Source organism: Photorhabdus bodei (genome assembly GCF_003287735.1).
Classification (GTDB): domain Bacteria; phylum Pseudomonadota; class Gammaproteobacteria; order Enterobacterales; family Enterobacteriaceae; genus Photorhabdus; species Photorhabdus kayaii.
This window is the reverse complement of the sequence record NZ_NSCM01000012.1, coordinates 1-86,896: the sequence shown is the minus strand read 5'-3', so window position 1 is coordinate 86,896 and position 86,896 is coordinate 1. Positions and strand designations below refer to the sequence as shown.

The window sequence follows — 86,896 nt, the reverse complement described above, 5'->3', positions numbered from 1 at the left end:
CAACAGCGCCTGCCCGTCATCGTCCAGGTCGGCCAGTTTCGGGCTCGGCAGAGGTGCGGCCTGTGATCCCGGCGGGGCGGCTAAAGAAGAAGCGGCCACAACTGCATTGTCCATGTCCGGCAGCCCGACCAGCTCCCTTAACCGACGGATAGCGATTTTCAGCGTGACGCCTTCCGTTTGTATCACCCAGTCCAGCACCGATCCCGCTGCGCCACAGCCAAAGCAGTGATACAGATTCTTGGCAGGCGATATCACCATTGAGGGCGTTTTCTCGTGATGGAACGGACAGCGCAGCACATAATCCTCACCGCGTTTTTTCATCGCACGGCCTTGCTTACGCGCCAGCCCCAGCAACGAGACGGTTTGCTTTAAGCGGGCTAAATCGGTATCGGGAATGCGGGTCATCAATGACCTCCTGTAAAAACCTGTCAATAGGGTTTGGATAAAAATAACTCGACAATCATATACTACAGCTGGTAGTATTTACAACAGTAAGATGTAAAACATGTTGTAGATTAGGGTCATTCAGTCACTTTTTACATCGGTAACAACGACTATGGCCGCCTCCATCAGTAGTGAAGAACAGGTATTTATGATGACGTTAGGTCAGCGGATTTCTGCCCTGCGTAAACACGCCGGACTCACACAAGCGCAACTGGCTCAGGCACTGAACGTTTCTCAGCAAGCGGTTCAGTCATGGGAAGCGGGCAGAAGACGGATCCAGATCTCTGTCCTGCCTGAGATAGCAAAGTTACTTTCTGTTTCACTGGAAGAGCTGTTCGGCGAAGAGAGCGACACGATCCCCCGTAAACGGGGACCGGCTTCACGGCTTGAGCAACAGATACAGATTATTAGCCAGTTGCCCCGCGCTAAGCAGAAGCTGGTTTCAGAGATGCTGGATGCGGTAATTGCACAGGCACAACAGTAAAAGACAGACAGCTAAGAGAAAGGATTTTTTAACGCGGATGGAGCAGGCGGCAACCTGCCACAACCGCTAACCACAACCAACTAAGCAGGAGTTGATTTATGGCTAACCGCGATTGTAATGCAGATTTAGCGATTTCAAAAGCCCGGCGCAGCTATAAGGTGGGATATGCCCGCACCCGCCACGAAGACCGCAGCACCGGCATGACCCGTTATTACAGCCAGCATCCCAGCCTGCACCTTAAAGGCAACTGGCTGGAAGAAGCGGGCTTTGCGACCGGACTGCCGGTGCAGGTTAGTGTTGAGCACGGGCAGTTGATTATCCGGCTTGTTGAGAACAGCTGACGGTTAAAAGCAGGAAGCTCCCGGCCACTGACCGGGACGCCTAATTAACAAAAATCCTGTTCTATATTACCTTCCTCTTTTAGGATTGCCAAAAAGCGTTGATAAGCAGTTTCATCTAATTCAAGTAGATCGTCTAATAACCTCTCTCTAATCAACGCCCAATGATAAATACCCGGATTATTATTTTGAAAATATACCAGTTCACCATTCAATGTAGGATCAATTACTGTTACTTGCGAAAGATCATAAGCGGATAATCCTCCATAATTTCTTGGCATGCCTAAACATAAGGATTTTTCATTTATCCAATAAATAGCAAATACATCAATGACTTCACCATCTGATTCTTTTATTTTCATTTAACATTATCCTTTATTGAATCTATTACCTTTTTAGGATCCTGTTGGATTCTCTGAGGGGTAGTAATCTTCATGTCATAGGCTTTACCAGTATTTGAGTTGTACTGGTAATGTATAGTTATCGTTTGTCCATCAGGGAGCTTATGTTTTGCTTCCATTTTTTGGAAACCTGCTGCCATAGGAAAACGCGGATCATTATTTAATCCTGGTAAATCTTTTCCTTGCAGGGGATTAGATTGCACCTGTTTCCAGAAAGTTTGCTCATTCAGATCCCTTGGTGCTGCAACTTGTTGCCCCGGTTTCGCGGTAGATATCTTTTCAGCATTTTTTATAAGCTGTTGATGATAAACAGTATTAGCCGATTTATCACCCAGATTCGTTGTGCCTTGACTGTTTTTCCCAATCTTTTCCAGCGCCGCTTTCTCTGTATTAACAACCGCGCCTGTGCTTCCTTTTGTTGTTGGCGATGATTTCGGCCCTTTGCTGCCCTCAACAATAACAGGCAGCGTCATCGCCATCGCAGCGGCAGTCTCCTGACTCATGCCCATTGCCTCAAAGCGTTTTGTCCAGCCGAGTTCGCCTACCTTGCCGGTTGCCGCCTGACCTAACGTATTCACCGCCGACAGGTAATTTCTGAACTCAACCGGCAATGTGCCGTCCCGGTCCATATTTTTGAGGGTATGTTCAAACACCGGCCACTGATCAACCAGATAACCATACTTCTGCGCACACTGGGTCGGGTTGTTGTTGCAGAAGTCCAGCATTTCCTGCTGATTACGGATATTGGTCTCCACCATATCCTTGATCACTTGTTTGCAGCTTTCGCCTTCACAGGTGCGGGCTTGGTGCGCAAAACTATCCAGCTCATTCACGCTCAGATAGTTATTCTCAATTGCATTCTTCCCTGCCTGCGCCCCAGTGAGGGCACTGGCGCTGGAGTCACCGGCAATACCACCGGCCAGCCCGGCCGCCAGAGTGGAAAGGGTGCTGATAGTTTGTTTTTGCTCTTCCGTTAACTCACTGACTTTTGCTCCATCGCCGTAAAGTTGCTTTATCAGAACCTGAGCCGCCAGTTCACCCGACGCGGCACCGACTGCACCCGACAGGGCATTGTTACCGCTCACTTCCGCCGCCACCGCGCCTAAAATCGCATGGGCCAGCGTGTTGGTGGCGATATCCACCTGATGGGTTTTCGGGTCGGTGGTCAGCTCTTTTATCACGCCCGCCAGATACGGTGAAGCGCCCCCGGCCAGCGCCTGACCGAGATTGTTGCCCGCTAAGCCCTGAATCGCTGCCGTAGCCGCCTGTAGGGCTTTCTGATAGGTTCCGCCGGTCCCAAAGCCCGAGTCATTCAGCGCCTGTGTGTAAGCGGTGTCATAAACTTGCTTATTGATATCCGCCGCAGTCGGGTGTGGATTGCCACTGTCGACCAGTTTTTTTCTGGCTGCCGCTTTGTCCGGTTCACTGATATGGTCTAACTTCTCTTTCGCCGCTTTGGTGGCGATAATTTTCCCTTCGGTACTGGCTATCTCGGTCATCTGGGCGCTGATTTCGCCAATCAGTCGCGCCTGTTTCAGCCGTTGCTGCTCTTTTTCCTTATCAAATATCGGACTCAGGACATTCGCGGCGTTATCGGTATCGCGGCTGAGGGTCGCGACATCCTGCGTCTGGTGCGCCTTATCCCGGATAATCAGGTTGCCGTCGCTGACGGCGGCGTGCGTGGTGCTGCTGTCATGGCCCTGGTTATGGGAACCGCTCAGCCCATTGACCGCCAGATTATTCAGGACCTGACTGGCGGTGGGTTGGCCGAGGCTGATGCCCGCGCTTTGCTGCTCGACAGTAAAGTCCGCTTTATTTTGAATGTCCTTGAAGCCCAGCGTCCCTGTGTTCAGGGTGTTTTTGGCTTTGTCGGCGGTACTTGCTATCACCGCGCCGTCCAGTTGGGTGTGGTCGCCGACGTTAACCTGATAGCCGCTTTTGCCGGCAAACAGCCCGGTCTGCTCCTGCACGCTGTCATAGTTGCTGTGGAGTTTATTGCGGCTGGCATTGAGGCTCGCGGTACCGTGGGTGAGGGGGCCCACGGTGGCGCTGACGCCCGCACTGGCGTTGTGTTGCTGGCTGTCATAGCGCTGACTGTCCTGCTCGCTGCTTAATGTCAAATGACGTTTTACCTCGGCGGTAATCTGCTCGCCGCTGACCTGAGCCCCTTTCAGCGTGGTATCCCGGCCACTGTTCAGCCCAACGGTCTGTCCCGCCTGTAACGTGGTGTTAGTGTGACTGACGCCGTTGCCGTTTTCACGGCCGTTGCCCCGACTGACATTGGCCGAGACGTTCAGGCCGGTGCCTCCCGGTCCCGCGGTCAGGCCCATGCCCAGCGAGCTGCCGTGGCTGCTGTTTTTGCCGGTGGTCTGTTCGGTGCTCTGGCTGGAGGAGAGCTGAATATCCCGGTTAGCATTCAGTTGCAGGTCTTTACCCGCCTGTAACTGGCTGCCCTGAATACGGATATCGCCATTCTGGCCTGATGCGCCTTTGCCATCCCCTTTGGCGGTTATGGTCAGGTTATCCCCGGCAGTGAGATGGCTGCTCTGTTGGGTAGTCTGGCGGTGCTGCTGTTCTGAACGGGAAGACTGGCGACCGTAGGACAGGCTCACCCCGGCCAGATTATTATTGCCTTTGTCGTCACTGTCCTGAGCTTCCGCCAGTCGGCCCGCCTGCACCGCTTGCACCCCGTTCAGGGCGGCTTGAGTGTTTTGCAGGGCTTTCACTCGCGGGTCACTTTCATTGCGGGCGGTTTTGGCGGTTTGCACTGCGCTGTTGACGGCCCCACCGGCTGCGCCACTCAGCGCCACGGTTAAGCCGCTCTGTTTTTGTTCGGTTTTTGTCGAGGCGTGATGGCGGTTTTCCGCGCTGGTGATATCGACCTGTTGACCGGTCAGCGTCAGGTCTTTACCGGCAATCACCTCGCTGCCGTGAACCCGGAGCTGTTCACCGGCGTTGAGGGTGACGTTACCCTGGCTGCTGCCGACCGTGCTGCCTTTACTCAGCTGGCTGTCACTGTCGGTGGTGACTTTCTGGCTGGCTTTGCCTAAGGTGAAGCCAATCCCACCGGTGCCCATCAGGCCGGATTTTTTCTCCTGCCTCAAATGGGTTTCATCGTGCGCTTCCACGGCGGTGGTGACGGTGAGCTGATGACCGGCGCTCAGGCTGACATCCTGCGTACCCGCGACATTGCTGCCGCTGATATTTAAGTTTTTACCTGCCTGGAGATTGACCTTATCGCCACTGAATGTGGTGCTCAGAGCCTGCCGGTCATGCACTTCGTCGTGGGTTTCCACTGACGATTTCGACAGCCAGCCTTTGCTGGTCTGTTTACTGTGCTCCACTAAGTCTGAGGACGCAGTACCGGTGGTCAGCGTCAGGTTATTCCCGGCCTGCGCCGTCAGTTGTTGACCGGCGTTAACGTGGGCGGCGGTGGCGTTCAAATCCTGCCCGGCTTGCAGGGTCACCTCACCGGTGCCGGTTATCTGGCTGCCGATATCTTGTTGTTGGGTCAGATGACGGTAGTTATCTTTCCCCCAGTTGCCTTGTTCTATACGGCGCGTGCTTAAGGCGTCCAGCGTCAGGTCATGGCCTGCGGTTATCTCGGTGTGACTGTCTTTACCGGCATTCTTGACGTCACTGGCGGTTAATTGCACATTGTTGATGGCGCTCAGCGATAAGGTGCCCTTATCGTTCTGCACATAAATCCCCGCCGGACGGTCCAGCCAGCGGTTAGCTTCATCCCCGCGCACAGTCGATGCGCTGGTGATATCCCGGCCTTTCAGGGTCACCCGGTCATCCCCCTGAATCTGGCCGCCCCGGTTGGTGAGCGTTTGTTGGGCCGCTAAATCCACTTTGCCGCCGCGAATAAAGCCGCTGTTGGTCAGGTTGTTGGCGGTCAGTTGGGTGACGTCACGCCCGCTTATCGTGCCGCTGTTAGTGATATCGCCCTGATTGTTAAGCGCCACGGTATTCCCGGCCAGCAAGGCGCCGTCACTGCTCAGGTCGCCCTGACGGACGCGGGCATAAACCTGCGGCACAGTCACCACCTCGGTAGTGCCATCCGGCAAGGTGACGGTTTGGTTCGTCAGCCAGATAATGTCCGAGGTCAGCAGCGCCATCTGCGCCGGGCTTAAAGCCACGCCCGGCGTTAACTGTTGCTGTTTGCCAAAAACGATACCCGCGTCCATCAGCGCTTTAAACTGCGCTTCATCGTTGTTGTAACCGGACAGATAGCGCCGGCCGGTCAGTTGGGTAATCTGCTCCCGCACCAGGCGCTGTTCATAGAACCCGTCCCCTAACCGTTTGTGCACGAACGCCGGGTCATGGGTGAGTTGTTGCCGCATGTAGTCCGAACCCAGCCATTGTTTATATTGGGTGAATTTGGGGTCGGTCTCGACCAGATAGTGGCTGTCACTGCCCGGTTGTACGGTATACAGGCTGTTATCCGGCAAGCGGGTGTCGGGCGTGATAACACGGATGACCGGGTCAACCGTGTGTCCTTTGACGGTCTCCGGGGGCAAACTCAGTTCAAACGGCTGGCCGGGGGGCAGGACTAAGGGCTGACCGGGCGGCAGCACCAGCGGTTGGTCGTTAATGCCGGTCACGGGTGTTACCGCCGTGGGGGCCGAGTGTATCTGACCGGTTTGTCGGTCTGTAATCGTGATATCGGTACCCTGTGGACGGGTATGGTCCTGCCAGGCCAGCGTTTTCAGGTCGAGGGTTTCTATCACTGGCGCGGGGGCATAACGACTGCGGCTTTTCCCTTGTGAGGTTTTGGTGCCGCGGAATCTGGGCTTAAGTCGTTTCTTTTTCGCATACCAATGGGTCTGGCGACCTTCATCGGTAGTGATGCGTTCCCCCTGCGTGGCAATATTGTGCAGCTCGCCTATCACCCCGTCCAGCGCCCCACCGGCGATAATTTGGCTGTCATGATTGGTGACCTGCGCGCTGTTGAGCGTCATATTGCCCCCGGCCAGAATTTTACCGGGGTCACTCTGTTTGACTTGAGTTTCCCTGACGGTACGGGTGTACTGATATTCGTAAAAGTCATTACTGCCGCTGCCGTCCGGCATGATGGCATCGTGCACGCCGTATTTATTGTGGCGGGAAGTGTCCACCTGCGACCAGTCATAACGGGTGGTCCGGCCGCTCAGTACCGCGTCATGATGCTGAGACTTTTCCGTTTCGACGACCTGAGTCACCAACCCGGCGTTGGTGTTTTTAATCCGGTCGGCCTGAATCTTCAGGTTGTTCCCGGCTTCAATCGTCGCGGCGTGGTTATTGAGCGCGCGGGCTTGACCGGTAGCCGTCAGGGTGTTATCCAACCGGCCGCCGATGTGCATGTCGCCCACGCTGTAAATCTGCGCGTGATGTTGGTTGTTGAGCGTTGCGGTGCCGATATCCAGCCGGTCACGCGCGGCAATCACGGCGGCTTTGCCACCCTTTGCGGTGTTATTCAGGGTCTCCGTCTGTAGCGCGAGCCGGTCACCGTAAATGCGGCCGGTGCCGGTATTGTTCAGGGTGTTAGCTGTCAAGTGGGTCACACCGCCGTCAATCAATCCGGTATTGTTCAGGGTATCGCGAGCCTTGATTTGTGTTTGTCCGGCGCTGATTTCGCCTGACGCGCTATTGGTGAGATTCCGTGCGTCAAGATGCAGCGCCTGACCGGCTTTTATCTGGCGGTCATTGAGGATATTGCCGGTCGTTTTCAGGGTCAGATTGCCATTAGCCGCCGTGTTGCCGGTATGGTGAAAATCCCCGGTTAAGGTGACCGCCATATCGCCCTGTGATAACAGTTGGCCGTCGCCGCTCAAGGCGCGTGCGGTGATAGCTGCGTGTTCCCCGGCAATCAGGGTACCTTGTCGGTTGTTAATCGCCAGCGATGCGGGTCCGGTCCTGTCGCCCACCGTCAGTTGTTTGCCCGCAGAAACCAGCCCCTGAGTGTTATTTAACGTCTGGCGGATGGTCGCTTGCAGATGGTTAGCTGCCCGTAAAGCGCCCTGGGTATTGTCCACCTGTTGAGCGTTGACCGTCAGGTTTTGCGCTTCCAGCCCGTTATCTGTCTGCGCCGTCTCGCGGTTAATCAGGTGAGTGGTGTTCAGGGTCAATTGCTGACCGCCACGGATAAGACCGCCGGTGTTATCGGTTTCGGTGTCAACATGAAGTCGGGTGTCGCCCACCGCCTGCGCCTGTCCGTGACGATTATCAAGCCGCTGGGTTTTCAGGTTGAACGTCTCTGCCGACAACAATTTGCCGTCCCGGTTATCCAGCGCGGAGTGTCGGGTATCGATAGCCAACTGTCCGCCTTGAAGATGACCGTGGCGGTTGTCCAGCGGGCCGCTGGTGACGGTCGTTTTGCCCTCACCGAGAATATGGCCCTGTTGGTTATCCAGTAACTGCCCGTCGGTATCCAGAGTCAGGGCGTCGGCGGATTGCAGGGTCCCCTCGCGGTTGGTGAGTTGTCGGCTGTGAATGTCCAGTCCGCCATTACCCGCTATCATGCCGCCGGTGTTATCGGTGTCGCCGGCGCGCAGGGTTAACTGCCCGCCACTCAACAACCGGCCCGCTTTTTGGTCGGTATCGCGGGTATTGGTGAGTTTGTGGCCGTGGGTGTCAATGACCATCTCGCGACCGGATTGTAACAGTCCCGCCGTATTATCCAGCGGGCCGCTGGTGACGGTCGTTTTGCCCTCACCCATAATCTGGCCCTGTCGGTTATCCAGTAACTGCCCGTCGGTATCCAAATTCAGGGCGTCTGCGGATTGCAGGGTGCCCTCGCGGTTTATCAGTTGCTGACTGTGAATGTCCAGCCCGCTATTTCCGGCTATCTGGCCCTGCGTATTATTGAGCGCGGTGCTGGTCAGCGTGGTTTTGCCGTCCGCCGCGATTATGCCGCCGGTGTTATTGATATCGCCGGTACGCAGGGTTAACTGCCCGCCGCTTAACACCCGACCCGCTTTTTGTTTTTGGTCGGCATGGTGGGTATTGGTGAGCCCATGCCCGTGGGTATCAACGGCCATCTCGCGACCGGCCTGTAACAGCCCCGCCGTATTATCCAGTTGACCGCTGTTGACCGTCAGGGTGTCTTCGGCTATCACCTGTCCCGCGGTATTGGTGAAGGGATGGCCTGTCGTCTGGCTGTCAATGTTTTGCGCCAGCAACACGCCCTGCGTGTTATCCAATGTCAGGCTGGTCGTGGTCAGGCGGGTTTTGGCTTCAAGATGACCGTTAGCGTTTTGAATGGCTTTGCCAACGGTGAGGGTGGCGCTGTCCCCGGCGGCAACCATGCTCCCCTGACTATTATTCAGTTCGGCGGCGCTGAGCCGGAGCGCGTTGCCGGCTGCCAGTTTGCCCCACTGATTGTCCAGCGTGTCTTTGACGGTCAGTGCCAGCGAGCCCTGGTCGGCGGCCACGATGTTGCCGTGACGATTATCGACGGTCGTCGCCTTCAGGTTCAGGTGACCGTTACCCGCAATAGTGCCGCTTTGGTTATCCAGCATCCGGGAGGTGAGGGACAGGGTGTCTTTGCCCTGTTGTTGCATCACGCCGCCTTGATGGCTTAGGGTGTCAGCGTTGACGGTTATCTGCCCGGCCTGAGTGTCGGCGTGGTTGAGTTGCAGTTCACCGGCCTGTATCGTCAGGGTGCCATTGGTCAGCAGTTTGCCCTTATCACCCAGCCACTGTTGGGTATTGAGCGACAGTTGTCCGTTGCCCGCCAGTTGCACCGTGCCTTGAATATTATCCACCTGATGCGCGGTCAGATGCAGGTCCTCGCCCTGACTGGCAATAGTGCCCTGACGGTTATTAAGCCGGTCAGTGGTGAGAGTCAGTTTTCCCTGATTGAATACCATCCCCTCATGGTTATTCAGAGTGCGGGTGTTAAGCGCCAGTTCACCGGTCCCGGTCTGGTTAATTTTTCCCTGATGATTGGATAAATCCGGCGTCGTGAGGTGGATTGCCCGCGCCACTAACTGGCCGCCGTCGTTGTTAAACTGACCCGGCGTTTTCGCGCTAAGACGGTCGGCGTTGATGGTGGCGTGAGCGGTACTTATCCCTTGCTGACCGGCAGTCAGTTGAATCTGACCGGCGGCGGTCTGGCTGCCGCTCAGGTCAATCTGCTGACTGTGAATCGCCAGCGTATCGGCGGCCAGATTTTTGCCCCCGGCCTGTACGTCCTGCGCGGTCAGAGTTAGTGAGCCGGGGCGGGTAGTGTTGCCGTTATCATCCAGCCCTGCGGCCCATACACTGTCATGACTGCCTTTTATCGTGCCCGCCGTAACGGTGATATCGCCACGCGCTTCCACCCGGCCCTGATTATTCAGCACGCCTTTAGCCTGTAAATTGACCGCCGATTGCGACAGCAATTTACCGGCGTTAGTGACCTCGGCAGACGAAGTGAGTTGCAACGCGTCACGGGCGCTAATGGCACCGTGGTTCTCAATCCGGCCATCGGCGGTGATATGCACCTCGCCGGCGGCCGCGCCGATATTGCCGGCATTATGCACGCCCACCCCGGCTTCGGTGCCTTCCAGCATAATTTTATGGGCGTACATCCCCCCTAAGGCAGCCACATCCAGCATAAACACCGGCTGGTCGGTGGTGTCTGCGGATTTTTTCTCAATGTTTTGGTGGGCGGCATCCACCCGATTGCGCCCGACGGTCACTTTCAGGTCTTGCGCGTGTAATTTGGCGTTAATCGCCACGGAACGGGCAATAATATCGGTGTAACTTTGCTGTGTGCTGTCCATGCCGTGCCCGTCAATCCGCACTTCCCCCTGATTAACATCAAACCCTTTCAGCCGACCTCGCTCCATCAGCGCTTGTCCGGTGGTGAGCGTGGTGCGATGCGCGTTAATAAAACCGCAACCGTTGCAGGTGATACCCGCCGGGTTGGCAATAATCACCTCGGCTTTCTGCCCGGCCACTTCAATCCAGCCATTGAGGTGACTGCGGTCATGGCTGTTGACTTCGTTGAGGATAACACTGGCGTCTCCTTTGGCTAACCACGGATTGCCCGCTACCATGCCGCCGAGTTGCGTCTGGGTGGCCTGATGGCTGTTATTGAGGATAACCCCCTGTTTATCCACGTCAAACTGACGGTAGGTATTGTGAGAAACGCCGTCGGCACCGGGGGTCTGAATATTGACCTGCGGCGTGCCGTTGGCGCTGCGAATGATGGTCGGCTGCTGACGTCCCGGTGCCTGTCCGTCGGCCACAATCGCCGCCTGTGTCGTGAGTGAAATCCCACCAAGGGCTAACAACAATCCAAACCGTAGCGCGGTGAGTCGGCAACGATGCTGCGGTGAAGACGGGCGATGAGCGCGGCGTCCGGTTCGTCCCCGTCCGGCCCGCGCTATCTCGGCCACCACCATCCACATCTGACGGGCCTGATTAAAGATAATACGATATAACTGTTTGTTCATGACGTTTACTCCACACAACACTACCCACCGGCAGCTTGGTTATTTGAATTAATACTGCCAATACAGGTTGAATCCGGCCGTGACGGGGGAAGTTTGGAAACCGGCGGGTTTGGACAGCGGAACGCCGACAAACAGGTCGTAGCTCACCCCTTTCAGGCTGCCGCGCCAGCCCAGAGCGCTCCCCGCCAGGTGTTTTCCGAGCAGCGCGTCGCTGCCCCGGCCGCCCACTTCGCCATAATCCATGGCCAGATACAGCGATTGCCCGCGCAGCGGGGTTTGCCAGTCCAGTTCGTTCCGGCTGTACCAACCCCGATCGGCGGATAAGGTCAGCTCGCCATCAAAACCGCGCACGGTCCAGCGACCGCCAATCGAGAATCGATCCTGGGGCGTCAATGGGCTGGCACTTATCTGACGTAAGTATTGGGTTTGATAAGAAAAGGGCTGAGAAAACAGCGTTAACGGCCCGGCCAGCGTCGCCGAGAATTGGGTGATTTTGGGCAAAGCGGTCCCTTCGTTGCGGTACTCTTCCGGCGCAGGTTGCGCGCCAAACCAGCGCATGCCTTGCTGGTAAGTCACCCGGGTATCCAGCGTGGCGCTGCCGATAGCGTGATGATGAGATAGCCCCAGCTTCCAGCCCGCGGTTTCCCGACGCTGAACGTCGATTTCAGTGTTATCAATAAAATTGCGGGACGCCCGACGATAAATTTCACCGTTAAGCAAGGTTTTCTGGTCGGCGTTACGGTGCAGCACCCGGCTGAGCTGGACCGCCAGGTTTTGGCTTTTGCCCCGGTATTGAATTGCCTGATTCAGCCCGGCTATTGTCTGGGTATAATCGTAATGACTGGCCGTTACGCTCGCCATCCAGTAGCCGAAGGGCAGGGAGTAATAGAGCGTGTCGTTTTGGCTGCCTTTCCCGGCAGACGAGTGAATATCGCGTCCCCCGGAGAGATAGAACTGGTCGCTAAGCGCCAGCGGATTATCCAGAAAAAAGGTTAATCCGCCCTGATAACGTCCGGTACTTTTCGAACCCGTATCATCCAGATACGTGGCGATTCGCCAGTGCCGGGACTGACGCCAGTCCAGCACAATATCGCTCTCCCCCGGCTGCGCGGCCGGGACAATGTTCATTTCCGCCTGCACGGTCGGGAAACGTTGCAAGTTTTCCAATCCCTGCTCGATATCCCGTAAATCCAGCAGTTTGCCTTCACGCGCGGGAAAGGGGGTTATCCGCTGGATATATTTCCCGCTGTCAGGGGTATAGCGGATATGCCGGATTTTTCCCGGTATCATCACCAGTTTTAAGGTTTGGGTACGCAAATCCTGGGGAGGAGCCAGAACCCGGCTGGTGACATAGCCGTGATTAATGAGCTGATCTTGCAACTGGGTTATCAGCCGGTTAATGCCTTTATCGCCCAGGCAATGATTTTCGCCTTGTTGAGCGACACGCCGGAACGGTAACCAGTGCGGGAAATTTTCGGTGCCGGCCAATACGACATGGGTGACAGGAAAACAGGGGGTTTCCACCGCAAAGGCGGCTGATTCCCCGGGTTCCGGTACCGACAGATGAACTTCCGCAGGCGGCGGGGCTAATTGCGCTTCCAGCGCTTGCTGGCGGGCCTGTTGATGAATGAGTTGTTGATCTGCGATGTCGGCGGCCTGACTGCCTGAAACCACGCTACAAAAGACCGTTAATACCAAAATACTGCTTTTCATTGACTTTCTATTCCACAATGTTGAAGCAGCATTAACCACGAATTTAGCTTAGCGATCAATATTTAGGGTTGATTATCAACCGGGCAACTAAAATAGGAGGTTGGTTAAGATAGCAGCAAAAACAAGAAGTTATATGACAAAGCAAAAAACAGGCCAATGTGATTATTTTGTGATAGCATTGTATAAAAAATAGATTAATATTAATCATTTAATAATCAATATTAATAATTTCAAATTAATTTTATTTCTTTTGTTTTAATTATGTGATTATTATCACATTTTTATCTTTTGATTTCAGAGTGGAATTACATGTAATGTGATGGTTGTCGTTAATTGATGATGAGGTATGACCTTTTCTGGTTATATTTATATGAGGACTTATCCATGTCAATCTTGCTTTTTACTGCCGCTCGATCTGCCAGAAGATCACTTAACCTAAATCCTTTATAATTATATGGGATAAATGGCATGATTTATTGGCGTCATTACTCACCTTGGGAAAGGGGGATCAATGAAAATATCAATGGGTTAATCAGTCAATACTTTCCAAAGGGAACCGATTTTAATGAAGTCTCTGAACAGGAAGTAAATTTTGTGGTAAACCGATTAAATAATCGCCCGAAAAACTCGGGGTGGTAAAATACCCAATGAATTATTTAAAGGAATACAGGATATGTTTACTTCCAGAGTAACGATGTTGTATTTATTATGTGAATCTACCAATTATTTTTAAATGTATTAATTCTATTTTTACATAAAAATAATATATTTCTATTATCGTATTAATAAAGGTGTTAATAATGTTTGGTTATAAGTGGATAGGTTATGTTTATAACGGTAGATGATGTTTATATATGGCGATAATTATTAATTGCTCTATTTATACCTGTCATCCTTCAAGTTGCCTCTTTGTTGGCTGCACTCACTCACCCCGGCCACATAGTTATCTATGCTCCCGGGGATTCGCTCCCTTGCCGCCGCGATGCATCTTGAAATCCATAAGGTATAAATGTTTTTTATGTAATATGAATTCAAATTATATCTGATGAATATATTATATTTTATCTTATAATATAGATAAAATTAGAGTGGTTATGTAAGTCAATTACTGGCTTTATAGTGATATTTCAAATTAAGCATTGTTAACTACATCTGATATTAGTATAGTGAGTTTGATTAAATTTCCTGAATAATCTATCGTTGAGTTTTATTTATTAATAATATATTCATCTCGGCCTTTAAAAATATATTGTACAGCAAGGGATAATATTCGTATGTGAATATTGCAAGACAATAAATATGATAGAGATATAATCATTTCATGTTGAAAAATTAACTGTCAGTAGAGGAGGGGTAATTTGTGATCTGCTTATAAAAATGTGACGATATAATGGCTTTTCATTATTTTATTGATGTACGTCAATGCTATTGTTACCCGTACCGTTTAATAGAAGCGTGACTTCAACAAAATTAATGGATAAGCTATGTCGTTAAAAATAACTGTACTACTGGAAAATAAAACATCTGATTCATATTTGATAGCTAAGCCCGGTTTGAGTCTTTTACTTGAAGATGGTGAAGAGAAGATAATTTTTGATACCGGCCCGGATGGTAGCTATATTGAGAATGCAAACAGGATGGGGATACCTATTGATGATATATCCAAAATTGTTATCTCTCATGGGCATTCTGACCATATAGGTGGTGTTAACTATTTTCCCCATAATGCTAAATTAATATGTCATCCTGATGCATTAAATGAGAAATATTATGGTGTTATGTTCAGGAAAATGGCGTTAAAATTTAAAAAAATGTCGGGTAAAATTAATAAACGAGTCAAGAAGAGAGTTTTATTTCGTTTAACGAAATCGCATATGAAGATAAGTGAGCGATTTATTTTTTCAGGGGAAATAGCAAATGATCATCGAAAATCCTTTGGGTTAGTTAGAAAGAGCTCTTGGGCCAATGATTATATATTGGATGATAGTGCGTTAATTTGGAAAAGCGATAATGGATTGGTGATTATCGTTGGCTGTGGTCATTCTGGTATTTGTGAAATTATTAACCACGCTAAAATGATTACCGGTGTGGATAAAGTATTCGCAGTAATAGGCGGATTGCATTTAAGGAGAGCGTTACCGACGGAGTTATTGAAGATCAGAGAATTTTTCATAAAAGAAAATATAAAAGAGGTCTATGGATGTCATTGTACTGGTAGCTGGGGAAGACTTTGGTTACCAAATGTCAAACAGCTAAAAACAGGACAGGTATTATTAGTCGAGTAACATAATGAAAGTCGTTGAGAAAATGGATGTTCATCAGGTTATTACCCCATTTGCGACAGCGTTGGGGTTAGCGTTTTTTTCTGTTTTAAATAATTGGGATTATAATAACGATAGGTTAATGTTTTTATTGCTAAATTTATTCGCATTTTTGATTTTATTTTTTCATCATAGAGGATTTTATTCATATTTTATAGAAAACAATTTTTGTAGTCGGTGTTTCACGCAAGTTATTATAGCCACTTTTGGTAAGAAAGTGGCACTCTATATCAATATATTGTGATTTTCCTTAATCTCTATTTTGTTGGATTTTAACTTTGTAATTCTGTTGAGTGAATTTGTTATATCTCTATATTTTTAGTGTTATGATTTTTATATATTCTTTATTGCTGGTTTTATTTTATGGTTAAATCTGAAAATAAAATTAGGTATGGTGATAATAATGAAATTAATTGTTATTAATTGTATCTATTCTCTCTGTTTTGTTTTTATCAATAATATATTTAACTTGCGGATTAATGGTGATAATTATTTCTAATGCTAATTTTCATAAAATGAGTTTCTGATTCGATTAAATTAGTTTCTGATAATATCAGTTAATTAATGGTAATTTCTGTATAATAAGTTAAATGTTTTTGACTTTATTTTATTTATATGATTTTTTATTCATTATCGATATATTATTAAGGTGATGACTAATCTGGATAAATGGTTAATGATGCGTTAAATAAAGCATTATATATACAGTTGTTAAGATTATTTATTGCTTTTATTAATTGAGGGCATTAATTCATAAATGATATATACTCTATGGATTTCAAGATGCATCGCGGCGGCAAGGGAGCGAATCCCCGGGAGCATAGAGAACTATGTGACCGGGGTGAGTGAGTGCAGCCAACAAAGAAGCAACTTGAAAGATGACGGGTATAAATAATAGTAATGAACTATGAGATAATCATCTGTGTTGTTTGGTTTATAATCCTATTAATATATTTTTAATATATTTTGTTGGGGAGGATAATAATATACTGGAACCGGATATATTTAATCCGATATTGATAACCAGTACGATAATGATAATTTCCTGTTTATTCAACTTGTTTTAATGATCGATTTTATATTGTTTTACTGCTTGTAGATTATCAAGCGGATGGTGCAGTAAAGGTCTATCTTCGGTCACTGAGAGAAATGACGAAAATTATTTTTACAAGATATATGGAGTTCTTAATGAAAGATTGAATCGATAAATTTAGATTTACTTATCGTTTCTGTGATGTTTAATTCATTAAAATAACAGGCTATTATATGAACTTAATGTCTTTACGTTGCTTATATATACCCTATGGATTTCAAGATGGATCGCGACGGCAAGGGAGTGAATCCCCGGAAGCATAGATAACGATGTGACCGGGGTGAGCGAGTGCAGCCAACAAAGAGGCAACTTGAAAGATGACGGGTATAAATAGGCGGTATATAAGTTGATCATAGGTATTATAGTTGATTCTATCTGTTTGATTTAAATTTAATATATTGATTTATAAAGTTATTCATTAAATCCTGCCACCAGTTGGCCGGAGTTGAGACAGGGGTTATGGTTATGAATCAAGGTCAATTCTGGCAACGGCCAAGAAGAAACAAACGTTATTTGGCGGTGATTTTAGCGTCTTTGCTGATGCTTTCTGGTTGTGACCAATCTGATAGCACCGATAATAAGCAAGCTGCCCAACCGCAGTCCACGGAAATTCAAAGCGAAAAAGCACCTCAACAATTAAATACTCCACCAAAATCAGTAAAACCGAAAGATGCGGCATCACTGGCTGAATTAGTAAAACGTTATGCCGGTAAACCAGTGAAGATTCTGGATGTCTCGGAAGTTCAGCTTGATGGCGCTAGTGCAATGGTGGTGACATTTTCTGTTCCTTTAGATCCGAATCAGGATTTTGCGCAGAATGTCCGTTTGGTGGATGTCAAAGAGGGCAAACTCGATGGGGCGTGGGAACTGTCAGATAACATGATGGAACTGCGCTTGCGCCATTTGCCACCCTCCCGTAAGTTGCAATTGACCGTGGATAAAGATGTTAAAGGTATCAATGATCGTCAACTCGAAACGGCTTATGAGAAAACGCTGACAACCGCGACGATTTCTCCGTCTGTCGGTTTTGCCAGCAAAGGCTCTTTGTTACCCAGTAAAGTTGCTGAAGGTTTGCCGGTATTGGCTCTGAATGTTAATCGTGTTGATGTTAATTTTTTCAGGATAAAAGAGGCGGCATTACCGGCTTTTATTGCACAGTGGCAATATCGCAATAATATGAATTCTTGGGAATCTGAAGAGATGCTCAAAGATGCGGAACTGGTTTATACCGGCCGTTTCGATCTGAATCCAACACTGAATACCCGCGAAAAATTACTGTTGCCATTAAGTAATATCAAAGAGTTACAGCAAGATGGCGTTTATCTGGCGGTGATGCAACAAACGGGTAAATATACTGATTCCAATCCAGCAACAATGTTTACCTTAAGTGATGTTGGTGTTTCTATGCACAGCTATCTGGATAAGATGGATGTGCTTACCCAATCTTTGGCGCAAGGTAGCAGCCTGAAAGGGGTGGAAATACGGCTGTTGGATGAGAAAGGGCAATTATTGTCAAAGGCAACAACGGACGATGATGGGCACGTCAGCTTAGAAAAAAATGCGAAAGCGAAACTATTGCTCGCTACTCATGATCACCAAACCAGTATGATTGATTTGGTATCACCGGCGCTGGATCTGTCTGAATTTGATATCTCTGGCCCACAAGGGTACAGCAAACAGTTTTTTGTTTTTGGACCTCGTGATCTCTATCGCCCGGGTGAAACGTTGATTGTCAATGGCCTGTTGCGTGATGGTGATGGCCGCGCAATGAAAAGTCAGCCAGTTAAAGTGGATGTACTGAAAACCGATGGTCAGGTTGTTCGTAGTTTTGTCTGGCAACCCGAAAATGGGTTGTATCAGTATCGTTATGCGATCCCCCAGTCAGCGGCTACTGGGCTCTGGTCGCTACGTTTTGATTTGGGCGATAACAAACCCCGTTATTACAAGTTTAATGTCGAAGATTTTATGCCGGAGCGCATGGCTCTGGAAATTAGTAGTGAGTCGCAACCCGTGATGAAAGACCACGATGTGGATTTCGCGATTAAAGGCCGTTATCTATATGGAGCACCTGCCGCATATAATCGCTTGCAAGGGCAATTATTTCTGCGTCCAGCTCGGGATGCGGTAGCAAAATTGCCTGGCTATGAGTTTGGTGCGGTTACAGAAGACAATCTTAGTCGCACATTGGATGAGTTTGACTTGGTTTTAGGTAATGAGGGTAAAGCCGTAATTAATGTCAGTGCCGACAACTGGAGTTCGGTCTCTTCGCCGGTAAACGTCATTGTACAGGCAGGTTTGCTTGAATCTGGCGGCCGCCCGGTAACTCGTCGAGTTGAACAGGCCGTTTGGCCGGCAGAAAAGCTGGTTGGTATCCGTCCGTTGTTTAATCAGAAAGAGATTTATGACTATCGCGTAGGGCGTTACCTAAGTCGCTACAATGTGGATGAAAATTCACTGGCGCAATTTGCGGTGGTGTATGCCGATGCCAATGGAAAAAAATATGCTGCAAAAGATTTAACTGCCCGTCTGGTTTATGAACGCCGTGACTATTATTGGCGTTGGTCGGATGGTGAAGGTTGGCAATCAGGCTATGACCAGAAAGATTTGGTGATGGCGGATGAACATATCCAAATTGCTCAAGATGGTACGGCAAAGGTCAGTTTTCCGGTTGATTGGGGGTCGTACCGTATTGAAGTGGTTAATCCAGAAAATCAATTAGTGACCAGCGTTAATTTCTGGGCGGGTTACTCATGGCAGGACAATACCGGTGGTACAGGGGCTGTTCGTCCTGATCAGGTGAAGTTATCTCTGGATAAACCCGCTTATCAGGTAGGTGAGAAGATAAAACTGCATATGGTTGCACCACAGGCCGGTAAAGGTTATCTGTTGGTGGAATCCAGTGAAGGGCCACTTTGGTGGCAAAAAATTGATGTGCCAGAACAAGGTTTGGATGTGGAAGTGCCAGTAAATAAAGAGTGGCGTCGTCATGACCTTTATTTAACCGCCGTGGTGGTGCGTCCAGAGGATAAATCTCGTCAGGTGACACCGAAACGGGCCATTGGCGTGTTGCACCTGCCGTTGGCTGATGAAAATCGTAAGCTGGATTTGACGCTATCCGCACCGGAAAAAATGCGTCCGAATCAGAATCTTACTGTTAAAGTCAAGGCGACACCACAGCAAGGGCGGAAATTACCCAAGCAGGTTAATGTGCTGCTTTCTGCTGTCGATACGGGGGTGCTGAATGTCACGAATTTTAAAACTCCCGACCCCTATGAGGCCTTCTTTGGTCGTAAGCGTTACAGTGTCGATCAATATGATGTGTATGGTCAGTTGATTGAAGGTGAAGGCCGTCTGGCGAATCTGCGTTTTGGTGGTGATGGTGATGATAGCGCCCTTGAGCGTGGCGGCAGAAAGCCATTAACCGAAGTTAAGATTATCGCTGAACAAGCACAGCCGGTGACATTGGATGAAAATGGCGAAGGGCAGATCGTTTTACCAATCCCTGATTTCAACGGTGAACTGAGGCTGATGGCTCAAGCGTGGAGTGAAGACGAGTTCGGCCACGGTGAAAGTAAAGTTGTCATTGCTGCGCCGGTGGTTGCACAGATGGCATTACCTCGCTTTATGGCGAGTGGTGATAGCGCATTGTTGTCGTTAGATTTGACTAACTTAACTGAACAGACGCAAAACTTGACCTTGAACTTTGCGGCTAATGACCTGATTAAGTTAGAGGGGGATATTAGCAAAGAGATAACATTGGAAAAAGGCAAACGCACCACAGTAGAGATTCCGGTCACAGCGGATTTGGGGGTTGGTCAAGGAGAGGTTTCCCTGACGATTGATGGCCTGAATTTACCCGGTGAAAATCTGAAACCGTATAAAAATAGTTGGAAGATTGGTGTGCGTCAGGCACAGCCAGCGGAAACTGTTCTGTTCGCTAATGTTATTCATCCGGGAGAGGAGTGGCAGTTGCCGTTAAATGCCTTATCGGGTTTATCACCAGAAGGAGCCGAGGGGCAGTTGTTACTGAGCAGCCGTCCACCGTTACAGATTTCACGCTATATTCGTGAATTGTACGCCTACCCATATGGCTGTCTTGAACAGACAATCAGTGGGCTTTATCCGTCACTCTATTCGAACAAATCAGAGCTGAATAGTTTGGGTATCATGGCGGAAGATGATAATAAACGCCGGGCAAGTATTGATGAGGGAATTATTCATCTGTTGAGTATGCAGCGTCATGACGGTAGCTTTGCTTTATGGGATAAAACCGGTGATGAAGAATATTGGTTAACGGCCTATGTCACCGATTTTCTATTCCGTGCAAGTCAACGAGGTTACAGTGTACCTAAAGAGGTGCTGACTTCTGCCAATAACCGTCTGTTACGTTATTTACAGGATAAGAGTGTTATTAACTATCCCTACAGCCAGAATCAGGAAGCAATGCGATTCTCGGTTCAGTCTTATGCTGGTCTGGTGCTTGCCAATCAACAGAAAGCACCATTGGGCGCTCTGAGACAAGTTTATGAACGCCGTCAGCAAGCAGGCAATGGCTTGTCACTGGTACAACTGGGAGTCGCACTGAAATTGATGGGGGATAACACCCGAGCAGATGAAGCGGTTCGTTTGGGGATCAGTAAAAACCGTCATGATGATGTAGATTTAGGTGATTACGGCAGTGACATCCGTGACAACGCAATGATTGTTGCTCTGTTGACTGAAAATAATATGCTAATAAAGGAACGTGATGAGAAATTGCTGGCTCTGTCCGATGAATTGACATCTCGCAATTATTTCTCAACTCAGGAGAGTAATTCACTCTACTTGGCGGGACGTTTCTTTATTGATACATCAGTGCAGCCGTGGAAAGCGGTGATTAATCAGCGGACTTCACCAATAAGTAGGGATAAGCCCTATAGTGAGATGCTGTATCCACAGGATATTCAGCAAGGTGTGAGTATCAGTAACCTTGGTGACAGCACGCTCTATTCACGAGTAAATGTGGTGGCCTACCCACTGCGCTCTCCAAAACCTTACGCTAATGTGCTGAAAATTCAGCGTAGCTATCTGGATATGAAGGGTAATCCGGTTTCCATTGACCATCTGAAAAGCGGTGAAATGGTGGTTGTGAAGCTGGTGGTAAGCTCAGATAAATCCGTACAGGATGCTTTGGTTGTTGATTTATTGCCCGCCGGCTTGGAGCTGGAAAACCAGAACTTGGCTAACAGCAGTGCCAAGTTGAGTGAGGGTGCCGCTAATCTTCAGGAGTTGATTGGCGATATGCAACAGGCGACGATTCATCATATTGAATATCGTGATGATCGATATGTGGCGGCAGTCGCGGTTGATCCGTCTCAGCCAGTGACGTTGCTCTATCTGGCACGTGCTGTAACTCCGGGTGTTTACACCATTCCTGCACCACAGGTTGAATCTATGTATGTGCCTTACTGGCGTGCAGTCGGTTCTACACCTGAAAAACTGGAAGTTGTCCGCTAAATTTGTCAGCCCTTATGCTCTGGTGTAAGGGCTGATTTCTCTCTTGGTGTTCATAGATGAAGAAAACGCATCGCCTTATGTGGCTGATTGTACTGTTGTTGTTTTTGCTCCCGGTGGGTTTATGGCTGGCAGATAAAATCTGGCCTCTGCCACTGCGTGAAGTCAAAATGGCGCGTATTGTCGTGAGTGAGGATGGTACGCCGCTTTGGCGTTTTGCCGATGATGAAGGTGTTTGGCGTTATCCGGTGACATTGGATCAAGTATCACCGGAATATATTCAAGCTTTGCTGACTTATGAAGATCGCTGGTTCTATAAACACCCGGGGATTAACCCGATTTCTCTGGTCAGGGCTGCCTGGCAAGATATACGAGCCGGTAAAATTTTATCCGGTGGCAGTACGCTGTCAATGCAGGTCGCTCGGTTGATTGATCCCCATTCACGCACTTTCGGCGGGAAGCTGAAACAGATCTGGCGTACTTTGCAGCTTGAATGGCACTATTCCAAAAATGAAATTCTGGAGATGTATCTGAACCGTGCGCCGTTTGGTGGCACATTACAAGGTGTCGGTGCGGCGAGTTGGGCATATTTGGCTAAACCGCCCTCTGAACTCTCAGCGGGAGAAGCGGCTTTACTGGCTGTTCTGCCACAGGCTCCTAGCCGTTTAAGGCCAGATCGCTATCCTGAACGGGCACAGGCTGCTCGCGATAAGGTGTTGCAACGGTTGGCGCACTATAAAATCTGGCCGGAACAGACGATTGCTGATATTCAGCAAGAAACGTTGTGGTTGGCTCCTCGGCAGGTGCCACAGCTTGCCCCTTTGCTTGCCAGACGAATGGCGAAAGGTACTCGTCAGGAGATCATCAAAACAACCCTTGATGTGGGATTACAGCGTCAGCTTGAAGATATGGCGGTGAATTGGAAGTACCAGTTACCAGAAAAAACTTCGATTGGCGTGTTAGTGGTTGATCATACAGACATGGCGGTAAAAGCTTATATCGGCTCGCTGGATCTACGGGATGATAGCCGTTTTGGTCATGTCGATATGATAAGTTCATGGCGTTCGCCGGGATCAACCTTGAAGCCATTTTTGTATGCCATGGCGCTGGATGATGGGTTAATTCATGGGGAATCACTGTTACAGGATGTGCCTCGCCGCTTTGATTATTATCGCCCCGGAAATTTTGACAGTGGCTTTCATGGGCCGGTCAGTGCCAGTGAGGCGTTGGTTCGTTCACTGAATTTACCCGCCGTGCAACTGCTTGAAGCCTATGGCGCCAAGCGGTTTACCGCCAATATGCGTAATGTGGGAACCGTATTGCGTTTTCCTCCCGGCAGTGAACCCAATTTATCATTGATTCTTGGTGGTACGGCAACCCGGATGGATCAACTGGTGGCGGCTTACACGGCGTTTGCCCGTCAGGGGAAGGTTTCCCCCTTGAGATTCACTCCGCAGCAGAAATTGCGTGATCGGCAACTTTTTTCCCCCGGCGCTGCATGGATAGTGAGGCGAATTATGGCTGGAGAAGCTCTGCCGCAACCTGATGATGTTTTGCCGGCACAAGTGCCGCTGGCTTGGAAAACCGGTACCAGCTATGGCTACCGTGATGCTTGGGCCATTGGCTTAAATGCGCGTTATACCATTGGTGTTTGGGTTGGTCGGCCGGATGGCACGCCAGTTGTCGGGCAGTTCGGCTATGCTACGGCGGTTCCCATCATGAATCAGGTCAATAATCTGTTGTTCGCCAATATGCGAAATGGGGCTAAACGGATTCCGGTTGATCCGCGTCCAGCAAGTGTGAGTCGGGCAATCATCTGTTGGCCGGGAGGGCAGAGTTTACCGAAGGGAGAGGATAATTGCCGTCAGCGGCGTCTGAGCTGGATACTGAATAACACGATTCCGCCTACGCTGCCTGCGGTGGGGCAAGAGGCTATTTCAGGCGTCAATGAACAGGTGTGGTTGGATAAAAACGGTTTGCGCGTGGCTCCTGATTGTCCCGGCGCTCAGGCTAAAAATATCGCTTTATGGCCGATTACCCTCGAATCATGGTTACCCGCGCAAGAGCGACGAGCGCAGCGTCTGCCGCCGGTTAATCCTCGATGTCCACCGTTGAAATCAGATGAAGCGCCCTTGTTGATCGTGGGGATTCGTAACGGAGATGTATTGAAACGGCTTCCTGGTTTTGGCAGCCTTGATTTACGTGTTACCACTCAGGGCGGTAGTGGTGGGCAACAATGGTGGTTTCTGAATGGAGAACAGGTAATGACCACAGAAAATAATCGGGGATTTGTTCAGACCTTGACTCAACCGGGTAAATATCAGCTTAGTGTTTTGGATTTGGGCGGGCAAATTGATTCTGTCAATTTTACCTTGAAGTAAACGATTCAAGTAAAAGTGTGATTTGTACGAAAAAATGGTAATTTTCGCTAAGGAAAATTTAATGGAATGTTATGTTTTCTGTAGGCAACCGCTATTCGTACCCCTATAATCAACGCCGTTTTTATCTCCGCTAAGGTTGCGGAATGAGTATTAACCGATTAACTTATCGGGAAAAATTAAAATTATCAGTTGCTGCAAGAAGAACCAAGAGGTTATCTATGACGGTTGAACGTACTTTTTCTATTGTTAAGCCTAACGCTGTGAAGAAAAATGCCATCGGGGCTATTTATGCTCGTTTTGAAAGTGCTGGGTTTAGAATTATTGCCGCCAAAATGCTTCACCTGACCCGTGAACAGGCTGAGGGCTTCTATGCGGAGCACAAAGGCCGCCCTTTCTTTGATGGTTTGGTGGAATTTATGACTTCTGGTCCGATTATGGTTCAGGTGTTGGAAGGCGAGAATGCAGTACAGCGTCACCGTGATCTGATGGGGGCAACTAATCCTGATAATGCATTGGCAGGTACTCTGCGCGCTGATTATGCAGATAGCTTCACTGAAAACGCGGTTCACGGCTCTGATGCGGTTGAATCTGCAAACCGTGAAATTGCGTATTTCTTCACAGAAGATGAAATTTGCCCACGTTAATTGATTTGCCGTTACCCGTAGCATCATTGCATTAAAGTTTGTACAATGCGGCGCCCCGCTGTTAATTCAACGGGGCGCTTATTATTTGTTACTATACTAAACTGATAGTGACCTGAATTGAAACTTCGCGTTGAGTTCATTAACGCAGAGCCGAAAGTGTTACAACGAGGCGATATAAAAAGATGTCCCAACCAAATACTGCGGCACAATTTGCTGCTTCTGTCGTGTCTGAAACTCCAGAAAAGAAAGGCGGTAAAATTAACCTGCTTGATCTGAATCGCAAGCAAATGCGCCAGTTTTTCATTGACATGGGAGAAAAACCATTCCGTGCTGATCAAGTGATGAAATGGATATATCACTACTGTTATGACGATTTTGAGCAGATGACAGATATTAACAAAATTCTGCGAGCAAAATTGCAACAAGTTGCAGAGATCCGTGCACCTGAAGTCGCAGAAGAGCAACGTTCGGCCGATGGTACGATTAAATGGGCGATCACTGTTGGCGATCAGCAGGTTGAAACGGTTTATATCCCGGAAGATGATCGCGCAACTTTGTGTGTCTCTTCTCAGGTAGGCTGTGCACTGGAATGTAAATTCTGTTCCACTGCTCAGCAAGGGTTTAACCGTAATTTGCGGGTTTCTGAAATTATTGGTCAAGTTTGGCGTGCCGCAAAAATTATTGGTTCACTGAAATCCAGTGGTCGTCGCCCGATTACCAATGTGGTAATGATGGGGATGGGAGAGCCGCTGCTTAACCTAAATAACGTGGTGCCTGCCATGGAAATCATGATGGATGATTTTGGTTTCGGTTTGTCAAAGCGCCGTGTGACGTTATCCACATCCGGTGTAGTGCCGGCACTGGATAAACTTGGCGATATGATTGATGTTGCTTTGGCAATTTCCCTGCATGCACCGACAGATGATGTACGGGATGACATCGTTCCTATCAACCGTAAATATAATATCGAGCAGTTCCTTGCAGGTGTGCGCCGCTATTTGACTAAATCTAATGCTAATCAGGGGCGTGTGACGGTGGAATATGTCATGCTTGATCATATTAATGACAGCGTGGAACAGGCACATCAATTAGCTGAATGCTTGAAAGACACACCGAGTAAGATCAATCTGATCCCATGGAACCCGTTTCCGGGGGCGCCATATGGCCGCAGTTCCAACAGCCGGATTGATCGCTTTGCTAAAGTGTTGATGGGATATGGTTTCACCACTATTGTCCGCAAGACTCGCGGTGATGATATCGATGCCGCATGTGGTCAACTTGCCGGTGATGTAATTGATCGTACCAAACGTACATTGAAAAAACGTCAGGCCGGTGAACCTATTCAGATAAGAGCAGTCTGAATGGGAATGTTGGTATGTCCTGTCATGCAGTAACTGAAATGCATAAGTGAAATGATCTTTACAATGACATATCTTTGGTCGGTGGGGATGGAATGATAAGGAAATCGTTATCGGGAATGATGGTGGTTGCTATGTTGTTGGTAGGATGTTCCAATCAACCAACAAACGGCAATCAACAGCGAAAAGTCGCGGCAGAAACCCGGATTCAATTGGGAATGGCCTATTTGGCTAAAGGTAATTTACCTGCCGCCAGATATCACTTTGATAAGGTTTTACTGGCAAAGCCAGACCATTATCAGGCTCAATTAGGTATGGCGTTGTATGAGCAATATTCTGGTCAGCCGGAAGCCGCTCGTCAACGTTACAAAATGGCGATGCAGTACGCGCCAGGAAATGATACGGTATTGTATCATTACAGCGTTTTTCTCTGTGAGCAGGGGCAGTATGAAGAAGTCAAAACTCTGTTTACTGAGAACCATGCTAACAGGCGTGTTTGTTATCAGTGATTTGCCGCTAGTAAAATAGCAAATCTATTTCGCCGCGCAGGCTATTGTGTAATTTAAAGATTATAGCAGGAGCCGGCGCGAAGTTTTTCACAACCTGAACAGTACCGCGTCTTCTTGCTAATGAATACTGAAACGACTCCAGAACAAGCTTATTTAACCGCAGGTCAGCTCCTGCGTCAGGCTCGTGAACAGCACGGGCTAACCCAGCAGACTGTAGCTGATCGCTTGTGTTTAAAACTTTCTACTATCCGTGATATTGAAGAGGACAATATTCCAGCCACTATGGTACCGACTTTCCTGCGTGGTTATGTTCGCTCTTATGCTAAGTTGGTACAAATTCCAGAAGCAGAAATTCTGGCAATTCTGGATAAGCATACCCCGGCAAAAACAGCGAAAGTTTCACCGATGCAGAGTTTTTCGTTGGGTAAAAAACGGAAAAAACGCGAAAGTTGGTTGATGTGGATTACGTGGTTGATTATTTTAGTCGTAATTAGTTTGACGGGAGCATGGTGGTGGCAAAACCACATAGCTCAACAGAAGGAATTGATTTCGATGGCTGATCATTCTGCGGCTAAGGTTGCTCGGAAAAAAGCCAGTTCAGAGGATTTACCCACTGAAAATCATGATCAGGTGACACAGTTACCAACCCGCGAACAGGCAACAAGTGAGCCGTCATCATCTGCCGCTGTAACCGAAAATGCAGTGGCAGCGAATAATACTGGTGGTCCTGATGGTCATAGTAGTCATAGTGAGGAAGTGGCCCAATCTGCGGCATCAACGCAAAATCAAGTGATGAAAACACCTGAAACTCAATTAGCAGGTAACGGGCCACAAACTCAGACTGCTCCGTTGTCAGCCAATCAAGGGACAGCTCAAGTACCGAGTGTGTCTGAAAATAATTCAACGGCAGTCGCTGACAGTAATAATCTGATGATGAATTTTAAAGCATCCTGTTGGTTGCAAATTGTTGATGCAAAAGGAAAGAAATTATTTAGTGGAACTAAACATAAGGGTGACCATCTGAGTCTCTCTGGCTCATTACCTTATGAGTTAACTATCGGTGTTCCGGCTGTTGTGGATGTACGGTTCCGCGGGCAATCTGTTGATTTAAGCCGCTTTATTAAAGAGAGTCGTATCGCGCGTCTTAAAGTACCGGCAGCATAATGAAAGGCCTGTTACAGTAGGGCATAGTTGTAATTTTATCAGTAAGCACATGGAAGTCTGGGAGAAACACCAGTATGCATAATGAATCGCCGATAAAAAGACGCAAATCTACGCGTATTTATGTAGGCAATGTGCCTGTCGGGGATGGTGCACCCATTTCGGTGCAGTCAATGACAAACACACGTACTACAGATGTGGAAGCGACTGTTAAACAGATTAAATCGCTTGAGCGTGTTGGCGTTGATATTGTTCGCGTATCAATACCAACGATGGACGCCGCGGAAGCATTTAAGTTGATTAAGCAGCAAGCGAGTGTCCCTTTGGTTGCAGATATCCATTTTGATTACCGTATCGCGCTTAAAGTTGCAGAGTATGGTGTCGATTGTCTGCGGATTAACCCTGGAAATATCGGTAATGAAGCACGTATCCGTGAGGTTGTGGCTTCTGCCCGTGATAAAAATATCCCAATCCGCATTGGTGTAAATGGCGGATCATTGGAAAAGGATCTTCAGGAAAAATATGGTGAGCCCACCCCAGAAGCGTTGGTGGAATCGGCTATGCGCCATGTCGATATTCTTGACAGGCTTAATTTTGATCAGTTTAAAATCAGTGTAAAAGCGTCAGATGTCTTTCTGGCGGTTGGTGCCTATCGCCTGTTAGCTCAGAAGATTGATCAGCCATTGCATCTTGGTATTACCGAGGCGGGTGGAGCACGTGCAGGCTCTGTAAAATCTGCCATTGGCTTGGGTATCCTCCTGTCGGAAGGTATCGGTGATACCATGCGTATTTCTTTGGCTGCCGATCCTGTCGAAGAAGTTAAAGTGGGTTTTGACATTCTGAAAGCATTACGTATTCGTTCCCGTGGTATAAATTTTATCGCTTGTCCAACCTGTTCCCGTCAGGAATTTGATGTTATTGGCACAGTTAATGCCTTGGAACAACGTTTGGAAGATTTACTCACACCGATGGATGTTTCTATTATTGGTTGTGTGGTTAACGGACCCGGCGAGGCGGAGGTTTCTACTTTGGGTGTCACCGGTGCCAGAACGAAAAGTGGTTTTTATGAAGATGGGATACGGCAGAAAGTGCGTCTCGATAATGCTGATATGATCGATCAGCTTGAGGCTAAGATCCGTGCTAAAGCATCAATGCTCGATGAAAATATGCGCATTGGCATAAGTCAACTGGACAAATAATGTATCTGATACTGGCTCATCGTGATGATGAGCCAGCGTTGTTTTGTTTGTTAATTGAAGCTCGCCGGTATTCGCTTCAATCAATATCATTTTTGAATCATTAACTAGAGATAAAACGTGGCAAAAAATATCCAAGCTATTCGAGGCATGAATGACTACTTGCCGGCAGATACGGTTATCTGGCAGCGTATCGAAACTATTTTGAAACGAGTACTGGCGGGTTATGGTTATAGCGAGATCCGCACACCGATTGTAGAGCAGACCCCGTTATTTAGACGGGCTATTGGGGAAGTCACTGATGTGGTTGAAAAGGAGATGTATACCTTTGATGATCGTAATGGTGAAAGTGTGACCCTACGCCCTGAAAATACCGCAGGTTGTGTGCGTGCCGGTATTGAACATGGTCTGCTGTACAATCAGGAACAGCGCGTATGGTATTTAGGGCCAATGTTCCGTTATGAGCGTCCACAAAAAGGCCGTTACCGCCAATTTTATCAATTAGGTGCTGAAGTTTTTGGTCTTCAAGGGCCTGATATTGATGCCGAACTTATTTTATTGACTGCTCGCTGGTGGCGTGAGCTCGGTATTTTTGAGCATGTGACGCTTGAACTGAATTCCATTGGTTCGTTGGCGGCACGAGCCAATTACCGCGAAGCGTTGGTGGCTTTTCTTGAGCAGCACAAAGATAAGCTGGATGAAGATTGCAAACGCCGTATGTACAGTAATCCATTACGTGTTCTGGATTCAAAAAATCCAGAGGTTCAGCAACTTCTTAATGATGCGCCGGAACTGTTTGATTATCTTGATGCCGAATCAAAGGAACATTTTGATAGCCTGTGTGCACTTCTTGATGGGGCGGGTATCAAGTATCGGATTAATCAGCGTTTGGTTCGTGGCTTGGATTATTATAACCGCACAGTATTTGAATGGGTGACAACGGCACTCGGGGCTCAAGGGACGGTCTGTGCCGGTGGTCGGTACGATGGGCTGGTTGAGCAACTGGGGGGCCGACCAACGCCTGCCGTGGGTTTTGCCATGGGGATGGAGCGTCTGATTTTGCTGGTGCAAGAAATTAATCCAGCATTTGTCGCGGAGCGGACAGTTGCAGATGTTTATCTCGCTTCTTTTGGTGAAGGTAGTCAACAAGCGGCATTGATTTTGGCTGAACAGGTACGTGATACGTTGCCCCAATTGCGTTTAATGATGAACCACGGGGGGGGGAACTTTAAGAAGCAACTGGGGCGTGCGGATAAACAAGGTGCCAAAATTGCACTGATTCTCGGTGAGGATGAAGTTCGTTCTGGTCAAGTAGCCATTAAAGATTTACGTACAGGTGAACAACAAACGTTGCCGCAAAGCGAAATTGCGGTTCGCTTGGTTGAACTGTTAGGTTAAGGAGAGACTCTGTGGAAGTCTATACCAATGAAAACGAACAAGTAGACGTGATTCGTCGCTTTTTTGCCAATAATGGTAAAGTCTTGGTTTTTGGGCTGGTGTTGGGTGCCGGGGCGCTGATTGGCTGGCGTTACTGGCAATCTCATCAGACAAATAAGTTGCAGGAAAGTGCAGAAGCTTTTGAACGAGTAGATCAAGGATTAATTGTCAGTACAAAAGAGAGTCATGCTGCTGCCGAAAAATTTGCCAGTGAAACTAATAACAGTTATGGCGTGATGATGCATATGCATTTGGCTCAACTTGCTGTTGAAAAGAATGAATTAACTAAAGCAGATCAATTTTTATCTGCGGCTACCGATCAGGTAAAAAATGAGGATTTGTTGTCTCTGGTGAATATTCGCCTAGCCAGGGTTCAATTAGCGGAAGATAAAGCGGATGCCGCGCTGAAAACATTGGAACAGGTCAAAGGTTCCGGTTGGGTTGCCGTTGCAGAGGATATCCGTGGTGATGCCCTGTTGAAAAAAGGTGATATTGCCGGTGCCCGCGCAGCGTATACCAAAGGTTTGAGCTCAAATTCACCACAGGCGATCAAATCGATGTTAAATCTTAAATTGAATAACTTATCCAGCTAAGGGGAATTCTTTCAATGCAACTGCGTAAAACACTCTTGGTTGGTTTGGTGGCTTCTGTTCTGCTAGCCGGTTGTTCAAGTGAGCAAGACACAGTAACGATGTCACCATTGCCACAGGTCGAAAATCAATTTAATCCAAGCGAAGTTTGGGATAAATCTGTAGGTGATGGTGTAGGCCGTTATTATTCTCACTTGACGCCAACTTGGCAGGGCTCCGCTGTTTATGTTGCTGATCGTCATGGCATCGTTAAGGCGTTGGATATTGATAGTGGTAAAGAGATATGGTCGGTGAATCTGGCGGAAAAAGCGGGTTTCCTCTCTTCTCGTATACCTGCATTGCTCTCTGGTGGTCTGACCGTTGCTGGGGATCATCTATATGTAGGTACTGAACGTGCCAAAGTTATTGCATTGAATACCAAAGACGGCCAAGTTGCCTGGCAATCCGACGTTGCCGGTGAAGCGTTGTCGCGTCCTGTGGTGAGTGATGGTCTGGTGCTGATTCATACCAGTAATGGGATGTTGCAGGCATTAAGTGAGTCAGATGGTAAAGTGCAATGGTCCGTTAATTTGGATTCACCGTCATTATCATTGCGTGGTGAATCGGCGCCTGCCGTGGCTTACGGTGCTGCCATCGTAGGTGGGGATAATGGTCGTGTCAACGCCGTCTTGATTTCTCAGGGGCAGTTGATTTGGCAACAACGTATTTCTCAGGTAACCAGTTCTACAGAAATCGGTCGTCTTAATGATGTTGATACGACACCGGTTATTTCTGAGGGCGTGATATATGCAATAGCTTATAACGGTAATCTGGTGGCGCTTGATATGCGTTCAGGTCAGATCCTCTGGAAGCGCGATTTGGGTTCAGTGAACGAGATGGTTGTTTATGGTGATAATATCTATATTGTTGACCAAAACGATCGTGTTATGGGTCTGCGTCAAAGTGATGGTGTCACTTTGTGGACTCAGACAAAATTGCAACACCGTAATTTAACCGCGCCTGAAATGTATAATGGCTATCTGGTTGTCGGTGACAGTGAAGGTTATCTGCACTGGTTGAATATGGATGACGGTAAGTTTGTTGCTCAACATAAAGTTGATAGTTCCGGTTTAATGAGTCGTCCGGTTGTCGCCAGTGATAAATTGATGGTACAGGCGAAAGACGGTACGGTTTATCTGTATACCCGTTGAATATTTTACTGCCTGTTTACCGGAAATAGAGTAAAGCGTTAGTTATAGTCCTACGGCTCCTGACGAGAACAGGAGCCGTTTCGTCTTTTTAGTGTTCTGTTGTATGAACAGCGGAGTACTAATTTCAAATTAAGTCATGAGGCATCAACAAATGATACCTGTCGTCGCTCTGGTAGGGCGCCCAAATGTGGGTAAGTCCACATTATTTAACCGTTTAACCCGTACAAGAGATGCGCTGGTAGCGGATTTTCCAGGTCTGACTCGCGACCGTAAATATGGTCGAGCCGAGGTTGAAGGGCAGGAGTTTATCATCATTGATACCGGTGGTATCGATGGCACCGAAGAGGGTGTGGAAACCCATATGGCAGCTCAATCTTTGATGGCGATTGAAGAGGCCGATATAGTTCTGTTTATGGTAGATGCTCGTGCCGGACTTATGCCAGCAGACCACGCGATAGCAAAACATCTACGTGGCCGCGAAAAAGCTACTTTTTTGGTCGCGAATAAAACCGACGGTGTTGATATTGATACCGCTATTGCTGAATTTTATTCCCTCGGATTGGGGGATATCTATTCTATCGCTGCTTCTCATGGTCGTGGTGTCACCCAACTTATCGAACGAGTATTGTTACCTTTCTCCTGTAAAGGTGAAGAAGACGTGGTTGAGTTGACTGAGGAAGAGGCCAACGCAGCTTATTGGGCAGAGCAGGAACAAAATGAAATTGAGATGGTAGAAGAGGAGGAGGATTTTGATCCATCAACTCTGCCATTGAAATTAGCCATTGTCGGTAAGCCAAATGTGGGCAAGTCTACGTTGACTAACCGTATCTTGGGTGAAGAAAGGGTTGTGGTTTACGATATGCCAGGCACTACCCGTGACAGCATTTATATTCCAATGGAGCGCGATGGCCGTGAATATATCCTTATTGATACCGCTGGGGTACGTAAGCGGGGTAGGATCACTGAAACGGTTGAAAAATTTTCAGTCATAAAAACCCTTCAAGCGATTGAAGATGCTAACGTTGTATTACTGGTGATCGATGCGCGAGAAGGTATTTCCGATCAAGATTTGTCATTATTGGGTTTTATTCTTAATAGCGGGCGCTCATTGGTCATCGCGGTCAATAAATGGGATGGCATGTCACAGGAAGATAAAGAGCGTGTGAAAGAGATGCTGGATTATCGTCTTGGTTTTGTTGACTTTGCCAGAGTACATTTTATCTCTGCTTTGCATGGTAGTGGGGTGGGGAATCTGTTTGACTCGATTCTTGAGGCTTATGATTGCGCCACTCGTCGTGTTAATACTTCACTGCTAACCCGTATCATGCATATGGCCGAAGAAGATCATCAACCGCCGATGATCCGTGGTCGCAGGGTGAAAATGAAATATGCTCATGCTGGTGGTTATAATCCACCAATTGTTGTGATCCACGGTAATCAGGTAACAGATTTGCCTGATTCTTATAAGCGTTATCTGATGAACTATTTCCGCCGATCCCTAAAGGTGATGGGAACGCCCATTCGGATTCAGTTTAAAGAAGGGGCGAATCCCTATGCTGACAAACGTAATACGTTGACACCAAATCAAATGCGTAAACGTAAACGTCTAATGTCGCATCTGAAAAAGCGTTAATGCTAATAGGAAAAGGGGGGTGATTAACCTCCCTTTTTGTCGGTGCCCCAGATCTGGGTAATGATTTCCGGTGCATCTGACTCAGGAAGGGTGAAGTGGTGTTCTTCATTTCCATTGACGATACTGAGCAGATAATAATCTTGATCAGGATATGCTGCTGATGGCATAGAATCGGAAAAGTCTTGTTCTATGGCTTGAAGAAATAACTGTTGTTGGTGTGAAGACAATGATTCTAAATTCACTGTTTTATCTTGGTTGAGGCCAGGTGTAGCGGCAAATCCTCCTTGTAGGGAAATTGTGATTTTACTATCAGTTGTGAGTTTGAGCGTTTTATTATTCATGATATACCAATTTTTTACGGTTATTTTTCAGGTCTCTTTAGTATAGCGTGAAATTCGTCGTTAACAATTTTAGCATCTTCTATTAGATATATTTTTTTACTAGTCAGGTATTACAAATAATAAAATATCGCTGGCGTTAAACCAGCGATATGTTTATAGATTACTCTTCAGTTTTATCTTTAGTTTTGTCCTTATCGCCGCCCTTATCGTCTTTATCTTCCTTCACTTTAACGCCCACTTCTGTCCAGCTATCAATAGTTGCTTTTTCAACATCCTCATCAAATAGCTCACGAGCATGTTTAATTGTTAATTTAGCGAAGGATAAGAAGTTAGTATCACGTGCAAGATCTTTATCCAACAATGTGTTGTACCATATTTTTCCTGCTCTTTCCCAGGAATATCCACCTAATTTTATCGCCAGATTATAGAAGGCTTTATTAGGAATACCTGAATTAATATGAACACCACCATTGTCTCTATAAATCGGCAAGTCTTTATAATCATCCATATGACCCGGCTGTGGATCTTTACCGAGATCCTTATCATCATATGCACTGCCAGGGTTTTTCATTGAACGAATCCCTACACCTTTAACGTCTTTGCCCAGTAACCCACTGCCTATAATCCAATCAGCATCTTCAGCTTTTTGTTTCAGATAATGTTGTTTTACTAATGTGCCAAAAACATCTGCTATTGATTCATTCAATGCTCCAGACTGGAAGAAATAGACCAAATCTGCTGTTTTTTCGATAACACCATGAGATAATTCATGGCCGATAACATCAATAGATGTTGTGAAGTCATTGAAAAGTTTGCCATCTCCGTCGCCAAATACCATTTGCCCGTCGCCCCAGAATGCATTCATATATTCTTCGCCATAATGCACAGTGGCAATCAATTTCATTCCTTTATCATCTAATGAATTGCGATTAAAAACTTCTTTATAGAAATTATAAGTTGCTTCTAAATATTTATATGCGTTATCAACTGATTTATCTCCGTTATCTGGTTCTCCTTCATCTCGTACTAATTTGCCTGGCAACTTGCGTTTATTTTCTGCATCGTGAATAGAACGATGTATAGTTGTCTTAGTAACTTTATCATCATCGGAATCATCAGAGGATTCTTTAATAACATTGTCCAACATTAAACTCTTAGTATGATTTAATGTCATTAATACTTTCTTCTTTTCGTTATCATTATTATAAATATTTTGAAGAATGTACGGTGGTATTAAGCCTCTGTAGTTATTGTTTTGTATTTGCATAAAATATCTCCTGGAATAAATTTTTAGTTTTAATTAGAGGTACTCTTTAAGTACGGATTCATATTAAACACGTTTCCAGCAGATAGTCATCAGGGCTAACCTGCTTCTTTTATGTTAAGGGGTTGTTAACAAAATGTTAAGTTTTTTTATGTGAGGGATTTTTGCATTGGCTGTAATAAAAATATAAATAGTTAGGAATAGTTTTTTATAATATTCCTAACATGATGGAAAATCATATCCAGTTTTTTGCTGGTAGAAAGTCGGTATATAAAGCGGCTTCTGTAGATTCTGGTTCAGGGTGATAATCATGTTCCCAGCGAGCTAATGGTGGCATGGACATTAAGATAGATTCTGTTCGTCCCCCACTTTGTAATCCAAATAAGGTTCCTCTGTCCCAAACGAGGTTAAATTCTACATAGCGACCACGGCGATATAATTGAAATTGCCGTTCACGTTCACCCCATAATATCTCCTTCCTTTTTTCTACAATAGGTAGATAGGCAGAAAGGAAACCTTTACCTATATCTTGAGTAAAATTAAAACAATGTTCAAAGTCAGGTGTATTTAAGTCGTCATAGAATAAGCCACCAATTCCACGGGCTTCGTTACGATGTTTAATATAGAAATAATTATCACACCATTCTTTATATTTTGGGTAAACATCTTCTCCATAGGGTCGGCATATATTTCTGGCAGTGGTGTGCCAATGAATAGCATCTTCCTTAAAACCATAATAAGGTGTTAAATCAAAACCCCCACCGAACCACCACACTGGCGCTTCACCTTCTTTTTCTGCAATAAAGAACCGAACATTCGCATGGCTGGTTGGTATATAGGGACTCAAAGGATGAATAACTAGAGAGACGCCCATGGCCTGATAATGACGACCGACCAGTTCAGGACGGTGAGCTGTTGCTGATAAAGGAAGCATATCTCCTGATACATGAGAAAAATTAGCGCCTGCTTGTTCGAATATCGTGCCTTCTTTCATAATTCGACTACGGCCTCCGCCACCTTCTTCTCGTTGCCAGCACTGCTCAGTAAATTTCTCTTTGCCATCTATTTGTTCCAGTTGTTGGCAAATTTCATCCTGTAATGAAAGGAAAAAAGATTTAATCTGATTAATGTTTGGTGTATTCATGGTTCTTTTCCCATTATGGTGTGGTGAGCGCTATATTATAGCTATTAGTGGAAGAGAACGCATTTTCGTATTGATTCCGGTGTTAAAGCGGAGATAATGAGAAAATAGTTATTTCAATAAAAACAGGTTGGTTAGGGATGGAAATTCGGGTATTTCGACAAGATGATTTTGAAGAAGTGATCACCTTATGGGAACGCTGCGATTTACTTAATCCTGGTGTTGATCCTGAAGTGGATATCGAGCGTAAATTGACGCATGATCCTGACCTGTTTTTAGTTGCGGAAGTGGTTGGTGAAGTGGTTGGGACGATTATGGGTGGTTATGATGGTCATCGTGGTTCAGCTTATTATTTGGGAGTTCATCCTGAATTTCGCGGTAGGGGAATTGCGAATGCATTAATTGCCCGGTTGGAGAAGAAATTGATTGCCCGTGGTTGCCCAAAAATAGTTCTTATTGTTCCTGAAGATAATGATGCCACTATCTATATGTGTGAAAAACTGGAATATGAAGATCGTCATCAAGAGAGTGTTATTTTCAGTAAGCGTTTGATTGTTGATCAGGAATATTGAGTTCAGATATGGCTGAGTGAAAGAATCCCACTCAGCCACAAGCCATTAGTTCAATTTGGTGACTTTTTTCACATCAACAGTCATACCATTCCACTCTTTATCGACTTCACCTTCAAGACGGACTCTATCTTGAGGTGTTATCGTTTGACCATTCCAGTATTTATGATCAACTTCGACTTCAACAATTCCTGCATTATCGCGGAATATGAAGTGATCACTGTGGATACGGGATTCAATATGCCCTTCCAGCACGACCCAACTGTCATCTCTCATATTTTTAACTTGTTGGGTGGTGGAAACTCTTGCATTTTGATCGACGAAACCACCTTGTGGTGCTGCTTGGACCGGAGGCTGTGTTGAATCAGGACCAGAAAAACCACCAAATTGCGTTTGTGAGGCTTGAGCCATTGACGGCATACTGAACAAAGTAATCAAGGCAGTGGTTATAAATATTTTTTTCATCATATTGACCTTATCAATAGTAATGACTTTTATGGGGGGGTAATGATACCGCTAAGTTGTATTTTATCAATAAAATATTCATCTAAAGTAATTAATTTAAATATTCTCTGAAACTAACAGTCAGATGTGATGTCTCAGTGCCTATCTCTGTATTGAGTCATAAGGGAACCAGTTATGCAGAAGTATACTTTAACTAACATGTTGTCAGGATTGCGCTTTGTCACAATAAGTGGTGTATTGTTGCTGGCCGGTTGTACGGGTTCATCGGGTTTTTCATGGTCGAATTTGTCTCCTATTAGCTGGTTTGGTAGCTCCTTAAAAATCTCAGATCAGGGTGTGGGAGAAATAAATGGTCTGACAGCAATGAATAAAGAGGCAATAGAGAAGGAGTTGGATGGAAAGTATCACTTACGCAGTGGCATGGAAACAAAAAATGGTCAATTGGTGACAGTATTTCAAGCAATGGATGGTGATCAATTGAAGATAGCATTATTTGGTCAGGCCGATGGAAAAGTCAGTCGCATTGAAGTGTTGGATGAAGATATTGAAACCGTCTGGGGAACAAAGGTCGGCATGCCATTTTCAGCACTTTATAGCAAAGCATTTGATGTTTGCCGAAATACGGTGAGTGAGTCAGAGAAGAGCGCTATTGTCTGCGTATCCCCACAGAGTAAACATGTCAGTTATCTGTTTACAGGTCATTGGAATGGCCCTGAAGGTTTGATTCCTTCTGATGATGTACTGAAAAAATGGAAAGTGGAACGTATCGTCTGGAAACGATGAGAGTTTCTGATTAAAAACATAAACTGAGTTGGTTTGGTGAATTTAATGTTCCTCTTGCGGAGCCGTAACAGGCCCGCATTTTTCATTTAAAAACCTTATTATACCCAATAGATTTCAAGATGCATCGCGACGGCAAAGGAGCGAATCCCCGGGAGCATAGATAACTATGTGACCGGGGTGAGAGAGTGCAGCCAACAAAGAGGCAACTTGAAAGATGACGGATATATTCCTGTCATCTTATTGCGTTTCATACTTTCTAAGTGCAATTTGGTATATTAAATGGCGATAGTTATCTACCTTGTTATAAATAAACTGGGTACATTAGTCACTGGAGCGTTATTTGATGAAATAACGGATAAGGTGAAAAATGAAAAAGTATTCAATAAAAAATACGATACTAAACGGACTAGTAGTAGTAACTTTATTAGGCAGCAGTCACGCCTCTGCTTTAGAGCTATTAAACAGCTCTTATGATGTTGCGCGTGAGCTATTTTCTGCGCTGAATCCTGAATTTGAAAAACAGTGGAATGAGCAGTATCCACAAGATAAGTTGATAATCAAACAATCCCACGCCGGTTCCTCCAAACAAGCACTGGCAATTCTTCAAGGATTGCGGGCTGATGTGGTGACTTACAATCAGGTAACGGATGTGCAAATTTTGCATGATCGTGGCAATCTGCTCTCGGCTGATTGGCAGAACCGCTTGCCAAATAGCAGTTCACCTTACTATTCCACGATGGCGTTTCTTGTGCGTAAAGGTAACCCCAAAAATATTCGTAATTGGGATGATTTAGTGCGTCAGGATGTCAAATTAGTCTTCCCAAACCCTAAAACCTCCGGTAATGGTCGTTATGCTTATTTGGCCGCTTGGGGAGCTATTCAACAGGAAAATGGTGGAGATCAGGGTAAAACTCGCGAATGGATGAAACGTTTCCTGAAAAATGTCGCTGTGTTTGATACTGGCGGTCGCGGGGCAACAACTTCATTTATTGAGCGTGGTTTGGGCGATGTACTGATCAGTTTCGAATCTGAAGTGAATAACATTCGCAAGCAGTATGGTGATGATAAATATGAAGTGATCGTTCCACCGATAGGTATTCTGGCAGAATTCCCTGTGGCTTGGATTGATAAGCATATTGCGAAAAACGGTACGGAGAAAGCGGCTAAAGCTTATCTGAATTATCTTTATAGCCCACAGGCACAGCAGATCATTACTCGCTTTAATTATCGTGTCAGTAATAAAAACGTGATGGCTCAACAGAGAGCCCGTTTTCCGGAAACTAAGCTGTTTCGATTGGAAGATCAATTTGGTGGTTGGTCACAAGTGATGAAAACTCACTTCAATACTGGCGGTATGCTGGATCAATTGCTGGCCGAGGGGCATAAGTAATGTTTTCGAGATCCAGTAAGCGAGTATTGCCTGGTTTTGGGTTGAGCTTAGGCAGTAGTTTGTTCTATACCTGCTTGATTTTATTGTTACCCTTGAGTGCATTAGTTGTGCAGCTTTCCAGTATGACCTGGGAACAGTATTGGCAGGTGATTGCTAATCCCCAAGTTGTAGCAGCTTATAAAGTGACATTGCTAGCAGCAGCGGTTGCCAGCTTGTTTAATGCGGTGTTTGGTATGTTGATGGCATGGGTTTTAACCCGCTATCGTTTCCTTGGCCGTAGCTTGTTGGATGGTTTGATGGATCTCCCTTTTGCGTTACCTACCGCGGTAGCGGGATTGACATTGGCAACGTTATTCTCTGTGAGTGGTTGGTATGGTTCTTTGCTTGGGCACTTTGATGTGAAAGTAGTGAATACTTGGTTGGGTATTGCGGTAGCGATGGCGTTTACAAGTCTGCCATTTGTAGTGCGAACGATTCAGCCGGTACTTGAAGAGTTAGGGCCAGAATATGAAGAAGCAGCTCAAACATTAGGCGCTAATCGTTGGCAAACTTTCTGGCGGGTTGTATTGCCAGAATTATCTCCGGCTTTAATTGCGGGCACCGCACTCTCTTTTACCCGTAGTTTGGGGGAGTTTGGTGCAGTGATATTTATTGCCGGCAACATTGCATGGCAAACAGAAGTGGTATCGCTGATGATTTTCATCCGCTTACAGGAGTTTGATTACCCCGCAGCCAGTGCCATCGCATCAGTTATATTGGCGATATCCCTGATATTACTCTTTAGCATTAATACTCTGCAAAGCCGCTTTGGTCGGCGGATTGGAGGGCATTAATGGTTGAATTATCTGAATCTTATGTAGCGCAACGCCCACCTGTAAATTGGGCGAAATGGACGTTGATCATAACAAGCGTATTGTTTTCAATCTTACTGTTAGTGATCCCCATTGTCTGGATATTTATGACTGCCTTTTCTAAAGGCGTTGAGATAGTCACTGAGAATCTTTTAGATCCTGATATGTTGCATGCCATCTGGTTAACGATACTGATCGCGTTAATTACCGTTCCGGTAAACCTAATTTTTGGCGTCATGATCGCTTGGCTGGTAACGCGCTTTCAGTTTCCAGGGCGGCAATGTTTATTGACATTGATCGACATTCCGTTTGCTGTTTCGCCGGTCGTGGCTGGTTTGATCTACCTATTGTTTTATGGTTCGAATGGTTGGGCCGGAAGTTTGTTGGAACCCTATGATATCCAATTGATGTTTTCCTGGCCGGGAATGGCCTTGGTAACGATATTTGTGACTTGTCCTTTCGTTGTTCGAGAGCTGGTGCCGATGATGCTTAGTCAGGGGAGCCAGGAGGATGAAGCTGCAATTTTATTGGGGGCGTCTGGTTGGAAAATATTTTGGCGGGTGACGTTACCTAATATCCGTTGGGCGTTGTTATATGGTGTGGTTTTGACCAATGCCCGGGCAATTGGTGAATTTGGTGCTGTCTCAGTGGTATCCGGTGCTATTCGTGGTGAAACTTACACATTGCCGTTGCAGGTTGAATTACTGCATCAAGATTACAACACCGTAGGGGCATTTACTGCGGCGGCATTGTTGGCATTGATGGCAATTATCACTTTGATTGTTAAAAGTGCTTTGCAGTGGCGGTTAAGTCGCCAACATGGTTAAGGTAGGAGCAGAATATGAGTATTGAAATTAACAATATCAGTAAATATTTTGGTCGGACTCAGGTTCTGAGCGATATCACTCTGAATGTTTTTTCTGGAGAAATGGTTGCTCTGCTTGGTCCGTCAGGCTCCGGTAAAACAACCTTGTTGAGGATTATTGCTGGTCTGGAACAACAAACCGCGGGGAAGCTGAGTTTCCACGGGCAAGATGTTAGCCGTATGCATGCTAAAGATCGGCAAGTTGGATTCGTATTTCAGCATTATGCACTGTTTCGGCATATGACTGTGTTTGATAATGTTGCTTTTGGATTGACAGTACTGCCACGACGTAGGCGTCCGAGTATGGCGGCTATCCGCCGTAAGGTTATGGAGTTGCTGGAGATGGTGCAATTGACGCATTTTGCTGAACGCTATCCATCACAACTTTCTGGTGGGCAGAAACAGCGGGTGGCGTTGGCAAGAGCATTGGCTGTTGAACCACAAATTCTATTACTCGATGAGCCATTTGGTGCACTGGATGCTCAGGTAAGAATGGAATTACGCCGTTGGTTACGCCAGCTCCATGAAGAGCTTAAATTTACCAGTGTCTTTGTCACTCACGATCAGGAAGAAGCGATGGAAGTGGCTGACCGAGTTGTTGTCATGAGACAAGGGAATATTGAACAGGTAGGTACGCCACAAGATGTATGGCGTTATCCGGCAAGCCGTTTTGTGATGGAGTTCTTGGGTGAGGTCAATCATTTTAGTGGGGAAATTAAAGGCTCTCAGCTGTTGATTGGCGGGCAGTACTTGCCTCTCAATGTGACGCCAATCCATCAGGGGAATGTTGATGTATTCTTGCGTCCGTGGGATATCATGATGAACTTGCAACCGACACTTTCTAGTCCATTGCCAGTACAGGTGACTGAGGTCAGTCCTAGAGGGCATTTCTGGCAGCTTTCGGTTCAGCCCCTAGGCTGGCATCATGAATCGGTTGCTGTTATTTGGTTTGATGAAACTTCAGTACCCACAAGAGGAAACTGTTATTTTATTGGTGGCACTGAGGCGCGTTTATATGCGGGTGATAAACAATTGCAAACACTGAGTTTAGCCCAAACTGCCTGATAATTATTTGGATTTGGTTGGTACCATTTTGCTCATTGCCTTACCGCCAGGGATGGGCATTTTTTATTTAGGGTCTTGCGATATATGTCTGAATATGGTTATTTCGCATTTCTATTAAATAAAATTTGGGTAATAGCTGTGGCAAGTTTGGAACATTTTATAGGGAACACCCCACTAGTAAAATTACAACGAATGACCGATGGGCTAGGTGTAGAAATATGGGTGAAACTTGAAGGTAATAATCCGGCGGGCTCGATAAAAGACAGAACAGCGCTATCAATGATTCAGCAAGCTGAATTGCGGGGTGAGATTTCTCCCGGTGACGTATTAATTGAAGCCACTAGCGGAAATACGGGTATTGCGTTAGCAATGATTGCCGCAGTAAAAGGTTATCACCTTAAATTACTGATGCCTGATAATATGAGCCTTGAGCGTCAAGCTTCCATGCGAGCTTATGGTGCAGAACTGATTTTGGTGAGTAGCGCAATGGGTATGGAAGGTGCACGTGATTTAGCTCAGCAAATGGAGCGTAATGGTGAAGGTAAAGTACTTGATCAATTCAATAACCCGGATAATCCTTTAGCGCATTTTACGACGACAGGGCCGGAAATTTGGCAGCAGACGCAAGGGCGTATTACACATTTTGTTTCCAGTATGGGAACGACGGGAACTATTACCGGTGTTAGCCGCTATTTAAAAAGCCAGTCTAATAGTGTACAGATTATTGGCTTACAACCCGCGGCGGATAGCCATATTCCAGGTATTCGCCGTTGGTCGCCGGCTTATTTGCCTGGCATTTTTCGCAAGGAGTTAGTTGATCAAGTATTGGATATCACTCAGAAAGAAGCTGAAGATACCATGCGTTTGTTAGCTCAGAAAGAAGGGATTTTCTGTGGGGTTAGTTCCGGCGGTGCTGTTGCCGGAGCATTAAGTGTTGCGGTACAAAATCCAGGTTCTGTCATTGTTGCCATTATCTGCGACCGTGGTGACAGATACCTTTCTACCGGGGTATTTAATTAATCTGGTTATATACCCGTCATCTTTCAAGTTGCCTCTTTGTTGGCTGCTCTCACTCACCCCGGTCACATCGTTATCTATGCTCCCGGGGATTCGCTCCCTTGCCGTCGCGATGCATCTTGAAATCCATAGGGTATACATTCATCGTGAGTAGAGTAAAAGAGGTGGGTAAGCTCTGTTCACACTAGCCAATTCCTAAATAGAAAACGATGTAAATTGAAAATAAGGGATAAAAAAACAGCCGCGATTGTCGGCCGTTTTTTAATATGAAAATGGTATTGTAACAGTTAAAGTGTTGCTACTTTTTAATACGCATAATGGGTGTTTCACCAACAGTGACAGAACCACTCAACTTGGATAACTCTTTAATCTCATCCATGTTGGAAATAACAACAGGTGTCAGGGTCGATTTTGCTCTCTCTTCAAGGAATTTAAGATCGAATTCCAAAACTAAATCACCTTTTTGTACACGCTGACCTTCTTCAGCAATACGTTTAAAGCCTTCGCCTTTAAGCTCAACCGTATCAATACCAAAATGGACAAATAGCTCAATACCGCTGTCCGATTCGATAGAAAATGCATGGTTGGTTTCAAATATTTTACCGATTGTTCCATCAACTGGTGCAACTATCTTGTTGCCGGCGGGTTTTATAGCGATACCATCGCCGACAATTTTCTCGGCGAAGACAACATCTGGAACATCTTCAATATTGACAATCTCACCAGATAAAGGCGCGATAATTTCAATAGTGCCGCTGTTTTTTTTATCATCTGAAACTAGAGATTTCAGTTTATCAAACAGACCCATGAATCTTCTCCTAATTGTTTATACTGGACCGCGTTTTAACCGATATTGTTAGCAAAGTGTTTTTTCTTTGATGAAGGTATCAACCAATTCTATCAATCCCTTAGCGGTAGACTGAGAAAGGGCTTGCTCAGCTAACGCTTTTGCATCTTCGTAACGAGTATTACGAATGATTTTCTTGATGCGGGGAATAGAAATCGCACTCATACTAAACTCATCCAGCCCCATGCCTAATAGCAACAAGGTAGCACGTTCATCGCCTGCAAGCTCGCCACACATCCCCGTCCATTTACCTTCAGCGTGTGAAGCATCGATGGTTTGCTTAATCAGGCTCAATACTGCTGGTAGCATCGGGTTATAAAGATGAGAAATCAACTCGTTACCGCGGTCTACAGCAAGAGTATACTGAGTTAGATCGTTTGTCCCAATACTGAAAAAGTCAACTTCTTTTGCCAGGTGATGAGCAATAACTGCTGAAGCTGGTGTTTCTATCATCACACCCACTTCGATTGCTTCATCGAATTTTTTACCTTCTTCGCGAAGCTGGCCTTTCAGCAATTCAAGTTCTACTTTCAGTTCCTGTACTTCTTCTACAGAAATAATCATTGGGAACATAATACGTAATTTACCGAAAGCAGATGCACGTAAGATAGCACGTAACTGAGAATGTAAGATCTCTTTTCGATCAAGGCAAATACGAATTGCACGCCAACCAAGGAATGGGTTCTCTTCTTTCGGTAGATTCATATAGGGCAGATTTTTATCACCACCGATATCCATCGTACGTATAATAACCGCCTGGCTGCCTATTGCCTCGGCAACGGCTTTATAAGCTTGGAACTGTTCTTCTTCTGTTGGCAGTGCATCACGATCCATAAACAGAAATTCTGTACGGTATAAACCGACACCTTCGGCACCATTGCGTTCAGCGCCGATCACATCACGGACGGTACCGATATTGGCACAGACTTCAACCTGATGACCATCAAGAGTCATTGCCGGGAGATCTTTCAACTTTGCAAGTTCAGCTTTTTCTGACAGATATTCGTTTTTGGTCTTTTTAAGCTGTTCAATTTCCGCATCAGACGGGTTGATGTAAATATGGTTATTTACTGCGTCCAGGATTAGGTAATCACCATTCTGGATTGTCGCCGTCGCCTGGGTGGTACCCACGATCGCGGGCAGTTCAAGAGAGCGGGCCATGATTGACGTGTGAGAAGTTCGGCCACCTAAATCGGTAATAAAACCGAGTACTTTTTCCAGATTGAGTTGTGCGGTTTCAGATGGAGTCAGGTCGTTGGCAACCAGAATGACTTCTTCTGAAATTGAGCCAAGATCAACAATGGGCATACCCAGAATGTTTTTCAGCAAGCGTTTACCGATATCACGCACGTCTGTGGCACGTTCTTTCAGGTATTCATCATCTAATTCTTCAAGGGCTTGGGCCTGGGTTTCAATAACAGAATAAACCGCGGCATCTGAGGTTTTGAAATCGTTTTTGATTAACGCAATAATTTCTTGCTCAAGTTCTTCATCTTCCAATAGCATGATATGCCCTTCGAAGATTTCAGCTTTTTCTTCTCCGAGGTTTTTTGCTGCTATATTCTTGATGATTTCTAGCTGAGATGAGGCTTTTTCACGACCTTGCATGAAATGGGAAATTTCTTGTTCGACTTGTTCTTGGCTAATTTTTTTCTGATTGATAATGATTGAGTCTTCTTTCAGTAATAGTGCTTTACCGAAAGCAATGCCTGGTGATACTAATATGCCTGAAATCATGATGTTACCTAACTACTAATAATTATTCTTTAAAGAGCCAGCCCGCAGATGGTTTGCTGTTTTAGGACATGCATTTAAACTGATATCCCCAGATAAAAGTTTATCCGGGGATGAGGAACGGCTAAGTGAATACCTGTTTATTCACAATCTCTGAATCTTGACTGGTTTTACGGTTAATGGAAAGTTATTCCAGTTCTGCCATTAATTTAACCAGATGCTCGATTGCTTTTTGCTCATCTTCACCTTCAGCAGAAATGGTCACTACAGTGCCTTGAGTGAGTCCCAAAGTTTGTAGCTTAAATAGGCTTTTGGCACTGGCGGTTTTACCACTGGAAGTCAGAGTAATGTCGGAGGAGAAACTTTTGGCTTCTTTAACAAACTGTGCAGCGGGACGGGTATGTAGGCCATTTGGCGCAGTAATAGTGACTTCTTGCTGGAACATAACGTTTCCTCAATAACTTAGATTTTTGCTATGTAAGTTAAGAATTTGCAATGGACAAATTTTAACTTGAGTGTTTATTCGCTGCCTATCCCATTTAAGACGATTTTATTTACCTAAAGAACGAACTGAGTAATGTTCTGGCAAAAGCGATAAATAGCTCTTGAACGCTCTTTAGTACGACCCGTAAGTTCCGAGTCATGTGTGCTGTCTGTATTCACTTTTACTGGTAAGAATGAACAGCACTAACGACGTCTACTGAGATAGACTCTCAGGTTGATAATGTAATAAAAATTTTTATTCATTATCAGAAAAATTGTTCTTTCCGATGCTTCTGATTGATAGTTTGAAGTAAAGATAGATCGTGGAACTCCTTAACTGAAACTACTACTTCTGCTAATTAATTTCGAGCATCGAAATAATTATTATTGGTTAAATACTAGACCCATTGTAAGAAATCATCTGGCAAAGTGTAAAAATTTGATCTACCACACAGAAAAAGCACCATTTAGGTGCTTTTTTATCAATAAATCTAAGTAACTTACTTAAAAACTTTTATTCATCAGACAAGTCAGTAAACAGTACACTGCTTAGATAACGTTCGCCTGATGAAGCCAGAATGACGACGATATTTTTGTCTTTATATTCTGGTTCCTGAGAAAGTTTCACTGCTGCTGCAACGGCGGCACCAGAGGAAATACCTACCAGAATGCCCTCTTTCACCATGATTTCACGTGCGGTTTTGATAGCTTCCTCACTGCTGATTTTGAAAACGCGATCAACCAGTGTCAAATCAAGGTTATCTGGAATGAAACCTGCGCCAATACCTTGAATCTTGTGGGGACCCGGTTTCACTTCTTCACCGGCCAGAGTCTGGCTGATGACGGGTGATTCTTCAGGTTCTACGGCAACCGCGGTGATATTTTTACCTTTGGTGTTTTTCAGGTAACGGGTGACACCTGTTAATGTACCGCCAGTCCCTACACCGGTAACAAATACATCCACTTCACCGTCTGTGTCTTCCCAGATTTCCGGGCCTGTGGTTTTTTCATGGATTTCTGGGTTTGCCGGATTGCTGAACTGTTGCAGGATAATATAACGATCCGGATCGCTAGCTTTAATTTCATTGGCTTTCTCAATGGCACCTTTCATGCCTTTAGCGCCTTCCGTCAGTACCAGTTGTGCTCCCAATGCTTTCAATAGCTTGCGGCGCTCAATACTCATGGTTTCTGGCATAGTCAGCGTTAATTCGTAGCCCCGAGCGGCGGCAACATAAGCAAGGGCTATCCCGGTATTACCGCTGGTAGGTTCTACCAACTCTTTCCCTTGTTGTAGGATACCGCGTTTTTCAGCATCCCAAATCATGTTGGAGCCAATGCGACATTTTACACTAAAACTTGGGTTACGGGATTCTACTTTTGCCAGAATACGCCCATTGCCAAAGTGTTTTAGGCGAATTAACGGGGTACGACCAATAGTCAAAGAATTATCTTCGTAAATTTTACTCATACTCGTCTTTCAACTCCCTTTAGTGATATCCGGTCAACAATACGCCAACAACAGGTTAATGGAAATATAACTTAAATATATTTTTATTGTCTAAAAGAATAACTTAAATGAATATCACGGTATAATACCAGGAGCGTGTTGATCTCGATAACGATCGACCCACATTGCCGTTGCTGCGCATACGGCAACAGGCATAATTACCAAATTGACAATGGGTATCATGGTTAAAATATTCACTGTTGCGCCAAATTGCAGATTAATTATTTTGTTTTGGCGAAGGGCACTACGCATTGTTGGAAAACTGACTTTGTGATTATCAAAGGGGTAATCACAATACTGAATCGATAACATCCAGGCACTGAAAATAAACCAGAGCACAGGTGCAACAGTCTGCCCGATGACAGGAATAAAATAGAGTAGTAATAAGACCAGAGCGCGTGGAATATAGTAGCGCAGCTTGACTAATTCCCGTTTCAGGATACGTGGAACATCTTTGAAGAGTGCGATAACGCCGGTATCCGGTGCGGGAGTTCCTGTTAAATCCGCTTCCAGTTTCTCTGCCAGCAGACCATTGAATGGTGCTGCGATAAAATTCGCTATTGTGCTGAAGAAGTAAGTAAAAATCAGCAAAACAGAGATCACGGCCAGCGGCCATAAAATATAACTGAGCCATTGCATCCAATCTGGTACTTTGCTCACTATCCAAGGGAGCCAATTCTCCAGTTTTTGGTAGAGCCACCAAAATGAACCACCGAGAAACAAAACATTTGCCAACAAAGGCAATAAGACAAATCTTTTAATGCCTGGGCGAGTAATTAATTTGCAACCTTGCACCAAATACTGAAAGCCGCTCAAATTTTTTGGCGATTTTGTCAAATTCAGCATACTTCCTATTCTCTCCTGTGTGATTGAAACGCTATCATATAGGCAGGATTTTCGACTGACTAGTATTGTTCTGTATAAAAAAAATGCAAAAGAGGCTTATTAGGCATTTTTCTGATAAGAAAAGTGTGTATAAGCTTGCACTTGTGTTATTTGACAAATACAGTTAATACAGAAAATATTCCGCCGTGGTGGCATACTTAATTAAACAACAGAGATAGCAATGATGCAGGATTTGCGTCTGATATTAATCATTGTTGGTGCGATAGCAATAATAGCTTTGCTGTTACATGGGTTGTGGACCAACCGTAAAGAGCGTTCTTCGCTTTTTCGTGATCGCCCAGTTAAACGTCATAAACATGATCGTCAGAATAGTTTCGTCGATGACAGTGACGATGAAGCGTTCGACAATCAGCAAAAGCCTTATGCCCATAAGCAGGTGAAATCTCATCAGGAGTATAACGCTGAGTCAGCTATCGAACGCCGTCAGCAAAAGTTGACTGAAATTGATGCTGCAACGCCTGAAGAAAGCGATGATCCATTGCTGGCGAGCCGTCAGCCTGAAACGACAGCGAGAAAAGCCGTCGTAGAAGAGCAGGAACCCCAACTCGGTCTGTTTGAATTTGAAGGGCAGAATGAGTCTGAAAGAAACGGATCTGTGATTGAAGGAAAATCTCAGGAAGCGGCTGGCGAAAAAGAAGCTCAGACTAAAGTGAAAGAAATTGTTTTGGTTCTTCACGTAGCAGCACACCACGGTCAGGAATTGAATGGTGAATCCTTGCTGCAAAGTATTCTACAATCTGGCTTCCAGTTTGGGGAAATGCAGATTTTTCATCGTCACGTGAACCCATCAGGTAGTGGCCCGGTCCTGTTTAGTCTGGCAAATATGGTGAAACCGGGTTCATTTAATCCTGAAACAATGGTTGATTTTACGACTCCAGGGGTTTCCATATTTATGGTGGTCCCTTCTTACGGAGAATCTAGTCAGAATTTTAAACTGATGTTGCAGGCGGCCCAGCGTATTGCTTCCGATGTTGGGGGTGTGGTGCTTGACGATGAGCGAAAAATGCTGACACCGCAAAAAATCGAATTGTATAAGGCACGTATTCGCAGCACACTTGGTGTTCAGGTATAATCAATTTATCGAATGTTCAAGCCCCCGCCAGTCGGGGGCTTTTTATCGCTGGTTATAAATCATGAAATCAACTGCTCAACAAATAGAAAAGCTCAGAACAACACTGCGTCATCATGAATATCTGTATCACGTCATGGATGCACCAGAGATCCCTGATGCAGAATATGATCGGTTAATGCAGGAATTGAAGGATCTTGAAGAACAATACCCTGAGTTGATTACATCGGATTCACCAACGCAGCGGATTGGCGCTGCTCCTCTGACGGCTTTTGAACAAGTCCGCCATGAAATTCCTATGTTGTCACTGGATAACGTATTTGATGAAGAGAGTTATCTGGCGTTTGATAAGCGGGTGCGTGACCGCCTGAAAGAGAGCCAGGATTTAGTTGTGTGCTGTGAGCTGAAACTGGATGGCTTGGCGGTTAGCCTGTTGTATGAGAATGGTGAGTTGGTACGGGCTGCAACTCGTGGTGATGGTACAACAGGGGAAAATATTACATCGAATATACGGACTATCGGCGCAATTCCACTGCGTCTATTCGGCGAAAATATTCCAGCGCGTATTGAAATTCGCGGTGAAGTTTTCATGCCACAAAAAGGGTTTGAGAAACTGAATGAGGAAGCTCGCCGCACGGGTGCAAAAGTATTTGCTAACCCACGTAATGCGGCGGCTGGATCTCTACGTCAGCTCGATCCTCGTATTACGGCTAAACGCCCATTGGCTTTCTTCTGTTATGGTGTTGGTATATTGGAGGGGGGCGAGTTACCAGCCAGTCACTACGAGCGATTGATACAGTTTAAGAAATGGGGATTGCCGGTCAGCGATAAAGTTAAAGTTTGTACCGATAGTCAACAGGTTATTGATTTTTATCATGATATTGTAAACCAGCGTTCCGCATTGGGGTTTGATATCGATGGTGTTGTTGTCAAAGTCAATTCGCTGGAATTGCAGGAAATATTAGGTTTTGTTGCCCGTGCGCCCCGTTGGGCCACGGCATTCAAATTTCCTGCACAGGAGCAAATGACGATTGTTCGTGATGTTGAGTTTCAGGTTGGTCGTACTGGCGCAATCACACCGGTAGCACGTCTGGAGCCAGTGCAGGTCTCTGGTGTAATTGTCAGTAATGCAACATTGCACAATGCGGATGAGATTGAACGTTTAGGTTTGCGGATTGGCGATACGGTTATTATCCGCCGTGCTGGTGATGTGATTCCACAAGTTGTCGGTGTTTTGGAAGAGAGAAGGCCACAGGACAGTAATGAAGTTGTTTTCCCTGAACATTGCCCGGTATGTGGGGCGGATATTGAAAGGATTGAAGGGGAAGCTGTCGCGCGTTGTACGGGGGGATTGGTGTGTGGTGCTCAGCGTAAAGAAGCGCTTAGACATTTTGTTTCCCGTCGGGCGATGGATGTTGACGGCATGGGAGAAAAGATTATCGATCAGCTAGTGGATAAAGAGTATGTCAAAACCCCAGCAGATCTTTTCAGGCTGACGGCAGGTAAATTGACCGGGCTTGATCGCATGGGGCCGAAATCTGCCCAGAATGCAGTAGATGCGTTGGAAAAAGCAAAAAGAACCACCTTTGCCCGTTTCCTTTATGCATTGGGTATCCGTGAAGTTGGGGAAACGACCGCTGCTAATCTGGCTGCTCACTTTGGCGAACTGGATAAATTACGTTCCGCTGATGAGGAAGCATTGAAAGAGGTTCAGGATGTTGGCGAAGTGGTGGCGAAACATGTCGTTAACTTCTTCATTGAACCCCATAACCAAGCAGTTATTGACGATCTGATTGATAATATCGGTATCAACTGGGAACCGGTTGTCGTAACGAAAGCTGAGAAGATTGATAGCCCATTTTCGGGTAAAACAGTTGTACTGACAGGTTCATTGCATCAGTTATCCAGGGATGAAGCCAAAGCTAAACTTGTTGCACTTGGAGCAAAGGTGACGGGCAGCGTTTCTAAGAAAACAGATTTGGTGATTGCGGGTGAAGCCGCCGGTTCAAAATTAGCTAAAGCTAACGAGTTAAATATTCCGGTTATTGATGAAGAAGAAATGATCCGTTTGTTGGGTGAATAACTTTTTGTTTACATACTGATTATTGAGAGCTTTTCTCAATAATCAGTTATGTGCGATAAGGTTTTTTTAAAGCTTATTTTATACGATTCAGCTAAAAATGTGATCAGACACATTAAGTAAAGGTTTACAGCAAGAATTATTTCAGTCTAATGTGATATCTATACCCTATGGATTTCAAGATGCATCGCGACGGCAAGGGAGTGAATCCCCGGGAGCAATAGATAACTATGTGACCGGGGTGAGCGAGTGCAGCCAACAAAGAGGCGACTTGAAAGATAACGGGTATATTCTTATTTGATCGCCTTTTATTGCATAGAATGCGTTGATAAAAACTCGCTTTCTATCGTGTTTGGAGTGTGATATGTCTCAGATCCTGCATTTCTTCTTAGCTTTGATTGTCATTGGCGGCCTTGCTATTTTGACAAGTAATGACCGTAAAAGTATTCGTCCTCGTTATGTTATTCAATTGCTTGTTATTGAACTTATCTTGGCTTGGTTTTTCCTGAATTCTGGTATTGGTCAAGAATTTGTCATGGGATTTGCTGGTTTGTTTGAGCATTTATTGAAATATGCGGGTGAAGGGACTGAATTTATTTTTGGCGGCATGATGGATGCAAAACTGGCATTCTTCTTTCTGAATGTATTGTGCCCGATTATCTTTATTTCTGCGCTGATTGGTATTTTGCAGCATATCAAGCTGTTGCCAATCATCATCCGTGTTATTGGTACTCTGCTGTCTAAAGTCAACGGTATGGGTAAACTGGAATCATTTAACGCAGTGAGTTCTCTGATACTGGGGCAGTCTGAAAACTTTATTGCTTATAAAGATGTACTGGGAAAAATGTCAGAGCGCCGTATGTACACGATGGCGGCGACTGCAATGTCAACGGTTTCTATGTCAATCGTTGGTGCCTACATGACAATTTTAGCGCCTAAATATGTTGTGGCAGCATTGGTGCTTAATATGTTCAGTACCTTTATCATCCTATCATTGATTAATCCGTATGCTGTTGACAGTGAAGAAGATATTCAGATGAGCAATCTTCACGAAGGCCAAAGTTTTTTCGAAATGCTAGGTGAATATATTTTGGCGGGTTTCAAAGTGGCGCTCATTGTTGCTGCTATGTTGATTGGTTTCATTGCCCTGATTGCGGCTGTTAATGCGTTGTTCAGCATGATGTTTGAGAAGAGCTTCCAGGAAATGCTCGGTTATGTGTTTTATCCATTTGCTTGGGTGATTGGGATTCCTACAGATGAAGCATTGAAGGTTGGTAGTGTCATGGCAACCAAATTAGTTGCTAACGAATTTGTGGCAATGCACAGCTTACAATCCATTACGACAGAACTTTCTCCACGTTCACAGGGTATTTTGTCGGTATTCTTGGTTTCTTTTGCTAACTTCTCTTCCATTGGGATTGTGGCCGGTGCGATTAAAGGCTTGAATGAGAAACAGGGTAATGTCGTTTCCCGCTTTGGTTTGAAACTACTGTTTGGTTCAACGCTTGTCAGTTTCTTGTCTGCGGCTATTGCAGGTTTGGTACTGTAAAAGATAACGTTTTATCATGGAATGTTGCATCATGGGTGATGCAATTTCCCTTTCACCTATTTCTCCTTATAGACGTGCAAATTATGGAAAAAGAGAACCTGATAGAAATTGCTAATACTGCAATGCCGTTCGGTAAATACAAAGGGCGTATGCTCATTGACTTACCGGAAGAGTATTTATTATGGTTTGCTCGTAAGGGTGAATTTCCACAAGGTAAATTGGGTGCGTTGATGGAGATGACTTTAGCAATAAAACTAGAGGGACTAGATTCGTTGGTGAAGCCATTGAAAAAAGGCTAGCTAAGGTTGGCGTTTTTTTTAAATCGATGATGGTGGTTAGATATGGTAATAACCAAAAGGCCCTGAAGGCATGGCTTTCAGGGCCTGATAATTTTGGTGGAGCTAAGCGGGATCGAACCGCTGACCTCTTGCATGCCATGCAAGCGCTCTCCCAGCTGAGCTATAGCCCCACGAACGTGGTATTTCCTAATTTTAGTGCCAAATACCTTATTACAATATAAAGGATTTGGTGGAGCTAAGCGGGATCGAACCGCTGACCTCTTGCATGCCATGCAAGCGCTCTCCCAGCTGAGCTATAGCCCCAATCAAAATTAATGTAACGGGCCGCATAATATGAAACCCTGCAAATACTGTCAACGGCTAACTTATCATTCTCACAACAAGCGTTGAAAAAGCCATCAATTTTATAATCAATTAGCAAAATAGAGACTGAGCAATGGGTTGAAGTAAAATAGAAAGTGTTTGGGAAAGTGGTAAAAAGGTAGCAATTAAATGAGATTTTCTGAAAATAAAAAGGCATCACATGTGATAAGTGATGCCTTGGGTGCATTAATTAGGATTGAGTTTCACGTTGAGCAATGAATTCCAGCGCTTGATTGATACGGGATAAAATACGGGTTTGCCCGATAGCGTGAATAGTGACATCCACACCTGGAGATTGACCTGCACCGGTAGCCGCAACCCGCAATGGCATACCGACTTTACCCATACCGACTTCTAGCTCATCAGCGGTGGATTGAATGGCATGGTGCACATTTTCTGGTGTCCAATCAGTAATTGAAGCCAGCTTTGCATGGACAACTTCAAGAGGCTGACGGGCAACTGGGCGCAAATGTTTCTTCGCCGCATCGGCATCAAATTCAGCAAAATCTTCATAAAAGTAGCGGCAGGATTCCGCCATCTCTTTCAGAGTTTTACAACGTTCGCCCAGTAATTTAATTAGATCAACCAACTGTGGACCATGACGGGTATCAATACCTTGTTGCTCAATATGCCATGCTAGATGAACGGCAACTTTCTCTGGCGGCAGGGCATTAATATAGTGATGGTTCAACCATTGCAATTTTTCGGTATTGAATGCACTGGCGGATTTATTGATGGCATCTAGGCTGAACAGCTCAGTCATTTCTTCAATGCTGAAAATTTCTTGATCGCCGTGCGACCAACCCAAACGAACCAGATAATTCAGCAGTGCTTCTGGCAGGTAGCCATCATCACGGTATTGCATAACGCTCACTGCACCGTGACGTTTGGATAATTTTTTACCGTCATCACCTAGAATCATCGAAACGTGTGCATATTCTGGCACGGGAGCGCCTAGTGCTTTCAGGATATTGATTTGGCGAGGCGTATTATTGATATGGTCTTCACCGCGGATGACATGGGTGATCTCCATATCCCAGTCATCGATAACAACACAGAAATTATACGTTGGTGAGCCATCGGTACGACGGATAATCAGATCATCAAGTTCCTGATTACTGAACTCGATGGGGCCTCGGATACGATCATTAAAAACAACAGAACCTTCCTGTGGATTGCGGAAACGGACGACATGGGGTTGATCTGGGTTATGTTGACATAGATTATCACGGCAACGGCCGTCATAACGCGGTTTCTCGCCATTTGCCATTTGAGTTTCCCGTAATTCTTCCAGACGCACTTTAGAACAATAGCAGCGATAGGCACTCCCTTGTTCTAGCATTTGATCAATTGCCTGATGATAACGATCAAAACGTTTCGTCTGATAATAAGGGCCTTCATCCCAATTCAGATTTAACCAGTTCATACCGTCCATAATGGCATTGATAGCTTCCTGAGTTGAGCGTTCAAGGTCAGTATCTTCGATACGCAATACAAATTCGCCTTTGTTATGGCGGCTATATAACCAGGAATAAAGTGCGGTACGAGCACCGCCAACATGAAGATAGCCAGTTGGGCTTGGTGCGAAACGGGTTTTAATTTTACTCATCGGGGATTGCCTTAATTACGTTTCACTTTTCAATGAACGTTATTGGTGATTTAAAGTAATAAAAGTGGGGGTCATTTTATCACTGCACCTTAATTCCTCAATGCTGTTAACGGGAAGTTGTTGAGGAAAGTCAGTGTACTTGTCTAAACTGTACCCTATAGTGACGATAATTATCTCACCCTTGTTTAATTTTGAGACGAACGATATTTTTCTCTAGAAAAAGCGTTGACTCACTCTGAACTATCCCTATAATGCGACTCCATCACGACGGGGCGATTAGCTCAGTTGGTAGAGCATCTCCCTTACAAGGAGGGGGTCATCAGTTCGAATCTGGTATCGCCCACCATCTCGTTGTGATAAAAATGATTTTATGATTGGGCGATTAGCTCAGTTGGTAGAGCATCTCCCTTACAAGGAGGGGGTCATCAGTTCGAATCTGGTATCGCCCACCAATCATAAATTCAGTGGTATAGAAGCAGTAATAGTCATCATGAAGTGGGCGATTAGCTCAGTTGGTAGAGCATCTCCCTTACAAGGAGGGGGTCATCAGTTCGAATCTGGTATCGCCCACCACTTCATTAAGATTGTTTCAGGCGGTATCACATATCTTTGGTGCGGGTCGTTAGCTCAGTCGGTAGAGCAGTTGACTTTTAATCAATTGGTCGCAGGTTCGAATCCTGCACGACCCACCACTCCAAAAGATATCCAGAGTAGTTCCCCTATAGATGGGTCGTTAGCTCAGTCGGTAGAGCAGTTGACTTTTAATCAATTGGTCGCAGGTTCGAATCCTGCACGACCCACCACTCCAAAAGATATTCAGAGTAGTTATCCTATTAGATGGGTTGTTAGCTCAGTCGGTAGAGCAGTTGAATTTTAATCAATGGGTCGCAGGTTCGAGCCGAGCGAAGCGAGACAACAGCGCGTGAGCGCTGGCCCGAAGGGCGAGGCCGTAGGCCGAGTCATCCTGCACGACCCACCATCTCAAAAGACACAATCAGAATAATTTTCCTACAGTCAGGTTGTTAGCTCAGTCGGTAGAGCAGTTGATTTTTAATCAATGGGTCGCAGGTTCGAGCCGAGCGAAGCGAGACAACAGCGCGTGAGCGCTGGCCCGCAGCAAAAGAAGTCACAAACAATGAGAACACTCAAACTATGGCCTCTTGGAAACAGGTAGAACCGAGATGTGGTAGGTAACTTTAATACTTGTACGACACACCGGCTAATCAATGCGTCGCCAGAGCCTTATAAAAATTAGGGTTTTCTTGGATGATAGCTAACACCTTTGCCGCTAGTCCTGTCGGATTTCGACGCTTCTGCTCCCAGCTTTTAATTGTATCAAGGCTGGTGCTTAAAGCCTCCGCCATCTCTGCCTGTGAAATGTTAAGTTGAGCACGGATGGCTTTAACGTCGGCAACTTCATATCGGGTCACACGCGCTGTGGCTTTATTACCTTGTTTAATTTCAACTGCTTCTTCGAGGGATGCTTTTAATTCGTCAAAAAAACTCATGTTACACCTCATCTTTTAGTAATTTTGTTAGTTTTTTCAGTTCTGCTTTCTCGGCATCCGTTAAGCTATCTTTTTTACTTTTCGGATAAGCCATCACCAGATAGATAATATCTTCAGTCGCTAGAAGATAAATAACTCTGGCACTACCATTTTTTCCTTGTGAGCCTATAGCCATTCTGATTTTACGTAACCCCCCAGTACCACGTATTAGATCACCTTTATCTGGTGACTCGATAAGCTCTCGTTGCAGTTCTTTAAGTTCATCATCAGTGGCAACCTCTTTTATCTGTCGGGTAAACATACTAGTTTCGATAAACTCTATCGCATGACTCACTGGAAAACCTCCTTTATCCTAGAGTACAAGGTACTCTTATAATTCTAAAATTGCCAGCATGACTTACAAATTTATTCCATACCTTTAGTCGTACTACAGATCCGGTTATTTAACAAAGCCTGCCAAACGAAACCAGTAGTCACCGAACGAAGTGAAGAAAACCTCGAAGGCCGAACCATCCAGCACAACCCATCATAAATTCAATGAGTTATGTCATTTTATTACCACGGCTAGATTTTCGTGTACTGTATTTGTGCTGTGAAATTGCAGAATAGTATCAATATTCTTAGCATGAGCTTCATCATTTTGTGTATATACAGATTAACCATGAGTTAAAAACTCCGAAGCACATGAAGCTCTTGATATCATCAAACATCAAATTGAAATTAGCAGGCAAAAACCGCCTGTTAAAGACAGCTTATACACCTAATGAAGATGAATTGAGAATTTACAGAAAATATGGCCTAGGAATAAAGAAATGAGCAAACAAACTGATAAGCGAGCAAATAACCTGATAGTTTCTACTGATGAAGCATGGGAGAACGGTGAGCTTGGTTGTAGTGAGGCTCACGTTAAAGTATCTGATGATGTAACAGAAGATCTGATTAACGAAGCGCTGGAGTTACAGCCCATTTCAATCAGATTAAATCGGTCTCTGATTGAAGATTTGAAAATGATAGCAGACCTTAATGGCCTAGGTTATCAGCCATTAATTAGGCAGGTTTTAAATCGTTTTGCTGATAGCGAGAAAAAACGGGTACTCGCCGAAGTTCACAGCAAGGCAATGAAAAGTAAAAAAAGAAAATCCAATGAACGTCATAAGGCTGTTTAACCCCATGTCTTAGCTACGTATATACCCTAAAGATTTCAAAATGCATCGCGACGGTAAGGAAGCGAATCCCCGGAAGCATAGATAACTATATGACCGGGATGAGTGCAAGTTATTCACTCCTAAACGATCTATACCAATAATGCCGGATGGGATAAGCTTTACCTAATTGTTGTACTAGCTGATTATTAGGATATAAAAATGAATCTCTACGGACTTGTTGCTGATATTGGCGGCACTAATGCCAGATTAGCACTTTGCAATTTGGAAAATGGGGCTATTGAGCGGATTGAAACGTATAGTGCAAAACAACATGCTGGATTAGAATCTATTATCAGTCACTATTTAGCGGAGCAAAAAACAGTAGTGACTTATGCATGTATCGCTATTGCTTGCCCGATAAATGGTGATTGGGTAGAAATGACCAATCACCAATGGGCATTTTCGATTAGTGAGCTGAAACAGACGCTTGGGCTAGAAAAATTAGATGTGATCAATGACTTCACGGCTGTATCTATGGCTATTCCAATGCTGACAGAAGAATACAAGCTTCAATTAGGAGGAGGAGAAGCGGTTAAAGACAAACCGATAGCGGTTTACGGGGCAGGGACTGGCCTTGGTGTCGCTCATTTGATCAAGGTAGACAAGCAATGGGTAAGTTTACCGGGTGAAGGTGGTCATGTAGATTTCGCCGCGAATAGTGAAGAACAAGATGCGATATTGGCTGTTTTGCGGCGTAAATTTGGGCATGTTTCAGTAGAAAGAATCTTGTCCGGTAGTGGGTTGGTAAACCTTTATCAGGCGATTGCCATTTTGGATAATCGTCAGCCGGAAGATTTAGAACCAGAAACCGTGACGCAACGAGCATTGGATGAAAGTTGTCAATATTGCCATCGTGCTCTGACACTATTTTGTGAAATTATGGGGCGATTTGGTGGAAATTTAGCGTTAAATATGGGGACTTTTGGTGGTGTGTATATCGCTGGTGGTATAGTGCCGCGGTTTCTTGATTTCTTTAAGCAATCGAACTTTCTTCATGGATTTGAAGATAAAGGGCGTTTTAAACCGTTAATACAACAGATTCCTGTTTATTTGATTACTCATCCACAACCAGGATTATTAGGTTCAGGTACCTATTTACGGCAACAACTTTCACTTATTGATTAAATTACAAGGTCAGATATATACATTTCGAAATTAATGATTGTGTATATCTGACTGGAATTTTTTAAATATCACTATTGCAACTGTATATTAGTATTGAAAGCCATGAAAATCCATTTTATTTTTGAGTGTTTATGGTTTTATTTATATTAAATCTTGGTTTAATAATATCGTTTTGGATTTATAAGAATAAATTTAAAGAATAGATATTATGATTTAAAAAATTAATGATTGAAATTATTGATTCTATAATTCACATTGAAAATACAATAATGGTGATAAATATATATCCCCATGAATTTAAACTGTTTTACTGTCTATAATCAATCTCCCCATTCACAGTTTCATCTCCCTTGATTGAATTGATTATCGGCAATGTTGAAACCAAGTTTTATCATTATTTGGGTATAATATCAGAATAAATTATTATGTGATTATCAACGCCTAAATAAGTGGTATTAAAAGATCGATATGACATTTGACAATGAGATTTATATTCACAATATTTATGTAACTGATTGATTTATTTTAGATGAAAAACGGATATTTTATTATGCTGTTTTTCATGTTTAAATACTTTTAACTTATTGAAATTTTAATTGTTTTGTTTTCTCTTTTTATACTTTATAATCTGTCGAAATTTTTTATTTAGAACAGTACTGGATAGAAATGAAAACGATAGAAGTTGATGAAGACCTTTACCGCTATATTGCCAGCCACACACAACATATTGGTGAAAGTGCATCTGATATTTTACGGCGAATGCTAAAATTTAACGCCGAGCAGCCAGTACAAAATGTACAGCCTCTCAGTGCTGTGGAGAAAGCGCCAGTAGCCCGCCAGCGTGATTCTGTCCGTGTGATACGCGAATTATTACTTTCAGATGACTATTCTGACAAGAAAAAATCTGTTGAGCGTTTTATGTTGATCTTATCTACGTTATACAGCCTGAATAGTGAAATTTTTTCCCAGACGACTGATGCCATGCACGGTCGTACCCGTGTTTATTTTGCTGGTGATGAACAGACATTGCTCGCCAGTGGTAAACAAACCAAACCTCGTCACATTCCGGGCACGCCTTTTTGGGTCATTACTAACACTAACACTGACCGTAAGCGTAGTATGGTTGAGCAAATTATGCAGGATATGAAATTCTCAGCCAATTTTATCGACAAGGTGTGTGGCACAATTTAACTGATTAAGGCTGTGCTGACAGACAAAGTACAGTGCAGCCCTTGTCCAGGGGAGATTTAAAGTGGTAAATCATCCGTGCGCGGGGCAGATTGCCCGCCAAAGTGATCTGATAAATGTAGCGCAGCTTACATCACAGTATTACACCTTGCATCCTCAGCCGGAAAACTCAGAGCATAAAGTTAAATTTGGTACATCCGGTCATCGTGGCAGTTCTCAGCGTCACAGTTTTAATGAGGCGCATATTCTGGCAATTACTCAAGCTGTTGCGGAAGTTCGCAAGCAACGGGGAATCAATGGCCCTTGTTATGTGGGTAAAGATACCCATGCTTTATCAGAAGCGGCATTTATTTCCGTACTGGAAGTCTTGACGGCTAACAGCGTGAATGTGATTGTGCAGGAAAATAATGGATTTACGCCAACACCTGCGATTTCTCATGCCATCCTCTGTTATAACCGCTTGGGGAAAGCGTTGGCTGATGGGATTGTTATTACCCCTTCCCATAATCCACCAGAAGACGGGGGGATTAAATATAATCCACCTGATGGTGGTCCCGCAGATACGGATTTGACAGCAATTATAGAACGTCGTGCTAATGAGTTGCTTACAGAAGGTCTAAAAGGCGTTAAACGTTTGCCATTTGTTCAGGTATTGAACAGCGAATATTTGCATCAGCAGGATTTAGTTGAACCATATGTTAGTGCGTTGGGTGATGTGGTTGATATGGCCGCTATCCAGCGGGCCGGGCTGAAAATCGGTATTGATCCTTTGGGGGGCTCTGGCATTGCGTTCTGGCAGCGTATTGGTGAGCGCTACAATTTGGATCTGACATTGGTTAATGATCAAGTTGATCAGACATTCCGTTTTATGCACTTGGATCATGATGGCGTCATTCGTATGGATTGCTCATCCCCTTGGGCAATGGCGGGTTTGTTAGCCATGCGTGATAAGTTTGATTTGGCTTTTGCAAACGATCCGGATTATGACCGCCACGGTATTGTCACTCCCGCTGGTTTGATGAATCCGAACCACTATCTGGCAACCGCGATAAATTACCTATTCCGCCATCGTCCGCAATGGTCAGAAAGTGTTGCGATAGGTAAAACATTGGTATCCAGTGCCATGATTGATCGGGTCGTCGCCGATCTTGGCCGTAAATTGGTAGAAGTACCGGTGGGTTTTAAGTGGTTTGTTGATGGGTTACATAAAGGTGAGTTGGGCTTTGGTGGAGAGGAGAGTGCAGGGGCTTCTTTCCTGCGTTTTGATGGTACGCCGTGGTCTACAGATAAAGATGGGATTATCTTGTGTTTGCTGGCGGCAGAGATGACCGCGGTAACAGGGGAAAATCCGCAGCAGCATTACAACAAGTTGGCAGCTCGCTTCGGTACGCCAAGTTATAGCCGCATCCAGGCACCGGCAACTTATCAGCAGAAAGCATTATTAGCCAAGTTATCACCAGAAATGGTGAAAGCGGATAAGCTTGCCGGTGATCCAATCACAGCCCGGTTGACAAAAGCTTCTGGTAATGGAGCGTCAATAGGTGGTCTAAAAGTGATAACAGAAAACGGCTGGTTTGCTGCTCGCCCATCGGGAACAGAAGAAGCCTACAAAATTTATTGTGAAAGCTTCCTTGGCCCTGAGCACCGGCAGAAAATTGAGCAGGAAGCGCTGGATATCGTTAACCAGGTTTTTGCCGCCGGTTGATCTTTTTGGCCGATTAAAAAGAATCCGCAACAGTGATAACAACTTTTGCGGATTTTTTATTTTTCAGCCGAGAGCAACCATTAACGCACCGGCAGTAATCAGTGCAATACCACCTGCGGTCATCAGTGATATTTTTTCACCAAATAAGATAACGGCCAGGATAACAGTAAACACGACACTGAGTTTATCAATCGGGGCAACCTGAGAAACATTGCCGTTTCTAATTGCCATAAAGTAAAACAACCATGACAATGCCCCCGCCACACCGCTTAAAGCGATAAAAAGCAACGCCTTGTGGTTTGCCAGTATTTCACTAACCAGATTTAATTTTCCTTGTACGACAACGACACCGACAAGAAACAGCGCCATAATGACTGCGCGTATTGCTGTTGCTGTATTGGCATCAAGATTTTGCAAACCGATTTTCCCGAAGATAGCGACTAAAGCGGCGGTAAACGCTGATAATAAGGCATAGATAAGCCAGGTACCCATCGCGAATAAATCCTGTTGTTAGTATCAAATGAGTTGAGATGATAAGACAATTCTCTCTGTTTGAATGTATCATTTATTTCATTAAGGAAATTAAAGAATAAACTCATTACTAATCCCCATTTTAGTTAGTGAATATTTTGGGCCTATGCGATAATTTCCAGTTTTAATCTCGGATGGCTTCATATAAATCTATAAATAATAATTATCCCCACCGGAGTTTAGCTATTAAACTAAAATACAGTTTTATTTATTTATTTCACTTTGAATATAATATTACAGTTTATTTTGGGATTAGATTAAGCTGAGTTTTTCAGTTGATTGATTACTATTTGAATAGATAAAGATTGAACTGAAAGGTTTTCATCTGAGATTAAGGGCCCTTTTTACCGGTGTTTTTGCCGGTTAAAGTGCGAAGTACTTATGTCATTATGTTGCTTACTAACATCACCAGCATTTGATCTACGTTTAACATGTAATAAAAATGTCATATTTAGTTTGCAATTAACATCTGTTTTGATAATATATTAAAAATAAATTATATAACATTGAATTTACTTTATCGTACAGATCATCCTAGTTCTTGCTTCTACATTTGATTTTTGTAGAGGCAAGTGGGTTTTATGTACTCTCATAAATATTTTAAATGCTTGGTTTAAAAGATACCAATATAAATAACATAAGAAAATAACAATGAAAAATTTTTCTCTTAATAGTTATACATCCATACCGGCATGTATATGGGGTCTATTTTTTGGGACTTTTGTAACAAGATCAACATCAATGATGGTATGGCCTTTTATATCCATCATATTATATACCAAGTTTCATTTTACTGCATCGATGATTGGATTAGTTCTCTCTTTATCCATTGCGATTTCATCAATATTAAGTTTTTATGCTGGTTACTTCTCTGATAAAGTCGGCCGGGCTAAGATAATCATCATTGGATGTCTTATATCTTCATTGGCATATTTAATATTGTGGTTATCTGAACATCAGTCTGGTTTTATTATTGGTACTTTATTAGCGAATATTTCTTGGGCGCTTGTGAATAATCCAATAAAAGCCGTTATCGGCGATATTATCGAGGAAAAGCAGGTAAGAGAGAATGCCATGTACTTAAGGTATTTATTTCTTAATGCGGGTGCGGTAGTCGGGCCTTATTTAGGTGTAAAATTAAGCCTGGATATTAATTCCATCTCTTTTCTGATTGTTTCGATATCCTATGTAATTTTTATGATCCCTGTTTATTTATTTGGTAAGAAAATAAAAATAAACTTAACAAATAATGATGATTTTAAAGGAACGATGAAGGTTTTATTAAATGACCGTGTGTTTTTAATGTTGGTCATCAATAATATTCTCATGATGTTTATTTTTGGCCATTTTGATTCAACTTTGCCACAATTAATTACTTCATTAGGGTTTAATGGGTATGCTGAGTTTATTGCTTCGCTTATTATGTTACATGCGATAACCATTGTGGTTATGCAGTTACCGTTTTCCATGTTAACGCAAAAAATGGAGTTAGAAACGAAAATAAATATAGGGTCTGTGTTACTTATTTTGTCTGAATTAATGTTCTTTATTGCATTCAAGTATTATGATGTTTATTTATTGTGGTATGTAGCTGCTTTTACCATGAGTATCAGTCAAACTATTTTGTTTCCATGTGTGAATGTTTTTATCGATCGTTTGGCGCCAAATGATTTACGTGGCGCATATTTTGGTGCAGCGTCACTTTATAGTATTGGTTTTTCTATATCTCCATTAGTTGGTGGTGCTATTATCCAATTATTTGATGGTGGAGTGTTATTTCAATTATTAGCGATATTAAGTGTGTTGATGTTGGTAATTTTCTATCGGATGTTTAAACTAAGGGATAAACATGAAATTAATATTAGAAGAAGTCTCAAATCTTAGACCAACTGAATTACATTGTCCTGTTCGTGTTGAGCAGTTAATAGAGAAAGTTAAACTTGAAGGTTTTTGGACTCAACCAATTTGGATTGATTCAGCAACGAATGTGGTTATTGATGGTCATCATAGACTTGAATTAGCCAAAACACTAAAATTAAGTTGTATTCCTTGTTTGGCATTTGATTATGAGAAGGAACTGTTGGTTTATTCCCGTAATGAGGATAAAAAGATTAGTCATAGTGATGTTATTAAAGCAGGTTTGGATGGGCAACCTCTTGGTTATAAACAGACTCGTCATGAGTTTTCCGGGAATGTTATTGAGACTCAAATTTCGTTAAAAATGTTAGGATTTGTCAATGAATAAGCCGTTTTATGATGTGGTAATGTGTGGTGCAGGTCCTGCAAATATTTCATTAATCCCAGATTTATTAAAAGATGAAGCCATAAAAAATGGTTTGATTTTAGAAAAAACAGAGATGGTGGGTTCTGGTTCATTAAAGAAATATAAAATTACCGCGAACTCTTTAGGTAGTGTATTTTTAGAGAAATTTGATGGTTGTGATGATGAGCTTAGTCAATATATAAGATCAACATCAGAGTGGGAATATTTTAGTGCCAATAAAGATAAGCCAGTTGAATTGAGGTTTGTCGGCCAATATTTGGAGAAAATTGCACACTTTATTCAGGAAAACAAATATGGTGATCGGTTTAATATTTTGACTGATGCGGAAGTAAAAAAGATTAAACAGAATGAAGATGGTAACTATGATATAACTTATCATAAAAATAATGAAGATTATATTGTATCAGCGCGAAAAGTACTGTTTAATATAGGTGGAAATCCAAACGAATCCAGATTATTGCATAATAGTAATAATATTACCTCTGGTGATTTTATTAAAGGTTTTTATGATGAGGTTATAAATAAAGGTGATATAAAAAGTATATCAATATTGGGTTCGTCACATAGTTCAGTTTCTTGTTTAATTCGGTTGATAGAGCAATTAAAGTTTACCGGTAAGATAAACGTTCTGGTTAATAAAGATTTTAAATTGTTCTTTGATTCACCTGCAAGTGCAGAATCTTATGGCTATGATTTTACTCAGGAAGATATCTGTCCTTTAAGTGGACGGGTTAACCGATATTCAGGTTTGAGATATGATTCTTTTGCTTTTGCACAAGAAATTAAGGAAAGAAAATATAAAAATATTGCTATCTTGAATATTTCAAAAATTTCTGATGATGAAGTTATTAAACTCATTAACTGTGATGATTTGCTTATTCATTGTACTGGCTATCACTCTAAACTTATTGAAATAGTTAATGAGAATAATACGCCTATTGAATTTAAAAGTGATAAATACGGTTTGTTAACTAATGCAAAGTTAAATCCTATATCAACGTCAGGTGACGCGCTCAATAATTTTCATACATTTGGTCTGGGGTCTGGCGTAAAGACGGGTGGTGAAAATGGTGGTGAGGCAAGTTTCCACGGAAGAATTGATGGGGTTTGGGTGTATCAACATGCTATATATGACATCGTATTTAATTGATATTTAATTCAATATCAATTTTATATCATTAATGAACTATATTTTAGGTTAATTCTTATTTAAGAATAACAATAGCCTTTTAACATCCATTTAAAATAATTTATCAAGACTATGAATGAAAAAACAGTAATATTGCTTTGTGCAGGAAGAGGCAGCCGGTTATCTACCAGAACATCAAATAAACCAAAACCTTTGGTAGAAACAAATCAAACATCATTTATCGATAATGCGCTGAAAAATATCGAAGCTGTCGGTATTAAGAAAGTGATTATTGTGGTGGGTTATAAAAGTGATATTTTAATATCTCATATTAAACAAAAGACATATAATTTGGATATTGAATTTGTTAATAGTGAAAAGTGGGAATCAACCAATAATATCTATTCTTTATACCTTGCCAGAAATTGGATTAAGCAAGATACGCTGATCCTTGAAGGGGATATCTTCTTCACAAAGAAATGTTTGGAAACAGTGATGTTAAAAGCAGGAGATCTCAATGTCCTTGTTTCTCCTCTTAGTGGCAATATGGAAGGGACTTATGCAAAAATAGATAAAGATAATATTATTGCATTAAATTCTACTAAGGATAATCATTATCAGGTTGAAGATGGTCAATATAAAACAGTAAATATTTATAATATTTGCACCGCTAATTTTGCTGAATATGTTACTAAAGAGTTAGAAAGTTACATTAATGGTGGATCGACTGGGTTATATTATGAGGATATATTTAAACAGTCTTTACTGAATAATGTAGCTGAATTTAAAGCAAGTATTGTTGATCATTCACAATGGTATGAGGTAGATAATACTTATGATCTTGCTATTTGTGACTTCATTTCAAGTAATAATAAATTAGATTTTATTCAAAATAGGCATGGTGGATACTGGCGTTATCCTATTATTGACTTTGGCTTAATTTACAATTTCAACTTTCCACCTAAAAAATTGAAAGATGAAATAAAGAATAATTTTGATGAAATATTGTTAAATTATCCTGGCGGGAATCGTTTAGTCGAGCATGCTTTATCTGAATTTATCGGGATAGAAAGAACGAAATTATGTATTTCAAATGGTGCTGCGGAGATAATTAAACGGCTTCCTGATGTTTATACAGGTAAAGTATTAGTTACTGTGCCATCATTTAATGAATATGCTAATTGCTTTGGAAAAGCAAGGACGATATATAGTTATACCAAAGAGCATCAGCAGTTTGAGATAGATATTGATGAACTATTAATGTTGGCGAAAGAAGAAAAGCCAAATGTGGTGGTGATTGAGTCACCAAATAATCCGACAGGTAAACTGACACCTATTGATAGTCTGTTATATTTGGCTGGCGAATTGTTGGCATTAAATATCGACTTAATTGTTGATGAATCTTTCTTAGATTTCTCTAAAATGCGTGATGAGACAATGTTAACGCATTTAGATAACTATAAGAATTTATCTGTTATTAGAAGCATGAGTAAAACCTTCGGGATTGGCGGTATTCGTATTGGGTATATTGCCACTGCAAATCAGGAATTACTTGGTAAAATAAGAGCTTTGTTACCCATTTGGAATATTAATGGTTTTGCTGAAGAGTTTTTATTGAGATTACCTCAATATAGAGAGAGTTATAAATTAAGCTGTGAAAAAGTGATTAGTGATACGTTAAAATTACAGCAAGAATTAAATTCAATCGAAGGTATTACTGCCTATGAAACGGATTCTAATTTTGTTTACTGTAAATTACATATTTCTGATGCGAAGACGATATCACGGTTACTTTTAGATATTCATGGGCTATATGTGAAAGAGTGTTCTGGTAAAGGAAATGCAGGCTCTGATCTCTATTTACGTATTTCTTGCAGAACACCAAGCGATAATGAAATTTTAATAAATGCATTACGTACAATCATGCAATGGCAAATAAATATTAATGATATTAAAGCGATCAAGGAAGTTAAAGAGGTTTGCGAATGAATAATCCCAAAACAGTGGTAATTTGTGGTAAAGGAGAATTGGCAATTTTCATTTGTCAATATTTCTTAAATCATAAAGACTATAAAATATCGCACGTGGTGGCAGATAAATTCGAACCTGTAAGCACTGATCAGACGTTAATCGACTTCTGTTATCAAAATAATATTTCTGTTATTGAGGATAATAAGGTTGAAAATTTACCCGGCTATGAAAGTGGTGATTTCACTTGCGATTTATGCTTTGTCGTATTTCATAAGCGGATATTACCGTTAAAATTCATTAATTCGTGTAAGAAAATCTTGAATATCCATCTGTCCTATTTACCTAAATATCGCGGCGTAAGGCCGGTAAACTGGGCTTTGAAAAATGGAGAACAGTCCCACGGTGTGACGATCCATGAAATTAATGAGGGTATTGACGCCGGGCCAATTGTCAATCAGATCTCATTTGCTATTTACCCTGAATTTGAAGAGGTTATTGATACTTATACAAGGGCTATTAACTATTCCAGACAATTATTCCTTGACACGATGCTAATATTGGAAAAAATAACACCAAGACCTCAGATTGATTCAGAGGCAACAATTTATTATGAAAAGGACAATCATAGTCTGGAAGAAAGGATGACATTTACCAAGAAAGCATCGCTTGAGTTGCTGAATCAAGCATAGATAATAGTAGTTATTAATGTACCGGAAAGCGCTCATGTATAATCTTATTGCTACAGATCTTGATGGAACTCTATTACTTCATGGGGATACGATAGGTGAATTTACCTATCAGGTGTTGACTAATTTGTCAAATAAAGGCAAGCAGATCGTATTTGCCACCGGCAGGCATCATGCTGATGTTAATTCTATTATTGGTGACTTTGATATACCTGTACATCTGATTACATCTAATGGCGCCAGATTGACCAGTGCCTGTAAAAAATTGGATATCAGACAATATCTACCGGGTGATGTAGTAAAAAGAGTGATTGAGGAAACACAGGCGGATCAGGATTTAGTGATTAATATGTATTATGGTTCTCAATGGTTAACCAGTGAGCTACACCATAGTTTCAATGATTTTAATCAGAATGATAATTTTAATCCCGCGGTTAGGCAGGCTGATGAAATGCCTTGTGATGCGGTTGAGAAAATCTTTTTCATTCACAAGAAGAGAGATCATGATGCGTTGGTTAAATTAGAACGTCATTTAATTGATCTATTTTCTGATCATGTCAGTGTCGCTTTCTCATTTCCTTGGTGTCTAGAAGTGATGGACCGTGGTGTTTCAAAGGGACAAGCTTTAATTCAGTTAGCTGAGTTTCTTGGCGTCCCAATTAATAAAACGATTGCGTTTGGTGACGGTATGAATGATGTGGAAATGCTTTCAACCGTAGCTAAAGGGGTCATCATGGGCACTGCACAGGATAGGGTTAAACAAGCGCTTCCTTACGCTGATATTATTGGTTCTTGCCGCGAAGAGTCTGTCGCTTATTATTTATCTGAACATGTGTGTCAGGTGAAATAAGCGGATATCAGCTTTGCTGAGAGATATTAATTGCCTGAGATATGAAGTGATTCGATTTGTGTCTCAGGCATTAAGGCATAAACCGATAGCCAATGCCGGTTTCAGTCAATAAATGTTTTGGTCTGGTTGGGTCGGTTTCTAATTTTTGTCGTAAATGCCCCATATAAATCCGTAAATAATGGTTGTGTTCAACATAATTAGGACCCCAAACTTGGTTGAGTAATTGGCGTTGGGTGAGTACTTTGCCGCTATTCGCCAATAATTCACCTAGTAACCGGAATTCAATCGGGGTTAGATGCAGTTCTTCATCGTTTTTGGTGATTCGGCGGTTAACCAAATCGACAACGACATCAGAAAAATGAACGATCGATTCTTCTTTATTAGTTCTGGCAAAACGGCGTAAGGCAACCCGGACTCTTGCCAATAGTTCACTGATGCCAAAGGGTTTACTCAGATAGTCATCAGCGCCGGCATCCAATGCTGCAACTTTATCCGCTTCTTTATCGCGGGCAGAAAGAACAATAACGGGAATTGCGCTCCATTGGCGTAGATCACGGATCAAATTAATACCGTCACCATCCGGCAAGCCCAAATCAAGAATAATTAAGTCAGGCTTGCGGGTTCCCGCTTCAATTAGGCCCCATTTCAGCGTATCACTGTCAAATACGCGATAGCCTTTACCTTCCAACGCTAGTCGAACAAAGCGTCGGATCTCTTTTTCATCTTCAATAATCAAAATGGTGTTATTGTTGGTAATAATCACATCTCCTCAGTAATAATTTCAGGTGGTTTCTCTAACGGTAGAACAAAGTGAAAACTTGCTCCACCTTTTTCGTTATTGGTTGCCCAAATCTTTCCTTGGTGGATTTCAATAATTGCCCGGCAAATTGCTAATCCAAGGCCCACTCCTGGAATAGCAGACTCTTTGCGAGCGCGGGAGAATTTATCGAAAATTAATTGTTCTTGTTCCGGCGGAATGCCTTTACCTGCATCCCAAACTTCAATATGAATTTGATTTTTTTCTGTTGTTGCTTTAATACCTAGTGGTATTTGCTCATCGGTATATTTGATTGCATTTTCCAACAGGTTGACAAATACCCGCTCCAGTAAACTGGCATCACAATGCAATAGTAAATCGGATGGCAGGGAAACTGCAACGGGATGACGGTTGAGTGCATATTCCAGCGAACGTAAGGTACTGCCGACGATCTCTTCCAGCGATTGCCATTCCAGATTGAGCTGAATGCCTCCCGATTGGATACGCGCCATGTCCAGTAAGTTATTAACCAGACGGGAAGTGCTGAGAATTTGTTGACGAATCTGATTCACCTGTTTGGTATGTGGAGAGCCTTCGGCTGATAAATCCAACATCAGGATTTCCGCTTGTCCGAATAGGACGGTCAGCGGTGTGCGTAAATCGTGAGACAGGGCCGCCAGAAGCGAGTTACGTAACTGTTCCCGCTCTGTATCCAATTTAGCGGATTCTGCCCGGCGTGAGAGTTGCAATCTTTCCAGTGCATTGGCGATCAGGCCGGTAAATGTTTGCAGCAATCGCTGTTGTTCAGGGATCAGTAATTGGCGCAAATAGGATGGCTCAATAGCTAATACAGCCAGTGTCTGAGAAGGTGTAGCGATAGGCTGTAGTTGGTAAGGTACGCTAGGTAAGGTATCTGTTCCCGCTCCAGCCGGCAGATTTTTATCAAAACTCCATTTTGCAATGGCATCATCAATCAACATATGACCGCCATTATTGGTCGTGAGTTGATATAAATTACCATCTTCGTTGGGTAAAAAGAGGCCGGTTTTAGCCTGAAAACCATTGGCAAGAAAATGGTAGCTGGTACGGGCAATGTCTTCTTCATTCAGCGCCCGGCTCAGTTCACGGGTCATTTCGTAGAGATTGCGGGTTCGTTGTTCGCGGTAACGGGCAATTCGCGCCTGATATCTCATTCCCGCTGTGAGGTTTCCGACAACGACACCGACTATTAGCATGACAGTAAAGGTCAGCAGGTACTGCATATCGGTAACAGCAAGAGACCAATGAGGCTGTACAAAGAAGATATCGAAACTGATGACATTAATGAAAGCGGCAAAGATTGATGGTTGGCGTCCGTAAAATAGCGCAATGATAACGACGCCAAGCAGATAAAGCGTGACAAGATTGGCTTTATCAAGGGTCAGCAAGAATGTTCTGGAGAACAGGGTAATAAGTGTACAGAGAGCAATAGCGATCAGGCAGCCCTGAATCTGTACTCGCCATTTTTCACTGACAGAGCGGTTGTCCTGTTCTTTATCCCATCGGCTGCGCTCTTCTAATGCGACAATCACTAGATCCAAATCTGGTCCTAGTTTTCCCAGTCGGTCAGCAAAACCTGGGCGCCATTGCCAGCCAAACAGCTTCTGTTTGGAGGTACAGCGACGGCCTATCAGAATTTTGCCGAGGTTATGTTCTCTGGCATAACGTAATACCGCTTTTTCTTTGTTTGAATCGGAAAGTGTCGCGGTTTCAGCCCCCAATTCATGCGCTAATCTGAGTGCTTTTAAGATAGTGCGCCGTTTACCTTCGGGTAGTTGGTACAGTTTTGGGGTTTCAACGTAAATTGCATGCCAGATACAGCCTAATCGGGCTGCGAGGCGAGCGGCAGTGCGGATGAGCTTTTCATTGCCTGAGCTATTACCAATGCAGAGTAGAAGATTATCACGGGTATGCCAGACCGGTTCATGCCCTTGTGTGTCGCGGAAAGCACGCATTTGATCATCCACGCGATCAGCCGTCCGGCGTAAAGCGAGCTCTCGTAATGCAATTAAATTACCTTTGCGGAAAAAATGTTCAATGGCGCGTTCTGCCTGGCTAGGGATATAGACCTTACCTTCATGGAGCCGCTGGCGCAGATCATCTGGGGGCAGATCAACTAAGACAATTTCATTCGCCTGATCAAAGATATGATCAGGGACGGTTTCCCTGACCCGGATACCAGTAATATCCCCCACAACATCATTGAGGCTTTCCAGATGCTGAACGTTGATGGTAGTCAGTACATCTATGCCAGCCTCAAGTAATTCTTCAACGTCCTGCCAGCGTTTGGGATGACGGTTGGTGTGAGGATTACTGAATGCCAACTCATCCATCAAAATGATGGCTGGGTGGCGGGCAATGGCGGCATCAAGATCAAAGACGCTGATTCTGCGCCGTCGATATTGGATCTGTTTCAGGGGCAATTGTGGCAGACCATCAAGTAAAGCGGCGGTGTCTTGCCGCTCATGGGTTTCTACCACGCCGATAACCATATCCAGCCCTTGAGCACGCAATCTTTGCGCTTCCTGCAACATAGCATAGGTTTTTCCCACGCCAGCGCAGGCACCGAAAAATATTTTTAATTTACCGCGCTGTTTCTCATTAACCAGTGTCAGTAATTCATCCGGGTCAGGGCGCTGTGGTTCGTGTTGATCCATGTTCAGCCTTACTGTTTTTTCTTGTGCAAATTATCAAGGGCAAGATTAAGTTTTAACACATTAATCACTGGCTCACCGAGGAATTCCGATGGTGGTGGCTCAATATTATCCTTGATTAATCGCTTTATCACTTTAATCGGTAAATGGCGTGCATCAGCGACTCTCTGTGCTTGAAAGTCAGCGGCGGCGGGTGAGATGTGAGGATCAAGACCGCTAGCGGATGCGGTGACCAGATCAACCGGTACAGGAATGTCTGGTTGACGGTTAAATTGACGCAGTTGTTCAACTCTACGTTTGATTTCATCATCCAATATCGGGTTGGAGGGCGCTAAATTGCTGCCACCAGAGGATTGGGGGTTATAGGGATAATCTACGGTAGCAGAAGGGCGACCCTGAAAATAGATCGCCTTAGTGAAGGGTTGACCAATCAGTTCAGAGCCAACGGGTTGACCACCTTGTTTAACCATAGAGCCTTGTGCTTGATAAGGAAACATCAGTTCTGACAAACCTGTTGCCAGCAATGGATAAGCTACGCCGGTAATCAGTGTCAGAAATATCAGCAACACAATAGAAGAACGTAACCAAATCATTTTCATCACCTTTATTTAAGTATCAGCAAAGTCAGCAACATATCTATCAGTTTGATGCCGATGAAAGGCGTTATCAGACCACCCAGACCATAAATCCACAGGTTGCGGCGTAAAAGCGACGATGCATTCATTGGGCGGTAGCTCACGCCTTTTAGAGCCAATGGGATCAAGAAAACAATAATCAGTGCGTTAAAGATAACTGTCGATAAAACCGCCGAAGTAGGCGAGTGCAGGTGCATGATATTCAAGACATTTAATTGTGGATAAGTGACGGCGAACGCCGCCGGGATAATGGCAAAATATTTTGCGATATCATTGGCGATACTGAATGTGGTCAGAGAGCCACGCGTCATCAACATCTGTTTACCAATATGGACAACTTCGATCAGTTTGGTTGGGTTGGAATCCAGATCCACCATATTGCCGGCTTCCTTGGCGGCTTGAGTGCCTGAATTCATAGCAACGGCAACATCGGCTTGAGCAAGAGCAGGGGCATCATTAGTGCCATCACCTGTCATGGCGACCAGACGCCCTTCGGATTGATATTGGCGGATCAGGGCTAGTTTGGCTTGGGGGGTAGCTTCAGCCAAAAAGTCATCTACTCCGGCTTCTGCGGCAATCGCAGCCGCAGTCAGACGGTTATCGCCGGTAATCATAACGGTCTTGATTCCCATACGGCGCATTTCACTGAATCGCTCTTTAATGCCGCCTTTTACGATATCTTTTAGCGCGACAACTCCCAGCACCTGTTGATTTTCGGCGACAACCAGTGGGGTACCTCCTTTACGTGCCACTGTCTGTACCAGAATTTCCACGGCTTCAGGGAATTTTCCGTGATTGACTTCAATATGGCGGCGGATTGCATCGACAGCGCCTTTGCGGATCAGGCGGTTTTCCACATTAACACCACTCATTCGAGTCATGGCAGAGAAAGGTACAAAAGTTGCATTCAGTGAGTGCAGATCACGTTTACGCAGATTGAATCGCTGTTTTGCCAGAATGACAATGCTGCGGCCTTCTGGTGTTTCATCGGCTAAAGAAGAGAGTTGGGCGGCATCCGCTAACTGCTGTTCCGTTATGCCGGGTACGGGCAGAAACTGAGAGGCTTGGCGATTTCCCAAGGTGATAGTGCCGGTTTTATCCAGTAGCAGCACATCCACATCACCCGCTGCTTCAACGGCTCGTCCGCTGGTGGCGATAACATTGGCACCTAGCATGCGGCTCATGCCTGCGACACCAATGGCAGAAAGTAACCCACCAATCGTGGTAGGAATAAGACAAACTAATAACGCTATCAATACCGTGACAGTGATAGGTTGACCAGATTGGTTAGTCTCCACGCTGAATATTGAAAATGGCAGTAGGGTGACACACACCAATAGAAAGATGATTGTTAGAGCAGTCAACAAAATAGTCAGTGCAATCTCGTTTGGGGTTTTACGACGTTTAGCCCCTTCCACCATTGAAATCATGCGGTCAAGAAAAGTTTCACCGGGATTAACTGAACATTCGACCACCAGCCAGTCAGATAGCACATGTGTACCGCCAGTCACAGAGGAAAAATCACCGCCAGATTCGCGGATAACGGGGGCAGATTCTCCGGTGATTGCACTTTCGTCAATAGAAGCGCCACCTTCGATAACTTCACCATCGCAAGGGATGGTTTCACCAGCTTCAATAATGACGATATCCCCTTTGCGTAGGCTGTCAGAAGGGACTTTCTCTCTGGCTGCACTACGATTGGCTGAATTTAGTTTAGTTGCCCAACTGGTTTTTCTTACCCCTTTAAGGCTGGCCGCCTGAGCTTTGCTTCTGCCTTCTGCCAGTGCTTCGGCAAAGTTAGCGAATAGCACAGTAAACCACAGCCATAAGGCGATGTTACCGGTGAACAGCGCATTTCCGTTAAATTGACCCGCTAACATGGCAATCCATAAAATGGTGGTTAACCCACTGCCTAGATAGACGACAAACATTACTGGGTTACGCCATTGTGCAGCCGGATGACATTTTTTGACTGAATCAATCAGGGCATTACGAATCAAAGCAGGTTCGAATAATGTCTGTTGCTTGTTGGTCATGGTATTCCTCTCTTTGGCGCTTACCGGGCTATTAGCCAGATTTGTAAATGTTCAATGACCGGGCCAAGGATCAGAGCCGGAATAAAAGTCAACGCACCGATTAGCATGATGGTCAAAATCAATAGACTGATAAACAGTGGGTCATAGGTGGGGAGTGTACCGTTGCTGGCAGGCTGGCGTTTTTTTACGGCCAAAGAACCGGCAATAGCAAGTACTGGCAGGATCATGCCAAAGCGACCCAAAAATAGGATGATGGCTAGCAACAAGTTGTAGAACATGTTGTTGGTACTGAGGCCGGCGAAAGCACTACCATTATTGTTGGCAGCGGAGGAGAGGGCATAGAGCACTTCACTGAAACCGTGAGCGCCGGGGTTCAGAATACCGGCACGTCCACTGGCAGTGGATATGGTAAGTGCCGTTCCTAAAAGAGCCAGTGTAGGGGTAACCAGAATCGCGAGTGCCACCATTTTCATCTCGAATACTTCGATTTTTTTACCGAGATATTCAGGCGCGCGGCCTATCATTAAACCGGCGATAAAAACGGTCAGCAGAACGAACAGTAACATACCATATAAACCAGAACCCACACCGCCAAACACGACTTCGCCAATTTGTATCAACCACATTGGGATCATGCCACCAAGCGCAGTGAAAGAATCATGCATGGCATTGACGGCGCCACAGGAAGCGGCGGTGGTTACGACGGCATAAATTGAGGTTGCGAGGATGCCAAAGCGGTTCTCTTTACCTTCCATATTGATATTACTGTTGGCACCTAACAGACTGAAATGGGGATTCCCTTTCAGTTCGGCATACATGACTCCTACGGTGGCAATGACAAAGATGATGCTCATTGCCCACAATAGAGTGTGCCCTTGACGGTTATCACCAACCACTTGCCCAAAGGCAAAACAGAGTGCGCAAGGGATCAAGAAGATAGACAGTATCTGAATGAAATTGCTGATAGCAGTTGGATTTTCAAAGGGGTGTGATGAGCTAGCCCCAAAGAATCCACCTCCATTGGTGCCCAATAATTTGATGGCTTCCTGTGAAGCGACGGGGCCCATTGGGATCAATCGCGGTTGGCCTTCAATGGTATGGGCTAATTGATACGGTTCGAAATTCTGAATCACTCCCTGGCTGACAAAAACGAGCGTGATAACCATAGACAGCGGTAATAGCAGATAAAGGGTGATACGTGTGATATCAACCCAGGCGTTGCCTACGGTTTTGACGCCATGACGGGAAAATGCGCGTATCAGCGCAAATGCCACTGCAATACCGGTCGCGGCAGAAAGAAAGTTCTGCACGGTTAGACCTGTCATTTGGCTAAAGTAACTTAGTGTGTTTTCTCCACTGTATGCCTGCCAATCAGTATTGGTGATAAAGCTGATGGCTGTATTCAGCGCCAGATCCCATTTGAGCCCGGGGAAATGTTCAGGATTAAGGGGAAGAGCTTGTTGTGTGATTAAAAGCGTGAATAGCAGCAATAGTCCAGTTAGATTAAAAATAGTAATAGCTAATGCATATTGCCACCAGTTCATTTCTTTGACTGTGCCGCCAGGTTTTTGTAAGCCACAGCAACGCCAAAGGCCAGATTCTGCTTTAGTCAGCCCGCGAGGAATATTACCGTCGATCATGTTGGCGATAACGTTTCCGAGTGGTTTTGCCAGCATCAGTAGAATCAGTAAAAAACTGGAGATCAATAAAAAAGCGGAGGCGGCCATTTAAAAATCCTCCGCATGGAGTAACGCATAAATCAGATAAACCAGTAACAGGGCTACTAATAACGCGCCGGAAATGAAGAATATGCTCACTGCTTATCTCCTGAAAACTTGGATAGTAAAGATTAGGTAAGGAGATGCAAAGATGCTGATAAAAGAGTGAATGGATGTGTAAAAAAAGTGTAAAAATGATAATAAGTGGGGGTAAGAAGAACCGCCGTCAAAGGTTACTCGGTTTAGTATTACTGTCGTATTTCCTTTTTTCAGCAGAAGATACTTTTATAGAAAAGTTTAATATTATGGTAAAAGATCTAAACACTCTTAAGGCATTGAGTTCCTTTCTCATTGACTTTTCTTACTCTGAAATCTTTCAGTTGATAATTAGTTGGATTTTGTTGCCTGAATTGTTAGAGGTATTAGATAATTTTGAATTAATAAATAATCCTGTGCATTAATGTTCTGATTATTCATATACTATTGATAATTCGCTAAAGTAATCACAATATTAAAACTTGGTGTATAATATTCGTATTTTACCTATTGTAACGGTTCGTATTGGAAAACACCCGAACTTAAATTGATTGCGATTTTTATGCCATGGATACACCATGTACTAAATCAAAGTATCTAATCTAGGGAGTGGATATTAGAGAAAGAAGGCTGATACCACTTATTAACTATACCCTATGGATTTCAAGACGGATCGCGACGGCAAGGGAGCGAATCCCCGGGAGCATAGATAACGATGTGACCGGGGTGAGTGAGTGTAGCCAACAAAGAGGCAACTTGAAGGATGACAGGTATATATAGAGTCTGTGTGTAGTTCTGTATAATTGCCGCCACGATTAAAAATGGTCATTCAGATGCTTAGCCAGTTCGGCTGTGAGTGTTTTAAGTTTCTTTTCGCTCATAATTTACCTGCCTGCCTGCGTTGTTGGAAGGAATATATAAATACTAGATAATTGCACAACTTAAATTACAGTTTCATAATAGAGGGTGATATAGAGATAATAATTTTACCATTATAGTTTGTCATAATTTTTATAGCTTAAGCTTGATGCCTAATTATTTTCGTTCATCCAATTATCCCCTCATTTACTCACAATAGTACGACTACGCTATTGTTCATTCTCCTCTTTGGTGGGGACGGATTTCACTGGCTCATTTCATACGAAAAATGGAGGATAGTCTGACAGATTCTGAAGAACTCCGTCACGAGATCCACAGGGGGTTTAACGTGGTGGAGACATAGCGACACTGGCTGAAGGAAGATCTCTTAGGATGTGATTATGTTCATATAGCCTCTTATGGGATATTAAGAACATCCATTGAAATATTCCAAAAAAAGTTAGTGGTTATTGCGGATGCTTGGTTATAAGCAAGATAAAAAATTGATATATAAATCACATTTTCAAACTTCATGAAACCGGTTACATGAACATCAAACTTATCTCACATTCCATCAAAAATGAATTCGTTACTCTATTGTAACAAACAATTTGAAACGGGAGTTTAAACTGTATGATTAAGAATAATATTAATCTGGGACCACTCATACTGTTGAGATCATAGCAATACTATATCCCTATAGAGCGAATAGCTATTTTTGCTGATTGTTAAAATATTTTTCTATTTATACCCTATGGATTTCAAGTTGCATCGCGACGGCAAGGGAACGAATCCCCGGGAGCATAGATAACTATGTGACCGGGGTGAGTGAGTGCAGCCAACAAAGAGGCAGCTTGAAAGATGACGGGTATATATTCAATGATTATTGAAGGTCATATATGAGTCAAATCACCCCTCAGTTAACAAATATGTGGGATAAAAGTCATGAATCATGGTTTGTAAAAGATAAGAATCTTCGTTTTATATATGCAAATAAAGAGTTTATTAAATTAAGTAAATTACCTGAACACTTTGATGTTATGGGATATACTGCTAAAGAATTACCTACACCGTTTAATTGTCTTGTTCACCTTTTTGAAGAACATGACCGTAAGGTTTTACAGACTATGCAACGAATATCATCGATTGGGGCTCATCTTCAAAGCAATAGTCAACAACTTAAGCCCTATTTTTGTGAAAAATACCCGTTAATGGATGAAAATAATCAATGTATTGGAATAATTTGTCATGTTAAAGAAATAAATCATTTTTCAGTACATCATTATGTTAAAAATGATAAAATTACGTCTGTTAAGCTTAGACCGCCTAATAATATATTGACAGAAAAAGAATGGATAGTAATCTTTTTGTTCTGCCGCGGCCTTAGTAACCGATGTATTGCTGACGAAATAAAAATATCAGGTCGTACCTTGGAAGGGTATTTTCAAAGTATCTATGAGAAATTATCAATCAGCTCAATTATTGAATTGAAACTATTTTGTGAAAAGAATAATTATGATTTATATATTCCACCAAAATACTTTAAATCTATGAACCATTTTTTGCTGGATTAAGAATGATCCCTGTGCTCCGTATGTTCTGTCACTTAATAATCTGTGATGTAAATCAGCTTCATAGCTTATTTTCAAAGCCATATCGTAGACTGGGTTGTTAAGATCTTTATCGTCGGTATATTGAGAATCCAATTCATACTTCCAACCGCTTTTATTAGCTGGGATATGATTTATTTTACATACATCTCTGAGGTGAGAGCATGACCACTATGAAAGACGTAGCACATCAGGCTGGAGTATCCGTGGCCACTGTAAGCCGTGTCATTAATAATACCGCTTACGTCGAGCCGGGTACTCGTGAGCGTGTAGAGAAAGCTATGCGAGAGTTCAACTACCATCGTAATTCTGCCGCACTTGCATTAGCGAAAAGGTGCGGGCATATGTTGGGTTTACTCACCGGCAATTTGGCTGATCCTTTTTTTTCCCTTTTGGCTCGTGGGGTTGAAAAAGTCGCCCGGCAAGAAGAAGTAAAGCTGATGGTTTGTAGTGGGGGATATCAAGCTGAACTTGAAAAATCTGCCTTAGATTTTTTAATTAATCAGGGATGCGAAGCAATTGTAGCGCATGTCAGTAGGATGAGTGATGTGGATGTATTACGTTATGCAGCGCATACACCAGGATTAGTGATTATCAATCGATATTTCCCTGCTATCGCCAACCGGTGCATTTGGTTAGATAATGTCAGTGCTTCTCAGGCTGCCACCAACTATCTTCTTCAAAACGGTCATCGAAAAATTGCTTGTGTAACAGCAGATCTACCGATTGATAATAGAAGGCTCCGCCTGGAAGGATATCAGGCTGCAATGGCTAATGCGGGTATCACAGTACCTGGCAATTGGGTTATTAGTGTGCCATTCAACGAAAAAGGTGGGGAACTGGCAGCAGAAAAGCTCTTGGAAAGTGGCATTGGTTTTACCGCGGTAGTAACATTTAATGACGTCATGGCTGCCGGTATGATGCGATCCCTACATCAACGGAAAATCAAATTACCGGAACAACTGTCGATTGTTGGGTTTGATGATATTGTCCCGGCCCGATATCTTTATCCCCCTTTAACCACCGTACACAATCCAATAGAACGAATGGCTCAGCGGGCGGCTAATCTGGCATTGCAACTCAACGCCGGAAAAGAAATAGCTCCACAAGTGAATATGTTCTCAGCCGAACTTGTCATCAGAGATTCCGTTTTTGTAATCAAGTAGTAAAAAGTGTCGCACATAAGTGTAAAAGCGATATACAGATCACATTTCATATCTCATGAAACCAATTACATGAACAAGTAATCTCTGTCACATCTCATTCAAAATAAATTCATTATTCTATTCTGTTTCAACAACCCATCTGAAACTTGGGGTTTTAATATGGATGACAAGAAAAAGCTTAATCTGGGACTCGCTATGTTGCCAATCGCAGCAATGCTCTTATTGTTGGTTATTGGGTATGGTCAACTGAATTTACGCATCGAATCCTTATTGCTCATATCAGCAGGAATAGCAGCAGCCTTGGCATATTGGCAAGGTTATCGTTGGAATGACATCATCGATGCGATTGTGGCGAAGCTAGCCAAGGCGATGCCGGTGATGATGATACTGATTTGTGTCGGCGGGTTAATTGGGACCTGGATGTTCAGCGGAACCATACCTTACATGATGTATTGGGGGTTAAAACTGATTAGCCCTCAATACATACTGATTGCTGCTTTCTTTATCACGAGCGTTATCTCGGTTTGTACTGGTACGTCATGGGGATCAGCCGGAACAGCGGGGGTTGCTCTCATGGGAGTCGCCGCTGGCCTTGATGTGTCTTTGGCCGCGGCCGCCGGAGCGGTTGTTTCAGGCGCATATTTCGGTGATAAAATTTCACCGTTGTCTGACTCAACTAACTTCGCTGCCATTGTTGCCGATACTGATCTTTACAGTCATGTTCAACATTTGATGTATACCACTATTCCCAGCTTTATTTTGGCCGCTATTGTTTATTTTATTGCTGGTCATACAAGCTTAACGGGTAATGTGGCAACACCTGAAAAAGTCACAGAAATCGTGCAATCTCTTGAAAGCCTGTATCACTTCAATTTATTGCTGATTTTGCCACCGATACTGGTTTTGTGGGGCGCAATAACAAAACGTCCGGTGATACCCGTCATGCTTGCTGCCTGTGTATTAGCTATTGTGCTTGGAATAGGTCTACAGGGGCTCACCCTTAAACAGGGCCTTAATGCGTTGATAGACGGTTTCAATCTCTCGATGTTTTCTGATCAGGGACACAACATTACCGGGGTCGTTAGCGATGTCTCCCGTCTGCTCAATCGTGGTGGTATGTTCTCGATGATGAGTACTATCCTGCTTGCATTTTGTGCATTCGCGTTTGCCGGTGCTTTAGCACTCACTGGTGCCTTGACCATCATCATTAACCGGCTTCTACAAGTTGTTCACACAACCGGGCAACTTATCGCTGCAACCTTGGCAACAACTATTCTGGTAACAGGTGCAACCTGTAACGGAAAGCTGGCTCTCCTTATCCCGGCGGAACTGTTCAAAGGGGCTTATCGTCGCATGGGACTGGATAATAAAAATCTGTCACGAACAATAGAAGATGGCTGTACTGTCATAGAGCCGTTGATCCCCTGGACTGCTGCTGGTATTTACATGGCGACTACATTGGGTGTCAGTACGCTTGAGCTACTGCCTTGGGCTATCCAGTGCTATGCTGCCGTCTTCTTGGCTCTCATTTATGGCTTTACTGGTTTCGGTATTGCAAAAATCACGCCGGAAAACTCCCTGAATAACAAGGAAATCCAAAGTGAAGTTGCCTGATTTTAACCGAATAATCGATCGCCACAATACAAGCTCTGTTAAGTGGGATTTTTTAAATCGTCACTTGCACTTAAATAAGACTGACCTGCTGCCAATGTGGGTGTCTGATTTCGATTTTCAATGCCCGGAAGAGGTCTTACAAACACTCTATTCCCGAATTGACCACGGTATTTTTGGTTATAGCGAACGCGACGATTGCTATTACCAGGCGGCAATAGACTGGTTTTCAAGGCGCCATAAACTGACCTTGTACCGCGACTGGTTTACGTCGATAGAAGGCGTCATACCCGGATTGGCTTTACTGATACAGATGCTCAGTAAACCGGGGGAAGGTGTCGTTGTGCAAGGGCCCTATTATGCTTCATTCGCCAAAATTATTACTATGAATGGCAGGATGGTGATTGAAAACCCGCTTCTTGAAAGTCTGGAAGGTTATAAAATTGATTATAATCATCTGGAACAGATGTTGGAGCGACACAGACCGCCTCTGCTATTGTTATGTAATCCGCACAACCCTACGGGCCGATGTTGGAATAGTGATGAATTGCTCCAGTTATTAATGCTTTGTAAAAGGTACGGTACGACCGTAATTTCCGATGAAATTTGGGCTGATTTAATTTTGCCTTGGGGGAAATTCACCTCAATACTGCATCTGGGGAGTGAATGGCATGGTAACGTCATTGCCGCTACCTCGACAAGTAAGGCATTTGGGCTTTCATCACTCCGTATATCAAACTTTCTCATTCCAGATCCCGAACTTCGACGTGCCTTTATCGATCGGTTGAATGCGCATGGGCTGGATGTCTTCAACGCGCTATCTATGGCTGCGGCAACAGCAGCATACCAGTATGGGGATGCTTGGCTTGATGAGCTACAATATTACCTGGCTGAAAATCGTTGCTGGTTCGAGCAGGCTTTGTCTGCGGTTCCTTGGTGCCGAATGACAAAAGCGGAAGGTACATATCTGGCTTGGCTGGATTGTCGCAATTTAGGTCTGGATGATGACACTTTACAACGGGCCTTACTACAAAAAGCCAAAATAGTTGTTTCAATGGGATTGAGTTTTGGCAATCAGGGGAAAGGGTTTATCAGGATAAACTTGGGTTGTCCTCGTGCCTATCTTGAAAAGGCAATCGACGGTTTAATTCAATTGACGTTATAAAATAAGAAGGTATCCACGAAATTAGTAGAAATATTAGCACAATAACAAAGCAGGGCGTTAATAGCCCTGTTTTAATTCGATGATCATACCTGAGGCTTTCCACAAGAAAAGTTTTAGGTATTTAATCTCTTCTCATTAACTTTTTTCGAGAAGTTTATTTTAATTCATTTAGAATATCTGCTTGGCCATATTTCGAAAGGCTCGCGATTCAAAGCAGTAGCAATGAGCTGTTCACCTTTAGGCCACGGACGATGCAAAGCATTTGATAAAGTGGATGATGCAAGCCCTGCTTCTCTTGAAACAGCAGATAACGTTGTTCCTCGTTTTTTTAGTCCCGCAATAATATCCGCTGGGTGCCAGTCGTCTTTTACAATCATTCCTTTCTTTTCTCCTCAGTTTGGTTATTCAAGGTGCTATATTCATACTCTCGCATATTAATATTTTTATGTTGTTACAGCTTTTTCCCTGAGTCCGCACTGGCGCGGAATGCTAAAAATAGCTGTACTAAGACATTAAACCCTGCCAAGTACAGCCAAATATTCTCCGAATAGGAAAATGTTATGTCTAACGACAAAAAAGTTTATAAATGAACTCTAATTGTTCAGAAAGTTTAGTTATTTTTGGGAATGCTGGAAGCGGATGAAATACTTTAACGAATGTCTTAAGGAAGCTCTTCAGTTACGAGGAATGACACCCATAAAGTTAGCCGATAAAATCGGCGTGCAAGGGGGTTATATTTCGAAACTTCTTTCGGGGCAAATCAACAATACCAAGTACATAGACGCAATCAGTGAATGTCTCAATGTCAATGTTACGTGGCTTAAAAGTGGAGATGGGCTGCCTGTCGTAGGTACTGAGACACATTATGTCGATATTCCACTTTACACGTCAGTTGATGAATATAGTAAAAAAAGTTATATAAAAATGGCCCGCATTCCGTATTTACGTACAAATAAGGGTGATGATCTATTTGCAATATCAATGTCTCATAATGACTTATTCGAGGAGGGTGCAACTATGGTTGTTAACAAGCATGGAAAAGGAAACGGTTTTTTTCTTATTGAAGATAATAAAGAGTTATTCATCTCATCTCGATTTGATAATATAAATAGCCTCAATTGGTTACATCATACAAATAAAAAATCAATAGCAATCAATACAGCCAAAATTTTAGGAAAAATCGTGGCATTTTATGAGCAGCCTTATTCAATTCATGTATAGAAGAAAAACCGTTAAATGATCACGCTAAGATCCGATTTGATAACAAATTTAAAAATTTTTATGTAACATATAGCAACATAATATCTCATATCTTTATAAGACAATCTATCTTAACAGATTGCGATGTTATGTGAGTACAATTTCAACGGGTGAAATAAATCACTTTCAATAAAAAATAATATTTTTTCTTATATTATTTGGTATTGATAATACCAGAATAAAATTAATAAACAGCCAATCTTTGGCTGGATGATCGTTATACTGTACTATATTATATGCTTAAGTTATTTTATGTATAATCAGAAAACACTTCATTCAGATAATGACTTAATAATAATTAAGGAGTTACTATGTCAAATATAAGAAACAAACCCAATCATATTACGCCACAATTAACGCTGATGTGGGATAAAAGCGATGAACCTTGGGGTGCCAGAGATCGCGAGTCAAGATTTATTTATGCTAACCCTGCTTTTTATCAACTGCTCAACCTTCCTGAAGATTTCAATATTATAGGGCTATCTATGGGTGAATTACCCTCGCCTATTGCCGAATATACCCGTAATCATTGAAGATGCTTGATTTTATCCGAAATGGAGATCATTATCCTCGCTATGAAAATATTTATTACATCAGAACAAAAAATCAAACTTGAACGTCTTCACGACACCACTCGTGATGGTCAAGTACGAGACAGAATAAAAGCTATCCTTCTGGCTTCTGAAGGGTGGAGTTCTGTCATGATAGCCCAGGCATTGCGACTCCATCAGACCACCGTTGACCGCCATATCGGTGATTACCTCAATCAGGGGAAACTTAAATCTGACAATGGAGGGTCTGATAGTTTGCTTTCCCGAGAACAAACTGATTTTTTAATCAATCACTTATCTCAACATCTTTTCCATCACACCCATGAAATCGTGGCCTATGTTGCTCAGCTCTGGAATATTACCTTTAGCATTCCCGGCATGAATAAATGGCTACACCGTCAGGGTTTTTCTTATAAAAAACCTTGTGGCGTCCCTCATAAATTCGACGCAGAAAAACAGCGACAATTTATTGAATATTATGAGAATCTTAAAGTCACAGCGAAAGACGAACCCATCCTCTTTCTTGACGCGGTTCACCCGACTCAAGGCACTAAACTCGGTTATGGCTGGATGCGAAAAGGCGAGAAAAAAACAGTCAAAACAACAGGAA

72 protein-coding genes, 9 tRNA genes and 3 pseudogenes are annotated in these 86,896 nt (G+C 43.9%); 56 read left to right on the top strand and 28 right to left on the bottom strand.

Going from position 1 to position 86,896, the window contains the following annotated elements; translation table 11 throughout:
• Positions 1-405 (bottom strand): CHC2 zinc finger domain-containing protein (locus CKY02_RS10350; protein WP_240002036.1); only part of this gene is annotated, 405 nt, incomplete at its 3' end.
• A 151-nt stretch (positions 406-556) separates the two neighbouring features.
• Here CKY02_RS10350 and CKY02_RS10345 point away from each other — a divergent pair.
• Entirely contained in the window at positions 557-928 is a 372-nt protein-coding gene (locus tag CKY02_RS10345; protein ID WP_041379902.1) for a helix-turn-helix domain-containing protein, read from the top strand.
• Between the two features lie 98 nt (positions 929-1,026).
• The gene (locus CKY02_RS10340) at positions 1,027-1,269 is read left to right on the top strand and encodes a SymE family type I addiction module toxin (protein WP_112895234.1); all 243 of its coding nucleotides are present in this window, start codon (positions 1,027-1,029) and stop codon (positions 1,267-1,269) included.
• Positions 1,270-1,313: 44 nt separating this feature from the next.
• On the opposite strand, the gene CKY02_RS10335 is transcribed toward CKY02_RS10340, so the two are convergent.
• The 3 genes from CKY02_RS10335 to CKY02_RS10320 are packed head-to-tail and all read right to left on the bottom strand — an operon-like array spanning position 1,314 to position 12,805.
• A complete protein-coding gene (locus CKY02_RS10335) occupies positions 1,314-1,628 on the bottom strand; it encodes a hypothetical protein (RefSeq protein ID WP_112895233.1) in 315 nt (104 codons plus the stop codon).
• Positions 1,625-11,092 (bottom strand): two-partner secretion domain-containing protein, encoded by a 9,468-nt coding sequence (locus CKY02_RS10325; protein ID WP_167405295.1) that lies wholly within the window; start codon positions 11,090-11,092, stop codon positions 1,625-1,627. The genes CKY02_RS10335 and CKY02_RS10325 overlap by 4 nt, the downstream gene beginning before the upstream one ends.
• Positions 11,093-11,140: 48 nt before the next feature.
• Positions 11,141-12,805, bottom strand: a complete 1,665-nt coding sequence (locus CKY02_RS10320; RefSeq protein WP_112895232.1) for a ShlB/FhaC/HecB family hemolysin secretion/activation protein — start codon at positions 12,803-12,805, stop codon at positions 11,141-11,143.
• Between the two features lie 471 nt (positions 12,806-13,276).
• Here CKY02_RS10320 and CKY02_RS10315 point away from each other — a divergent pair.
• A pseudogene (locus tag CKY02_RS10315) lies at positions 13,277-13,497 on the top strand (transposase); the annotation flags it as partial.
• A gap of 184 nt (positions 13,498-13,681) precedes the next feature.
• On the opposite strand, the gene CKY02_RS24530 reads toward CKY02_RS10315, so the two are convergent.
• Positions 13,682-13,840, bottom strand: a complete 159-nt coding sequence (locus tag CKY02_RS24530) for a hypothetical protein (protein WP_167405294.1) — start codon at positions 13,838-13,840, stop codon at positions 13,682-13,684.
• Positions 13,841-14,289: 449 nt separating this feature from the next.
• Here CKY02_RS24530 and CKY02_RS10310 point away from each other — a divergent pair, with 449 nt between their 5' ends.
• The 14 genes from CKY02_RS10310 (at position 14,290) to der (ending at position 33,811) form a co-directional block, all read left to right on the top strand.
• A complete protein-coding gene (locus CKY02_RS10310; RefSeq protein ID WP_112895231.1) occupies positions 14,290-15,090 on the top strand; it encodes an MBL fold metallo-hydrolase in 801 nt (266 codons plus the stop codon).
• Positions 15,091-15,094: 4 nt separating this feature from the next.
• Complete coding sequence (locus CKY02_RS25310) at positions 15,095-15,370, top strand: hypothetical protein (protein ID WP_112895230.1); 276 nt, start codon at positions 15,095-15,097, stop codon at positions 15,368-15,370.
• Positions 15,371-15,883: 513 nt separating this feature from the next.
• The gene (locus CKY02_RS24525; RefSeq protein WP_162120183.1) at positions 15,884-16,021 is read left to right on the top strand and encodes a hypothetical protein; all 138 of its coding nucleotides are present in this window, start codon (positions 15,884-15,886) and stop codon (positions 16,019-16,021) included.
• 663 nt (positions 16,022-16,684) lie between these two features.
• Positions 16,685-21,715 carry an alpha-2-macroglobulin family protein gene (locus tag CKY02_RS10300; RefSeq protein ID WP_112895229.1) on the top strand — a complete coding sequence of 1,677 codons (5,031 nt, stop codon included), beginning with the start codon at positions 16,685-16,687 and terminating at the stop codon, positions 21,713-21,715.
• A gap of 56 nt (positions 21,716-21,771) precedes the next feature.
• Positions 21,772-24,093, top strand: a complete 2,322-nt coding sequence (gene pbpC / locus CKY02_RS10295; protein ID WP_112895228.1) for a peptidoglycan glycosyltransferase PbpC — start codon at positions 21,772-21,774, stop codon at positions 24,091-24,093.
• 218 nt (positions 24,094-24,311) lie between these two features.
• Entirely contained in the window at positions 24,312-24,737 is a 426-nt protein-coding gene (gene ndk, locus CKY02_RS10290) for a nucleoside-diphosphate kinase (protein ID WP_112876258.1), read from the top strand.
• 182 nt (positions 24,738-24,919) lie between these two features.
• Positions 24,920-26,098, top strand: coding sequence for a dual-specificity RNA methyltransferase RlmN (gene rlmN, locus CKY02_RS10285; protein ID WP_112876249.1), 1,179 nt, complete (start codon positions 24,920-24,922; stop codon positions 26,096-26,098).
• A gap of 92 nt (positions 26,099-26,190) precedes the next feature.
• Positions 26,191-26,604 (top strand): tetratricopeptide repeat protein, encoded by a 414-nt coding sequence (locus CKY02_RS10280; protein WP_238399110.1) that lies wholly within the window; start codon positions 26,191-26,193, stop codon positions 26,602-26,604.
• 120 nt (positions 26,605-26,724) lie between these two features.
• Positions 26,725-27,768, top strand: a complete 1,044-nt coding sequence (gene rodZ / locus CKY02_RS10275; protein WP_112895226.1) for a cytoskeleton protein RodZ — start codon at positions 26,725-26,727, stop codon at positions 27,766-27,768.
• A gap of 74 nt (positions 27,769-27,842) precedes the next feature.
• Positions 27,843-28,964, top strand: coding sequence for a flavodoxin-dependent (E)-4-hydroxy-3-methylbut-2-enyl-diphosphate synthase (gene ispG, locus CKY02_RS10270; protein WP_112895225.1), 1,122 nt, complete (start codon positions 27,843-27,845; stop codon positions 28,962-28,964).
• A 117-nt stretch (positions 28,965-29,081) separates the two neighbouring features.
• The gene (hisS, locus tag CKY02_RS10265; protein ID WP_112895224.1) at positions 29,082-30,359 is read left to right on the top strand and encodes a histidine--tRNA ligase; all 1,278 of its coding nucleotides are present in this window, start codon (positions 29,082-29,084) and stop codon (positions 30,357-30,359) included.
• An 11-nt stretch (positions 30,360-30,370) separates the two neighbouring features.
• Entirely contained in the window at positions 30,371-30,991 is a 621-nt protein-coding gene (locus CKY02_RS10260; protein WP_112895223.1) for a YfgM family protein, read from the top strand.
• A gap of 14 nt (positions 30,992-31,005) precedes the next feature.
• Complete coding sequence (gene bamB, locus CKY02_RS10255) at positions 31,006-32,178, top strand: outer membrane protein assembly factor BamB (protein WP_112895222.1); 1,173 nt, start codon at positions 31,006-31,008, stop codon at positions 32,176-32,178.
• 151 nt (positions 32,179-32,329) lie between these two features.
• Positions 32,330-33,811 carry a ribosome biogenesis GTPase Der gene (gene der, locus CKY02_RS10250; RefSeq protein WP_112895221.1) on the top strand — a complete coding sequence of 494 codons (1,482 nt, stop codon included), beginning with the start codon at positions 32,330-32,332 and terminating at the stop codon, positions 33,809-33,811.
• A 23-nt stretch (positions 33,812-33,834) separates the two neighbouring features.
• On the opposite strand, the gene CKY02_RS10245 is transcribed toward der, so the two are convergent.
• The 3 genes from CKY02_RS10245 to hemF form a co-directional block, all read right to left on the bottom strand.
• Positions 33,835-34,152 (bottom strand): protealysin inhibitor emfourin, encoded by a 318-nt coding sequence (locus tag CKY02_RS10245; protein ID WP_112895220.1) that lies wholly within the window; start codon positions 34,150-34,152, stop codon positions 33,835-33,837.
• A 160-nt stretch (positions 34,153-34,312) separates the two neighbouring features.
• On the bottom strand, positions 34,313-35,419 hold the full coding sequence (gene prtS / locus CKY02_RS10240; RefSeq protein WP_112895219.1) for a metalloprotease PrtS: 1,107 nt from the start codon (positions 35,417-35,419) through the stop codon (positions 34,313-34,315).
• Between the two features lie 232 nt (positions 35,420-35,651).
• On the bottom strand, positions 35,652-36,560 hold the full coding sequence (hemF, locus tag CKY02_RS10235; RefSeq protein WP_112895218.1) for an oxygen-dependent coproporphyrinogen oxidase: 909 nt from the start codon (positions 36,558-36,560) through the stop codon (positions 35,652-35,654).
• A 137-nt stretch (positions 36,561-36,697) separates the two neighbouring features.
• Here hemF and CKY02_RS10230 point away from each other — a divergent pair, with 137 nt between their 5' ends.
• A complete protein-coding gene (locus CKY02_RS10230; RefSeq protein WP_011145692.1) occupies positions 36,698-37,129 on the top strand; it encodes a GNAT family acetyltransferase in 432 nt (143 codons plus the stop codon).
• A 45-nt stretch (positions 37,130-37,174) separates the two neighbouring features.
• On the opposite strand, the gene CKY02_RS10225 is transcribed toward CKY02_RS10230, so the two are convergent.
• Positions 37,175-37,591, bottom strand: a complete 417-nt coding sequence (locus tag CKY02_RS10225) for a YgiW/YdeI family stress tolerance OB fold protein (RefSeq protein WP_167405293.1) — start codon at positions 37,589-37,591, stop codon at positions 37,175-37,177.
• A gap of 174 nt (positions 37,592-37,765) precedes the next feature.
• Between CKY02_RS10225 and CKY02_RS10220 the strand changes: the two genes are divergently transcribed.
• The 6 genes from CKY02_RS10220 to cysM all read left to right on the top strand — a co-directional run bounded on the left by CKY02_RS10220 (position 37,766) and on the right by cysM (position 43,565).
• A complete protein-coding gene (locus CKY02_RS10220) occupies positions 37,766-38,374 on the top strand; it encodes an RpoE-regulated lipoprotein (protein WP_112895216.1) in 609 nt (202 codons plus the stop codon).
• A 367-nt stretch (positions 38,375-38,741) separates the two neighbouring features.
• Positions 38,742-39,764 (top strand): sulfate ABC transporter substrate-binding protein, encoded by a 1,023-nt coding sequence (locus CKY02_RS10215; RefSeq protein WP_112895215.1) that lies wholly within the window; start codon positions 38,742-38,744, stop codon positions 39,762-39,764.
• A complete protein-coding gene (cysT, locus tag CKY02_RS10210; RefSeq protein ID WP_112895214.1) occupies positions 39,764-40,597 on the top strand; it encodes a sulfate/thiosulfate ABC transporter permease CysT in 834 nt (277 codons plus the stop codon). The genes CKY02_RS10215 and cysT overlap by 1 nt, the downstream gene beginning before the upstream one ends.
• Positions 40,597-41,442, top strand: coding sequence for a sulfate/thiosulfate ABC transporter permease CysW (gene cysW, locus CKY02_RS10205; RefSeq protein WP_112895213.1), 846 nt, complete (start codon positions 40,597-40,599; stop codon positions 41,440-41,442). Before cysT ends, cysW begins: the two co-directional genes overlap by 1 nt.
• Before the next feature lie 14 nt (positions 41,443-41,456).
• Positions 41,457-42,545, top strand: a complete 1,089-nt coding sequence (gene cysA / locus CKY02_RS10200; protein ID WP_112895212.1) for a sulfate/thiosulfate ABC transporter ATP-binding protein CysA — start codon at positions 41,457-41,459, stop codon at positions 42,543-42,545.
• 138 nt (positions 42,546-42,683) lie between these two features.
• A complete protein-coding gene (gene cysM / locus CKY02_RS10195; RefSeq protein WP_112895236.1) occupies positions 42,684-43,565 on the top strand; it encodes a cysteine synthase CysM in 882 nt (293 codons plus the stop codon).
• On the opposite strand, the gene CKY02_RS23795 is transcribed toward cysM, so the two are convergent.
• The 6 genes from CKY02_RS23795 to cysZ form a co-directional block, all read right to left on the bottom strand.
• The gene (locus tag CKY02_RS23795) at positions 43,473-43,703 is read right to left on the bottom strand and encodes a hypothetical protein (protein WP_146747423.1); all 231 of its coding nucleotides are present in this window, start codon (positions 43,701-43,703) and stop codon (positions 43,473-43,475) included. The two genes, cysM and CKY02_RS23795, sit on opposite strands and share 93 nt — an antisense overlap.
• Before the next feature lie 157 nt (positions 43,704-43,860).
• Positions 43,861-44,370 carry a PTS glucose transporter subunit IIA gene (crr, locus tag CKY02_RS10190; RefSeq protein WP_011145700.1) on the bottom strand — a complete coding sequence of 170 codons (510 nt, stop codon included), beginning with the start codon at positions 44,368-44,370 and terminating at the stop codon, positions 43,861-43,863.
• Positions 44,371-44,418: 48 nt separating this feature from the next.
• Positions 44,419-46,146: a phosphoenolpyruvate-protein phosphotransferase PtsI gene (gene ptsI, locus CKY02_RS10185; protein WP_112895211.1), complete on the bottom strand. Its 1,728-nt coding sequence runs from the start codon at positions 46,144-46,146 to the stop codon at positions 44,419-44,421.
• Positions 46,147-46,330: 184 nt separating this feature from the next.
• Positions 46,331-46,588: a phosphocarrier protein Hpr gene (ptsH, locus tag CKY02_RS10180; protein ID WP_112895210.1), complete on the bottom strand. Its 258-nt coding sequence runs from the start codon at positions 46,586-46,588 to the stop codon at positions 46,331-46,333.
• Between the two features lie 552 nt (positions 46,589-47,140).
• Positions 47,141-48,094 (bottom strand): cysteine synthase A, encoded by a 954-nt coding sequence (gene cysK, locus CKY02_RS10175; protein ID WP_112895209.1) that lies wholly within the window; start codon positions 48,092-48,094, stop codon positions 47,141-47,143.
• Between the two features lie 114 nt (positions 48,095-48,208).
• The gene (gene cysZ / locus CKY02_RS10170) at positions 48,209-48,979 is read right to left on the bottom strand and encodes a sulfate transporter CysZ (RefSeq protein ID WP_112895208.1); all 771 of its coding nucleotides are present in this window, start codon (positions 48,977-48,979) and stop codon (positions 48,209-48,211) included.
• Positions 48,980-49,199: 220 nt separating this feature from the next.
• On the opposite strand from cysZ, the gene zipA reads away from it, so the two are divergent.
• From zipA to CKY02_RS10150, 5 genes are all read left to right on the top strand, one after another.
• Positions 49,200-50,111 carry a cell division protein ZipA gene (zipA, locus tag CKY02_RS10165; RefSeq protein ID WP_112895207.1) on the top strand — a complete coding sequence of 304 codons (912 nt, stop codon included), beginning with the start codon at positions 49,200-49,202 and terminating at the stop codon, positions 50,109-50,111.
• A 61-nt stretch (positions 50,112-50,172) separates the two neighbouring features.
• Positions 50,173-52,191, top strand: coding sequence for an NAD-dependent DNA ligase LigA (gene ligA / locus CKY02_RS10160; RefSeq protein ID WP_112895206.1), 2,019 nt, complete (start codon positions 50,173-50,175; stop codon positions 52,189-52,191).
• Positions 52,192-52,342: 151 nt separating this feature from the next.
• Positions 52,343-52,489, top strand: coding sequence for a hypothetical protein (locus tag CKY02_RS24520; RefSeq protein WP_167405292.1), 147 nt, complete (start codon positions 52,343-52,345; stop codon positions 52,487-52,489).
• A 63-nt stretch (positions 52,490-52,552) separates the two neighbouring features.
• On the top strand, positions 52,553-53,737 hold the full coding sequence (locus CKY02_RS10155) for a NupC/NupG family nucleoside CNT transporter (RefSeq protein ID WP_112895205.1): 1,185 nt from the start codon (positions 52,553-52,555) through the stop codon (positions 53,735-53,737).
• An 83-nt stretch (positions 53,738-53,820) separates the two neighbouring features.
• Positions 53,821-54,036, top strand: coding sequence for a DUF3820 family protein (locus CKY02_RS10150; protein WP_011145708.1), 216 nt, complete (start codon positions 53,821-53,823; stop codon positions 54,034-54,036).
• 94 nt (positions 54,037-54,130) lie between these two features.
• Here the strand turns inward: CKY02_RS10150 and CKY02_RS10145 are convergent.
• The 3 genes from CKY02_RS10145 to gltX all read right to left on the bottom strand — a co-directional run bounded on the left by CKY02_RS10145 (position 54,131) and on the right by gltX (position 56,008).
• A tRNA-Ala gene (locus tag CKY02_RS10145) sits at positions 54,131-54,206 on the bottom strand.
• A gap of 57 nt (positions 54,207-54,263) precedes the next feature.
• Positions 54,264-54,339, bottom strand: a tRNA-Ala gene (locus CKY02_RS10140).
• Positions 54,340-54,589: 250 nt separating this feature from the next.
• Positions 54,590-56,008 carry a glutamate--tRNA ligase gene (gene gltX, locus CKY02_RS10135; protein ID WP_112895204.1) on the bottom strand — a complete coding sequence of 473 codons (1,419 nt, stop codon included), beginning with the start codon at positions 56,006-56,008 and terminating at the stop codon, positions 54,590-54,592.
• A gap of 270 nt (positions 56,009-56,278) precedes the next feature.
• On the opposite strand from gltX, the gene CKY02_RS10130 reads away from it, so the two are divergent.
• From CKY02_RS10130 to CKY02_RS10100, 7 genes are all read left to right on the top strand, one after another.
• Positions 56,279-56,354, top strand: a tRNA-Val gene (locus CKY02_RS10130).
• A gap of 30 nt (positions 56,355-56,384) precedes the next feature.
• Positions 56,385-56,460: transfer RNA gene (locus CKY02_RS10125), tRNA-Val, on the top strand.
• Positions 56,461-56,505: 45 nt separating this feature from the next.
• A tRNA-Val gene (locus CKY02_RS10120) sits at positions 56,506-56,581 on the top strand.
• A 43-nt stretch (positions 56,582-56,624) separates the two neighbouring features.
• Positions 56,625-56,700, top strand: a tRNA-Lys gene (locus CKY02_RS10115).
• Positions 56,701-56,735: 35 nt separating this feature from the next.
• Positions 56,736-56,811: transfer RNA gene (locus CKY02_RS10110), tRNA-Lys, on the top strand.
• Between the two features lie 36 nt (positions 56,812-56,847).
• Positions 56,848-56,987, top strand: a tRNA-Lys gene (locus CKY02_RS24515).
• Between the two features lie 44 nt (positions 56,988-57,031).
• Positions 57,032-57,090 (top strand) — tRNA-Lys (locus tag CKY02_RS10100).
• 141 nt (positions 57,091-57,231) lie between these two features.
• On the opposite strand, the gene nadS is transcribed toward CKY02_RS10100, so the two are convergent.
• On the bottom strand, positions 57,232-57,516 hold the full coding sequence (gene nadS, locus CKY02_RS10095) for a NadS family protein (RefSeq protein ID WP_112895203.1): 285 nt from the start codon (positions 57,514-57,516) through the stop codon (positions 57,232-57,234).
• 1 nt (position 57,517) lies between these two features.
• The gene (locus tag CKY02_RS10090) at positions 57,518-57,850 is read right to left on the bottom strand and encodes a type II toxin-antitoxin system RelE/ParE family toxin (protein WP_112895202.1); all 333 of its coding nucleotides are present in this window, start codon (positions 57,848-57,850) and stop codon (positions 57,518-57,520) included.
• Positions 57,851-58,328: 478 nt separating this feature from the next.
• On the opposite strand from CKY02_RS10090, the gene CKY02_RS10085 reads away from it, so the two are divergent.
• The 4 genes from CKY02_RS10085 to pgm all read left to right on the top strand — a co-directional run bounded on the left by CKY02_RS10085 (position 58,329) and on the right by pgm (position 62,739).
• Positions 58,329-58,682 carry a hypothetical protein gene (locus CKY02_RS10085; protein ID WP_112895201.1) on the top strand — a complete coding sequence of 118 codons (354 nt, stop codon included), beginning with the start codon at positions 58,329-58,331 and terminating at the stop codon, positions 58,680-58,682.
• Between the two features lie 198 nt (positions 58,683-58,880).
• A complete protein-coding gene (gene glk, locus CKY02_RS10080; protein ID WP_112895200.1) occupies positions 58,881-59,846 on the top strand; it encodes a glucokinase in 966 nt (321 codons plus the stop codon).
• 666 nt (positions 59,847-60,512) lie between these two features.
• On the top strand, positions 60,513-61,037 hold the full coding sequence (gene seqA, locus CKY02_RS10075; RefSeq protein ID WP_112876220.1) for a replication initiation negative regulator SeqA: 525 nt from the start codon (positions 60,513-60,515) through the stop codon (positions 61,035-61,037).
• Between the two features lie 61 nt (positions 61,038-61,098).
• The gene (pgm, locus tag CKY02_RS10070; protein ID WP_112895199.1) at positions 61,099-62,739 is read left to right on the top strand and encodes a phosphoglucomutase (alpha-D-glucose-1,6-bisphosphate-dependent); all 1,641 of its coding nucleotides are present in this window, start codon (positions 61,099-61,101) and stop codon (positions 62,737-62,739) included.
• 63 nt (positions 62,740-62,802) lie between these two features.
• On the opposite strand, the gene CKY02_RS10065 is transcribed toward pgm, so the two are convergent.
• Positions 62,803-63,231: an EamA family transporter gene (locus tag CKY02_RS10065; protein WP_112895198.1), complete on the bottom strand. Its 429-nt coding sequence runs from the start codon at positions 63,229-63,231 to the stop codon at positions 62,803-62,805.
• A gap of 690 nt (positions 63,232-63,921) precedes the next feature.
• Between CKY02_RS10065 and CKY02_RS10060 the strand changes: the two genes are divergently transcribed.
• The 6 genes from CKY02_RS10060 to CKY02_RS10035 all read left to right on the top strand — a co-directional run bounded on the left by CKY02_RS10060 (position 63,922) and on the right by CKY02_RS10035 (position 70,190).
• On the top strand, positions 63,922-65,154 hold the full coding sequence (locus CKY02_RS10060) for an MFS transporter (RefSeq protein ID WP_112895197.1): 1,233 nt from the start codon (positions 63,922-63,924) through the stop codon (positions 65,152-65,154).
• Positions 65,120-65,515 carry a ParB N-terminal domain-containing protein gene (locus CKY02_RS10055; protein WP_112895196.1) on the top strand — a complete coding sequence of 132 codons (396 nt, stop codon included), beginning with the start codon at positions 65,120-65,122 and terminating at the stop codon, positions 65,513-65,515. Before CKY02_RS10060 ends, CKY02_RS10055 begins: the two co-directional genes overlap by 35 nt.
• On the top strand, positions 65,508-66,704 hold the full coding sequence (locus CKY02_RS10050) for a hypothetical protein (protein WP_112895195.1): 1,197 nt from the start codon (positions 65,508-65,510) through the stop codon (positions 66,702-66,704). The genes CKY02_RS10055 and CKY02_RS10050 overlap by 8 nt, the downstream gene beginning before the upstream one ends.
• A gap of 111 nt (positions 66,705-66,815) precedes the next feature.
• Entirely contained in the window at positions 66,816-68,672 is a 1,857-nt protein-coding gene (locus CKY02_RS10045; protein WP_112895194.1) for an aminotransferase class I/II-fold pyridoxal phosphate-dependent enzyme, read from the top strand.
• Positions 68,669-69,343, top strand: coding sequence for a formyl transferase (locus tag CKY02_RS10040; RefSeq protein WP_112895193.1), 675 nt, complete (start codon positions 68,669-68,671; stop codon positions 69,341-69,343). The genes CKY02_RS10045 and CKY02_RS10040 overlap by 4 nt, the downstream gene beginning before the upstream one ends.
• A 34-nt stretch (positions 69,344-69,377) precedes the next feature.
• Entirely contained in the window at positions 69,378-70,190 is an 813-nt protein-coding gene (locus tag CKY02_RS10035) for a Cof-type HAD-IIB family hydrolase (protein WP_112895192.1), read from the top strand.
• Between the two features lie 70 nt (positions 70,191-70,260).
• Here the strand turns inward: CKY02_RS10035 and kdpE are convergent, their stop codons facing one another.
• Genes kdpE through kdpF form a run of 6 tightly spaced genes read right to left on the bottom strand, consistent with a single transcriptional unit; the run spans position 70,261 to position 78,128 of the window.
• Positions 70,261-70,953 carry a two-component system response regulator KdpE gene (kdpE, locus tag CKY02_RS10030; protein ID WP_193493111.1) on the bottom strand — a complete coding sequence of 231 codons (693 nt, stop codon included), beginning with the start codon at positions 70,951-70,953 and terminating at the stop codon, positions 70,261-70,263.
• Complete coding sequence (gene kdpD, locus CKY02_RS10025; RefSeq protein ID WP_112895191.1) at positions 70,950-73,643, bottom strand: two-component system sensor histidine kinase KdpD; 2,694 nt, start codon at positions 73,641-73,643, stop codon at positions 70,950-70,952. The genes kdpE and kdpD overlap by 4 nt, the downstream gene beginning before the upstream one ends.
• A gap of 8 nt (positions 73,644-73,651) precedes the next feature.
• Positions 73,652-74,233, bottom strand: a complete 582-nt coding sequence (gene kdpC, locus CKY02_RS10020) for a potassium-transporting ATPase subunit KdpC (protein ID WP_112895190.1) — start codon at positions 74,231-74,233, stop codon at positions 73,652-73,654.
• An 11-nt stretch (positions 74,234-74,244) separates the two neighbouring features.
• Complete coding sequence (gene kdpB / locus CKY02_RS10015) at positions 74,245-76,311, bottom strand: potassium-transporting ATPase subunit KdpB (protein ID WP_112895189.1); 2,067 nt, start codon at positions 76,309-76,311, stop codon at positions 74,245-74,247.
• A 20-nt stretch (positions 76,312-76,331) separates the two neighbouring features.
• Positions 76,332-78,038 (bottom strand): potassium-transporting ATPase subunit KdpA, encoded by a 1,707-nt coding sequence (kdpA, locus tag CKY02_RS10010; RefSeq protein WP_112895188.1) that lies wholly within the window; start codon positions 78,036-78,038, stop codon positions 76,332-76,334.
• Complete coding sequence (gene kdpF / locus CKY02_RS10005) at positions 78,039-78,128, bottom strand: K(+)-transporting ATPase subunit F (RefSeq protein ID WP_041379999.1); 90 nt, start codon at positions 78,126-78,128, stop codon at positions 78,039-78,041.
• A 74-nt stretch (positions 78,129-78,202) separates the two neighbouring features.
• Between kdpF and CKY02_RS25190 the strand changes: the two genes are divergently transcribed.
• The 7 genes from CKY02_RS25190 to CKY02_RS09980 all read left to right on the top strand — a co-directional run bounded on the left by CKY02_RS25190 (position 78,203) and on the right by CKY02_RS09980 (position 84,475).
• Positions 78,203-78,490 (top strand): hypothetical protein, encoded by a 288-nt coding sequence (locus CKY02_RS25190; RefSeq protein WP_112895187.1) that lies wholly within the window; start codon positions 78,203-78,205, stop codon positions 78,488-78,490.
• Between the two features lie 184 nt (positions 78,491-78,674).
• Positions 78,675-78,845, top strand: a complete 171-nt coding sequence (locus CKY02_RS24510) for a hypothetical protein (protein ID WP_162120193.1) — start codon at positions 78,675-78,677, stop codon at positions 78,843-78,845.
• 803 nt (positions 78,846-79,648) lie between these two features.
• Positions 79,649-79,813, top strand: coding sequence for a hypothetical protein (locus tag CKY02_RS24505; protein WP_162120195.1), 165 nt, complete (start codon positions 79,649-79,651; stop codon positions 79,811-79,813).
• Positions 79,814-79,822: 9 nt separating this feature from the next.
• Entirely contained in the window at positions 79,823-80,497 is a 675-nt protein-coding gene (locus tag CKY02_RS09995; RefSeq protein WP_112895186.1) for a helix-turn-helix transcriptional regulator, read from the top strand.
• A 200-nt stretch (positions 80,498-80,697) separates the two neighbouring features.
• Complete coding sequence (locus tag CKY02_RS09990) at positions 80,698-81,699, top strand: LacI family DNA-binding transcriptional regulator (protein WP_112895185.1); 1,002 nt, start codon at positions 80,698-80,700, stop codon at positions 81,697-81,699.
• A 159-nt stretch (positions 81,700-81,858) separates the two neighbouring features.
• Positions 81,859-83,313 carry a Na+/H+ antiporter NhaC gene (nhaC, locus tag CKY02_RS09985; RefSeq protein WP_112895184.1) on the top strand — a complete coding sequence of 485 codons (1,455 nt, stop codon included), beginning with the start codon at positions 81,859-81,861 and terminating at the stop codon, positions 83,311-83,313.
• Positions 83,300-84,475: a MalY/PatB family protein gene (locus CKY02_RS09980; RefSeq protein ID WP_112895183.1), complete on the top strand. Its 1,176-nt coding sequence runs from the start codon at positions 83,300-83,302 to the stop codon at positions 84,473-84,475. Before nhaC ends, CKY02_RS09980 begins: the two co-directional genes overlap by 14 nt.
• Positions 84,476-84,639: 164 nt before the next feature.
• Here CKY02_RS09980 and CKY02_RS09975 read toward each other — a convergent pair whose 3' ends face one another.
• A complete protein-coding gene (locus tag CKY02_RS09975) occupies positions 84,640-84,852 on the bottom strand; it encodes a helix-turn-helix domain-containing protein (RefSeq protein WP_112895182.1) in 213 nt (70 codons plus the stop codon).
• A gap of 262 nt (positions 84,853-85,114) precedes the next feature.
• Between CKY02_RS09975 and CKY02_RS09970 the strand changes: the two genes are divergently transcribed.
• From CKY02_RS09970 to CKY02_RS09960, 3 genes and pseudogenes are all read left to right on the top strand, one after another.
• Positions 85,115-85,696 carry a helix-turn-helix domain-containing protein gene (locus CKY02_RS09970; protein ID WP_112895181.1) on the top strand — a complete coding sequence of 194 codons (582 nt, stop codon included), beginning with the start codon at positions 85,115-85,117 and terminating at the stop codon, positions 85,694-85,696.
• 350 nt (positions 85,697-86,046) lie between these two features.
• Positions 86,047-86,253, top strand: a pseudogene (locus CKY02_RS09965) (PAS domain-containing protein); the annotation flags it as partial.
• 57 nt (positions 86,254-86,310) lie between these two features.
• A pseudogene (locus CKY02_RS09960) lies at positions 86,311-86,896 on the top strand (IS630-like element ISPlu3 family transposase); the annotation flags it as partial.

Bases quoted from the DNA above. Each gene is read 5' to 3' on its own strand.
- cysA (WP_112895212.1), top strand. From the start codon at position 41,457: ATGAGTATTGAAATTAACAATATCAGTAAATATTTTGGTCGGACTCAG.
- CKY02_RS10035 (WP_112895192.1), top strand. From the start codon at position 69,378: ATGTATAATCTTATTGCTACAGATCTTGATGGAACTCTATTACTTCAT.
- CKY02_RS10345 (WP_041379902.1), top strand. From the start codon at position 557: ATGGCCGCCTCCATCAGTAGTGAAGAACAGGTATTTATGATGACGTTA.
- ndk (WP_112876258.1), top strand. From the start codon at position 24,312: ATGACGGTTGAACGTACTTTTTCTATTGTTAAGCCTAACGCTGTGAAG.
- nhaC (WP_112895184.1), top strand. From the start codon at position 81,859: ATGGATGACAAGAAAAAGCTTAATCTGGGACTCGCTATGTTGCCAATC.
- CKY02_RS10060 (WP_112895197.1), top strand. From the start codon at position 63,922: ATGAAAAATTTTTCTCTTAATAGTTATACATCCATACCGGCATGTATA.
- cysK (WP_112895209.1), bottom strand. From the start codon at position 48,094: ATGAGTAAAATTTACGAAGATAATTCTTTGACTATTGGTCGTACCCCG.
- nadS (WP_112895203.1), bottom strand. From the start codon at position 57,516: ATGAGTTTTTTTGACGAATTAAAAGCATCCCTCGAAGAAGCAGTTGAA.
- CKY02_RS10040 (WP_112895193.1), top strand. From the start codon at position 68,669: ATGAATAATCCCAAAACAGTGGTAATTTGTGGTAAAGGAGAATTGGCA.
- ispG (WP_112895225.1), top strand. From the start codon at position 27,843: ATGCATAATGAATCGCCGATAAAAAGACGCAAATCTACGCGTATTTAT.
- CKY02_RS10065 (WP_112895198.1), bottom strand. From the start codon at position 63,231: ATGGGTACCTGGCTTATCTATGCCTTATTATCAGCGTTTACCGCCGCT.
- hemF (WP_112895218.1), bottom strand. From the start codon at position 36,560: ATGAATACACCAAACATTAATCAGATTAAATCTTTTTTCCTTTCATTA.
- CKY02_RS10300 (WP_112895229.1), top strand. From the start codon at position 16,685: ATGAATCAAGGTCAATTCTGGCAACGGCCAAGAAGAAACAAACGTTAT.
- cysZ (WP_112895208.1), bottom strand. From the start codon at position 48,979: ATGCTGAATTTGACAAAATCGCCAAAAAATTTGAGCGGCTTTCAGTAT.
- CKY02_RS10045 (WP_112895194.1), top strand. From the start codon at position 66,816: ATGAATGAAAAAACAGTAATATTGCTTTGTGCAGGAAGAGGCAGCCGG.
- CKY02_RS24525 (WP_162120183.1), top strand. From the start codon at position 15,884: ATGATATATACTCTATGGATTTCAAGATGCATCGCGGCGGCAAGGGAG.
- seqA (WP_112876220.1), top strand. From the start codon at position 60,513: ATGAAAACGATAGAAGTTGATGAAGACCTTTACCGCTATATTGCCAGC.
- ptsI (WP_112895211.1), bottom strand. From the start codon at position 46,146: ATGATTTCAGGCATATTAGTATCACCAGGCATTGCTTTCGGTAAAGCA.
- CKY02_RS09990 (WP_112895185.1), top strand. From the start codon at position 80,698: ATGACCACTATGAAAGACGTAGCACATCAGGCTGGAGTATCCGTGGCC.
- CKY02_RS10055 (WP_112895196.1), top strand. From the start codon at position 65,120: ATGAAATTAATATTAGAAGAAGTCTCAAATCTTAGACCAACTGAATTA.
- CKY02_RS10150 (WP_011145708.1), top strand. From the start codon at position 53,821: ATGGAAAAAGAGAACCTGATAGAAATTGCTAATACTGCAATGCCGTTC.
- glk (WP_112895200.1), top strand. From the start codon at position 58,881: ATGAATCTCTACGGACTTGTTGCTGATATTGGCGGCACTAATGCCAGA.
- CKY02_RS10220 (WP_112895216.1), top strand. From the start codon at position 37,766: ATGCAGAAGTATACTTTAACTAACATGTTGTCAGGATTGCGCTTTGTC.
- bamB (WP_112895222.1), top strand. From the start codon at position 31,006: ATGCAACTGCGTAAAACACTCTTGGTTGGTTTGGTGGCTTCTGTTCTG.
- kdpA (WP_112895188.1), bottom strand. From the start codon at position 78,038: ATGGCCGCCTCCGCTTTTTTATTGATCTCCAGTTTTTTACTGATTCTA.
- CKY02_RS10245 (WP_112895220.1), bottom strand. From the start codon at position 34,152: ATGAATAATAAAACGCTCAAACTCACAACTGATAGTAAAATCACAATT.
- CKY02_RS23795 (WP_146747423.1), bottom strand. From the start codon at position 43,703: ATGTATACCCTATGGATTTCAAGATGCATCGCGACGGCAAGGGAGCGA.
- CKY02_RS25310 (WP_112895230.1), top strand. From the start codon at position 15,095: ATGAAAGTCGTTGAGAAAATGGATGTTCATCAGGTTATTACCCCATTT.
- der (WP_112895221.1), top strand. From the start codon at position 32,330: ATGATACCTGTCGTCGCTCTGGTAGGGCGCCCAAATGTGGGTAAGTCC.
- cysT (WP_112895214.1), top strand. From the start codon at position 39,764: ATGTTTTCGAGATCCAGTAAGCGAGTATTGCCTGGTTTTGGGTTGAGC.
- CKY02_RS25190 (WP_112895187.1), top strand. From the start codon at position 78,203: ATGTGTAAAAAAAGTGTAAAAATGATAATAAGTGGGGGTAAGAAGAAC.
- CKY02_RS10320 (WP_112895232.1), bottom strand. From the start codon at position 12,805: ATGAAAAGCAGTATTTTGGTATTAACGGTCTTTTGTAGCGTGGTTTCA.
- kdpD (WP_112895191.1), bottom strand. From the start codon at position 73,643: ATGGATCAACACGAACCACAGCGCCCTGACCCGGATGAATTACTGACA.
- CKY02_RS10155 (WP_112895205.1), top strand. From the start codon at position 52,553: ATGTCTCAGATCCTGCATTTCTTCTTAGCTTTGATTGTCATTGGCGGC.
- rlmN (WP_112876249.1), top strand. From the start codon at position 24,920: ATGTCCCAACCAAATACTGCGGCACAATTTGCTGCTTCTGTCGTGTCT.
- CKY02_RS10050 (WP_112895195.1), top strand. From the start codon at position 65,508: ATGAATAAGCCGTTTTATGATGTGGTAATGTGTGGTGCAGGTCCTGCA.
- ptsH (WP_112895210.1), bottom strand. From the start codon at position 46,588: ATGTTCCAGCAAGAAGTCACTATTACTGCGCCAAATGGCCTACATACC.
- zipA (WP_112895207.1), top strand. From the start codon at position 49,200: ATGATGCAGGATTTGCGTCTGATATTAATCATTGTTGGTGCGATAGCA.
- CKY02_RS10280 (WP_238399110.1), top strand. From the start codon at position 26,191: ATGATAAGGAAATCGTTATCGGGAATGATGGTGGTTGCTATGTTGTTG.
- CKY02_RS10225 (WP_167405293.1), bottom strand. From the start codon at position 37,591: ATGAAAAAAATATTTATAACCACTGCCTTGATTACTTTGTTCAGTATG.
- kdpB (WP_112895189.1), bottom strand. From the start codon at position 76,311: ATGACCAACAAGCAACAGACATTATTCGAACCTGCTTTGATTCGTAAT.
- CKY02_RS09995 (WP_112895186.1), top strand. From the start codon at position 79,823: ATGAGTCAAATCACCCCTCAGTTAACAAATATGTGGGATAAAAGTCAT.
- gltX (WP_112895204.1), bottom strand. From the start codon at position 56,008: ATGAGTAAAATTAAAACCCGTTTCGCACCAAGCCCAACTGGCTATCTT.
- CKY02_RS09975 (WP_112895182.1), bottom strand. From the start codon at position 84,852: ATGATTGTAAAAGACGACTGGCACCCAGCGGATATTATTGCGGGACTA.
- crr (WP_011145700.1), bottom strand. From the start codon at position 44,370: ATGGGTCTGTTTGATAAACTGAAATCTCTAGTTTCAGATGATAAAAAA.
- cysW (WP_112895213.1), top strand. From the start codon at position 40,597: ATGGTTGAATTATCTGAATCTTATGTAGCGCAACGCCCACCTGTAAAT.
- CKY02_RS10085 (WP_112895201.1), top strand. From the start codon at position 58,329: ATGAGCAAACAAACTGATAAGCGAGCAAATAACCTGATAGTTTCTACT.
- CKY02_RS10340 (WP_112895234.1), top strand. From the start codon at position 1,027: ATGGCTAACCGCGATTGTAATGCAGATTTAGCGATTTCAAAAGCCCGG.
- prtS (WP_112895219.1), bottom strand. From the start codon at position 35,419: ATGCAAATACAAAACAATAACTACAGAGGCTTAATACCACCGTACATT.
- CKY02_RS10325 (WP_167405295.1), bottom strand. From the start codon at position 11,092: ATGAACAAACAGTTATATCGTATTATCTTTAATCAGGCCCGTCAGATG.
- rodZ (WP_112895226.1), top strand. From the start codon at position 26,725: ATGAATACTGAAACGACTCCAGAACAAGCTTATTTAACCGCAGGTCAG.
- CKY02_RS10230 (WP_011145692.1), top strand. From the start codon at position 36,698: ATGGAAATTCGGGTATTTCGACAAGATGATTTTGAAGAAGTGATCACC.
- CKY02_RS09970 (WP_112895181.1), top strand. From the start codon at position 85,115: ATGAAATACTTTAACGAATGTCTTAAGGAAGCTCTTCAGTTACGAGGA.
- kdpC (WP_112895190.1), bottom strand. From the start codon at position 74,233: ATGATTTGGTTACGTTCTTCTATTGTGTTGCTGATATTTCTGACACTG.
- CKY02_RS10335 (WP_112895233.1), bottom strand. From the start codon at position 1,628: ATGAAAATAAAAGAATCAGATGGTGAAGTCATTGATGTATTTGCTATT.
- CKY02_RS10310 (WP_112895231.1), top strand. From the start codon at position 14,290: ATGTCGTTAAAAATAACTGTACTACTGGAAAATAAAACATCTGATTCA.
- CKY02_RS10215 (WP_112895215.1), top strand. From the start codon at position 38,742: ATGAAAAAGTATTCAATAAAAAATACGATACTAAACGGACTAGTAGTA.
- pbpC (WP_112895228.1), top strand. From the start codon at position 21,772: ATGAAGAAAACGCATCGCCTTATGTGGCTGATTGTACTGTTGTTGTTT.
- ligA (WP_112895206.1), top strand. From the start codon at position 50,173: ATGAAATCAACTGCTCAACAAATAGAAAAGCTCAGAACAACACTGCGT.